A 115343-nucleotide genomic window follows, 5' to 3' on the forward strand; every position below is an offset into this window, starting at 1 on the left:
AACTCCGCAAAAATCTTCTAACATGTTCCGAGCCGAAACCCAAATCCGAGTTCGCTATGCAGAAACTGACCAAATGGGCTACGTGTACTATGGCAATTATGCCATGTATTTTGAGGTAGCAAGGGTGGAAGCCATGCGTTCGGCGGGATTTTCTTATCGGGAAATGGAAGAAAATGGCGTAATGATGCCTGTCTTGGAAAGTCACTTTCGCTACCTAAAACCCGGAAAATACGACGAATTGCTTACGATCAGGACGACAATTCCCGAGATACCCGGTGTCCGAATCAGATTTGAATATCAAGTCATCAATGAAGCCGGAGAGTTGATTACAGAGGGTTGGACGACCTTGGCATTTTTGAAAAAAGATACCCATCAGCCAACCCGTCCACCGGGAAATTTGTTAGCTTTATTGAAACCCTTTTTTACCTAAAATCAGCACTACGTGGTCAAGGAGAAAATTTTCAAATGGAGAATTCGGATCCAGCTTAAGGCAAGGCATTTGAAAAAAATCCATTTCGGAAGTCCCGACAAAAACCTCTATGACGTCATTCGGATTTTTATCCAACAGCTCAAAAAAGACGACATCAATGAGCGGGCTGGTTCCATGGCATTCAGCTACACCATCGCCCTCTTTCCTCTTTTACTCTTTTTGCTCAATCTGGTCCCCTATCTCCAGGATCTTTTTCCGGTGGTCACTACCGAAAACATCCTCTCCTTTGTTCAAAGTATCATGCCCGGAGACCTTTACGAAAACATCGAAACCACCCTGATGGATATCGTATCCAAACCCAGGCAAAGCTTGCTTTCCTTCGGTTTCTTTTTTGCCCTTTTTGCATCTACCCAAGGTGTAGTTTCCATGATGGATTCCTTCAATTCGGTGTATAAAACCAAGGAAAACCGGGGATTCTTTACTACCCGACTCATTGCCACAGCTATCGTGGTAGCTCTTGTCCTTACTATCATCGCAGCCAGTACTGTTATGATTTTTGGAAGCTTGTTTATTGGACAGCTTGACGAACTTCATGTATTCAACAGCAATTTCATGATCTTTTTGTTCAACACACTGAAGTTCTTGATCCTGCTGACCGTCTTTTATCTCACCTCTGCTTTTATTTTCCGATTTGCCCCTGCTATTCATGATAAATGGCACTTTTTCTCTACCGGCGCTCAACTTTCCGGGCTATTGATCACCCTAGCCTTCTATGCATTCATTTTTTATCTGGAAAACTTTGCAAGTTACAACAAACTGTATGGCTCCATCGGGTCTGTAATTGCCCTGATGCTTTGGCTCTATCTGACTTCCATTATTGTTCTGGTATGTTTTGAGGTCAACGTGAGTTTTGACCTTGCGGAAGAAAAACAGAAAATCAGAGAAAACCGGAGAAAAGTATTTTCGGGCAATGTTTCTCCATCCAAAAATTAAACGCTTCAAACCTGAACTTTTTCAAGATGCCTGATAAGTTTCTAACTTAGCGGGAGTCCTTATTACCCAACCCATTCCCATGAACAGATCTATTTTCTCGCTTGCCGTGATTTTCGGATTAGCATTGCTTTTCAGTTGCAGCAAGCCCGAGCCAAAGGCTATCCCAGATGCAGAAATCAATGCTTGGTTTGATGCCGAATACGAGGAACTCCTTCAAATGAGCCCCCTTCAACTCACTACTCAAGGTCGGAAAGACAAATACGATCAAATCGACGACATGAGTGAAGCTGGGGAAGATCAACGTCTCGCTTGGATGGAAGCAAGCGTAAAGGAGATGAAGGAAAAATTCCCCTATGAGCAACTCAGCGCCGAAGCCAAGGTATCCTACGACCTTTGGGAATACCAATATGAAATGGAAAAAGGAGACGTGAAATTCAGAAGGATGAACTACGTCTTCAACCAAATGTCTGGCCCTCACACCATGCTTCCCAATATGCTGATCAATTTTCATCGGGTAGATGAATCCGCTGACATGGAAGCCCTGATCAAGCGATATCAAGAGGCTGGAAGAGCCATTTCTCAATTGTTGGATCGGGCCAAACTGCAGACAGAAGCCGGAGTGAGACCTCCCAAATTCGCCTATGAATATGTCATCCAGCAGTCCAAGGCGCTGCTTCAAGGACAGCCTTTTACCAATGATGCTTCCGAAGCGCCGCTTTGGAAAGACGCCTTGAGCAAAATCGAAAAACTGGAAAAAGAGGGAAAAATCACCCCCGAACAAGCAGAGACACTGCGAGGAAACGCCAAAACTACTTTGACAGAAAAATTTAAACCTGCCTATGAAGAACTCATCGCATGGCTGGAATCCGAACTTCCGAATTTAGAAGAAAAACCAACTGGAGTCAGCCGTCATGAAATGGGCAATGCCTATTATGCTCACCGACTGAAAACCTCCACCACGACCGATTTGAGTGCAGATCAAATTCACCAGATAGGCCTTGATGAGGTAAATCGCATTCAGAAGGAAATGCTTGCGATCAAAGATCAGGTGGGGTTCAAAGGCGATCTAAAGGAGTTTTTTAAATTCATCAACAGTGATCCTCAGTTTTTCTTCCCTGATACAGACGAAGGGCGTCAAGCTTACCTGGATGAATCGACCAAATTTCTGGATGAAATCAAGGGTAAACTTCCCCAATATTTCGGTATCCTGCCCAAGGCAGACTTGGTCGTGAGACGAGTGGAAGCTTTCCGTGAGCAGCCTGGAGCACCCCAGCACTACAACCAAGGCACACCCGATGGTAGCCGGCCCGGGACCTATTACGTGCACCTATCTGACATGAAGGCCATGCCCAAGTCCACCATGGAAGGAGTCGCTTACCACGAGGGAAATCCCGGCCATCACATGCAGGTCGCCATCGCACAGGAACTGGAATCTGTTCCGAAATTCCGTACCCAAATGAATTTCAACGCCTATGCCGAAGGTTGGGCACTATACTCAGAGATTTTGGCTAAAGAAATGGGACAATACCAAAACCCCTATTACGACTTCGGTCGCTTGGTCAATGAAATATGGAGAGCGATCCGACTAGTGGTCGACACAGGAATCCACTCCAAAGGCTGGACTGAGGCCGATGCGATCCAGTACTTCTCTGAAAATTCCTCCATTGCTCCAGGTGCTATTCAGGCAGAAGTTCGTCGCTATATGGTGATCCCCGGACAGGCGACCGGTTACAAAATCGGGATGCTGAAAATTCAAGAGCTTAGAAAACTGGCTGAAGCCGAGCTGGGCGACAAGTTTGATATTCGTCGATTCCACGACCGGATTTTGGGAGGCGGGGCTTTGCCTTTGGATATTCTGGAGAAAGAGGTAAAGCGTTGGATAGCCGAAGAGAAGGGAAGAAGTGCTCAGTGAGCAGTGGTCAGTCGCAGAACGTAGGAGGCAGTCGCATTGATCAGTGAGCAGTCGCAGTGAGTAGTTGGCAAGTTTAAAGTCAGAAATCTGAAAGGAGTTTTTGGCTTCGGTTTTTTGACAACTACGTCATTGCGAGGGATCATTCTGATTATCAAATTATTTTTCAGTTCTGTGATCCCGAAGCAATCTTTGCCTTGTAAGTAATTTATGTCGGAGTCGAAATAAGATTTGAAGTATGAAAGCTAAATTCAGAAATCTGAAAAGTTTGAAGTCCCTGAATAATGCGTTATGATTTAAAAGTATCTCTGAAAATTTTAACCCATAAAAATCAGCGACTTAAAAGAAAATATGGGATAATTCATTGCATAAAAAGAGAATCCCCTTACTTTTGCGATCTCGAAAAGAGAGATCACAACACAGAGGAGTGGCAGAGTGGTCGATCGCGGCGGTCTTGAAAACCGTTGTACCGAGAGGTACCGGGGGTTCGAATCCCTCCTCCTCTGCAACAAAAAAGCTTGGCTATAACCAAGCTTTTTCCTTTTTAACCGATCTCAATCCATTTTCACACACTCTCCTTTTTAAAAAACTCCCTAACAAACGCCAACAGCTGATTTTCGGTGAGTTTATCTGAGTTTTCAACAGACATCCACTTCCCATCAAATGCTTTGTTGTCCTTCATACGGTTTTTGAGTTTTTCCTTCATGGTTCCGGGGCCGAAGAGGAGAATATCTTCAAAATGCAGGAGCTTCTGTTCCATCAGACGGAGATACTCATTGATTTCATTTTGGGCAGTGTTGTTTTTGCGGTACTCGTTATTGGAAGCGTGCTCGGAATTAGGGGAAAATCGGGTGGTATCCTTTCCCTCCCCATCTATTCGCTTGATGCTTTCGTAAGGTGAATCCACCGTCTCCAAGTGTTTGACTTGGCCGCTTTTGAAACCGATAAGATGGGCTTTAGAGTGGTCAATCCACACCCCCACTTGCTTGTAATTTTCCATAGGTTTTTGGGTTTTTGTTAAGTTACTTATTTATACGTTGGTTAAGGTAGGCAATCAAGGACTTCAAATTGGCCGTTTTGCCATAATCCTCCTCGGGTATGTCTACCTGAAGCTTTTCACTGATCGCCACAATAAACTGGAGGGCATCAAAGGAATCGATATTCAAAGCTTGCCGGATATTCTCCTCGGGGTGTAATGCTCTCGGATCAGTTTCTGGCGCTATCCGCCTCAACAGCTCAAATACTACTCCTACTAGTTCCTCTTCTGTCATAAACTTTCTGGATTTTGTAAATGCTTATTCAACGCAGCCAAGAACTTCCCTCCGATCAGCCCGTCAGTTGCCCGATGATCCGCGGCCAAGGTCACATCCATCACAGGCCGTATTCCGATCATCCCCTGTTCAACGACGGCCTCTTCCCTGATTTCTCCAAAACCCACGATACCCACCTGAGGAGGATAGACAATACCAAAGACTTTGTCAGCCCCGCCATCTCCCATATTGGTAATCGTGAAGGTGGATTGGCTAAGCTCCGAACTTCTCAGCTTAAAGGCCCTAGTCCGAGGAATCAAGTCATTCAGGGTTTCCATGATTTCATCCACCGTTTTTACATCTGCATTTAAAATAGCCGGAACCATAATCCCACCCGAACGAAGCGATACCACAAATCCGATGTGGATTTCATTCATCCGCTGAAGCCCGTTTTCCCAAACCGCATTCAGATCGGGAACTTCATCCAATGCTTTGGCTACTGCTTTTATCAATAAAGCCACTGGTAAAAGACGCTTTTGAATGGGCCTTTCCTTATTGGCTTCCTTCAACCAATCCAAAGCTTTGGACATGTCTACCCTTTTTTCCAGATAATACTGTGGTATTTCCCGATGGGAACGGCTCATGGCGGCTGCTACTGCCATTCGAATGGATTCATGGTGCGGAACACTTGGTCTGCTTTGCTCGGGAATTTCGATCTTGGAAGAGGGAGGAGTGACTTCCGGCTTTTCTCTTGAGCTCAAAAAACGTTCAATATCTTCCTTTACGATAGCCCCTTCCGGACCGGTCCCTTGGATGACTGAAACATCCACCTGATTTACCTCTGCCATCTTTTTCGCCAAAGGTGAAATTTTAATCCTTTCTACTGAGGCTCGAACAGGGGTGGAAACTTTGCTTTCAGAAACACTCAACTTTTCGGAACTCGGAATTGGAGCTTCCCAGCTTGAAGGTGGTATTTCCACCACAGGAGATTCTTCACTTTCATCTTCCTGATTAATCAAGGCAATCACCGTCCCCACCGGGACTTTTTGTCCTTCGCTCACCAGGTGTTTCTCCAAAATACCTTCCCCAAAAAACTCAATCTCAATCAGGCCTTTTTGAGTCTCCACATCCGCAATAATTTCCCCACGAGTCAATTTATCTCCCGGTTGTTTTCTCCATTCTGCGAGGGTTCCGTCTTCCATATCCGCCCCCAAACTCGGCATTTTAAAAGAGATCATGGCTTTAACATTTTTTTGACTCGACTCACGATATCCTGAACTTGAGGCACGGAAGCATCTTCCAAATGCTTGGGATAAGGAATGGGCACTTCCACTCCGCAAAGACGCTCTACGGGCAAATCCAACTCGAAAAAGGCCTTTTCCATGATTCTGGAACTGACCTCTGAAGAAATGCTCACCGATTTCCAGGCATCCTCCACGATCAAAGCCCGATGGGTTTTAGCTACGGATTGCAGGAAAGTGTCCTCCTCCAAAGGACGCAAAACCCGGAGGTCCACCACTTCCACATCCATTCCTTCTTTGGCTAGCAAATCGGCTGCTTCCAGGCATTTGTAAACTCCTGTTCCATAAGTAATCAGACTGAGATCTTTTCCTTCTCTCCTGATTTTCGCCTTCTGAATATCCACTTTTCCGGCATCACCTGGGATAGAGCCTTCCAAATTGAGCATGGAAGTATATTCAAAAAGGATAACCGGATCCGGACTTTCCAAAGCCGAAAGCAACATCCCCCTGGCATCCTCATGAGTCCCCACAGACAACACAATCAATCCGGGAACATGCGCAAAAAAAGGCTCCCAACTGTGAGAATGCTGGGCAGCCAATTGCCGGCCGATTCCACAGCCCATCCGGATCACGACGGGAACATTCACCTGCCCCCCTGACATGTGTGAAAGGGTAGCTGCATTATTAAAAATCTGATCCATGGCCAAAAGGCTGAAGTTTATAGTCATAATCTCCACAATGGGCCGCATGCCAGCCAAAGCAGCTCCTATGCCCGCTCCGGTGAAACCCGATTCTGAAAGCGGCACATCCATAATCCGATCCGGGCCAAATTCCTGCAGCAATCCCTTGCTGACCGCAAATGCACCTCCGTAGTGTCCCACGTCCTCTCCCATCAGAAAGACCTTTTCATCCTTAAGGAGGGCCTCCCGAATCGCTGATTTCAGAGCCTCTCTGTAGGTCAACCTGATTTCTTGGCTCATATAGCTGCCTTTTCAGAGTAAACAAACCGATCCAATTCTTCCACCTTTTCCCAAGACCCGTTTTCCGCAAAATCAATGGCTTCCTGAACCTGCCTCTCCGCCTCTGCCTCCATTGCCTCGATTACTTTTTCAGTGATTAGCTTTTCCTTCAAAAGAAAAGCTTTGAACTGAGGGATGGGATCCTTTTTCTTCCACTCCTCCACTTCGGACTTTTCCCGGTAGAGTTCAGCATCAAACATGGAATGTGCCCTGAACCGATACGTGTAGCAAACCAAGAAATAAGGCTTTCCCGTCTCCCGAATGTAAGCCACCGCCTTCTGGACTTTAGTCATGACATCCAGCAAGTCCATTCCATTGGCCACATCGGTTTCTATTCCGTATGCCGGGCCTTTCTTTTCCAAATGCTGTTCGGAATGGGTGAATTTCAGGGCTGTTCCCATGGCATACAGGTTGTTTTCACAGAGAAAAAGAACAGGTATCTGCCACAAGGCCGCCAAATTCAAAGATTCATGAAACTCTCCCTCAGCGGCCGCCCCTTCTCCAAAAAAACAACAGGTGACATTTTTCTTTCCCTGTTTTTTGGAGGCCAAAGCCATCCCAACCGAAAGAGGCAAATGGCCTCCAACTATGGCATTGCCGCCAAAAAAGTTTTTACTCGAATCAAACAAGTGCATGGAACCTCCCCTGCCTCTGCTGCATCCCTCCAGCCTACCGTACATTTCTGCCATAATGGATTTGGGTTCTACCCCCCTGGCAAGGGCATGTCCATGTTCCCGATACGTACTTAACACATAATCTTCCTCCTGTAATGCTTGGGAGACTCCGACCGCAACTGCTTCTTCACCCACACAGAGGTGCAAAAAGCCCCGGATTTTGGTTTCCGTATAGACCTCGGCCGATTTTTCTTCAAACCTCCGGATCAGTGTCATCTGGTGAAGCAGTCGCAGACCTTCAGCTTTTGTGAGGGAGGGTGCAGGATTTGATTTGTTCAGACGCATAGTCAATTCGTTTTTTCTAATGTGGACAAATCTCCTTCCGGTAAACCTAATTCTCTGGCTTTTAACAGCCTTCGCAAAATTTTGCCGCTCTTGGTTTTAGGTAGATTTTCTACAAATTCAATCTCCTTGGGAGCCACCGCTGGTCCCATAGCTTTTCGACCAAAGCCTATCAGCTCGAGTCTCCTTTCCTCATTCGGCTCAAAACCTTCCTTTAAGACCACAAAGGCCTTGACCAGTTCTCCAATCGAAGGCTCAGGCTTTCCGATGACAGCGGCCTCGGCCACGGCTGGATGCTTCATCAGATTGCTCTCCACCTCAAATGGACCGACCATGTGTCCGGAAGTTTTGATGATGTCATCCGCCCTTCCAACAAACCAGAAATACCCATCCGGATCTTTTTTGGCCAGGTCACCACTCAGGTACCAATCCCCTTTGAAGCATTTTTGATAGCGCTCCTCCTCATGCAGGTAGGTTCTAAAAATCGAGGGGAAATTCCTTTTCAACACTAAATGCCCTTGTTTCTCCGGTTCGGCAAGGAGCCTCAATTCATCCCCTTCCATTTCTGCAATGCCTACTTCCACACCCGGAAGTGGCTTACCCATCGATCCGGGCTTGACTTTCATGGAGGGATAATTCGCAATCATAATTCCACCGGTTTCCGTTTGCCACCAGTTGTCAAGAATAGGCATACCGAAAGCCTGCTCTCCCCAAATCACTGCCTCTGCATTGAGTGGTTCCCCTACACTGAGCACCAAGCGCAATTGGGACAAATCAAATTTTTCCCTTGGGACGATACTCATCCGCATCAGTCTCCGGATGGCCGTTGGGGCTGTGTACCAGATATTGACCTTTTCCTTTTCCAAAATGCCATACCATCTTAGGGCGTCAAATTCCTCTTCATCTACAATGCTGGTGACCCCATTGACCAAAGGAGAAATGATTCCATAAGAAGTCCCTGTTACCCATCCCGGATCAGCGGTGCACCAAAAGACATCTCCGGGTTGGAAATCCAACACGTATTTGCCGGTGATGTAATGAGTAAAAACGGCCTTGTGAACATGGATGGCGCCTTTGGGCATTCCGGTGGTACCACTGGTGAAATGCAGCAAAGCAGGATCTTCCTCCTTGGTAGGAGGAATTTCAAATTCAGTAGAAGCTTGATTCATCCACTTTGGGAAAGAAAGCGTCCGATCATCCCAATCCTCCTCAACATCGATCAAGAGTACATATTTCAGAGCAGGAAGCCTTCCCAACAAATCCTTGATTTTCTTCAAAAAAAACTGTGAGGTGGTGACCAACACGGTCCCTTCTCCTTTGCTGAGCCGCTGAAAAATGGGCTCGGGACCAAAAACTGAAAAAAGCGGGCAATAAACTCCTTTGAACTTGAGCGTCCCGAGAGCTGTGAGGAAGAGTTCTGGAACTCTTCCCAGAAGAGAAAACACCCGCTCCCCTTCCAGCAGTCCCAACTTGAGCAAGACATTAGCAAATTGGGAAGTCAGGTTTTTTAATTGCCCGTAGGAAAGATCCTCATAAGAATTGTCTTTTCGAATGACCCGAATCGCCAGTTGCTCTTTTAAATTTCCATCTGCATGTCGGTCCACTGCCTCATAGGCAATATTGATCCCTTTTCCTCCGGGCAAGCCAGTCAATTGCCGGGTTTCATTAGTCCAATCAAAGTGTTGATAGGTGCTGGAATAGTCTTTTAAATTGGGCTCTTTTCTCATGCCTTTAGGTAAAAGAAGTTAGTTATCACCTCACAGACCGACTCCCGACTATTGCCGAACCTGGTTTCGTTTTCATTATCATCAGAAAATGAAAACTGAAGAAAACCCTGTAAATTGAACTCTATCCGATTTCTCCTCCGATCCACGAATCGGTTCTTTTTACGCTTTTGCCATCCCCGGCAAAGAACCCCGAGTTTCCACCAATGAATTGAAAATCATCAAAATCCGGTAGTTGATATTAACCATTTTGTTTAAAAGAAAAAAGGAAGAAAAGGCATAAAAATGAATTATTTAAAGAGCATAAATTCGCTCTAATCAAAGTCCATACGTATGAAAAATAAAAATAAGCACAAATGACTTTTAGGTTCCCTAATTGGCTTTGATTCTCTCAAAAAATAGAGTTGCTTAAGAATCCAAACAGAAAAAAATCAACAAACTCTGCCTTCTGAATAAAGGTCATAAGCAGCTACCAAGGTCTGAGTAGCTGGAGATTCCCCATACTTTTCGTAGCTGTCGATATCGCTTCTTTTTTCCACAAACACCGGCAAGTATTTTCCTTCTATCTCATCCCAAACAATCAGCAGATAAGAATAGGGAATCCGACTGCTACGCCCTGACTCAAACCAAGACTCAAAAAGTGACTCTGGAAGGGATTTGGGGTAATCTGGGCTGTCGAACATGGAAAAGACTTTAGATTATTGGCTGGCAAGTTAAAACTAATTGCTATTTCCTACTGCCCCAAAGACCAAAAGGAATCTCCTCTCCTCGGTTTTTTGCCTTTTCTCTCACATCCAGATGAAAAGTAAGCGACTTCAACCGTCCTTCAGGATCCATTACTTCCCAACCTGTCAGATACTTAGAAGCCTCCAAATCTGTCAGAGCGTAATATTTTTTCACCAGCGGTTCTTGCCTTGATTTGAACCATTCCCACGAATCTGAAAAGGTATCCGCACTTCCTCCAACAAGGGGCTTGAGATGATAAGGAACCCGGTAACCCTCCTCTGCCTTCAGGATATAATGGACATACTCGTGTTCATTTTCAATAATGATCTTTTCCCCATCCAGAATGACTTCCATCAGCACTTCCTCGGGCAAGTCCAGATTTAGCCTCCAAGACTCTACCACCAGAGATCGCTCCCATTTTTCAAAAAATAAGAGATAGGACTTCAAACCCTGATAAAAACCGAAAAACGCATTCCATCTCAAAAGCCTTCCAGGCATTTCGGATTCACTGTGTAGAATAAATTCAAAAGTGGGCTGATAAAGATCCAACCAATGCTGAACCTCCTCCATATCAAAAACCTCTCTGCCTTCTTTTAGCTCCTTCTGAGCCTTCAGGGCAATTTCGGTATGAAGGATCTCGTCGGGACTGAGGTAATAGCCGAGTTTTTCGTCATCATAAATAGTCAAATAAACCTTGCTCCCATACCACTCTTTGGGTTGATGGCATCGAAGAAAACTACATTCAAAAATATCCCGGATGCAGTGATCCCGAAGATCTGCTGTCGGCTCTATGATAAAGCGTAAATCCAGGTAATTGAGCGTATTATTTCCTACAAATCGATAAGCTGTCCGGATAAGATCGGGGTTACAGTTGAGTTCGCAGCAATTCCCCGGCTCCACCTCCAAGTGCTCATCCCCATCTTCCCTAAACTCCCTAAATAACTCCTCCATCTTTCTAATAAAGACTGCCTGAGGCACATCCTGATAGGTCTGATCCGGATCGAGCAGTTCACCCAAAAGCTGTGCATCCATCTTGGAAAAAGCGTTTAGCACTTGATTGAGGTAGAAATCCATAGGAAGAAAAGGTTGATAAAAGGGAGTACAATCAACCCAATTCAAAAGAAAATAGAAAGACAATCGGGGCCTGTTATCTTTCTTTTTCGGACGCAGATTGTCCTAAAAATTTCAATAAAAAATACAGTGATCTGTACCCCTATGGACCCGCTGTCAAAACAAAAAATAAATCTCCCAAAAACTTACCTCCACAGCCCCCGTCTCGCGCTTCTGGCTTCCCGTTCTAGTTTCTGAAACAACTCCTGATACCGAACATTGGGCGGATAGGTGGTAGCGCGGGCATAGCCCTCCTTGATCAAAAATGCATTGACCATAGTTCCGGATTCCAGATAGGCATAAGCCAAAGTCCGTTTGTAGCGATCGTATTTTTGCACATCAAACTCCAGCCTCACCTGCTTATTCAGTAGCAACTGTTTGGCAAAGGCGCTTGCCTCCTTGCCATAAAATTCCACATCCTTGTTGCCGGTTTTTCTCGATTCCGGAGAATTGATCCCGATAAGCCGGATTTTTTCTTCCTTTCCTGATGGATGAGTCACCCAAAACGTATCTCCATCAGACACTTTGGTCACCAAAAGTAGTCCTGTTTTACTTTGCGCTATTCCTGTGAAAGGAGAAATAACGGTAAGAAGCAAGAATATTAAGAATAGAAAATGGGACGGTTTAGACAGATTCATAGCAAAAGCTACCCAAAAATGAGTGCTGAGGTTTTGTCATTGGTCATTCGTCATTGAAAATTGTGTTTTTTCCTCAGTTTCGGAATCACTTCCTCTCCGATCAGTGCTATGCTTTCTGAAAGCTGCTGATGACTTAGCCCGGCATTGTCCATCTGAAATGTAAATCGGTCGATACCCCCCAAGGACTCGCTGTGACGTAGGATTTTTTCAGCTACTTCTTCCGGTTCCCCAACTAGATAGGCTCCCCATTTTGAATTTTGAGCCTCGAAGTGGCCACGGGTTACTGGGGGCCATCCCCGTTCTTTTCCGATACGGGTAAATGTTTGGGCATAGCCAGGGTAGTAGTTTTCCACCGCTTCTTCGTGCGTTCGGGCAACATATCCCAGGGAGTGAAGCCCAACTTTGAGTTGGTCCTGAGAATATCCCGCCTTATCTCCTGCTTCCCGATACAAATCGACCAAAGGACGAAAGCGATGCGTTTCGCCCCCAATGACGGCTACCATCAATGGCAATCCAAGAGAGCCAGCACGGGCAAAAGATCCCGGAGTTCCTCCCACTCCCAGCCAAATCGGTAATTTTTCCTGCACCGGACGAGGATAGATCGCCTGATTCTGCAGGGCAGGACGAAATCTCCCTGACCAAGTCACCACTTCCTGTTCCCGGATTTGGAGCAAAAGCCCGAGCTTTTCGGCAAATAGCCTGTCATAATCCTGCAGATTGAGCCCGAAAAGGGGAAATGCCTCCGTAAAAGAACCACGGCCGACTACCATTTCTGCACGTCCCTGAGACACCAAATCCAAGGTAGCAAACTGCTGAAATACCCTTACCGGGTCGGCTGCACTCAGGACAGTCACTGCACTGCTTAGTCTAATCCTTTTGGTCATCCCGGCGGCAGCTGCCAAAATCACCGAGGTCGCGGAATCTAAAAATTCCTTGCGGTGATGCTCACCTATGGCAAAGACATCCATGCCCTTTTCATCGGCCAACTTGATCCGCTCCAGCAACTCTCTCATCGCATCCTGAGCAGTGCCCACCGGATTGCCATTCTTGTCTGTCACAAATGCCGCAAAGCTGTCTATTCCGACTTCCATCGTTTTTTCCTTTCTCTTTATTGGAGTAAAAACCGAGGTCGCATCAAAAAGATTCAATGAATCAAGTGTCCTACGTTTCTTGACCCTGGACTAAAATTCAACTTTAGTCCAATGCGGTCCTTTGTATTCAGATGCTGGAATTCAGCCCAAGTTGGCTTAGTTTTTCCTGCTTCCGGAGAAGCTGGAAAAGGATCAAGGTCAAAACAAAAACCTTACTTTTATCCCATGAACCCCGAAATCCTCGTCGATCTGGTCACCAAAACCATGCCTTTTGGAAAATACAAGGGTTGGCTGCTGTGCGATATTCCGGAACACTACCTGGTATGGATGCATGCACAAGGCTTTCCCGAAGGAAAGCTGGGAATGTGGCTGAGTACACTTTATGAAATCCGACTTAACGGGCTGGAGGAAATTCTCCGGGAACTGAAAAACCGCTACCCAGCCAAACGATGAAAAAGCTTTTGGCTTCTCTCAAATGGCAGAGGATTTCTGCCAAGGAGATCGACTTCCAAAATTTGGATCAAGAAAGTCGATTTCTGATTCTCTACTCCATTTTCTACGTCCTTTTGGCAATCGGAATCGGCCAATTGATCCTAGATTTCCCCCTGCCAATTTTGAATGCCAAAGACTTTATCCAAGACTTTTGGTACGCGGTGGTTTTTAAGTTCACCTTTCTCCTACTCCTACCTAGCCTTATTTTCTTTACTCGTTGGAAATATGGATTTCAGGATCTGCTTTTTGGCCTAAAACCAAATACTGGGATGATGGTCAAAGGCACTTTTTTGGTCTTGATGGGTTTTTTGATGAACACCAGGCATATCTCAAGGATTGCAGAAGCAATGCCCAATTTTGAAGACTCCGAACTTCGCTTGCTTTTGGGAACCATTTTACCTTTTCTGATTGCAGGGTTGCCAGAAGAATTGTTTTTCAGAGGAATGCTTCAAACCAGACTTGAAAAACTTTGGAACACCCCTTTGGCCATTCTTGTCTCCGGATTACTTTTCACGGCTTGGCACTTACCTAGCCGATTTTTCCTTGCAAATGGAGTAGAAGGTCAGGCAGGGGATTTGATCTCGGTTCTAATAGGTACCGGAATTCCGGTTTTCTTGGTCAGTTGCTTTTTTGGTTGGCATTGGGCCAGGTATCGGAATTTGCCTCTGTTAATTTTAGTGCATTGGGCGATTGATATCTTGCCCTCGTTAAGCTCTTTTTTTGGTCTTAGAAATTAATCAGGGGGTAATCCAATCCTCGTAAAGAATATTGACCGCTTTCCGAATCACACGGATATAGCCTTCCTCTTCCACAGGGTCACATCCATTGGTGATCACCACAAAGCCATACTTTTTCTCCGGGTCAAAAAACATCGCTGAATACAAGCCATACGCCGAACCGGTATGCCCTGTAAGTTCGACTCCAGAGATCAATTTGTCTGTTTTCCAAAGTGCCAAGCCATAGTTCTCATCTGAAGATAGCGGGGTCTGCATCTCTTGTGCGCTCTTTTTGGATATGATCTTGGCTTTTTCCCCTTTGCCATGATTCATATGCATGATCATGTACCTAGCCAGATCGGGAGCAGAAATCTTCAATCCACCTGTGGGCGAAAATATGGGTGTGCTGTAACCCATTTGGTAAGAGGCCAGTTCTTCCCTTCGGGAAGCATAAGCCGCGGGTGAAGGCATGAATTTGGCCGAATCCCTGGAGTAATTGTACAGCGTTGCAAACCGGGAAACATCCAGATCATCCACATTGTATCCTCCATAGAGTCCGAGTGGATCGAGGATGTGTGTTTTGACATAGTGATCGAATCGCTCTCCGGAATACTTTTCAATGATGGTTCCGACCATGTTGAAATTCAGGTTGCAGTACTGATAGCCCTTTCCCGGCTCGTAGGCATTGTAGACTTTTTCCCAATTGGGATTCTTGGATGGATTGATGGCGTCCAGGGTAAAATAACCTTCCGAATCGTTGAGGCTGGAGGTATGCGAAAGCAGCATTCGCAAGGTGATTACCGTGTTGGGAAACTTTGGATTTCTAACCTGAAATCCGATCAGCTCGCTTACATCATCATCTAAACTCAACTTCTTCTTTTCCACCAGCTGCATAATGGAAGTAGCCGAAAAAGACTTGGATATCGAGGCAATCCGAAATAGATCCGAAGCCTGAAGCGGTACTTTTCCTTCCTCCTTCCAACCCAGAGCATCCGTGTAAACCAGCTTCCCATCTTTCACAACCGCTACCGAAAGCCCCATCACAGGCTGGTTTTCCATCAGTTGAGTCAATCGCTCTTTGGTCTGATTCAGAGCCTGCGCTTGGAATCCGAAAATTAGGAGGGATAGTAAGAGTAGCATATTCTTCATGTACCTTTTCGAGTTACTGTTAATTGAGTAATTAGGTTAATGGGCCAATGGGATAGTAAGTTGGCAAGTCAAAAACAAACTCTTTGTCTTGAGTCTAGCTTCTGATTTCTTGTATCTTCATTCATTCCACCTTCTGTACCTCATACCACTCACTCGTGCCGTTTTCATTAATGGCCTCGATGGTGAAATAGTAGGTTTTGGTGCGGTCAAGGGTTTTGAGCCAATATTCATTGTTTCCCATGACCATGATGGAGGTGTAGAGTTTGTCCGGTGATGTGCCATAGTACAAGTTGTAAGCATAGGCATCCGGCATGGGTGACCACTTGATAAAGGCACTTCGTTTGTCCTTTTCGGTACGAAAAACCATAAACTGCTTCACTTTTTCAGGCTTAGCTCCTCCCCCATTTCCAAAAACCCGGAAACCGCTAATTGCAAATTTTCCAGTCGGCATGTGGATATTCTCCAATTTGAGAAATCGAGTCTTTACCGGAGTTTTCAATTCCACATACTCATGAGGAATATCCGTCGTGTTTTTGCTTTTGTCTACGAGCACTTCCCACTTTTTCCCATCCAAGGAATGGTATAAAATGTACTGATGATACTGATCTGTGCGCTTACCGAGTCGATCCTGATCCACATCCTGATCGGCATAGTTAATCTGGATAGCATTGACCGTGCTGACCTGACCAAGGTCTGTTTGAATCCACTCGCCTTTGTTTCCTGAAGTGGCACTCCAATAGGTTTTGAGATCTTCGTCATTGGCTTTGTTAGCTGTGAAACCACCCAAAGTAGAAGAAACTGCCATGGGTTTGTCATAGTTGAGCAGCATCCAGCCGGTGAATTTTCCAGCCTTCTCAGTACCAGGCAGAAAGTGTGGATAGTCCCCAAAAGCCGTGCTGCTCCACATCACATCGTCCCGGTCAAAGCCGGCCGGCCAGATTCCCAATCGGCGCTCAAAGGTATTTTTCACCGAAATCATGATCGTACTGATATGCCAGTACAATCCCTGATTGTCTTTAAATGTACTGCCATGCCCCGCCCCTCGTGCAAAACCCCCGAGCTTCATGCTCAGCGGATCAGATTGGGGAGTGAAAGGTCCCAAGGGAGTTGGCCCAACAACTACCCCATCCGAGTAGCCACTGAATTCGGTACCCGGCGCCCCATATTGCAGGTAGTATTTTCCGTTGTGTTTAGTCATATGTGCTCCTTCCATAAAGGGATCGAGGAAGGTGTTGTCCATATGCTCCCCAAATCGCTGCCAGCCATATTTGTCGGGTTCGAGCAGGTACAGCTCTTTTCGGGTCCCAATGGGATCTAGGGTCTTTCGGTCCAACTCGATTCCATACAAGGGATATCTGTTTGAACTGCCATTGTACATATACAATCGTCCGTCATCATCGGTAAAAAAGTCCGGATCCCAGCCTCCGATTTCAAACTTTTCAACCAAAGGTTTCCATTCATTGGCTGTCGGATTAGTACTCATCCAGATGGTAAAGTCCTTCTCGTAAGTCGAGCCCATCACCAATACAGTGTCGCCAACAATGCCCACTGCCGGAGCGCAGAGTTCGTCGTAGACTTTGTTCCAAGGGCGTAGAAAAAGCCGGGAGTGAAACTTCCAGTTGTACATGTCTGTGCTGGTCCAATACCCCCATTGATTGGTGGAAAAAAGGATAAAAGTCCCTTTGTAATTGACCACCACCGGATCGGCAGTAGCTCGATGGCGACCCCATTCCGAAAAGTTGGGAATGGGCGTATAGCCGTAGTCGAGATTGATCGGATTGCAATAGGTCTGTTGCTGGGAAAATGCGGGAATTACCCAGCAAAACATCAAAATAAGAAGCAGGTATCGTTGGCTCATGGCGTACTATTTTGAGAGAAAAACAGTTTTTCCGGAGGTTGCGCTTTCTTTGGCTGCTTCCAGGATTTCCATCACGATCAAGTTATTTTCCAAACTGTACGGATCGAAGGGGCTTAACTTCGTCTGGTTGCGGACTACCGCTTTTAAGACTGAAAAGGGATCATCAAAAGGCTGCGGCCGTGAATCCAACTGAATCTTTTCTTCCTCAAACCCATCATATCCCTGAGCCATTCTAATGCGTAATTGCTTGGCATTGTCTGAGAAAATCGCTCCAGTCAAGCCGTAGATTTCCATATCCTTTCTACCGATAGGCCAGTTCCAGGAAGCTTCGATGATGGTCTGAGAAGTAGGATAGGTCAGAATAATGGTCGCCTCATCATCTACTTTGGGATTGTCAGCGGGATTGAGTTGCTGGGTGATCGCCGTTACCGAAACAGGTCGCTTTCCATCCAAAAGCCAGGTACTCAAGTTTGCCCCATAGCAGCCAAAGTCCATCAATGCCCCGGCCCCATTTAGCACAGGATCGGTCAGCCACTTCAAAAACTCCGGGCCTACTCCAATTTTCTTCGGACCTCGATGCCCATCCCGAACGACTATTTTTCTTGCTTCTCCGATTTGACCTGCTTGGAGCAGCTGATGGGCTTTTTCATTCGTAGCATACCATGACGTCTCGTAATTGGTCAGCAGGTGGATTTGGTGTTTTTGAGCTAAAGCAGCCATCTCTTGGGCCTGAGACAGACTGACGGCAAGAGGTTTTTCTACCATCACATGCACTCCTCTGGGAGCACAGGCTTGAACAATTTCCAGATGGGCAAATGTTGTCCCAAAGCCCGTAACAGCCTCTGGCTTGGTTTTCTCCAACATTTCATCCAAGGATTCAAATATCAAATCCATTGACAACCCATGAGCTCTGACATAGCGCTCAGCCAATGACCTGTCAGACTCGGCAATACCTACAATTTCGATATCAGGGCGCTTGTGGGCTTCGAATACCCAACCTACATGTCCATGATTGAGCCCGGCTACACCGATTCTGAATATTTTTTCCTGACCAAACGATGGAAAAAACCAAAGCAAGAGAATAACGACAATCCAATTTTTCACCAGGGTAAATTAGGGAATTTAATGAAATACCCCCTTCAGTTTTGAATTGGAAATCAAATTGCCCTTACAAATAGAAGCCCGCTATTTGATACGCTCTTTCTGCAGCCTGTCAAACTCCTCCAAAAGTGCAATTAGCTTGATTCTGACGTTTTTGTCTGAAATATCCAATCCCTGTGCCGAAAATTGGGATTGAATAAACTTCAGCGCATTGTACGGTGTAACCTGCACTTTGTTGAATGCAGCTTCCTCAGGAGTCAGAATATTGTTATACATATCCATGAGCACATAGCCCCGGTCGGAATTTCGCAAGACTTCCAGGGCCTTGTCGATGACTGTATTCCAATTCATTTATTGATGGGTTAAGTTTTAAAAAAGTAAAGGGATTAAGCAATTCAAAATACGAATTAAACCCGCCCAAAACCAAACAAGTAACAAGCAATGAGGCAATTTGGATAGATATATTTTTCCTATGGTTTTAATAGGAAATTCTAATTTCAGAAAACTATTTTCATATATTTGTCACACTAACAATTGGTATGACACAGGAACTCTTTGCGCGATATTCTTTTCTTCTCGATCGCACTGCGCGAAAGGTAAAGCAGTATGCGCAACAGCAGTTTAAGCAAGGAGACTTTGATGTGACCGTTGATCAGTGGCTGGTGCTCAAAAATCTTTCAGAAAATGGGCTGATGAGCCAAACAGAATTGGCAAACCTGGTTTTCAAGGACCATCCGACACTGACTAGAATCATTGATCTCCTGTGTAAAAAGGGCTACGTGGAAAGAGTCCTTCACCCTACCGACCGTCGAAGTTTTCAGCTTCATCTGACCGAAAGCGGTGTAGAAAAAGTCACTGAACTCAAGCCTAAGGTATTGGAGATTCGGGAAAAAGCTTGGGAAAACCTGACCGAAAGCGATTTCGAAGAATTTAAACGGATTTTGAATACAATCTACCAAAATTTGGATGGACAAATCCTGGAAGAATAACAGATAGTTAGCATACTAATTATATTTGCACGAACAAATCCAACCAGTTTTGGTTGTCAAAAGAAACCATGAATACAAACATGATCCATACTGATCTTTGCATCATCGGGGCTGGTCCGGTGGGGCTATTTGCTGTTTTTGAAGCAGGTCTGCTCAAAATGCGCTGCCATCTCATCGATGCACTTCCACAAATCGGGGGTCAGCTTTCTGAGATTTATCCTCAAAAACCGATCTACGATATTCCTGGATACCCTGAAATCAAAGCTCAGGACCTAATCGATAATTTGATGGAGCAGGCTAAGCCTTTTCAGCCTACCTTCACCTTGGGAGAGCGCGTAGATCATCTGGACAAACAACCTGACGGAAGCTACATCGTCACTACCAGCGACAAAACCCATGTACATTGTAAAGTGGTCATTATTGCCGGTGGTTTGGGTTGCTTCGAACCGAGAAAACCGGTCCTAAACAACCTGGAAGAATTTGAAGGAAAGGGAATTTCTTACATGGTGAAAAACCCGGAAACCTTCCGTGACAAAAACGTAGTAATTGCCGGAGGAGGTGACTCTGCACTTGACTGGACCATCTTCCTGGCCAAGGTTGCAAAAAGAGTAACCTTGGTTCACAGAAACGAAACCTTCCGAGGCGCCCCTGATTCGGCTTCCAAGGTCTTTGACCTCGCCAACAAAGGAAAAATTGACCTGATCCTGTCGGCCAACCTAAAAGAGGTCAACGGAAACGGAAAACTGGAAAAAGTAATTCTGGAAGATAAAAACAAGCAGGACGTCAGCATAGACGCGGATTATCTGATTCCTCTTTTCGGCCTGTCGCCTAAGCTTGGACCTATTGCCGATTGGGGACTCAGCATAGACAAAAACGCCATCGAAGTAGATACCCGCGACTACTCCACAGGAGTGGAGCGAATCTATGCCATCGGTGACATCAATACCTATCCGGGAAAATTGAAACTCATCCTTTGCGGATTCCATGAGGCTGCGATCATGATGCACTCGGCATTCAAATACGTGTATCCTGATCAGAAGCTCAGCTTCAAATACACCACTGTAAACGGCGTCAACGCATTCTAACCCCACCCCGGCCATGATCAAATTCACCGTAGAAGACCAAGAAGGCAACAGACAGGAAGTAGAAGCCCCTGCGGATATGGGCCTGAGTCTGATGGAAGTACTGAAAGCATCTGAATACCCGATTCTCGCCACCTGTGGAGGAATGGCACTATGTGCCACTTGCCATGTGGAGATTTTGGAGGGAAAAGATGGACTAGGTGACGCCACCGATGTAGAACTTGACCAACTCGAAAATCTACCGGAATATTTCCCTACATCCCGCCTCGCCTGCCAAATCCGAATCGGAGATATCCTCGAAGGGGCTGTGGTGAAGCTGAGAGGGGAAGATGTGATGTGAGTATCAAGTAGCAGGTATCAAGTGGCTAGACGCTAGACTTTAGAAGCTAGAAACTAAAGGAAGAAACCACCTCTCAGCCGAGGTGGTTTTTTTGTTTGTTTAATTTGAAAAAACATTAAATGGACCCTCATAGCCAAACAAGTAGGTCAATTCAGTTTCCACATATTCTTTGGAAAAAAAGTCATACAACTGCTGGTAAGTCACCATCCGAATGGATTTATCGTCTGGAAAATACTCTAAGCTCCTTATCTCAAATTCGAAATCAATTTGTTTTGGGTTATTTGACCAAATTCCCCGATCCCCGAAAAAATTCAAATCCAGCTCGCCATTTTCTTTGAGCACCACAATTCTCCTGTTGAACCCACATCCCGTGATAATTTCCACCTCATTTGTAATTTTATCCCTAAGCTCCGAAAATGTGAACGTTTTAAAATCCATAACCGGGGTTTGTCTATTCAACCGCCATTCAATAGAAAATCCCCCTTTACCGCACACAGAAAAATTAGTTATATGCTCGGTGGTTTGCTCACCTGAATTCATAAAATCTACCGGAATGGAGGTGGTTATGGACTCTAAAATATATACACCATATGGACCGTCAGGCTTTTCCTCTTCCTTACATCCAAGCAGAAAAAATAAGACAAGACCAAAAAGAGCAGCAGTTTTTCTCATACCTAAATCTAACTATTAATTAGGTTGATTTAGTTGTTTGAGTTAGCAAAAATCACAAACTCCGTTTCTGATGCTTTAAATCCAGCCTCTTGTTTATAAGTTGTTTTTATTTTTTTATGAGTAATTTAAAAATGGTTTATCCCATTAAACATATGAAAACACTCATCTGGATTGTCCTCTTGGTTCCCTCTATTGCTTTCTCCCAAATCAAACCCGGACAAAAAGACGATGTCGTAAAAATTCATCATTTGATCAATCATTATGCGGAGGCCCGAGAAAACCAGGACACTGTCTTGCTCAAAAGCATCTTGACCGAGGATGTAGATCAGTTGGTCTCCTCCGGGGAATGGAGAACAGGCATCCGTGAAGCCGTGGATGGGATGCTGAGAAGTTCTACTTCCAATCCCGGAACCCGCACACTGGAAGTAGAAAAAATCAGATTCCTGAGCGATGACATTGCTTTGGTGGATTGCCGCTATGTGATTAAAAATCCCAGCGGGGAGTCTCGGAATATGTGGAGCAGCTTTACGGTGGTTTTTAAAAAAAGAGATTGGAAAATTGCCGCTATCAGAAACATGAATCCCAGCGGAGGGAATTAATGGTATGCCTTAATCTTTTGATTTCATTTTTTTTAGGAGTATTTTTTAGTTAAGCGAAGTCCAGAGATCACTTCAAAAACGGGGCGCATCTGAAAAGCCTAACGAGTAGGTCAAATCAAAAATTTCCAAAAATGCCAAAGTATATCATCGAGCTCGAGATACTCGGAGCGGGGAATCTTATCCCTAAGCAGTGGAAATGAATCTCTCAAACTTCCTGCGAGGTTCTAAGCAATCTGGGCCCGCAAATCCAATGGCTTCACAGCTACGTCACAGGAGACAAAATCTATTGTGTAAACATCGCCCCCAACAAAAACTTGGTCAAAGAACATGCAAAAAAGGGTGGTTTTCCTGCCAATTCTTTGGGAGAGGTCAAAACAATCATTGAACCGACAACTGCAGAATAAATCCTTTTAAGTAAGAAAAGAAGTGCAGCTATTCCCTACACTTGTCTTGCTTAACTTGAACAATTCAAAAAAGGAATTTAAAGTCTATCGGCTTCTGTTTAATTCTCAGAGGCTTATCGCTATGAGGATATTTTCTTACAATTGGCTTGAAAGAGAACAAGGAAAAACATGAATGATTAGGTCTGGTGCTCAAATCGGTATGGGAAAGATGCTCAGAAAAAGTCTAGTTCTACCTTTGGAATCCTGAACCGTCACCGTCGGAACAAACAAAGCCCAACCTTTTCAAAAAATACCCAGTAGTGGGTATTTTTTGACCATTTTTTCAACGGAACTTTAGCCTTACCAAACAAAAGCCTGGATTTGAATCACCCTTCAAATCGATTACGATTCTAATTATCCAAATTAGATGTATCATGACCACTCCCATCACCTCCACCCATGAATCTCATTCCGTCTTTGGACAGATCGAAATTCAATCCTTCAGTGTCCATTTCAATATCATAGCTAGAAGGGACCATTTGGGGCATCATACCCCAGAAATATTTCACCAAATGTTCTTATCTGGAAAAAACCTCAACGGCCACGACTTTACCAAGGTGGATATGAGATTCCGGGAGATTAACCACATCGTAACGAACCCGGGAGGATCGGCAGACACGTTCATCATGGACATCCCCAAACCGGATTTTGGTGTTTTCGATCAGATGCTCAAGATGACTTTGGATTCGAAAGATTCCAATCCCCGAAAACTCCTTTTAGAATATTCCTCCTCCCCCAACAAATACGAATACAATGCATCTTTCATAGTCAGGTAATTAAAAAAATCCATCCAAAAAGTGTAGCAAAAAAATTCCAAGAATCGTTAGTAGGTTTAAACTTTCAAAGCTACTATGAAAACCCTGATTTGGATACCTGTTGTCTTTTTGATGAGTTTTAGCTGTATGGACTCTGAAGATGTAAACAATTCTGATCTTGGCCAATTAGAATTGTTAGAAAAGGAGATCATTGCTCTTTCTGAATCTGTACCTTGCACTAACTCTACCGAATGGAAGTTTACCCCTATGGGCAGTAAATCCTGCGGAGGCCCACTCCGTTACATAGCCTTTCACCAAAGCGTGGAAAAAAGATTTCTGGAATTGGTGGATCAATATACCTTTCAGCAACAGGAATACAACCGAAGAAATAATGCAATCTCCGATTGTATGTTGGTAGGTGCGCCACGTGCCGTCACCTGTGAAGGAGGAAAACCCATTTTTGTTTATTAAATCAAGGAAATGAGACTTTTGTCACAAAAGTTTTAAGTATTCAAATTGTATCATGGGCTTCAGATCATGAAGCCCCAAATTAAACTCTCAATAACCACAGCACTTTTATGCCTTGGCCTCCTTCATCCGGTCAAGGCTCAAAAATCTACCAATCAGGCACTTTGGTATGGGTTTACTATTGGTGCTGCGATAAATCAAAAATGGAATAACGAAACCGAACTGATGGAGCGCCATCTGATCCATCCCTTCCAGCAAAGTCAGTTTTTGATCCGAACCAAGTTTCATAATACCATTTCGGAAAGATCAAATTTTGGCTTCGGAGGCAGTATTTTCTTTTTCCATATTCCACAAACTATCCATCAATCCTCCTTTACCCTACCGGAAATACGGCCCCATGGAGAGTATAACTTCCGAACCAATTTGGGACCTTTGGATTTAGAAAACCGACTGAGAGGTGAATTAAGGTTTTTCAAAAACACCAATGAGTCAAAAACAGAACTTCAAGAGGGTTTTCATTATGGCTCCGCTAGAATTAGATACCGCCTTCAAGCCATTTTCCCCATAGCCAAATTCTCAGATCAAAAATCCCTCAAACTGAAAGTAGCGGACGAACTTATGGCCATGGCAGGCGGGAAATTTCAGGAATTTACATTTGATCAAAACAGGATCTCTGTAGACCTAAGTTTGAGCTTTTCTCCTTTACTAAGTCTTGATCTGGGCTACGTCAATTGGTATCAGGCCAAAATTTCCGGAGGCTACCTGGAACAGCACATTCTACGCACCGTCATCAAACATCAGTTAAAATCATCAAAAAAATAAAAGGCCGGTTTCCCGGCCTTAAATGCAAACAGACGCTGTGTTAAGTTCAAATCTGTTATACTTTTTGGGTGATCTACAACTCGGTTTACTTATCGTTTTTATAATACTTGTCATGAAAGACTTGCCGTGCATCATGCTGGGCTTTCACCTCTTTGGTTTCGGTATCAATGACCATCACCGGAGGATTAGCGTCACCAGCCTTTGCAGCTGACCAATTGGGGTTGTCTCCACCGTTTGGATTCCCCGTTTTCACAAAGTTGGTGAAGTAATCAAACATCGTCTTGGAGGCCTTATAATCCTCAGGTGTCCAGGCAAATTCTTTCACCAAATGAAGATTTCCCATGGCATACTCAATCTCAGCAGCGTGTCTGGCTCCGATTTGTTTTGGTGCGGGAGTTGGATTTTCAGTTCGAACTGTCCCTCCGGCCAGACCTGCCATTAGGTTTTTGTCTACCAATGGAGGAGACAACTTACTGAACAGATAGCGATACACGGGTTGATTGCTATGATTTCGATGCAAGTCAAACCACTTCCAGGTACTGTACACAATAAATCGGTCCGAAGCCAAGTCAGTTGCGGAATATTCCACTTGCTCGGGAGTATCGTGCGCATACAATGTCAACACTTCGGTAGCCTGATCTGGATAGGCTTCTTTTACCTTTTCAATAAAATCTTCCTTGGTGTAAGGCTTACCCTGCATAAACGCCGCACCGGGAATCTCGGCAGAGTTCCAACCCAAAAGCAATGGAACCTGAGCTTGCTCACCAGCCCGGAAGATTTCCGGAAGTGTCTTTGGCAGCAAGTACCCGTCAATCACTACAGGAAAGCCGAATCGACCGGATTCCTGATAAAGTTCAAACACGTCCTTGGCGGACATTTTTCTGGCCTCGGCCATGGATTGTACTCCTGCTTTCTCAAGAAATTCTTTTCCAGTTTGCTCTGCTTCCTTTAGAGAAACTGGAGATAAGGTCGGATTGATCCCAGCACCGCTTTCTCCGATCGCTCCATGAATCAGATTTTTGGAAATTGGAGAAGCCATCTGATAGGAAACGGAAATCGAACCGGCGGATTCTCCTGCAATGGTCACTTGATTGGGATTACCTCCAAAAGCAGCAATATTGTCTTTTACCCACTTCAAGGCCAAAGCCTGATCGAGTAACCCATAATTCCCGGAAGCTTTGTAAGGGGCCTCGGCACTCAGTTCAGGATGAGCCAAAAATCCAAAAATCCCCAAACGATAATTTACAGTCACGACCACCACGCCTTCTTTGGCCATGGACTCTCCGTTGTATCTTGGCTCAGACGCGTCTCCTGCCACAAAACCTCCGCCATAGAAATAGACCAAAACCGGAAGATCCTTACTGTTTCGCTTTGCCGGAGTCCACACATTCAGGTAAAGACAATCCTCTGAAACCCCATCCGACCAAGAATTCATATCCCCAAACACAAGACCCTGAACAGGTCTGGCGCTAAACTTTTTGGTCATTTTTACTCCAGACCAGTTTTCAGCCGGGACTGGAGCTTTCCAACGCAACTCTCCCACTGGGGGCTTGGCAAAGGGTATCCCAAAATAGGTCGAAATCCCATTGGTCACGTTGTAATTTCCCTCGATGATTCCGTTTTGGATCTTTGTCTGCACGGGCATAAAGTTATTGCTTTGAGCATACACCATTGAAGTACAGAAGCATAGCCATATCCAGCCAAGTAAATACACTTTCATGAAAAGTAGGTTTGCAGAAATCTATTGTTTCATTCTGAGACAATATTAATTGCTTCTCCGGAAAAATCCTATTTACTTAGATCAGAATTAGAACCCAACATGCCTAATCAAGAAGTTTCTCCGTACATTCCTCATATCGCATACGACTCAGTGGTTTTTGGATTCTCCAAAGGAAAACTCAAAATCCTGCTGATGGAATATCATGCCACCGGCTGGTTTGCTCTACCTGGTGGATTTGTCAGAAAATCCGAAAACCTGGAAGATGCCGTTAAACGAGGACTTTTTGAACGCACGGGTTTGAAGGAAATCTACCTTGAGCAGTTTCACACCTTTGGGGATATCACCCGATTTCAGCCTGAAGTGATGCGGAGGATTTTGGAGGCCAACGGACATTTGATTCCGGAAAATTATTGGATGCTGGATCGGTTTTTCTCCATCGCCTATTATGCGCTTATCGATTATGAAAAAGTAACCTTGACGCCGGATGCACTCTCTGATTCTATTGCCTGGTATGAGATTGACAAGCTTCCGGAGTTGATTCTCGATCATGGAAAAATCGTTGAAAAGGCACTTCAAACTCTAAGAGAAAACCTGGATCGCAAATTGATCGGAGGCAATCTTCTCCCCGAGCGGTTCACCATGAATGAACTTCAGGCCGTGTATGAGGCGATTTTGGGACAAAAGCTCCGTCGCACCAGCTTTCAGCGGAAAATGCTCAGTCTGGACATTCTTGATCGACACGAAAAGCTTTTCACCGGCAAAAGCCACAAAGCTCCTTATCTCTACAGCTTCAAGACCAATTAACCCATGCTCAAAAGCCCGATACTGCTCATCGCTGCGATGGGCTTTCTTTTTATCTCTTGTGCCAAATCAGAAAATACCACTGAAATCTCGATTCAGTCTGTGTCCATAGAAGGAGGCCTCATCTCAGGAAAAACCGACTCCAGCGGACAGGTCAAAATCTTTAAAGGAATACCGTTTGCCGCCCCTCCAGTGGGGGAATTGCGATGGAAAGCCCCACAGGCTGTCCAGCCTTGGGAAGGAATCAAATCCTGTACAGAAAATCCTGCCGCACCGATGCAAAATCCACCTGTTCCGTTTTTTGCCTGGTCGGAGGAATTTTTGATCCCCAAAGAACCTATTTCAGAAGATTGCCTCTACCTCAATATCTGGACCGCCGCCGAGCGTATGGATGAAAAACGCCCCGTGATGGTCTGGATTTACGGGGGAGGATTTAGCTCGGGAGGCAATACAGTTCCTCTTTATGACGGAGAAGAACTGGCGAAAAAAGGCATCGTGGTCGTCGCGCTTAACTACCGAGTAGGAATGCTGGGATTCCTTGCCCATCCCGAACTCAGCGCTGAAAACCCAGACCAGACTTCCGGCAACTATGGCCTCTTGGACCAGATTGCCGGATTGGAGTGGGTGAAAAAGAACATCGCTGCATTTGGCGGAGATCCGAATAATGTCACCATCGCAGGCCAATCCGCCGGAGCTTTCAGTGTCAACGCCTTAGTGGTCTCTCCTAAGGCAAAAGGCCTTTTCCATAAAGCCATCGCCCAAAGCGGAGGCATGTTTAATCGGGGTTCGGGCTTGGTTTCCGGACTGCAAGGAGCCGAAGAAAGAGGCAAACAATTGACCGATACGCTTGGAATCTCGTTGGCAGATCTTCGACAACTCCCTGCGGACAGTCTTCTTAAATTCCCCGCAAGATTTGGTCCCGTGGTGGATGGCAAGATTTTGCAAAGTGTGAGACAAGCTTTCGAAGAAGGGACTTATTCTGATGTTCCGCTGCTGACAGGTTGGAATGCCGACGATCGGGTTTCCGGAAATCCACCAACTACTCCAACTGAATTCAAAGCCAACGCCAAGAAACAATATGGAGGCCGGGCAGGGGAATATCTGGAGCTTTTCCCTGCGGGAAATGAAGTAGAACTCGAAGAAACCCTGAAAACCATCGGAGTCCTCGGATTCGGATTTCAGAACTATACCTGGGCCAGGATGCAGACCGAAAAGGGGCAAAACGATGCCTATCTCTACTATTTCACACGCGTTCCTCCTGGAGAACCCAATTATGGAGCTTTCCATTCGGCTGAATTCAGCTATGCACTGCACACTCTCCACAACTGGAACCGACCTTTTGAGCAGGTCGATTATGATCTGGAAAAAAACATGTCCGACTACTGGGTCAACTTTGTGAAAACAGGAAATCCCAACGGAACAGGTCTTCCCGAATGGCCGGTTTTTGATCCCGAAAACCCACTGGTCATTGAGCTTGGAGCGGAGATTAAAACCCGGGCGATGCCGTATTGGTCTCAGATGAAATTTATGGAAAGTCTGAATCGATAACATATGTTGGCATTTCTGGGACTGTTGACCATTCTCCTTCTGCTTTTCCTGGTCATTACCAAAAAAGCCTCTCCCGTTATTGCGTTGACCCTCGTTCCGATTTTTACAGGAATGTTAGCTGGTAAAACGACCGAAGTTCCGGCGATGATCGGTGAGGGATTGCAAGCAATTGCCCCAACTGGGGTGATGTTCGTCTTCGCTATCCTCTTTTTTGGGATCCTATTGGATGCAGGCACATTTCAACCCATTATTTCCAAACTGCTGAAAATAGCGGGAAATGACCCAGTCAAAATCGCCTTAGCCACAGCAGTTTTGGCTATGTTGATTCATTTGGACGGTTCAGGTGCGGTCACCTTTTTAGTAGTCATCCCTGCCTTGGCTCCGATCTATGATCAGTTGGGTATGAAGCGGATTACTTTGGCCTGCATAGTCGCCCTATCGGCTGGCACCATGAATATGGTACCTTGGGGAGGGCCGACGATCCGAGCGGCCACAGCTTTGAATGTACCTGTTACCGAACTTTTCAATCCCATGGTCATTCCCCTACTTTCAGGATTGGTATGCGTTATTATGATTGCTTTTTTCTTGGGGAAAAGTGAAAAAAGAAGACTTGGGAACCCAAATCAAGCCTCTATTTACGCCATATCCACTGAAGAAAATCCCCTGCACCGCCCAAGTCTATTTTGGATCAATGTCCTACTGATCTTGGCTGCTATTACAGCCATTATTCTATCTTGGGCACCTCCTTATGTGGTGTTTATGGTGGCATTTGCCGTGGCCTTACTGATCAATTTCCCAAAAGTAGAGGAACAGAAAAAACGAATCGATGCTCACGCAAAAGGAGCCATGCTGATGGCAAGCATCCTATTTGCCGCAGGCTGCTTTACAGGAATCCTGAAAGGAAGCGGCATGATGGATGCGATGGCCGCTGCGGTACAGACCATGTTGCCAGAACAGCTTGGAAGACAACTCCCGCTTTTGACAGGATTGGTGGCTATGCCGGCAAGTATGCTCTTTGATCCCGACTCCTTCTATTTCGGCATTTTGCCTTTGCTTTCTTCTACGGCGACCACCTTTGGCGCAAGTGGTCTGGAAGTCGGGCAGGCAGCGATTTTGGGACAAATGACTACCGGATTTCCTGTAAGTCCGCTGACTGGCTCCACTTTTTTGTTGGTGGGACTGTCTGGTGTGGAGTTAGGCGATCATCAGAAAAAGACCATTCCATTGGCGTTTTCGGTCACTTTAGTGATGCTTTTGGTATCTGTTTTACTCGGAGTGATTTCGATTTAGTATGATGGAAAAAATAAGAATCGGATGTGGCGCAGGCTTTTCGGGAGACCGATTGGAGCCTGCTTTGATACTGACGGAAAAGGGAGATCTGGACTACTTGGTTTTGGAATGCCTCGCCGAGCGGACCATCGCATTGGCACAAAAGCGCAAACAGCAAGACCCCAATGCCGGATATGATGTACTCTTGGAGAGGAGAATCGAGGGTTTGCTTCCACTTTTACTCCAGCATCAGACCCGCCTGATCACCAACATGGGTGCTTCCAATCCTATCGCAGGAGCTAAAAAAATCCTGGAGATTGCTCAGAAACTCAGGCTAAAAGTTAAAGTAGCTGTTGTACTCGGGGACGATGTCTTTGATCAACTCAGTGGCGAAGAACTAAGCATGGAAGGTGAAAAACCGTTGAGTTCGTATGGACAATTGATCTCTGCCAATGCCTACCTCGGAGTGGATGCGATTCTTCCGGCCTTGGCCACCGATGCTCAAATCATCCTAACCGGAAGAGTGGCCGATCCCTCGCTTTTTTTGGCTCCGATGATTCATGAATTGGGCTGGGCTAGAGAAAATGCAGACCTGATGGGCAAAGGAACCGTACTTGGACATCTCATGGAGTGTGCCGGGCAGATTACGGGAGGCTATTTCGCGGATCCTGTCACTAAGCCTGTTCCGGACATGGACATCCTTGGGCATCCCATCTTGGAAGTCTTTCAGAATGGCAGCGGCATTATCTCCAAAGTAGAGGGTACAGGAGGATTGATCAACACTCAGACCGCCAAATAGCAATTGCTTTATGAAGTATTGGATCCGGCAAACTACTTTACCCCCGACGTGGTGGCAGACTTTCAAAGTGTACGTTTTGAAGAAATCGGACCAAATCAATTGCTAGTCACCGGAGGAACCGGCAAGTCACAACCTGAAAAGCTTAAAGTCAGCGTAGGCTATCAGGCCGGCTGGATCGGAGAAGGGGAAATTTCCTATGCGGGAGCCCATGCCGTTGAGCGTGCAAAATTGGCCGGAGAAATCATCCAAAAGCGAATTGGAGATCGCTTTGATGAGTTTCGGGTAGATTATATTGGCTTAAGTTCGCTTCATGGAGAAAGCCTTTCTCAAGGTTCTACTCCTTATGAAACCCGACTCCGAATTGCCGGAAAGTCCAAGAACCAAGGCCTCGCCCAACTCGTGGGAGAAGAGGTGGAAGCACTCTACACCAACGGACCCGCCGGAGGTGGAGGAGCCAGAAAATACCTCTACGAAGTCATCGGAGTCGTCTCCGTCCTAATGAATCGAAACCAAATCCAACCTTACATTCAAGTCTTTGAATCATGAGTCAGAAGCTTGCCGATATCGCCCACAGCCGCGCTGGAGACAAAGGGAATACATTAGTGCTTTCCCTTTTTCCTTTAGATGAAAAGGATTTTCCGCTTTTGGCAGAAAAAATCACCGCCGAAAAAGTGAAACTACACCTCTCCTATCAGCTTAAGGGAAGTGTCACCCGACATGAAATCCCCGAGCTGCACGCCTTACTTTTCACTTGTGAAAATGCATTGGCAAGCGGAGTCACCACCTCCTTGGCAATGGATGCGCATGGAAAAAGCTTGAGTTATGCGCTGCTAGAGATGGATTTATAAGCAAAAGCCCCTTTGGTTCTTTCGATTAGACCAAAGGGGCTTTTCTGACTTCAGCCTCACTTTTTTATTCCTTCATGAGTTTCTCCAAAACCTCGATGGCAGCCTCGGAAAGAACTGTTCCCGGCCCGAAAACCGCTGCCACTCCCGCTTTTTCCAAAAACTCATAATCCTTGGATGGAATTACCCCTCCTGCCACGACCATGATATCGGGACGGCCGAGTTCTTTGAGCGCTTGGATCAATTGAGGAATCAAGGTTTTGTGACCAGCCGCAAGCGAGGATGCCCCCACGATATGGACATCATTTTCTACGGCTTGCTCGGCGACTTCCTGAGGAGTCTGAAAAAGTGGCCCGATATCCACATCAAAACCCAAATCGGCAAAACCTGTGGCGATCACTTTTGCTCCTCGGTCGTGCCCATCCTGCCCCATTTTGGCAACCAAAATGCGCGGACGACGGCCTTCCAATTCTGCAAAACGATCGGAAAGTGCTTGAGCTTTTTTAAATGATTCCTGATTTTTCACTTCTGAGGCATAAACTCCCGAGATGGATTTCGTTTGGGCTTTGTGTCTGCCAAAAGCCTTTTCCATCGCATCGGAGATTTCTCCTAAAGTAGCTCTTTTTCGTGCGGCATCCACTGCCAAAGCCAGTAAATTACCCTCTCCAGATTGAGCCGCTTGGGTGATTTTATCCAAAGCAACTTCTACTTCTGTTTGGTTCCTTTTGGCTTTGACTTCCTGCAAGCGCTTGATTTGGGACTCTCTAACTGACTGATTGTCCACTTCTAGCAGTTCGATTTCCGTGGATTCTTCTACCTGATAGCGATTTACTCCCACGATGATGTCCTTTCCGCTGTCGATTCGGGCTTGCTTTTTGGCGGCGGCTTCTTCGATCCTGAGCTTGGGAAGTCCCGCTTCAATGGCTTTGGCCATTCCTCCCATTTCCTCCACTTCCTGGATCAGCTTCCAAGCTCGTTGCGCAAGTTGATCTGTCAGGTACTCTACGTAATAGGAGCCGCCCCAAGGATCCACCACTTTGGTTACTCCGGTTTCCTCTTGAAGAACCAATTGGGTATTTCTTGCAATCCGTGCCGAAAAATCTGTCGGCAGGGCGATCGCCTCATCCAGAGAATTGGTGTGAAGCGATTGGGTATGCCCCATGGCTGCACCTAGTGCTTCTACAGCGGTGCGGGTGACATTGTTGAATGGATCCTGCTCGGTAAGTGACCAACCAGAGGTTTGACAGTGCGTGCGCAAAGCAAGGGATTTGGAATCTTTGGGATTGAATTGCTTTACGATTTTGGACCATAGCAATCGGCCTGCTCGCATCTTTGCGATTTCCATGAAATAATTCATCCCGATCGCCCAAAAAAAGGATAATCTCGGAGCAAAGTCATCGATATCCAGTCCGGCTTTGATGCCTGTTCGGAGGTACTCCAATCCATCTGCCAGGGTGTATGCCAACTCCAAATCAGCAGTCGCTCCAGCCTCCTGCATGTGGTAGCCGGAGATCGAGATTGAGTTGAACTTAGGCATATACTTCGAGGTGAATTCAAAAATATCCCCGATGATCCGCATGCTGGGCTGGGGCGGATAGATGTAGGTATTCCGCACCATAAATTCCTTCAGGATGTCATTCTGTATCGTGCCACTTAGCTTATCGGGGCTTACCCCTTGCTCCTCTGCTGCCACAATGTAAAAAGCCAAAACAGGAATCACCGCCCCATTCATGGTCATGGACACAGACATCTCCTCAAGTGGAATCTGGTCGAAGAGAATCTTCATGTCCTCTACGGTATCTATTGCCACCCCGGCTTTTCCTACATCTCCCTGTACTCGGGGATGATCCGAATCATAACCTCGGTGAGTCGCAAGGTCAAAAGCTACCGAAAGTCCTTTCTGGCCTGCGGCCAGATTTCTTCGGTAAAATGCATTGGATTCCTCCGCTGTGGAAAAGCCCGCATATTGGCGTATCGTCCAGGGACGCTGCACATACATGGTGCTGTATGGCCCACGGAGAAAAGGAGGAATACCTGCAGCAAACCGAAGTTGCTTTAAGGAATTGATTTTTTCCTGATCAAAGGTATCAGGAATAGATATTTGCTCAGGTGACTCCCAAGTTGAAGTAGGCGTGGAATCAGAAGCCTGTCCTCCGATTTTCCATTTGCTCAGGTCAGGTCTCATGATTGGGTCAGCGTTTGAAGTTCGACAAGATAGGTAGCGCGGGTAGGCTTGAGCTCATGCATTTTCTCCTCAAAAGGCACCAATTCTAGATTTTTCTGAAGTGAGGGAGGCGCAGGGTACTTGCTTGCACCGATTTTGGGGGTTTGGTTTTCCAAAACCTGAATCTGAATCACCTCACGGTTTTTCCTCACCAAAGAATGGATAGCTCCATTAGTAAGACTCTTTTCCCACCCGCCTCTAGACTCCAATTGCTGAAGTTCAGCCTGAATGATGCGCTGCATTTCAGATGTCAAATTTTCCAAATAATACGATCCAGCCGAGGGATCCATGACTTTGTCCAAATGACTCTCTTCTCTAAGGATAGTTGATACATTTCTGGCTATTCTTCGCTCCATCTCGCTGGAATTTTCTTCCTGCAAAGGCCTCACCCAGAGAAAATTTGCCCCGCCAAGTACTGCAGCCATGGCTTCGTATGTTTGCCTGACCAAATTGGTATTTACATCCAAAAGGGACTTGGACCATCCGGAAGTCTGAGAAAAAATCAGGACCTCCTGTTCTTTGATCTCCAAACCATATAGCCCCGCCATTTCACAAGCTACCTTTCGAAGAGCTTTCATTCGGGCGATTTCCCCAAAATGGCTTTCTCCGACAGAAGCTTCGAAAAACACCTTAGAAAACACCTGCTTCGGATCAATAAACAATCGATCCAAGGATTCGATCAACTCGCCCAAACCGAAAACCAATGCTTCCAAAGGATTGGCTCCGGATTCGGAATAGCGGGAGGTTTTGACAGAAAAAGCCTTAAAAGCCGGATAGGGCTCTGCCATTTCCAAAAGCTCAGAAAGTATCTCCACGCCCAGCCCAAATGGTTGATCCCGATCAAAGACCAAATCAGAGGGAGTCCAAAGCAATCCTCCTGAAATCAAATCCGGAGAAGTTCCGGTAGAGTCAGCCCATTCGAAAAAAGATCTTAAAGCCAGAACAGGATTACCTAATGGAAATATAAAAATAGGTATGTATTGGGGTAAAACTCCCTTCAACAACTCTGAAAGATCCTCTACTCCATGAAGGTGAAGAACCAATCCTTCAGCCCCATTTTCTAAAGCTTGAATCACTTGCTGATTGGAATCTCCCGGAAGAACACTAATCAAGTTAGTCCAAACTCTAGGAGGCAAGCCGGGAATTTCATTTTGCGGATGAAAACGATGCTGAACAGCAGGGCCATTCAGATCTTCGGAGGTATAAAAAGGAGAAAGTTTAATTTTTCCCCAAAGAGTTGAGCCCAGTGACTGCTCAAAATCCTTTCCTTTTAGATCCCGGGTGGCTTGGGCAATCCAGTCCGCTTTTCTGGATGCTTCAAATTCCGGAAACAAGTCTTCTGTCATAAATGGGTTTATCTTAGTATCGAATCAACAGGTTCAAAAATAACTATTCCCTCCATGTTTGACAGAAGGATTTTTGGATAAAAGTAAGATTGCGGCCAGTTTATGGTAACGGCTTGATTTTCAGCAGCACCCTTATAAATACTTGATTTACAAAGAATACCATATAAATATTTACCGAAAATTCAGTTTACATCCGATTAGTTCTTAGTTCTCGGAATCCCCCATATAAAATTGGGGCAACAACTTTATTTGATCAATCTTTCACTTTTTCAAGCCAATTTTGATTTTTTATTTAAGTTAATTTTCCACAAATTTGACGCCCTTGCCTTATCTGGGCAGCGGGATTTAGCCAGCCTTTTTCTAATGAGTTCAGAAGCCAGTGCAGTTTGGAATGAATGTTTGCGTGTGATCGAACAACACGTAAATGAGCAGAGCTTTTCTACCTGGTTTAGACCTATCAACCCAGTTAAACTAGAGGGTTCAAGCCTTACCATTCAGGTTCCGAGTCAATTTTTTTACGAATGGCTGGAGGATAATTATGTTCAGGTCCTCAAATTGGCTATCAAAAGTACGCTAGGCCCAAATGGACGCTTAGAATATGCCGTTGTCGTGGATAAAGGCAATTCCTCCAACCAGCCTTATGTAGTTTCTTACCCTCAGGGAAATAATGTCGCAAAAAAAACCGCAACCAATCCTGTAGAGGTCAAGACTCCTTTTGAAATGCAATCCTTGGATGCAGACATGCTTACACAAAGCAATCTGAATCCCAATTATACCTTCAGTACATACATAGAAGGAGACTGTAACCGATTGGCACGTTCGGCAGGTTTTGCAGTAGCCACCAAGCCAGGTATCACCTCTTTCAATCCTCTGATGGTCTATGGAGGAGTAGGACTTGGAAAAACTCACCTGGTACAGGCCATCGGCAACGAGATCAAAAATGGACCTGAGGACAAATTTGTACTCTACGTATCCTCCGAAAAGTTTGTGAATCAATTCATGGATTCCATCAAAGATGGCAACGTGAAGAGCTTTACCAACTTCTACATGCAGGTGGATGTACTGATTATTGATGACATTCAGTTTTTGGCCGGAAAGGACAGGACTCAGGAGATGTTTTTCCACATCTTCAACCACCTGCACCAAAACAAAAAGCAAATCATCATGACTTCCGACTGTCCCCCAAGGGATCTGAAGGGGTTGGAGGAGCGTTTACTTTCCCGATTCAAATGGGGATTGACGGCGGATTTGCAAATGCCGGATTTCGAAACCCGTGTGGCCATCATCCGCAGAAAGATGGAGTCGGAAGGAATTTTTATTCCGGATGATGTCGTGGAGTACCTTGCCTACACCGTAGACACCAATGTCCGTGAACTGGAAGGAATTCTCATTTCATTGATCGCCCATGCTTCCCTCAACCGGGTAGAGATCAATCTGGAATTGGCTAAAACAGTAATCAAAAACTTCATCAAGGACATCGAGACTGAAGTGGGCATTGATTTTATCCAAAAGTCGGTCTCAGAATATTACGGCATTCATCCTGATGAATTAAAAGCCAAAACCCGCAAGAAAGAGATCGTAATAGCGAGGCAGATGGCCATGTATTTTTCGAAAGAATTCACTCAACATTCCCTTAAATCCATTGGCTACCATTTTGGAGGTCGTGACCACAGTACGGTTATTCATGCGGTGCAGACCGTCAATGACATGATCGAAACCGACGCCAGCTTCCGCAATGCCGTCAATGAGTTGAAGAAAAAATTTAAGATGAGGTCGTATTGATTGCGGACTCTAGTTTGAAATCGAATCCCCCAATGGACTTAGTTATTTTTTTTGAAAAGCGAATTTATCCTATCCGAATTTGATCTGAATTCGTTTAACTTGAATAAAATTTAAATAAACATGGAAAATTCCTTAAAACTTGAGTTGATAGAAAAACTTTTGAAAGTAAATGAAGAACAAATTCTACTTGAAGTAAAATCCGTATTAGATCAGACTTTTTTAGATTCAAAAATTCCTAACGAGCTTTATAATGAACTGGTGCAAAGACGTGAACGAGCCATTAAAGGCGAGTCGAAACTTTATTCTTGGAAAGAAATTAAGACCGAGCTTTTAAATAAATAACCAGAATGCCTTTTGACTTGGAGATCTTAGAGGAGGCAAAATTTGAAATTGAAGAAGCTTTCCATTTTTACGAATCCAAGCAACTCGGCTTAGGGGTGTATTTTTTAGAAAACCTTTATGAGCGATTCAACTCAATCAGTACTGACCCTTTAAAATATAAAATCAAGCGCTCTCCCTTTAGGGAAGCACTCCTTTCAAAATTTCCACATCTTGTTATTTTTGAAGTATTTGATGAAAAAATTCTCGTCTATTCGGTTTTTCATACAAGTAGAAATCCGATAAAAAAGCCTAAAAAATAGGCTCACCACCTCACTGCATCACCCAATTCCTCCTTGTTAAATTCCAGTTCGGTGTAGCCCAATACATAAGGTCCAATTTCATAAGGGACATAGACTATCCAAAACTTCCCCTCCCGAAACCCCATCGCATTGGCAAGAAAAAACCCGGTTTCAGGGAGTGAAAAGCGTCCATCCTCTGTCAAACCTGTTCCCTCCTCCACTTTATGGTGTTCTCTGAACTTTTTCTCGGCTAGGTTAATCAATTTCGATTCGTCCAGAATCAATTGATTCCTCTCTAGTTCTTCACCAGTTACCGCATCAAAATTGGAAAAGGAAACCAAGCTATTGGGATGTGCTCCTCCGAGAAAGGAAAACTGCGCAAAATATACAGAAAGAGTGTTTGCTGACTGATAGGAAACACTACCCTCTGCCTGGATTTCCCAACCTCCGTAGCTGTCCGGAAACTCGGACTTGAAGGCGGTAAAAGAAGCTAAGAAATCATTCGCCAAAGAGTCCAGAGGCCGGCTGGACGATGCTTCGCCGTACTGAGCCAGCCTTCTCAGTTGAGCTTGGATCCCTTCATTGATTTTGGAGGCATTTTCCCCTCCATCAGCCACCGGCCAGACCAACCTTAGCTTGGCACAATTATCCCCTACACAAGACTCCTGAACCAAAGAATCCAATTGAAAAGTCATTTCCGACTTTTCGGAAAGGCTGACTTGTCCTTCTCTTTTACCACAGGAAAAGAAAAAAAGGACGACTATTCCAAAAACCCACTTCATATCCGTTTTCATCGGGTTAAAAACAAGTTGATCAACTGCTGAGCCAAAACTCCGGGGTGAAGCTCTCCAGATTTCACTTTTGGCTTTCCCTCTTGCAGGTATTCACTGACTTTCTCATTTCGAAGAAAAGCCTGTCCGAGCAAGTCCTGAATCTGGTCTTCAAGCCAGTTGATTCGTTGCTCTGCCCGATTGGTTTCCCAAAAGCAAGAGTCTTTCATTTTCCGCTCATACTCTTTTATCAAATCCCAGACTTTTTCCAAGCCCAATCCGGTCAGGGAGGAAGCAAGGATGACTTTAGGAGACCAGTTTTTTCCGGACTGAGGAAAAAGATGAAGCGCATTCCGGTAATTGGTTTTTGCTTTATTGGCCAAGTCCAGATTGTCCCCATCCGCCTTGTGGATGACCAGTCCGTCCGCCATCTCCATGATGCCTTTTTTGATCCCTTGCAGCTCATCACCAGCTCCGGCAAGCATCAGAAGAAGGAAAAAGTCCACCATGTTTTTAACTGCAGTCTCGCTTTGTCCTACACCCACAGTTTCGATCAAAATCACATCAAAACCAGCCGCCTCACAGAGTAGCATGGCTTCTCGGGTCCTTGCGCTCACTCCTCCCAAAGTATGCCCGGATGGGCTGGGACGAATAAATGCCCGCTTGTCTGCAGCGAGGGCTTCCATTCGGGTTTTGTCTCCCAGAATACTCCCTTTGGTGAGTTGACTGCTTGGGTCCACGGCTAGAACGGCTACTTTTTTCCCCTGATCCAAGAGTAACTTTCCAAAAGCCTCGATAAATGTACTCTTCCCCACACCCGGAACACCGGTAATTCCGATTCTTAGCGAATTCCCGGTAAGGGGCAAGACCTCCTGTACCAGCTGAGAAGCAAGCTCCTGATCGGCTGCGAGCATACTTTCTACCAAAGTAATGGCCTGACTGAGAATCACTCGGTTACCAGACCGGATTCCATCCGCATATGCCGAGAGTGATAGACGCTTTCTCATGGATTAGTGAAGGAAAATCTGCTTTCACCCATCGGAGTCTTTTCGTATTCGGCAAGTAAAAACACACGGTATTTCTCGTCAAAAAAGGGAGCCTTGGGATTGAGCAAGAGTTTTTCAGAAAGGTTGCCGGAGAAAAAAAACACATGGGTTTTTCCATATTTAGAATGAGGTTGGGCGTCGGCAAATTCTTTCATCCAAGAGGGACTTTCATCCAAAACACGAACAGCAAGCACTCTCACTACCGGACCGGTATTGTTTTCATTTCGGAAATATCCGATTTCCTCGTATTTCCCCTCCCACTGCTCAAGACCGGGTTGAGAAAGACTGGAGTTGATGATTTGGTAGATGACGATTCCGACCAAGATCCCCATCGCATACAGGATGACTTTATTCCTTTTCAAAAACTTTAGCTGGTTTATGGTGTTAAGGCCTTAATTTAGCCCAAAATTCTGACAATGGGTTTCGAGTACGTCAAAGCGCTTCATATCATTTTTGTAGTCACTTGGTTTGCAGGACTGTTTTACATCGTAAGACTGTTTATCTACCAGACTGAAGCGCTTGAAAAACCTGCAGCCGAACGGAACATTCTGAAACCACAACTTGACTTGATGGCAAGCCGGCTTTGGTACATTATCACTTGGCCATCGGCAGTGTTGACTTTGATTTTTGGAGCGTGGGTACTCTATTATCGTTGGGGATATATGCAGCTGGGTTTTATGCATGCCAAGCTGGGTTTTGTCTTTCTGCTGTACCTCTACCACGGATTTTCACATGTACTTTTTAAAGAATTGCAAGAGGGGAAAGCAAGATGGAATTCCACCAAACTGAGACTTTGGAACGAAGTTGCCACGATTTTGCTTTTTGCTATTGTATTCCTGATCGTGCTCAAAAGCACCCTTAGTATGGTTTGGGGAATAGCCGGATTGATCGGATTAGCCATTTTGCTGATGCTGGGAATAAAGGCTTACAAAAATTACAGACTAAAAAAAGGAGAATGAAGACTTACCGACTGCTTATTGGATTGCTTATAATAGGAGCTGCAGCCTGCAAGCCTGCAGGAGAAAACAGCGCAGCCAATCTAGAGCTCCCGATACTGGGCGAGCGCTATGTAGACGACAATCAAGACACCGTCTACCATAAAATCGCTGAATTTTCATTTATCAACCAAATGGGTGATACCATCAGCAATGAGGATGTCACCGGAAAAGTATATGTGGCGGATTTCTTTTTCACCACTTGCCCTACCATCTGTCCTGTGATGAAAAAAGAAATGCTAAGGGTATATGAAAAATATAAGGACAACCCCAACTTCAGAATACTGAGCCATTCGATCGATCCTACCCACGACACGCAGGAAGTGTTGAAAGAGTACGCGGAGAAACTGGGAGTGGAAAATGCTTCTACCTGGAATTTTCTCACAGGAGATCAGGAAAAAATCTTTGAAATCGGTCAGACTAGCTACCTCACCACGGCGATGGCTGATCAGATGGAGCCGGGCGGCTTTCTTCACAGCGGTGCCTTTTTATTAATCGATCAGCAGGGAAGAATCCGTGGCGTATACGATGGTACCAAAACAGACCAAGTGGACCGTCTGATCAATGACATTCCAAAAATCCTTAATCCATGAAGCGACTGGGTATAACCGCTTTGGCTATACTGACCTTGGCATCCTGTAGCCCAAAACCAAGTTCAGAGGAAAATACCCTGGCTCAAATCTCCGATCCGGAGGTTATGAAATACGCCGTGATGGGAAAGCAACTCTATGAAAATTATTGCGGAAACTGCCACCAATCCGATGGGCGGGGCCTTGGTAAATTAATCCCTCCGTTGCGAGATTCCGACTACTTCCAAGCCAGTGTGCACCGCACCGTTTGGATTATGCGAAACGGACAAAAAGGTAAAATCCTGGTAAATGGGGAGACTTACAACCAGGCAATGCCTGCAAATCCACAGCTTAAACCACTGGAAATCGCCCAGATTGCCACTTACCTTTACAATATCTGGGGAATGAAGGAGGGGGTTATTTCAGCCCCAGAGGTAGAAAATTATCTTAAAACTGCCCCTGAGGGATTTTAATCAGCCAAAAGAACGGCCGCTTTATCTAAAGCCGCTTTGATATCCTCATTTACTTTGGTGACCTGAATCATTTGACCCTCCAGATAGGCCTTTACTTCCTCTGGAGTTTGCTCTCCGTCCTCATTATTATACTGCCTCATCCAAACAAACATACCCTCGTAGGCTTGATTGAGCTGAGTAGCCAAATTTTTGAGCTCATTGATTTTTTCCAAATCGGGAGCTTCTGCACTCTCCAACTCCTCTGCCTTTTGCATCGCTGCTTTCTCGAATGCCTTTAACTGCCCCATCTTTGGCATGACTTCATCGTGAACAGCAATCACTTGTTCCCTCAGCACTTTATTTTCTTCAACTTGCTTATTTCCACAGGATTGCAAAAAAAGAAACAGCCCAAAAACCAAATAAAAAGGAATAAACTTCATACCGCTTGATTTAATTATTGCAAAGATACAATTTAATCTTGCTTAAGGTAAAGTTTTATACAATTTTGATTGGAAGTACTAGTTTACAATTCATTGGTTAATTTTGGGAATCTACTTGCCATCCTATGCTACCAATTTGTTTTGCCGACGGGAAATTCATCCCAACTGAAACCGCCTCCATTCACCCATCAGACCTTGGACTGATCCGTGGTTATGGGATCTTTGATTTTTTTAGAACAGTCAATTATCAACCGCTTTTTTTGGAGCATTACCTGGACCGGTTTATTGCTTCTGCAGAAAAGACCTATCTCCCCTTGGAATACAGCAGGGAGGAATTACGAACGATTATAGCTGAACTAATAGAAAAAAATGATCTTCGACAGGGAGGATTAAGAATGGTCTTGAGTGGAGGAGTGTCCGAAAATCACTTTTCTCCTGCCAAAGGCAAACTGTTCATTTTTGCAGAATCCCTGATGTTTCCTTCCGAAGAAAAATATCAGCAGGGAATAAAATTACTCAGTCTGGAATATGTGCGCCCTATCGCTGATATCAAGACCACCAACTACACCCTACCCGTTTGGCACAGCGTCAACTGGAAAAGATTGGGTGCCGAAGATGTGCTGTACCATTGGAACGGATGGGTAAGCGAAAGTTCCAGAAGTAATTTCTTTTTGGTAAAAGATGGCATCATTCACACCCCGGATCAGCACATTCTGATGGGCATCACCCGTAAGCATATCCTGCAAATCGCCGAAAATGTAGTCATCCGACCGATCTCCCTTGAAGAAGTATGGGAAGCGGAAGAGGCATTTATTTCCAGCACGACCAAGATATTGCTTCCAGTCACTCAGGTTGATGAACGAAAAATCGGCAATGGAAAAGTCGGAAAAATCACACTGGATATTCTGGAAAAATTCAGAGAACTCGAAAAAGAAACCGTCGCCTAAGTCATAAAAAAAGCTCCTTCCAGGAGCTTTTTTTGGTTTAATTCTCAATCAGCTGAGCTTCCTTGAGGATATACATCAGCTTCTCGGGATCATTGGCATTGAGTGTTAACTTACCTCTCACTTTGACACGCTTGGACGTGTACTTGATCGGATTGGTCAGCATCACTTCCATGACGGTCTCCGGGCCTCCAGAGCCACAAAAGAAACATTCTGCCAAGGGAAGACTGGAGAGAATGATATGATTGGGCTTAAACATCCCTTCAAACGGGATGATGTATCCATCTGCCTCCACCACCTTTCCTTCGAGTTTTTTGATATTGTCCGAAAAGACAGGCACATATAATTCGCCGAAGTTGTCTTTACTGATTTTGTAAGAAACTTCAGAAAGACTTTTCCAAACTCCTTGAGCATTCAGCCCTTGGGAAAAAAACATCCCCAAAAGAATAAATGCCGGTATCATAATCCACTTTTTCATGATTTAAGTCAAATTTTGTCGCTAATTAAGCCTTTGTCAGCTGCTTTGCAATACTTGTTTGATAAGCTGACCAAGCAGGAATGAGAGAGGCGATTACACCTACCGCTAACGCATATCCTACTATCCAAAGTTCTTGAGGGAGAAAAGTCCATGGCTGTAAAGCCGAGACTACAGTTTGCTCGCTCTGGCTGACGACTAAAGCCAAAAAAGAATGGCCCAATGCAATCCCGATCACTGCACCCAAGAAAGTAAGTAAAATCCCTTCCAAAAAGACCAGGATGACCAGCTGCATTCGAGAAGCCCCAAGCGCTCTTAGGATGGCCAAATCGTACTTTCTTTCTTTCAGAGAATTATACAAGGCGATGAAAATCCCCAATCCTGCGATCACAATCAGCACTATTGCCAGACCTTGCAACAAGCTGATTCCCACACCCAGTAATTCAAAGAGTCGAGACATCTCAAAGGACGGCGAAGCTGCCTGCATGGAAGTACCCGAGTTGATCATACGGGGAAGCTGAATAGCTGCCATAGGATTTCGGAATTGAAGCAAAAGCGTGGTCACTTCTCTCTCCTGATCTGAGTCGGGAAATCCCGTCTTTGCCACAGGAGCATGAAATTTATCATGATGGCTTTCTTCTACTTGATCCACCAAGGTGCTATCCGATACCAACTCCTCTTCCTCAGATTCCACTGTTTCCTCTGACTCCTCGGTTTCTCCGGCTTCCTCCTCGTCATGTGTATACCACACGGATTCAATGCTGGTAAGCACCAATCGATCGACCACATTTCCCTTAGGAGCCAAGATTCCCGTCACCACAAAATTGTGCTGATCGTGATCGTGGCTGCCCACGCTGATCCCGTGACTTCCGGCAAATTCATCTCCTATCTTGAGATTGAGTTTTCGGGCTATCTCCGATCCCAAAGCCACCTGAAAAGGCTCCTCCCAGGCTTTCCCTTCTGTAAATTCTGCCCCATAGAGCTCAAGGTAATCATGATTAGTCCCCACGATACGGAAGCCCTGCACATTGTCACCCAAAGCCAAAGGAATCACCTTTTTTACCAGTCGGTTTTGACCCAATCGCTTGGCTTCTTCCATCTTGATATTTCCGGTAGGGAAATCAATATGGTATACGGAGGAAAGTATCAACTGCAAAGGGCTTCCTTTGGCACCGACTACCAGGTCGATCCCAGCGGCATCCTGATTCATTTTTTTCTCAAACTGATCCTGGATGAGCAGCAGCACCGTGATGATGGCCAAGCCCAAAGCCAGCAAAAAGATATTCAGCCCTGTGGAAAGCGGCCGAAACGTGAGGTATTTCCAGCTGATTTTAAACAGATTCATGAGGCTTTGACTTCAATAAAGTGAGAAACATGAGCTTTAACCCGCTGATCATGCGTGACAATGATCAGAGCTGCACCGATCTTGGAAGCTTGAGTTTTCAAAAGCTGAATCACTTTTTCGGTGTTTTCATCATCCAGACTGGAGGTGGGTTCGTCTGCCAGAATTAATCTGGGGGAATTGGCCAAAGCACGGGCTATGGATACCCGTTGCGCTTCCCCCTCACTGAGAGTCAGCACCGAAGAGGATGCTTTTTTTCCCAACCCCAACTCATTCAAAAGCCGGTCGATGTCCTGCCCATTCTTTTTACTGAAAAAAGGGACCAACTCTAGGTTTTGCCTGACATTGAGTGCGGAAATAAGATGAGGCTTTTGAAATACTATCCCTATGTTTTGACCACGAAACAGGTCCAATTCATGCTCGGAAAGATCCGAGACCACTACTCCTCCCATGATCACTTTACCTTGACTAGGCTTGAGTAGTCCGGCCAACAGGTTCAAAAGAGTTGTTTTTCCACTCCCGGATTTCCCGAGAATGAGGAGAGATTCTCCTGAATTCAGTTCCACATCCGGAAAATCAATGGGTGACTGCCCCGGATGCGCAAAACGTAATGAGCTTGCCTTTAGATACATTTTTTATTTTACTGGTATAGATACCCGGAATGTGGTTCCCTTACCCACTTCACTTTCAAAAGAAATATCACCCTGCAGCACTTCCAGACATTTCTTGACGATAGACAGTCCTAACCCTGACCCTTCCACAATCCCGACATTTCCCGCACGGAAAAACCGGTCAAAAAGTTTTCCCTGTTCTGATTTTGGGATTCCTATTCCTTTATCGGAAATGACTGCATAGAGACTTCCATCCTCTACATAAATCCTAAAATCGACAGTTTTACCCTCTTTGGAATATTTTACAGCATTGGAAAGCAGGTTTTCCAACACCTGATAGACCAAGTCCGGGTCTGTTGTGATGGTTTTTGGCAAATTTCCGATTTCCGCATTGATGGTCACTTCATTTTCAATTCCCGCCTTGACGGTATCCAGTACCTCTTTCACAAATGCAGCAGTAAATACCTTTTTGGGCTTGAACTCCAATTTGTTTTCATCTGCCTTACCGAAAAACAAGACACTGGTCAACAGATTATTGAGCGCCCTGACGGAGTGCTCGATTTTGGAAGCGTGCTTGGCAATTTTTTGTTTAAATGGATGGTCCTTTTCCGCATAAATCTGAAGGAGCTGAGCCGAACTCAAAATCGAAGTCAGTGGAGTTTTGAAGCCATGGGACACATTGAGTACAATCCTGGATTTCAGTTCGTTGATTTCCCTTTCCTTTTCGAGAGCTTTTGTCAATTCTTTATTGGCTTCATACAGCTCTGCAGTACGCTGCTTCACCTTTTCTTCCAGCTCATTATTGAGTTTCTGCAGTTCTTTTTCTTTTCGGTCCTTGAAAATGGCCAATTCAATCACCATGTTCAATTCCCGGATATTAAAAGGCTTTATGACGTAGGCACTGGGATTGGTGCCTACGACTTTGTTTAAGGTATCCGCATCAGAGGAAGCACTGAGATACACCACAGGAATGTCAAATTTTTCATTGATGATCTCTGTGGTTTTGATGCCATCCAACTCTCCAGCGAGGTTGATATCCATCATGACGATATCCGCCCCATTCTCCTCCAAAATATCAAGAGCCTTCTCGCCTGTATCGGCAATTCCTATGATTTGATGGGCATTTTTTTCGAGAGCCCGCTGGAGCAAGAGGGCAGAAACGGAATCATCCTCCACGATGAGGATTCTCAATGTAAACATGGGCTGGAAAAAGAATTGGTGGTTTTTTGTGTTGAAAATACAAAAATTAGTCTTCGGGCAAAGGAATTTCTACCCTGACCTTGGTTCCAAGATTCTTCACACTCCAAATCTCAATTTTTCCTCCAAGAAGTTGGACCAGATTTTTGGTGATACTAAGCCCCAGGCCCGTCCCTTCAAAAAGGCGATTATTCCCGTGGCTTTCCTGCTCAAATGGATCAAACATTTTTTCCTGAAAATCTGCACTCATTCCAACTCCAGAGTCCAAGACTTCCACGATCAGGCTTTGATTGTCTTTCCTAACAAAAATCAAGACCTCGCCATTTTCAGAGTATTTTATGGCATTACTGACTAAGTTATTCAAGATCATTTCCACGAATCTCCTGTCTATCTTCGCAAGAAAATCCTCCCCTGAAAACCTACGCACCAAGGTCAAGCCTTTTTGTTGGGCCAACGATTCAAGTGGCCTGAGCACTAAAATCAGAAAAGAATGGACCCAAGTATCGGTGTAAGTTACCGGCATCTTGTTGGCTTCGATTTTTGCCATGTCCAACAGGGAATTGATGGTGTCCAACAGGCGCTCTCCGCTCTCAAGGATGATTTCCAACTGGGAAACCAACTCGGAATCGAATTCCCTGGTCATGATAATATGTTCTGCTCCTCCTATAATCCCGTTGAGCGGTGTTCGGATTTCATGGCTGATGTTGGACAGTAAACTGGTTTTGAATCGATTGGCCTCCTCTGCTTTTTCTTTGGCTTCCTTTAATCGGTTTTCAGCTGCTTTCTGGGCAGAAAGATCTTTGAATACAGACAGCAAAAGGGCTTTTCCGTTGAAATTTTCTTCTAAAAGGACATTGTAAATTTCCATATCCAAAGTCCCTGTTTTCCATTCCACGGGACCTTGCATGGTGATCCCCTGGCCGGAGGAATTTTTCAGTTGGACCAGCAATTCCTCAATTCCTTTTTCATTGCTCACATAATTTGAGAAAAGTGTGGAAACTGGCTGGTTTTCCAATTCGCTTATTTCTCGCTTCATCAATCTGGCGAAAGCAGGATTCACAGTGAGGATCACTTCACCATTAAGGCTCAAAATCATACTGTCCTGGGAGCTGTTCCAAACATTTTTAAACTGCTTTTCCGCAAGGATTTTACTTTTATTTTCCTTGTCCACGGCAGTTTGTAAAATGCCCAACCTCTGCAGCTGGAGCATCAGCTGACCGACCAACACCCCAATGCCCACCAAAAACAGGACTCCGAATATTACAAAGGCAGGCCTTAGATAAAACGGAGCCAAAATCTCAAATTCAGGAGTGCTGATCACATCAGAAAACTCTACCCCATCGTATGAGGCTTTCAGCTCAAACCGATAGGTACCATAAGGTATATTATTGAAAAACAACTGGCTGTTTCCCGGTTCCTTAATTACATCCCATGATTTGTCCTCCGAATCAACCAAGCGGTAATGAATCCATAATTCTCTTGATTCATCAAATCCTGATGCCAAAAAATCAACTTGAAGTGTGTTTTGTGAGAATGGGACCTTGATTTTTTTGTCTCCAAGAAGCGTCTCGCTTCCCAAACTTGCATGCCGTAAATACGCTTTGGGCGCACCTTTGGCAGAAATCATTTCATCAGGATAATAAATCGAAAGCCCTTTTTGGGTTCCAATCAGGATTCTTCCATCCTCTACCTGAAGCAAAGCCCCTCGGTTGATTTCATCGCCCACCAGCCCGTTGGTCTCATTGAAATGCCTGATTTTATTATCCCCCATCACATAGACGCCATTATCGGTGCCTAACCATAGCCTGGCATCTTTATCCATAGTCAGGGTGAAAACAGGGTTGGTTACCGTTTTTCCGGAATAGATGTAATACCCCACATAGCCTTCTCTGAAAATCTTCAATCCATACTCTGTAGCTAATAGAAGCCCTCCTTCCTCACGCTCGATAAACCCATATCCCTCTGCCAGAAAGTACTTGCCGGTCTCTTGGATTGGATACTGGTTTTCCAATCGGCTTGCCCGCAGGACTAAAATTTTCCCGTTTTTGAGTCTTGCCGCTTTTCTGAAATACACTCCGTTAATCCCGATAAGTTTTAAAATCTCATCGCTGAGATCTTTGCCATAGTTCCCTGACTGAATACCTTTTATGGATGCATGAAACACCTTTTCTGGAGCGATGATAAACAAACTGTCCCCATCTACTTGGACCGAGGAAATATTCAATCCCTTGGGAGGAGAATAAAACCGGATAGATCGGGACTTTTTATCAAATCTGCCTACTCCTCCCCAATTGGCCGAAAACCAGACCTGCCCGTATTTGTCCGTAGAAAAATTTACCACCCGCTGATTGGGTGATCCGGGAGGATTAGAGTCCTTGTAGAGGGTAATGATTTTTCCTTTTTCCCAAAGCTGAACTCCATTATTGAACCCCAAAAGGAAAGCGCCGTCACCCAAATTTTCAATGGCCGTAAATTCTTCCCCCAAAAATTGAGTGGATTCATTGCCAAAGTTCTGGAAAAGCTGATTGTTGGTATTGGCCAGTCCCCGTGCTGTTCCAAGCCATAAAATCCCCTCCCGATCTACAAAGAGCGTTTGCAGGTAATTGGTCCGAAGAAGATAAGTGATATTCCCTTCGATGGGCTGAGTACCGGAAGGATGGTATCGCCGAAAATGCGAATTGTAATGATAGAAGACGTGGTCACCATAAAAATCCAGAGAAAAATAGGGGGTAGTTATGATCTCGGATGTGGAGAAATTTTGATCCACAATTTCCACAGGAAATTCAGCGGCAGGCCCCTTGGCTAAATAATTATTTCCCAAAAAATAATAGGTACCATTTGGAGATTTCTTCACCAACACGGGAGGAGAAGGCAAGGGAACTCCTCGGAACTGATACGGGCTAAGCTCACTGCCATCCAGTAAATAAGCCCCCTTTTGAAAATTCAGCAGGATCTTGCCTTGGAGATTAAGTACAGAAAGTAAAATTCCGGTCTGATTGTAATCCCTTTGGACACGTTGCTTTACTTTTTCTCCGTTTTTCCAATAAATCAGATACCCTCCTCCATCGAGAAAAAAATATTTGTTTTCTTTTTCCCCAAATGAGAGAAAATTGATCCGATTGGAAAAATGAGCAGTCAGGTCCGCTTCAAAATATTCCTCCCGCCAGCCAGACTGTACTCCCTCAAAAACGGAGGGGATTCCGCTGGCATTGTAAAGCCACATGACCCCATCTTCATCCTTCAGGATGGAAATCTTGTAGATAAATTTTCGAATCAGAGTATCCGGCAAGTTAAACGTCTGGATACCATCCGAGTACACCACCCCTCGAGTGGTAGAAAACCACATTTGTCCGAGCGTATCCTGCTCAATCTGAAGGATATTCTGTACCGGCAATCTCACCCCTTTGGGTTGAAGATTGTATTTAAAAGTCTGAGCTAAAACAAAAACCTGCCCCAAGGTAAATACCATTAGGAAGGAAAGCAGGAGTTTGATCTTCTTTAGCATAGGCTTAAAATTAGGAAAAGATTCCGCTCACCAAATTCCCTTGAGATTGTTGTCCATTTCTTTTGACAGCGGGAGGTTTCTTTTATTTTTGTGCCAAACTTTAACAAGCGCATCATGAGTGTACTAGTCAATAAAAATTCTAAGGTAATCGTCCAGGGATTTACCGGTTCTGAAGGTTCGTTTCACGCACAGCAAATGATCGAGTACGGCACCAATGTGGTAGGAGGTGTGACTCCGGGCAAAGGTGGTTCCTCTCATTTGGAAAGACCCGTGTTTAATTCTGTGGAAGAGGCTGTTCAGAAGACTGGTGCAGATACTTCCATCATTTTTGTTCCACCGGCATTTGCGGCCGATGCAATCATGGAAGCAGCTGATGCTGGCATCAAAGTGATCATCGCTATCACTGAAGGTATTCCTGTAGCTGATATGATGAAAGCCAAACCTTACATCAAAGAAAGAGGCTGTGTTCTCATCGGACCAAACTGTCCTGGCGTGATTACTCCGGGAGAAGCAAAAGTAGGCATCATGCCTGGTTTCGTATTCAAGTCTGGAAGAATCGGAATCGTCTCCAAGTCTGGCACCTTGACTTACGAAGCTGCTGACCAAGTAGCTAAGGCTGGTTTGGGTGTATCTACTGCCATCGGTATCGGTGGTGACCCGATCATCGGTACTTCCACCAAGCAGGCTGTAGAAATGCTGATGAACGACCCCGAAACTGACGCCATTGTGATGATCGGTGAGATCGGAGGGAATTACGAAGCAGAAGCAGCCCGTTGGATTCGAGAAACCGGCAACAAAAAGCCGGTGGTAGGATTCATTGCTGGTCAGACAGCTCCTCCCGGCCGAAGAATGGGCCACGCCGGTGCTATCATCGGTGGAGCAGACGATACCGCAGCAGCCAAAATGAGAATCATGAGAGAAAACGGCATCCATGTCGTAGAATCTCCTGCTGAAATCGGTGCAACCATGGCCAAAGCTCTTGGAGTAACAGCATAAAAGAGAATTAGAGATATCTCAAATTTTATAGTGATTTGACCGCCTCGGATGAAAAATTTGAGGCGGTTTTCTTTTTTGCTGTATTTAGCCAAACTGCTTTTGTAACTTCCCAAAATGCAGACTCAGGATTCTTTTATTTCCGATCAGTTCTACTCCAAAAAAGTCCAGGATCTTTTGGTCCGGAGGATACGCCTCGCTTCACCCAATGCTACAGCACAGGATTGCGCCATGCAAATGGCTCAAGAGCAAGTCAGCTGCCTGTTTGTCGGAGAATCCAAAGAAAACATTCAAGGCTATTTAACCGATTTAATCCTGCGAGACAAAGTTTTAGCAAAGGGCTTACCCATAAATACCCCGGCATCTGAAATACTCGAACGCGATCTGATCAGTATTTCACCCGAAGCTACCCTCGTGGAAGCTTTGCTCCTGATGTTTCAGACCAAGGCAAGGTACCTGCTAGTCAAAACACCTCAGGGATTCCAGGGATGGATCAGCCGCACCAAAGTCCTGACCGAGCAAAGCCAAGGCCCCTTCCTATTTATTCAATCGGTCAAAGAAGCCCGGCACTTTTCGGAATTGGCAGAAAAATGGAATCGAATGCCTGAGCTTATCCACTTGCTTATCAGCCGGGGAATGAAAGCCCACTTTGTCAATCAAATCATCACCACCGTGGCAGACACGATCGTTCAGCGGGTGATTGAACGGGTAATTAAAGAAATTGGCCCCCCACCGGCCAAGTTCGTTTTTTTCGTGATGGGCAGTGAGGGCCGGGGAGAACTCACACTGAAGACAGACCAGGACAACGCCATCATCTACGAAGACAAAGCCAACGAGCATCGGGAAGAAGTCCGTGAGTACTTTCTGGATTTTGCGGCCCGAGTCTCCACTGCTTTGGACCAGATCGGTATTGACTTCTGCGAAGGTGAATTGATGGCCATGAATCCCAAGTGGACGCATTCACTTTCCCATTGGAAAAGAAACTACGACGAGTGGATCTCGGCAGCATCCCAGGAAAGCGCCATGAATTATTCCACCTTCTTTGACTGTAGGGCTATTTATGGTGAATTCTCTCTTTTGGAAGAATTGAAAAACCACATGGGCAATTTGCTCGAGAAAGCTCCCGAACGGTTTTTCATTAATCTTGGCCACAATGCTTTGCAATATGAGCCGCCCCTTACTTTTTTCCGAAGAATCAAAACCGAGGAAGTGGACGGTGAAAAACTGCTTAACCTCAAAAAAACCATGCGCCCTATCGTGGATCTAGCGAGAGTCTATGCGTTAAAGTTTAAAATCTTCGAGACAAATACCCTTCAAAGGATCGGACTGCTTCAGGGGAAAGGCGTTTTCACCCCAAAAGAAGTCCAGGAACTAACCCACGCTTTTGAGTATCTGATGAGTTTGAGACTGGAAAATCAGGCCTTATCCATTCTAGATCTGAAGCAAAAACCCAAAAATTACCTACAACTAAAAAATCTCACTAAAGTACAACAAGTCACCCTTCTGGAAATATTCAAAGTTATTGAAGAATTCCAGGCAAGAATCAGGATATCCTTCACGAGGTCCCTATAAATTTCAATTTTTAGAAATACTTTTTTAAATTTTTTATAAAAGTTGTTTTTTATTCAGTAAAGTTTTTTAATTTTGTAACAGTTATTAAATTCGAGAAATAGCGCAAGAATTCAGAATTTAGTACCGCGGGTATCGGATTTTCAATTGTTTATTTTGCCAATAAGCCATTGAACTCATTAAATACCCGGAAATCAGTTAATAAGAAATCCTAACCTCTTACATAACCTAAACTGTCTCACAGTATGCTCAGTAAGTATCCTCTCACCGATGTTGAAAAAGCTTTCCTGGCTGAATCCGGAGTTGAAAAAATCACGACCCTGATCCCTTACCTCACGGTGGACAACTTCCCAAAGCTCGGTTTGCTTACCGCATGCCGGTTTCTGGAATGGGTATCCGAAAACCCACAGGGAGTGATCAGTTTGCCAACCGGCAAAACTCCTGAGTTTTTCATCAAGTGGACGCAATATTTACTTGAAAACTGGGAGAGCAAAAAAGGCAAAGAAATCCGTGAAAAATACGGTTTGGGCAACACCAAAAAGCCTGTACTTAAAGACCTTACTTTTGTACAGATTGACGAATTCTACCCGATCTCTTCCAAGCAGCACAACAGTTTTTACGACTACGTCAACAAGTTCTATATCAACGGATTTGGCCTCTCCAAGGAAAACGCCATTCTGATCAATTCCGACGAAATCCCTTTGGCAGATGGAAAGCACTTCAGCGAAATATTTCCGGATTTGAAGGTCGACCTTTCCTTGAGATTTCGTGATCCCATCAATGACTTGGAGAAACTTCAGCAAAAATCCATCTACATGATCGATCAGTGGTGCGGTGACTACGAACAGCGCATCAGAGACAAAGGCGGAATCGGATTCTTTTTGGGAGGAATCGGACCTGACGGGCACATCGCTTTCAATACAAGAGGCTCTCATTTGTTTTCGGTCACCCGACTGACTGAAACCAACTTTGAAACTCAGGCAGTAGCAGCAGGTGACTTGGGAGGAATTGAAGTTTCTGCCAACCGACTGGTAATCACGATAGGTTTGGACACCATCGTGTATAACAAAGATGCTGTAGGAATCATCATCGCCGCAGGAGAAGCCAAAGCGGGTATCGTGAAAGATTCCCTGGAAACCCCAATGAACAATGTGTACCCGGCCACTGTCCTTCAAAAACTGAAAAATGGCCGCTTCTACCTGACCAAAGGCGCCGCAGTGAAGCTCACTGACTCCATGGATGCCTACTATCAGCAAGGAGAATGGACGTTTGAAAAAACCGAGCGTGCAGTAATTGAACTTTGCAAAAAACTCAACAAATACGGTCACCGACTCAAGATCGAAGACCTTAAGGCGGACAAATATTGTAAGCTGATCCCTGGGCTTTCAGAAGACACCGTGAATCAGGTGATGAAAAGCGTAGAGAGCAAGCTTGCCAAAGGATTGGAACAGGAAAAGAATGAGGTATTACTTCATACCGGCCCTCACCATGATGATATTTCCTTGGGCATTTTGCCTCATATCACCAATCAGCTTCACGATCCAAGCAACGAAGCCCACTTCTCTGTCCTGACTTCAGGATTTACCGCGGTGACCAACACCTTTGTGATTGAGACCCTACTTCACACCAAGAAGCTTCTCGATGAAGGCAAGATTCAAATGGTGAACTATGACGACTTTTTCCAGGTAGGTTACAGCCTTAAAACCGATAAGGACGTCTATCATTACCTCACCAATGTGGCCTCAGAAAATGGAGATGCACGCAGACGAGGACTTTCTCACAGGGTAGTGAGGGCATTAGTGATTATTTGGGAGATCAAAAACAAAACCCAACTCCGCGAAACAATCAACGATGTGATCAGCATCTTGAGAAATTCTTACGATGGGGAGAAAAACCCATCCAAAATCCAAAAACTCAAAGGAATGATCCGGGAGTTTGAGGAAGAATTGGTTTGGGCTCACTTTGGAGTGCAGGTGAAAAATGTGCATCACCTCAGATTGGGCTTTTACACCGGAGATATATTCACCGAGCAACCCGACAAAACCCGTGACGTGGAACCGATCGTGGAAATGTTTCGAAAAATCAAGCCTACTAAGATAAGTTTGACACTGGATCCGGAAGGATCCGGACCGGATACCCACTACAAGGTGCTTCAGGCTACTGCAGCCGCAGTAAAGAAATGGGGAGAAGAACATGACACAAGCAACCTTCGAATCATCGGCTATCGAAATGTTTGGTTCAAGTTTGAGCCGCATGAAGCCAATGTGATTGTACCGGTATCGCTCGGTGACATGTCGGTGATGGAAGACTCCTTCGCCAACTGCTACCTCAGCCAAGTGAATGCATCTTTCCCAAGCTACTCGCACAATGGCAAGTTCAGCACGGTAGCCAAGCGCACTTGGGTAGGTCAGCTAAACGACATACAGCTTTTGCTGGGCAAAAACTACTTCTACCTCCACGAGCGGGCGAAAGTAAGAGCCAGCCATGGCCTGATCTTCTTCCGAGACATGAGTGTGGCCGAGTTTTTGGCCACGGCAAGAGAACTAGAAAAATCCATCGAGGGGATGTTGTAATTCCCGGGATTTTTTCCCAAAAAGAAAAGAAAGCGGTCAAGAGTTCTTGACGGCTTTCTTCATTTAAAAAAATTGATCAACCTAACAATAAACCTGAGCGAATGGAAAAAGCCATTTTGGGATTGGATATCGGAGGAACCGGCATCAAAGGAGGGATCCTGATCAAAGGACACTTGGAAGATATTCGCAGCATTGCCACCCCTGCTTTGGAAAGTCAGGAGTTTATTTTGGAAACCATCGCTTCCTTTATCGAAAGCTATGCCCATTATGACTTTGTAGGAATCGGTATTGGCATCCCCGGTTTGGTAGACAGCCGAGAGGGAATTGTCATAGGTTTGGCCAATATCCCTTCGTTTCAGCATGTGGAGCTGAAAAAATTTCTGACCACTCGATTCGGAAAACCGGTATTTATCAACAATGACGCAAATTGCTTTGCTATAGGAGTTCATAAGTACGGAGTAGGAAAACCCTACAAAAATCTGGTTGGAATTACCTTGGGCACAGGTGTAGGAGGAGGCATTGTGATCAACGGGCATCTTTATTCCGGTGCCTATTCCGCCGCAGGAGAATGGTGCAGCGCATCTTACCTCGATCAAAACTATGAGTACTACTGCAGCGGTAAGTTTTTCCAAAACTTTTACCACAGTAAGCCTAAGGCGCTTGCCAAGCAAGCCCTGACAGGCGATCCTGTAGCTATCAAGGCTTTTGAGGAATTCGGCCACCACTTGGGGGAATTACTCAAAGTGATTTTGTATTCCTTGGCTCCTGAAGCCATCGTCTTGGGTGGATCTATTCGTAAAACCTACCCACTATTCAAAAAATCCATGAACGAGACTCTTCAAACTTTTGCCTATCCCAAGGTACTGGAGCAGTTGAAAATCCTCATTTCCGAATTGGACGAGACTGCCATCCATGGAGCGGTAGCCCTAGTGGATGTAGAGGAAGATATGGTGAGTGTCTAAAAAAATTAAAAGTTGGTTTAGTTAGTCAAAAAGGGCGGTTTCTGAGAGACCGCTTTTTTTATCCTTGTCAACCACAAAGTCGGGAAGGCATGAAGTTTTATTAAAAGGCAAAAAACTTGAAAGGTGTTTAGCTCATTAAATCTGCATGAATGCAGCTATTGATTGACAACCTACTCCAAGCTGTGCATTAGACCCTTCAAGAGAAATCACTTTTTTCACTTTGTGTCTTTGTGTCTTTGTGCCTTCGTAGCCAAAATCCAAATTCAATTCACCCATTAGAAGAATTACTTAATCTGATTATACGCTATTCTGCCAGTAGATGAATATTCCCCCGATTTTGGGCTGGAAGACCGATGACGGAAGACCGAAGAAATCAAAGAATTGGCATTTACCAGTTCATTTGACCTTCAAAGTAAGCTACTGGCAAAGTTCCGTATATTCATATTACTTAATTTGAATCCCCAATTCACTTAAAGATGTCCAACTCCACACTTCAAGTAGCCCTAGCCCAGATTGCCCCAGTTTGGCTTGACAAAGCGGCGACTTTGGAAAAAATTAAAGCCTCTATCCTTGAAGCTGCTCATGCCGGTTGCGAGCTCATCGTGTTTGGCGAAGGCCTACTTCCAGGCTATCCCTGGTGGCTGTCCATCACCCATGCCTCTGCCTGGGACAACAAAGTCCAAAAGGAAATCCATGCCCACTATGCCCTCAATGCCATACAGATCGAGAAGGGTGAACTGAAAGAGGTCCAAGAATTGGCGAGAATGCATCAAATCGCCGTCTACCTTGGTATCATTGAGCGGCCTGCAGATCGGGGAGGCCATAGTCTCTACTGCACCTTAGTTTATATCGATCCTCAGGGAGAAATCAGGTCCATTCATCGTAAGCTGCAACCCACTTATGATGAGCGCCTCACCTGGTCTCCCGGCGATGGACATGGACTTCAGGTTCACCCGCTTAAGGCATTTTCTTTAGGAGGGCTCAACTGCTGGGAAAACTGGATGCCACTCGCCCGAACAGCCCTCTATGGACAAGGAGAAAACCTCCACATTGCCGTGTGGCCCGGAGCCTTACGAAATACCGAAAACATCACCCGCATGATTGCTCAGGAATCCCGTTCCTATGTGATTTCGGTCTCCAGTCTGATGCGGAAAAGCGACTTTCCAGCAAACACTCCTCATTTGGATGTGATATTGGAAAATTGCCCCGAAGTACTCGCCGATGGCGGTAGCTGCATCGCAGGACCGGACGGAAAGTGGGTATTGGAACCAGTAGCCCACTCGGAAGGACTGCTGATCCAAACGCTGGACTTCAACCGGGTTTTGGAAGAGCGACAAAACTTTGACCCGGTTGGGCACTATTCTCGCCCAGATGTCCTGCAGCTTAGAATAAATCGAGAAAGACAAGGTTCGATTTTCTTTAGTGGGCAGTCATAGTAGGCAAATTTTCAATGCCTAAAAAACGTTTGGGAGTAAAACTTACTTCATATGAATTGAGGTGTTCCCCTACAGCAAAGAAAGTGTAAAAACACCTGTCAGATTTTTAAAACATGACAGGTCTAGTCTATTCTATTGACAAGAATACTTGAGAAAATTGAAAGATTCAAACCATACTTTTCGAGGATGTGTTTGAAAACCAAATAGAACCAATTCTAAAAATCACTATTTTCGTAAAAAAACTTCAGGATGACTTCACTTTCCTTATATACTAAATTAGAAACCCTTCCAACCGAGTTAAAGGAAGAGGCAAAAAAGTTCATTGAAAGTCTTTTGAAGAAAAACCAGAAGAACAGTGGAATTGAGCCGAAAAAACCATCACCAAAATTCGGAGGCTTAAAAGGTAAAATTCATTTGTCTGCAGATTTTGACGAACCTCTGGACGACTTCCAAGAATACATGTAATGAACTATTTATTAGATACTCATACTTTTTTATGGTTTCTCGAAGGCAGTCCCAATCTTTCAATCTCTGCAAAAACTGCAATAGAACACCCTCAAAGTTCCAACTTTATCAGTATAGTATCAATTTGGGAAATCACAATAAAAATCAGCCTAGGAAAACTCAAACTTGATATCCCGCTGGAAGATCTTAAATCTGAAATATTGAAAAATGGTTTCGAGATTCTTGCCTTAGATTTTGAGCATCTTCTGGAACTATCAAGACTTGCTGAATTTCACCGAGACCCTTTTGATCGAATACTAATCTCACAAGCGATAGCAGAGAAACTCACCCTAATTTCAAGAGACGCAAATTTTCGGTTTTACGATAATCTTCAGCTTGTGTGGTAGGATGAAGTAACTCATCATTTGCATGGGTATTTAAAAAGCTAAACATGGCATTCATATTTGAATAGTGTCATATTTCCCCCAATCCACACTTTTTATCAACAATCCTTACTTCAAACACTGATTTATAACGCTTCAAAAGTTTGGATTATTTCGCTTATTTCTAAGATTTTTGACTATCGGACCCCATACCCCATGTCGGTAAATACCTGATTTTTCCTTAGTTTTTAGGGTGTTTGTATTTCCGATGAATCTGAGATTTCTACCTGTCCTTTTCGTGCTTTTTTCTCTTGCTGCATGCAGTCCCGAGCTACCCGAGGACGTTCAAGCGGCTTACGAAGAACTCCCCGAAGCCCTAGATTTCAATATCCACGTCAAACCCATCATTTCAGACAAATGCTTCGCTTGTCACGGGCCTGACCTTGCTGCGCAAAAAGCAGGTTTGAGCCTTCATACCGCTGAGTTTGCCTTTGCCTCGCTCAAAGATTCCCCTGGAAAAGTAGCCATCAAACCCGGAAGCCTACGCAATAGCGAGGTGTTTCACCGGATTATTTCTGATGACCCGGAGTACCAAATGCCCTCCAAAGAATCTAACCTTACCCTCAGCCCAAGAGAAAAAGCCATTTTGATCAAATGGATCGAAGACGGGGCCGAGTACAAAAAACATTGGGCCTTTATCACGCCCGAAAAACCCGAGCCGCCAAAAGTCAAAGACAAAACCTGGCCCAAAAACCCCATCGACCAGTTTGTGCTGAGCAAACTGGAATCAGAAGGCATCTCTCCCTCACCCGAAGCTGACAAAGAAACGCTGCTCCGAAGACTAAGCCTCGACCTCATCGGATTGCCTCCTAGTGAAGCAGAAATGGATGCTTTTCTGGCCGACCAGTCTCCAAATGCCTATGAAAAACAGGTGGACCGGCTGCTCAACTCGGTGCACTATGGAGAAAAAATGGCGCTCCACTGGATGGATGTGGCCCGCTATGCCGATACGCACGGCTACACAGTAGATCGGTACCGAGATGCCTCTCCCTACCGGGATTGGGTGATTCGGGCATTCAACAAGAATCTTCCCTACGACCAGTTTATCCGAGATCAGCTCGCCGGAGACTTACTTCCCAATCCTACAAAGGACCAACTGATCGCCACAGCTTTCAACCGTATCCATCCTCAAAATATGGAGGGAGGCATCGTGGAGGAAGAATTTCGGGTGGAGTATGTGGTGGATCGTACGAGCACGATGGGACAGGCCTTTATGGCCCTCACGCTCGGATGCGCACGTTGCCACGACCACAAGTACGACCCGATTTCCCAGAAAAACTTCTTTGAACTCAGCAGCTTTTTCAACCAAGTCGACGAGGCCGGGCAGATCTCTTGGGACGATGCCACGCCTGCCCCGACCATGCTGCTTACAGATGAGAAAAAGGACCAACTCCTTTCTTTTCTGTTAGGGGAAAAAGAAAAACAGGAAGCCCAGCTTGCACAAACAGCCAAGGCCGAAGAGGCAGCTTTTCAGGCTTGGATGACAGGAAAAGGGTATCAAAAAGACGCGAATCTAGAATTTCCTGCAAGCCGGGTGGCCTTTTTCCATTTTGACCAAAGCTCCATCCAAAACGCCCTCAAACCCGCTCAAAAAGGCAGCATGGAAAGCAGCGAGGTCAGAAATCAGACGCCAAGCTATGTGGATGGGAGAAGAGGAAAAGGCATCCGACTCAACGGAGACGCCTGGCTCAATCTGGGCGAGGTGGGGATATTCTCCAGAAGTGAACCCTTCTCAGTCAGCACATGGATTACTATCCCTAAAAACCTCACGGATGGTGTCATTTTTCATAAAGGTTCCGGTGCAGTGCTTTACAACTGGCGGGGCTATCACCTCAGCTTGAAAAACAACCGCCTCGAGCTCTTAATGGCCCATACCGCGCCCTACAATGCCATCACTAAACTCACCGAACAGGACATCCCCCGAGATCAGTGGATCAACTTGACCTTGACGTATGACGGTTCGTCCAAGGCCAAGGGACTGAAAATTTTCCTCAATGGAAAAGAACTATCCACTGTCACCACCCACGACAATCTCTACAAAGACATCCTCTTCAAAGGCGGGCAACCCGGACTTCAAGTAGGTGCCGTGTGGCGGGGAAAAGGCCTCAAAGAAGCCGTGGTGGATGAGGTCAGCGTCTACAATCAGGAACTTTCTGCCTTGGAGATTTTACAGATTTTCAACCATGAGGATTACAAAGTCCTCCTTTCCCGAAGTCCCGAGCAACTTACCTCAGAGCAAAGGGCTTCTCTGAAAAAACTCTACCTGAACGCCCACTCCAAGGCCTATCAAGAGACGATGAACGCAGTGATCGCCAAGCGAAAAGCCTATTCCGACTCTGTGGAAGTGATCCCTGAACTAATGATCATGAAAGATCGGGCGCAACCCAGACCTACCTATATTCTCACCAGGGGTGAATACAGTCAGCATGGGGAGGAAGTATTTCCCAATACGCCGGAAAGCGTGCTTCCCATGCCGGACAACCTGCCCAAAAACCGCCTAGGCTTGGCCGAATGGCTGATAGACAAAAGGCACCCACTGACCGCACGCGTCACGGTCAACCGCTTCTGGCAAAGCTATTTTGGAAAAGGACTGGTGGCTACCTCGGAGGATTTTGGCAATCAGGGTCAGCTGCCCTCTCATCCCGAGCTGTTGGATTGGCTCGCCGTAGAGTTTCAGGACTTGGGTTGGGATGTCAAAGCCATGCAACGCCTGATCGTTACCTCGGCTACCTATCGGCAAGCTTCCAAAAAACGCCCCGATTTGCAGGAAAAAGACCCAGAAAACATCCTCCTGGCCCGTGGTCCCTCGGTCAGATTACCCGCCGAATTGATCCGGGATCAAGCGCTGGCTGCTTCCGGTTTGCTGAATCGGGAAGTGGGAGGAAAAAGCGTTTTCCCTTATCAGCCGGAGGGACTTTGGAAAGTCAACGGAGCTCACTACCCCCAAGACACAGGCAAAAATCTCTACCGCCGAAGCCTCTACACCGTATGGAAGCGATCGGTGCACCACCCCACGATGGCAATCTTTGATGCGCCGGACCACAGCGTATCGGTGAGCAAGCGACAGGAAACCAACACGCCTTTACAGGCTTTGGCTTTGCTCAATGATCCCACCTTTGTAGAAGCCTCCAAAGTACTTGGAGAGCAGATGTCTCGTTCATCCGATCCTCGTCAGGGAGTCGTCATGGCCTTCCGAAAACTCACCGGGAGAAAACCCATCGAAAAAGAACTCCAACTCCTACTGGACTTGAGAGAAAAGGAGCATCAAAAATTCAAAACCGATCCTGCCAAACTTAAGGGTTGGCTGACGACCGGGGAATACCGGATTTCCTCCACCCTCGACCCCAGTTTGGTAGCCGCCAACGCAGTCACCGCCAGTGCCATTCTCAATTCGGACGCATTTCTAACCAAACGCTAACATGAGCCATCACCACCACGACGCCCCACTTCGCTCGACCAATGCAGACCTGCAGGAGATCGAGAAAAAAATGGACCGAAGGAGATTCCTGACCCGAACTTCCTTGGGCATCGGTTCTTTGGCTTTGGGTTCACTCATGGGCATGGAAAAGATCTTCGCCGGAAGCACCCCTGCCGCACCACCTTCTTTGGAATCCCTTCCTGCCAATTTGGGATTACCTCATTTCATGCCCAAAGCCAAGCGGATCATCTACCTCTTCCAAAGCGGTGGACCTTCCCAATTGGATCTGTATGACTACAAGCCCAAACTCGTCGATCTTCACGGGCAAGAGCTCCCTGACTCGGTTCGGGATGGACAGCGACTCACCGGCATGAGCGCCGATCAGAGTTCTTTTCCCATGGCCGCCTCCGCTTTCAAATTCCAGCAATACGGACAAAGCCGCGCTTGGGTCTCCGAACTCATGCCCAAAACCGCCGAAATCGTGGATGAACTCTGTTTCATCAAAAGCATGCAAACCGCACAGATCAACCATGATCCTGCGATTACTTTTTTCCAAACAGGACACCAACTCCCCGGCCGGCCCTCCATGGGTGCATGGCTGAGCTACGGACTGGGTTCGGACAATCAAAACCTTCCGGCTTTCATTGTCTTGGTTTCCAAAAATGCCGTGCAGGATCAGCCGCTTTATGCACGACTTTGGGGAAATGGCTTTCTCCCTTCCCAATACCAAGGCATCCAATTCCGCTCCGGAAAAGACCCCGTCCTCTACCTCGGCAATCCCGAAAACTATGACGGAAAGGACCGTCGGGAAATGCTCGATTACCTCAAGTCACTCAATGAAGTGCAACACGACACCTACGGAGATCCGGAAATCACCGCCCGCATCGCACAGTACGAGATGGCTTTCCGCATGCAAACTTCCGTGCCCGAGGTGACCGACATGAGCTCCGAACCCGACTGGGTCTACGAACTCTACGGGGAGGAAAGCCGGGACCCGGGCACCTATGCCGCCAACTGCCTCCTCGCCCGAAAACTCATCGAAAAAGACGTCAAGTTTGTGCAGCTCTACCATCAGGGCTGGGATCAGCACGGCAACTTGCCCGGCGGCATCCGCAACCAATGTCAAAAAACCGATCAGGCCACCGCGGCCTTGATCAAAGACCTCAAGCAGCGCGGCTTGTTGGAAGATACACTTGTGGTCTGGGGAGGAGAATTTGGAAGGACGGTGTACAGTCAGGGCACGCTCACGGCGGATAATTATGGGAGAGACCATCATCCCCGATCCTTCACCAAGTGGATGTGCGGGGCCGGAGTCAAGCCCGGAATGGTCTATGGGGAGACAGACGATTTTGGCTACAATGTGGTCAAAGACCCGGTGTCTGTTCACGACTTGCAGGCTACCATCCTGCACCTGTTTGGCATCGATCACGAGCGTCTCACCTTCAAGCATCAGGGACGCAGGTTTAGGCTGACTGATGTGGAAGGCCATGTGGTAAACAAGATTTTGACCTGAGGCGATGGCAGATTGGTTCACGTTTATCGGACGATTTCATCCCCTGTGGGTGCACCTGCCGATTGGTTTTTTGGTGCTTGCCGTGCTGCTGAAGATCTATGGGGATTGGAGGAAAAGCGATTCCTTTCGGGAGGCCGTTTCCTTTTCCCTGCTTTTGGGTACCGGAAGCGCAGCGATAGCCGCCTCCTTGGGCTATTTGCTCTCCCAATCGGGAGGCTACGAAGGCAACCTGCTGGATATTCACCAAATTGGTGGTTGGGTGACGGTACTGCTATCCGGTCTGGCTTGGGGAATGAGCAGGGCCAACCGTGCGTTTTCGACAGCAATTCAGTACAGCGTCTATGGACTCCTGCTCGTGGCACTTTCTGTGACAGGCCATTATGGAGGCAGTCTCACCCATGGTGCCGATTACCTGACGGCTTATGCGCCTTTTGGAGAAAAAAAGGAATCCGAAGCCCGAATTCTAAACTCCCTCGAGGAAGCCATCCTTTACACTGACGTGGTGCAGCCCATCCTGAAAAACAAGTGCGGCAGTTGCCACCGTCCTGGAAAAGCCAAAGGCGAGCTCCTACTCGATAGCTATGAATCTCTGACGAAAGGGGGAGAAAACGGTCCTGTCATCCTTGCCGGAGATGCAACGAAAAGCGAACTCATCCGGCGGGTTACCTTGCCGGAAAGCCACAAAGAATTTATGCCTGCTGAAGGTAAAGAACCCCTAAGCCCCGAGGAAGTAGAATGGATCTCCTGGTGGGTCGAACAAGGCAATGCCGACCCCAATCTCCTGCTTACCCAAAGCGCTCCCGAACTGATCGCCTGGGCCGAACCCCGACTGTCCATCCGCCAAGCGGGCACCTCAACCACCGCTGCACTAGACACCGCTCAAATTGGAAATTTGAAAAGAATGGGCTTCCGGGTGCGGGTGCTTTCCCGAGAGACTGGCGCCTTGGACGTGGTGCTTCCTGAGGAGGTGGCAAAAGGAAATGCGAGTGAATTTTTGAAAGCCTTGGCACCGATCAAGGACCAAATCCACTGGCTGAGTCTTGCCCAAACAGGTCTTCAGGACTCCGACTTAACTCGAGTGGCTGAGTTTACCAACCTGCGTCGCCTGCGGATCGAGAATAATCCCATCACCAATCAAGGATTGGCTTCCATTTCCCCACTCACCAAACTGGAAGTCCTCAACCTCAACGGCACCCAAATCACCGCCCAAGGCCTCTCCCAACTAGCCCCCCTGAAAAATCTCAAATCCCTCTACCTCTGGAATACCGGCATCCCATCAGAAGATCCTTCCTTGAGTCAGTGGGGGTCGGGAGTAGTGAAGGTGGTGGGGGATTAAATCAATCGACAACCATCAAAGGAATTAGAACTTGGCTTAATCCAAACTCCTGCTTTTTTCATTATTTGATAAATGCCAAGCTAATTTCACTCAGTCTTTGCAACCCATCCCCTGACCTTTGCATCTCATAGAATGTAAAAAAACTTCTATGAATCTCGGATTACAAACTGACAGACAGGTCATCCAAAACTTGGTAATTTACCTTTCCTTTCTACTGATCGCATGGATCGGAAGCCTGTATGGTAACGCTATCTCGGGAGATCATGCTTTTTTGAGAGTCTGGCAGGTAGACAACATTTTAATCCTTTTGCTAGGTCTCCCTTTCTTGTGGTTGCAAAGCAAGTTTGGTCTTCCTAACTTTTTTGAATCCGGAATCTCCAATAAAAATCGGTTCCTGATTCCAGCTTTGATTGGGATGGTGTTTGGGATATTGGATATTCTGGTGATCAAAGTGCTACTTCATCCCCAACCTTACACCGAGTTACCACCCTTTTTGCAGCCTTTTCCCTATTCCTTGTTTTTATTTTTCTCCGGTGCCTTGGAGATCGAGGTATTCTATCGGTTGATTCCGCTGACTGTCTTTCTGGCGATTGGGACCTGGTATCAAAAAGGAAAATACCTCAATACCCTATTCTGGATCGGTGCAATTCTCACTTCCCTCAGAGAACCCTTGGAGCAACTTCCCAATGGGAGCTATCTTTTGATTTTCTATTCCTTAGGAACAGGATTCTTGATGAACTTGCTTCAGGCGATCTATTTCAAAAATTCCGGTTTCTTGGCTTCCATGTCGGTAAGGTTGGGACACTACCTTTTTTGGCACATCCTTTTAGGGATCTATGTGGAGTTGGTGGAATTGGGGTAGGAGGAAGGGATTGGTATCAGCTTCAATTGGGGATGCTAATTATTTTCTTTCCGGCTTTTCTCTGTAAAAATGGAAGTTCCTCTAGCAACCTTAAGAAGGGGGAATTGCCTGAATTTTAACCTCACTAATTCTCCTCTCTTCGTTCTCTGCGCCCCTGACTGCCGTCAGGCAGGTCCGCGGTTAAACCAAAAAAAATCCCGCGAAGCCACTGCCCCGCGGGATCAATCCGAAATCCGAAATCAAATATCCGAAACTTGTACTGAGCTTGTCGAAGTATCATTAAGCTCCTCTTCCACTAGCCGCCAACGGAATATCCGTAAGATCCTGAATCTTGATCGGCTTGCCTTGTTCGATGGAGTGTCGGGCAGCAATACCCACCAGACAGGACATAGCTCCATCTCGGCTACCGGCTGACTGTCTCCATGGATCGGGCTTGTTGGGATCGAGGAAAAGCTTGTCCTTCAGTCGCGTATCACCGCCACCGTGTCCCCCGCCGCCCTGAGGCACAGTGATAATGTGGCGCTGACCGAAATTTTTAACCAAGACCAGTTCGTCTTCATTCTTTTCATCCCAAGGCTGACTTTCCTTGATCCACGCTTCCAAACGGCCTTTGGTGCCATTAAAGGCGATGCGATAGCCTTCGTAGGGTGAGTAGGTGGTGAGGGAATAGCTTACTTGTACGTTGTTTTTATACTTGATCTGCACGGCCATCTTATCATAGATGTCGATCTCTTCTCTGAACACACAGCCATCTCGATGATAACCATCGTATTGTTCATTTTCCACATAAAGCTTGGTTAGGTGTTCATTTCTGGTGATGTCCCAGTGGAAATCGCACTTGGAAGCGTGAGGACAGCCACGGCAGGTTTTGGAGCGGAAGGGGCCATTTTTGCCATAAAACTCCAAGGAACCATAGGCAAACACCTCCTCCGGATCGGAGTCCAGCCACCAGTTGAGTAGGTCAAAATGGTGCGTGGACTTGTGTACGAGAAGCGTACCTCCAAATTCCTTTCTTCCATGCCATCTACGGAAATAGTCTGCCCCGTGCGAGGTATCCAAATACCAGTGAAAATCCACCGAAGTGATGGTTCCGATTTCCCCGGCCCGGAGCAATTCATAGAGTTTCTGACGGTGGGGAGAATAGCGGTAGTTGAAGGTGACAATGAGTTTTTTACCTGACTTCCGCTCCGCATCGAGGATAGCTTTGACTTTGACTTCGTCAGTGGTCATGGGCTTTTCGGAGATCACATTCATGCCTGCGAGTAGGCCTTTGACAATAAACTCATGGTGCGTACTGTCCATGGTGGTCACGATCAGCACATCCGGCTTAGCATCTTTGAGCATTTGATCGGCACTGAGAAACAAGGGACAGTCGACGCCCATAAAGGTCTTGCCGTACTTCATTCGACCTTCGTTTTTATCCGACAGGCCGACAAACTCCACCTGATCTTTGTAGGCTCGGATCACATCACGGCCCCACATGGCAAGCCCTCTCACACCGGTGCCCACCATGGCAAGCTTCATCTTCTGACCAGGTTTGTCAAAGATGGATAGCGCTTGGGCCACGGGATGTAAAAAAAGTGAACCGGCGAGAGCACTGCCTGAAATGGCAATGAAATCTCTGCGGGATTGTTTTTCTGTTGTATTCATGGGTTAACGGGTTTTCTTTCTCAGATTTTGAAGATAGGAAATAGGGAAAAGGCATGCTTCAAAAGTTACGCAAACGATTTTCCTGTTTAGTTCAAGGCGAATGTCCTTTTCCCTGAGACTTTTCCTTTATTTTAGCGACAGAAGGCATTATCATGGAGCGAACGCTATCGGTCAGGGGACTTTTTAGAATCAGCAGACCCATCAATCTGTTGATGGTTGCATTTGCACAGTTGATGACAGCGCATTTTCTGATTGAGACGACGGCTGAGGGATTGCCCGTACTCCAGGACTTTCGCCTATATCTACTCGCCCTGACCACGGTCATCATTACCGCTGCCGGCTACATGATCAATGACTATTACGATGTGAAAATCGACTATATCAACCGCCCCCATGAAGTCGTGGTGGGAAAGGGAATCAAACGGCGAGTAGTTATTTTTCTTCATACTCTCTTCAATTTTACAGCAATCGGCTTGGGCTACTTGATCTCTCCCCGCATTGCGCTGATCAATTTTTTGGCTGCTTTTCTCCTATGGATCTACAGCAATCAGCTCAAGCGGGAACCCTTTATCGGTAATCTCACGGTAGCCTTTTTGACGGGATTCTCCGTGTATTTGGTGGCTTTTTATTATCAGAAAAATGAATTGCTGGTCTTGACCTATGCCATTTTTGCCTTTTTCCTCAATCTAATCCGGGAGATCATCAAAGACATCGAAGACCGACATGGAGATCGACTCCACGGGTGTCGCACCCTGCCCATTGTGATCGGATTCCGCAAAACCAAACAAGTGATTTTTGTGGTGGCTATTTGCTTTGTCGGAGCGATTTTGACGGTGACTTTCCAGATCGACAACCCCCATTTGTTCTACTACTTTGGTGCTTTGGGTTTCGTGTTCGTCTGGTTTATGTGGAAAGTTTATCAAGCAGACCGTCGGGAACACTTCACCCGACTCAGTGCTTGGGCCAAGGTGATGATGCTCGTGGGTACGATGAGTATGGCTTTTTTGTGAATTACGATTTACGATTTACGACATATCGAGGAACTCCAATCCCCTATTTCAGCGCGAAGCGCTTTATTTCTATTGTATTTCAATCATATTTCCATTTTTCATCTCAAAAACCAACTTTTTTAGCAATTCCTCATCCAATCACTTATTTTCATGCAAATTTTCTAACAAATGTTTGATTCCAAAGTAGCGGTGATCAAAATCGGATCCAATGTCCTGACGCAGTCCAACGGTCTTCCTGACTTGGAGCGAATGGGGCATTTGGTCACTCAGATCCAAGGATTGATCGCTCAGGGCAAAAAAATCGTACTGGTAAGTTCGGGGGCGGTAGCCTTTGGCAGACAATCTATCGCCTTACCTGAAAAGCTCAACCCCGTCTTCAAAAAGCAAATTTGGGCCTCGACCGGACAGATCAAGCTGATCAACCAATACCAGGAATTGTTTGGCAAACTGAATCAACCTATTGCGCAGATTTTGGTGACCAAGGAGGACTTCCGCGACCGGAAGCACTTTCTCAACATGAAAAATTGCGTCGAAGCACTGCTCCAGCAGGGAATCTTACCCATCATTAATGAAAACGATACGGTGACAATCACCGAACTTATGTTCACCGACAATGATGAGCTGGCCAGCCTCACCGCAGCCATGATCAATGCGGATACGATGATTCTCCTGACCAATGTGGATGGGATATTCACCGGGAATCCTTCAGAACCGGGATCTCAACTGATCGAAAAAGTCGCCTCTTCCATGCATGAGGTCAGCAGTTATATTTCTGCCACTAAGTCTTCCTTTGGGCGGGGCGGAATGCTGACCAAGTATGCGATGGCTAAAAAATCAGCCGATTTGGGTATCCAAGTCATCATCGCCAACGGAAAAAAAGACGGGGTACTTAGCGCCTTTGCAGCTAAATCACTTCGTTGCACCTGGTTTGAACCCCAAAAAGTAAAACACGCCACCAAAAAATGGCTGGCACACGGGGCTCAATACTACAAAGCCGAGATCACCATCAATGAAGGCGCAAAAGCCTCCCTGACTTCCTCTGTCATCCGAAGCCTTTTACCAATCGGAATCACAAAAATCGAAGGAGAATTTTCCAAAGGCGACATCCTCCTCATCCGGGATGAAAAAGATGAAAAAATCGGCTTAGGCCGTGCCGAATACGCTTCCAAATTGGCCCTCGAACGGCTTGGCCAAAAAAACCAAAAAGCCCTGATCCATTACGATTACCTCTACCTTTTCGACCATGACTGAGTTAGAATCCATCTTCAGGGAAGTTCAGCAAAGCAGCCGCAGACTCAATCGAGTAATTGAAGAAACGGTGCAAGCCGTCCTGAGCGACTTGGCCGAGTTGGCGGTGGAAAAAGTAGATTTCCTGCTTGCAGCCAACCGTCAGGATTTGGAACGAATGGATCCACAAAACCCCATGTACGACCGGCTTTTGCTTAATGAAAGCCGGATCAAGTCCATTGCCAATGAGATGCTCCAAGTCAAACATCTACCAACTCCTTTGGGAATTTTGCTTGAAAAACGAACGCTAGAAAACGGGCTTGAGCTTAGTAAAGTGACCGTGCCACTGGGCGTGATCGGAATCATCTACGAGGCGAGGCCCAACGTGACTTTTGATGTCTTTGCACTCGCACTCAAATCGGGAAATGGACTGGTGCTGAAGGGTGGTTCGGATGCTGACTTTTCCAATCGGGCTATCTTAAGTCTGATCCATCAGATCCTGGAAAAGCATGGGGTTCCAAGCGGAGCATTTCAACTTTTGCCTCCTGACCGGGCGGCGACCAAAGCACTCTTGGAAGCGGTCGGATTTGTGGACGTGATTATCCCAAGAGGGTCTCAGGGCTTGATCAATTTTGTGAGACAAAATGCCAAAGTGCCTGTAATCGAAACCGGGGCAGGAATTGTGCACACCTATTTGGACGAGACAGCTGACTTGGAAAAGGCAAAAGCCATCCTTCACAATGCCAAGACCCGTAGGCCCAGTGTGTGCAATACTTTGGATTGTCTGATCATACATCAAAGCCGATTGGATGACTTAACGGAACTTATCCAACCAATGCTGAAAAGCGGAGTAGAGATTTTTGCGGATGAAAAAGCTTTTGCTAAACTTCCTTCAAGTCATCAAATCCACGTGGCCCAATCGGAGCATTTCGGCACCGAATTTCTCAGCCTCAAGCTTTCAATCAAGACCGTCCAAAACCTGGACGAAGCCTTGGATCATATCGTCATGTATTCCTCCAAGCACTCGGAAGCGATTCTATCTGAAAATCCCGAAGCGATCGAACGCTTTCTCAATGAGGTCGATGCCGCCGCGGTCTACGCCAATGCCTCCACAGGATTTACCGACGGCAATCAGTTTGGACTCGGGGCGGAGATTGGCATCAGCACCCAAAAACTCCACGCTCGAGGCCCAATGGCCCTCCGAGAACTCACAAGCTACAAGTGGATCGTGAGGGGAAATGGGCAGGTGAGAAACTAATTTTTCAAAAAACGGAAATCAGGAGACTTCGTAATCCTATGAAAATTGCAGTAATTTTCTGCAAACCCACTCGGCAATGCAATTTCCCTCCCTTGATCGCCTAAAAGAAGAAAGCCTAAAAGCTGCTCTTCGATTTCCGTTCAGTCTGCTCAGTTCTATCTTAGCCACGCTATTATCGGTTTACCTGATCGAAATAGACACATTTGAGGACAACCTGCCTTTGCTTCACTTGCTACTTACGCTGGCATTGGGGATTCCTCTTTTTTTTACCCTTGAAATTTTCACCGAGAAAATCAAACTCGGTTTCGGCAAAAAGATCCTCTTCTGGGGATTGGGTATATTGGCGCTGGTACTGATTTACCTGAGTTTTCCGGCGGATAATTTTCCCGGAAATACGCGCGCCCCCTACATCCGATACCTTGTTTACAATCTCGCCCTTCACCTGACGGTGTCTTTTGTGCCTTTTTTGGAAAAGGGAAAACTGGAAGGCTTCTGGAATTACAACAAGACCTTGTTTATCCGAATCGTAATGGCCGTGTTCTTTTCACAGGTCATCGGCACAGGTATCACGCTGGCATTTGGAGCTTTGGATCTTCTTTTTGATGTCAAAACGAGTCCCAAAACCTACTCTGAAATATTCGTCTTGACTTATGGAATTTTCAACACTTGGTATTTTTTGGCAGGTATTCCAAAGGATTTTGACAAAGAATCATCCACTGGCACTTATCCCAAGGGGTTGAAAATCTTTACCCAGTTTATCCTGATTCCACTTTTACTGCTCTACTTGGCTATTTTATTTGCCTACGGCGCCAAAATCATATTCACTTGGGATTGGCCTCGTGGCATCGTCACTTATTTGATTGTCGCCATTTCTGTCTTGGGGATTTTCACGAATCTGCTTCTTTTTCCCTATCAAAAAGAAAAGGAGGGGGGATGGATCAAAGGCTTTTACAAAGCCTTTTACTACCTGCTGATTCCACTCACTGCACTCTTGTTTATTGCCATCTGGATTCGGATTGAGGACTATGGACTCACCGTCAACCGCTACATCATCGTATTGATGGGGATTTGGTTGGGGTTGATTTCTCTCTACTTTATCCTTGGGTTTAAAAGCATCAAAACTGTCCCGATCTCTCTTGCCGTGGCCATGATATTAGCTTCTTTCGGGCCTTGGGGCATGTTTTCCTGGAGCGAAAGAAACCAAGTTCAACGCTTGGAAAACATCCTGACCGAATCAGGAATCATCGAAAATGGCAGAATCAAAAATGAGGTTTCCTGGGAAAAATCCTCCGACTCCACTCTCATCGCCTCATCCAAACGGGAGCTGAACACCCTGCCAAAAGATCAACTGAATGAGGTCAATTCGATCATACACTACTTGGAAAGCTATCATGGCATGGAAGCTCTTTTCCCTTGGATCGCGCCAGAAACGGCCGACTTCTTTGAATCAAACCAAATCATCGAGCCAAGCCCTGCACAGCTGATGGCTGAAACACTGGGCATCAAGTACCTTTTGCCCTACAACACCTACGATGATGGAGAATCCGCATCCAACGAGTACACCGAATTCTCTTCCATCCCCTCAGAATCCCTTGAGATCAGGGGCTACGATTACCTGATTCGATTTGTGATCTATCCTAGCTATGAGCGAGGCGAGGTAGAAGAGCTACGTACCGGGCCGAATTATTCCTTTACTAAGCCAATCGCTATTGACGAGAACCTGACATTGACCTGGCAAGGGCACGAAATCAACCTTCAATCAGCGGCATTGATCCAATCTCTCTCCCAAAAACACGGAGGAGGACTCCATCCTTCACTCCCTCAGGAATCCTTGACTCAGCTGGTGAAGGAGGACAGTTTGGAGATCAAAGTGGTCTACAGAAAGATCGGATTCAATAAAGTGAAAGATCAGAAAGCACGCTATGACCGACTGAGTGGACTGGTGTTGATCAAAAAAATCGACCCTTCTGTGCCCTAACTCACCAAAGGCAGCCAAGTGATTCCTTTAGCTTTGCCTAAAATCAAGCACTATGAACAAATTCATTCTACCTGTTTTCGCATTTGCACTAGCGGTAAGTTCTTGTGGCACGGACAAAACTAGCACGCAAACCACAGAATCTGCAGCCAGTCAAACCACCGTCATCAACCTGACTGCAAAAGAATTTTCGGAGAAAAGTCCATCGGGCACTGTGATCGATGTCCGTACTCCGGGAGAAGTGGCCCAAGGCAAAATTGAAAATGCTGTCGTGATTGATTTTTACCAGCCGGATTTTTTGGATCAGGTAAGCAAGATTTCCAAAGACCAAGAAATCTACCTCTACTGTGCCGTAGGTGCAAGAAGTGAAGAAGCCGCCCGTATGCTTGTGCAGCAAGGATACACCAAAGTCTATCACCTTCAGGGCGGAATACAAGCCTGGCAACAAAACGGCTACCCCATCAGTCAAAACTAATTAGACCTCTACTTAAAACCTCAGGGCCGATTCATGGGAATTCGGCCCTTTTCTTTTGACTGAAAATCCGCTGGTCGAAAAGGATTTGGTGACTTGGAATTTTCTTTGAAACTTATTCCAAATCACCCACAGCCATGAAACAGATCCTTTTGGCAGGATGGACAGGCTTTCTGATCCTTGCCTCGCTTACGGTTTTTTCCCAAAACCTCTCCATCCACGGACTCCATCAGCCTGTGGAAGTCTATCGGGACTCGAGTGGAATCAACCATATTTTTGCCCAAAACGAACACGATCTGTTCTTTTCCCAAGGCTATCTTGCGGCCAAGGATCGGCTTTTTCAATTTGAACTCTGGAGAAGACAGGCGACAGGAACTTTGGCTGAAATCCTGGGCGAACGCGAACTGGACCGTGATCGCGGTGCTCGACTTTTTAGGTTCAGAGGAGATAAAAATAAGGAGCTCAACCATTACCATCCCCGAGGAGAGCAGATCGTGGATGCCTTCGTGGCCGGAGTCAATCAATACATTTTGGAAGCCAGAAACACTCCGGAAAGCCTCCCGATAGAATTTAAAATGCTTCAGATTCTTCCTGAATTTTGGACTTGGGAGGTGGTGATTTCACGACATCAAGGGCTTCTAGGCAATTCTCCGGAAGAGCTCAACATCAGCCGAATTGTAAGCCTGATCGGGGAGGAAGAGACCAAAAAACTTTTCCATTTTCATCCCAATGAACCTGATTTGAATTTAGACCCAAGCATTCCAAAAGAACTGCTTTTCAAAAACATCCTTCAGCCTTACCAAGCTTTTCGCGCAGCGGTGGTTTTCAAACCAGAGGATATTCAACCCGAGTTTAGAAAAAACCAGGCTGAGTTTGAAAAGACACTTGCCGAGTGGAAAGCTGAAACAGATTTCAACTTGGAGGCCGATGCCTTTGCCATGGGAAGCAACAACTGGGTGGTCTCAGGGAGCAAAACAGAAAGCGGCTTTCCCTTCATGGCCAATGACCCTCATCGTCTTCAGGCAGTGCCATCCCTACGCTACTGGGTACATCTCAACGCTCCGGGCTGGAACGTCATTGGAGGTGGCGAACCTGTCATCCCAGGAATTTCCATAGGACACAATGATCATGGGGCATGGGGACTGACAATTTTTTCCACTGACTTTGAAGATATCCGGGTTTATGATCTTCATCCGGAAGATTCAGAAAAATATTGGCATAAGGGGCAGTGGCACAGTTTTCAACTCATCAGAGACAGCATCCAAGTAAAAGGGAAGGGAAAAATTCCTGTTATCCACAGGTTTTCGGTTCATGGACCGGTGACTTTCATAGACCATGAACTTAAGAAAGCGGTAGCTTTGGAATGTGCCTGGCTGGAGTATGGCGGCGCACCTTACCTGGCCAGTCTCAGCATGAATCAGGCAAAAACTTGGGAAGAATTTCAGGCCGCCTGTACCCTCAATCATGTACCCGCTGAAAATATGATCTGGGCAGACCGGCAAGGAAATATCGGTTGGCAAGCCACCGGTATCCCACCTATCCGAAAGGAATTTTCTGGCTTGGTCGCCACACCGGGTGATGGCAGCAAAGAATGGGAAGGCTATCTACCCATCAGTAAACGACCCTCTTCCGTAAACCCTACTAAGGGTTTTATTGCCACCGCCAACGAAAATGTAACGCCCCGTGAATACCCCTTCCCCGAGGCTTTGGGCTTTGAATGGGCAGATGACTTTCGCGGAAAACGAATTGCGGAAGTGTTGAGCCAAGACCGAAAATTCACGCTGGAAGAAATGGGCAGACTGCAAAATGACTATCTGGCCCTCCCTGCGAGGACACTTGTCCCCTTCCTTCGCACGCTAAGTTTCTCCGATCCTCAGGCAGATTCCTTGCGAAGGACCTTGCTTACTTGGGATTTTCGATTGGAGAAAAACTCCATTCAAGCCGGCATCTATGTCATGTGGGAAAGAGACCTTCGATCCCGAATCAGCGACCTGGTAGTGCCAAAGGAAGTTGCCCCCTATTTTGGGAATGCTTCCCTGACCCTCATTTTGGATTGGATGGAGAATCCAGAAAAAATCTTTGCCTCTAATCCTGAAAAAGCCCGAGATGAGGTGCTTCAAAAAAGCTTTGAAAATGCCATGGCTACTCTCCGAGTTAAACTGGGCGAGGATGTGAACAATTGGCAATACGGTCAGGCAGCCTACAAACACGCCTTGATTCGGCATCCATTATCCGCAGCCGTAAACGACGATTGGGAGAAAAAACTAAACCACGGACCTCTCCCCCGAGGAGGGTACAGCTTTACCCCTGCTGCCAATGCCTATGGGGACAACAATTCATCCGGGGCATCCTTTCGGATTTTGGTAGATACTCAGGATTGGGAGAAAACCCAAGGCATCAATACCCCAGGGCAAAGTGGAAATCCTGAAAGCCCATTCTATAGCAATCTTTTTCCGATTTGGGCTAACGATGGTTTCTTCCCTGTCCATTTTGAGAAATCAAAAATTCAAAAATCAGCTTTTGAAAAATCGGTCCTTCAACCTGCAAGCCAAGGGAATTAAGCCCTATTCCATGGGTGATCTCCTTTCAAAAAACAAGAGTGCATTCCATCCTGGGAATGTCCTCTTGCTTTTTAGTAAACATCCCGTATCTGATACCTCACCCCTCCATAATCAAAAGTGTCTCCCTTAGTCTTTCCTTTCATGACATGATAAATGGGAGCTTTGGTGGAAATTCCAAAAAGTGACTGACCATTGACTTCCAACAAATCCACTGAGGTAGAGACGAAAAAGATGCGCTGATCTGTCACCACCACGGCTCCCAATTCTACTTTTTCAGACACCTTTTCCTCATCGATTCCTTCCAAGGTCATGAGTTCATTTTTGAGAAAAACCAATTCATGCTCCATTCGAACCAGCATTTCGTTTCGCTCGGCACCTCCCCGATGTTCCTGACTGGCTATTTCCTCACGAGCGATAATCTCCCCTTTTAGATTTTCGATTTCTTTTTCAAAATCAGAAATGATCAATTGCTGCTTGATCAGGCTGGCATGAAGCATACTGGCTTTGGAAATTCGGGCGTCTGTCATGGCTAGATTGGATTTATCCTGCTCAATACTAGCATCTTATCTACATTAAAACCATGACCAATGTCACGTAAATACCTGAAAAAAAACGGGAACCAATTTCTTGGCTCCCGTTTTTCTATCAATAAAGGAAATGCTGCATCAGATCAGCACGCGTTTTCCGGTTTTGGCACTTTCCAAAATAGCCTCCACGATGCGAATATCTCTCAGGCCTTCTTCGCCCGGTACGGGCATGGGCTTTTTGCCCAAGATCGCCAAGGCATCCTGATCCATTTGATTGGCTTGTTGCCAAGGTATTTGGTAGGGAAAATTGATTTCTCCTAAGGGGCTTTTTCCCTTGTTACCAGAATAACCAGAAAATGGAGCAATTTCCACTGCACCATTTTCACATTGGACCGTGAGGTAATTTACATTTTCAAAAAAGCTGGTTTTGATCTTTCCGGTCACACCATTGGGGAATTCTAATTCGGCTTCTACGATTTCTCCCAAACCATTTTTATAAATCTCAGGCCTTTCGGTCCAGACCTTTGCAGATTTTACCGCAAGTGGTTCCATCTGAGTTCCGAGTCGAGCTCCCTGAATAGAATATACCCCCATGTCATAGATCACGCCTCCCCCCATCTCCACTTTCTGCTTCCAGTGATCAGTTCGGTTTTCCCGATATCCGGCAGCACAATCCACCGATTTTATCTTGCCGAGTTTTTTGTTTTTGATGAGGTCCACATACGCTTTGGTGTTAGGTTCATGTTGACATCGGTAGCCAATAGAGAGACTCACCCCATGTTTCTTGCAGGCATCAATCATTGCCTGACAATCCGCTACGGTCACCGCCATGGGTTTTTCGCACCACACCTGTTTCTTGGCGGCAGCAGCCCTTTCCACATACTCGCGATGCATCGAAGGAGGCAAAACCACATAGACCACGTCGATATCCGGATTGTCCTTGATGGAGTCGAAGTTTTGGTAGTTGTAGATGTTTTTTTCCGGGATATTGTATTTGGTCTTCCAGGCTTCTGCCTTGGAAGGGGTTCCGGTAACAATACCAGCCAAATAGCAATGCTCGGTCTGCTGAAGAGCCGGCGCCAGCAAATCAGTGCTGTAATAGCCCAAACCGACCAAGGCTATTCCGAGTTTTTCTTTTCTTAAAGGTTCGGCACATGCCAAAAGGCTAGAAGGAGAAAGCAAGCCCAAAGAACCGGCCAATCCCAGGGTTTTTAGTGTATCACGTCTTGAAGTCATAGGAAAAAGGTTTAAAAGAGTAAGTTAATCGGTTAGGTATTCAAAAAACCGGTATAACTTAAGAATCAGAAGAAAAACCTGCAAAAAGTTTTAATTTGATCTATAACCAAACCTAATATCCATGAAAAAGCTACTGTTTATTTTGCTATTTATTTTACCAATTCTGTCTTTCTCTCAGACCAAACCTTATCTGACTCTTGCTGATGCACAGCGGATTTCGGACGCAGCAGAGGCGAAGGCCAAGGCAGAAGGATGGAATGTAGTAATTGCCATTTTGGATGATGGAGGTCATTTAGTATCTCTTCGAAGGATGGACGGAGTGCAAATCGGATCCGTAGAGGTAGCTCAGGCAAAAGCGAAATCTGCCGTTTATTTCAAAAGATCCACCAAAATTTTTGAAGATGCCATGAAAGGAGAAGGAGGAAGCCGAATCGCCACACTGCCTAACGCGGTGGGAGTAGAGGGAGGCTTGCCTATTTTCAAAGACGGGGTGATCGTAGGCTCAATTGGGATTTCAGGTGTCACTTCCGCTCAAGATGGGATCATTGCCCAAGCCGGTCTGGAGGTATATCGATAGTCTCAAAAACCTAAATCTAAATAACCTCTCCCAAACCTATAATTCTGCACTTGAAAAGAACATAAAACTGCAACTCCTTTCTTTTCGTTTGGCATCAAAAAGTATCCCATCATGAGCTTGGCAGCCAAACGGATTTTGTTTTTCGTACCGATCATATTTCAACTCTTCACGGTTTTCGGGCAAGAAACCGTGAGCACTTTCCCATTTCATCTGGAGTCCGGCCTATTGGTTTTTGAGGGCAAAATGGATGGTATTCCCACCCAATTTGCCTTTGATACCGGGGCAGGAATGGGAATGGCCAACTCGCTCAGTGAGCTAAGTGGAAAACTAAAAATCAAAGGCAAAAAAATCAATCTTCGCGACTCTAACAATCAACTTCAAAAAGTAAAGACAGGACTAACCAAGGAACTTGAAATAGGCGGAATAAAAATCCCCCAAGTCCGAAGTCTGATCAATGACATGGACTTCCTCTATTGCATGGACTTTTACCTCCTGGGACAGGATGTGATCAAGCAACTCAATTGGGAAATTGATTTTGAAAAACACCAGATCCGGGTCTCTAAAGAACCATTTTCCTCAGATCCTTCTTGGAAAAAGCTTCCCATCCAATACAAAGGAAACCGGCCATTTGTAAGCCTGAGCTTTGCAGGACGGACATTTCCGGATGCCTTGGTAGATTTTGGGTATGTGCATGTCATGGATTTCCCGGATCATTTGCCGGAAATTCAGCCTTTTTTGAACCTCAAGGACAGTCTCGGACTGAGTAATCCCAACATCACCACCTCGATGGGGGCATTGAGTCAAAGCACCTATCCCACACGATCCATATGGGTAGACAGCATGATGATCAGCGGTGAAATGTTTCTCCGAATTCCTGTCGATTTTGAACAAAGCTCCTATCCAAAAATCGGATTAGGTTTTTTTGAAGCCCTAACCACCAAAACCATCCTTAATCACTCAGAAATGGCCTATTACCTTGAGTTAAAGCCCAAACCGGAATTCAAAGAAACTACGCACATCGGGGTGATGTATCAAGACGGCAAACTAATTCTATCCTCCAAGCCTCAAGGCCTCACACCCAAAGATGCTCTTCTGGAAGTAGGAGAAGAAATCCAAGCCATCAATGGGTTTTCAGCCATTGACTTTAAGGGTTCATGTAGCTATTTCAAGTGGTCTGTCCTGCAAAATCCAAGTCGAGTGGAGTTAGTAAAAATGGATGGAACCAAACTCGTATTTGAAAAAATCTCCATGAGATAAACCTCTTTTATGTCAAAAAGAGGCTATCTCATAAGTACTGTTTGTCACATTGAGCACTTGACCAACGAGAATTGGGCAGATCGAAATGTGGTCTGGATCATTAGAATCGGCCTTCGACACCGCTACCAATGACGGATTTCTTTTTATTCTGCAATTATTGAGTATTCGAAATTTAATTCTGGAATTAGATAAGGCTAATACTATTCATCATTTGATTCTCAACAACAAGCTTTTGAAGCATTTTTTCTTTCGTTCTTTTGGCTTGATCCAAAAGATCCAAAAGGTCAAGATAGGGCAAAAACGAGAGTTTTTGAGCCAGTAAGTGCGGCAGGAAGCTCCAGCCGCACAAGGCCGGACGCTAGCCCGCTGCTGTGTCAGCCCGCCCGCCTATCCGATCTGTGTTTAGTGATCAATAAAAAAACAATTCAAAATGTAAAATGGGGTGTGAGTATCAAAAAAGCCTGTTATCTCTCTTTTGTAAATCTCAATTTTTCCATCTCAGACTGACATTAATGCCCCTTTATGAAACAGCCTCATAGATTTCTTTGCCATTCAGGAATAAGCAACCAGTTTTTTTGCTATTTGATCGAGTTCAGATTGGTATTTACGTACCGAAAGCAATCCGTCTTCATGCAAGGCCTTAAGATTCTTCAAGTCTGCCTTGTCCATGTCCGAACTGGCATTCTGAAGTACAGGCTCGAGGCGGTAATAATCCTCTGCATTTTTGGCTGAAAGAGTCCCAAATATTTTTCTAAGTTGATAATCCACGGTTTCAGAGTTTCCACTCATCATGATATCAATCAGAGGCTGCACCCATTTGATAAGACCAGCATCTTTAAACTCCTTAAAATAGTAGGGAGTCTTCACTGAACCTGTCCCCATAGAGATAATCAACATGTCCTTCGCACTTGGAGTATCAGGCTTCTGTTCATCATTCAGGATTTTTTTGAAATTCAATTTCCTGCATTCTGAATAGGCGCAAAGCGCAGGATTATTGGCAAAAACACCTCCGTCAATCAGCGCGTGAGGGGTCCCAAACATGGAGAAAATATGAGCGGGCTCGAAATACGTAGGGGCCGCAGAAGTCGCGCGTGCCACGTCTTTGAAATAATAATCGTAAATCGGGCTATCCGCATCAGCACTGGTGAAAAAGTGAGCCATCCGATTTCGAATATCGTAACTGGTAATCAGACAGGGTTTCTTTGACTGACTCAGGCGAATTTCTCCAAAATAGGTATTCAGAGCCCTTTCCAGTTCCTTTTGTGAATATCGTTCGTCCCTGAGTCCTCCCATTCTTTTCAATTTTTCACTGAGGGATACGTCGAAAATCTCATCGCCTTGGTCCAAATACAGGTCAAGAGCTTCTTTGGCAGAAAAGCGATGCCCTCCGTTTTCATCGGGACATAGCATGATCAAGCCCAAAATACCTCCGGTGCTTGTGCCTGCAACAAAATCCACATACTCGCCAATTTTGGCTTCCGGATTGTTTGATTCTTTACGGATTTGTTGCTCAAGGTAGGTGAGCATGGTGCCGGGCAAAATACCGCGGATTCCACCCCCATCGATGGATAAAATTCTTACTTTTTTCATAAAAATCGGGTTAAAAACTAGTAAAAGGTACAGCCCATCTGCCTCAATTCCAAAAAATTACACCCCAATTCTTTCTTCGAAAATCTCTACCATTTTCATTTTATTCTTTGGAACTTAAGCTTCATGAAGAAAAGTCCGTTGTTTATCCTTTGGGTAATATTTTGTTTTTCCTGCCAGAAAGAATCCTCTCTCCATCCTCATGAGGGATTTGTGGAAGTCACAGGCGGAAAAATCTGGTATGAAGTAGTAGGAGAAGGACCCAATCCCCCCGTTCTTCTCCTTCACGGAGGACCGGGAAGTGCAAGTTTTGGGTTTGATCCCCTGAGAGAGCTCGATTACAATGGCCCGATTATTTTTTGGGATCAGCTGGGATGCGGAAGATCTGAGGCACTCTCGGACACGACACTGATGACTATTGAAAACTTCGTGGATCAGACTGAACGGTTGAGACGTCACCTGGGCTTGGAGGATTTTGTGCTTTATGGGCACTCATGGGGTAGCATGTTGGGAATCGATTATTTCCTCAGGTATCCTGAAGAGGTCAAGGCTATTATTTTTAGCAGTCCATTATTCAGCACCGATCGTTGGATCGCCGATGCAGACACCTTGATCGCCACCTTGCCTGACTCCATTCAGCAGGTTATTCGGCACTTTGAGACGACCGGAGAATACGATCATCCCGAATACCTGGCCGCAACGGAGATGTATTACGACAAGTATGTGACCCGTAAAAAGCAGCCCAAGGTTGACAGAAGCCATCTGAAGCTTTCCTCGGGCTCAGAAATTTACCGCTACATGTGGGGGCCCAGTGAGTTTAATTCCACCGGAACCCTGAGGGACTTTGACCGACTGGAAGACTTGTCCGGTATCGATGTTCCTACGCTTTTGGTCTGTGGGGAATTTGATGAAGCTAGGCCTGAGACCATCCGGTTTTATTCCGGCCTGATCCCAGGATCCAGGGTGGAAATTATCCCGGATGCCGCTCATAGCACCCTCAATGATAACCGGGAAGCCATGCTGAAAGTCATCGGGAGTTTCTTGGAAACCGTAATAAAATGATCCATGAGGGAAAACTTGGCCTATCTGAAAAAACGGAGATCAGCACTGAAATTCCTGATCCGGACACCCAAACGGAAGTTTACCAAAGACCGGTTTCACCTGCTTCGGGTGGAACTCAAAAAACTGAAAGCCATTCTTCTCCGGATGGAATTCTTGCTTCCTGATTTTGACAGAAAAAAATTCTACAAACCGTTCCGCAAACTTTTTGCACAAGCTGGAAAGGTGAGAGAAATCCAAATTGAAAAGGAAATTCTAAGAAGCTATGGAGTCCTAGAACAGATACCGGAATACGTTCTCCTCCTCAACAAAAAAATCCAGAAAGAGCGTGTTCGGTTTTTTAATGTCAGAACCCTAGCCCTCAATTCAAAAATCGAAAAGCGACTAAAGGTCTTAAGGCGCAACGTTCGGAAAGTTTCCCAAATCGACTCTGGACCCTTTCTGGCCAACTTAATCGGTGAAATCAAATCGCTCTTGGCAACCGGAATTCTGGAGGAACAAAGCGCTCATTTGCTCCGCAAAAAGCTCAAAAACCTGAAATATAACTTGGAAAGCCTTCAAGATGAAAAGATGGTCAACAGGCATCCGGAACAGGAGGAATTGGTCAATCTTCTTGGAACCTGGCATGATTTGGTAACGGTACAACGGACTCTTCTGTCTGATATTTTTGAACTTCCGGTAAAAGAAGAAGAGAAGGAAAGCCTACAGAGAATAACCGGCACTATCCAATCTGATTCTGAGAGAATATTTAAGGAAATCAACCAGAAAATCCCGCTGTTTGATGATTTTATTCTCCCCCCAAAACTTAAATCATCACAGGATTGATCACCATATTGAAATACATACCTCTTTCAATCCCTGATTCCGTTGAAAAGGGAGACGATTACTTTTCACATTTTAAAATCCAGTTTCATTTTAGCATCCATGAAAGCCTCTGTTCGCCAATCTTACTGTTCTGCAGATTCCATACAACTTGTGGATCTTCCAATTCCCGAACCAAAGCCTGATGAAATTAGAATTCGGGTGATGGCCACGACAGTCAACCGGACTGACTTGGGAGTCTTGACAGGTAAACCCTACGCCATGCGGTTATTTGCCGGATTTCCAAAACCACGCTTTGCAGTAACGGGGACGGATTTTGCAGGAGTGGTGGACAAATTAGGTGTGGGAGTACAGGACTTCCAGATTGGTGACCGGGTATGGGGATTTTGGGACCACGGACAGGGAACCCATGCGGAGTATGCCTGCATTCCGACCAAATACCCCATGTTACCCATTCCCGAGGGAGTTGGTTTTGCTGAAATCGTAGCCTGCGGGGAAGCTGCCCATTATGCATTTAATTTTCTCAATAAAGTCAACCCAAGTGAGGGAGACCATGTCTTGGTCAATGGCGGCACGGGAGGAATAGGATCCGCAGCAATTCAATTGCTCAAGGCCAGAGGAATCCTTGTGACCGCCGTTTGTCATGAGGCCCATGTCGACCTAGTCAAATCCTTGGGGGCAGATCGAGTCATAGCACTGGAAAAAGAGGATTTCACCAAGGAGTCTATTCAATACGATTTTGTTTTTGACGCAGTGGGAAAAAGCCGGTTTAAGTGTTGCAAGTCCATCCTGAAGCCAAAAGGAGTTTATCTTTCATCCGAACTCGGGCCCAATTGGGAAAATATTACATTAGCCCTTTACACGCCGATTTTGGGAGGAAAAAAAGTGGTTTTCCCTGTGCCCGGGTCCATCCGGGAAAGTATGGATGCGATTCAATCCCTGTTGTTGGAAGGGAAATTCCATCCACTGATCGATGAAAAGCAGTTCCGATTAGATCAGATGAAAGAGGCTTTTGCGTATGTGGCTTCGGGAAAGAAAGTCGGAAATGTGATTTTGAAGGTTGGAGATGGGACAAAGCAATGAGTGGTTATCCACTGATGGGGATTTGTTGTGATTCTTTCCCGGATAAATTCAAACTAGTGTTCCAAAGATTGGTCTTGGTATGAGTATCTTTATTGGATAGCCAACCTGATCATGCCTCCTGTTAAAATTTTGGAGCCTCTCCTTCTGTTTTGCTTAGTTTTTCTGACTTCCTCCAGGAATATGGCTCAGGATCTTGATCCTAGAGCTTACATGAGGGTTCCTGTCAAAACGACCACGGCTTTTACCGGTTTTGCTTATTCATTCGGCGGAGTGGTCACGGATCCCACTCTCCCATTAGAAAATGTAAAAGCTGATGTTCAGGCCACCTCCTTTGGAGTTTCTCACTCTTTTGGCTTATTAGGCAAAACCACTCAGGTTTTAATGGTCCTCCCTTATTCCTGGGCTCATGTTTCCGGAAGTATCGGAGAGAAAGATTCCACCACTTACAGATCCGGTTTAGCTGACGCACGATTCAGATTCACCATGCTTTTGATAGGAGGAAAAGCCTCCACCCTTCAGGAAATTATCCAGGCTCCCAGAAAGACAATCCTCGGATTTGGCCTCAATTTATCCATACCTACCGGTGAATTTTTTCCCGAAAAACTGATCAATCTGGGTACCAACCGATGGGCTCTTCGTCCAGAACTGGCCCTTTCTCAGCCTTTGGGAAAGCGATGGCTGGTCGATGTCTATTCCGGAGTTTGGCTTTTTACCGACAACAATACCTTCTATCCGGGGACTTCAGTACGGGGACAAGAGCCCATGGGGGCATTTCAGGCTCACCTCAGTTACAATATCAAACCTACCCTCTGGGTTGCTTTTGATGCCACTCATTATGTGGGAGGAAAATCATCTATAGACAATGAATTCCGAGATGACCGTCAGGAAAACACACGAATTGGCCTAACTGCAGTAATTCCCACTGGAAGGTTTAGCTCCTTGAAATTTGCCGCGAGTACAGGTGCGGTAGTCCGAGTAGGACAGGATTTCACCACTTTCTCTTTGGGTTGGCAGCGGACCTGGATAAAAGGCCTAAAAAATCAGCCAAAGGGGGTTCCAAAATCCGCTAGCCCTTTTTCCAGGCTGACCCCACTTTGAATTTCCCCACAAATTCCAATTTGAACAGTACAAGAGGTATGGTGACTCCAAGGGTAATTGCTAACAACACGAAGAGGGTCATGGTCCCGTTGTAAAGCGTCCGATTGACAATCTCTCCGTACTTATCATCCGGTGTTTGTGCCAAGGCCATCAGTCCCAGCATGGCTTTATAGGCAAATGCACCCGGTACCAAAGGAATCACGGAAGGTATCGTGATCATCATAGGAATCAATTTTTTCCAATTCCCGAGAAACACTCCCATAAAGCCAATTGCCAAGCCGGCTACAAAAGTTGAAAGTACGATTCTCCCTCCAATCGCGGGAAGCATCAAGCCAAATTTGACCACCCCACCGAGAAAGCCAACCAGTAGAACCATCCAAAGACTTTGTCTTGGAGCATTAAACAAAATAGCAAAGCCAAAAGCAGCGACACTGCATGCAAACCCTTTAAATATCACCTCCAGCAGTTCCATCAAAAAGGAATTTGAAAGATATATAAAACAGAGGCCAAACCAGCTGCTATCCCAAAAGCATGCATCAAGGCATTAAATCCCCGGTCGATCCCATTAAGAATAAAACCATCCAACAAATCCACAAAGGAAATGACCAAAGGCACACCCGGAACCAGAAATAGAACACTGGTAGCAAAAGCATGATCCAGCTGTGTGGAAAAGCCAATTACCCAGAAAACACCGATCACTAAGGAGGAGAAAAAAGAACTGAAATACGTAGTCAAATAGATGTTGACACTTCGCTTAATCAGTTCTTGTTTCAGAAATAATCCGACAAACGTGGCCAAGAAAACAATCACCATCTCCAAAAAATTTCCTCCAAACAGGTAACAGAATGCTGCACCTGCCAAACCAACTACCGCCAAAATTATCGCTCTGGGATAATGGGGCTGTTTCTTAATCAGCTGAATACGATCCTTTATCTGAGGATAAGGAAGTGGGTTCTTTACTAATTCCAAACTTAAATTGCTGATTTCGGAGACCACTTTAAAATTCACCCCTGGAAGAGAGCTTTTACTTCTTCCTCCGGAAAAAGTATTGCCCTGCGCATCCTGAATACTGATAGAAAGATGCCTGGTGCTGAGGTTGAGATGAATCTCAAAACCATAGGCCTTCGCTACCCGAAACAAAATCAAATTGACTCGACGGGTAGGTGCGCCTGCATGAAGCATGGTTATCCCCATTTCCAGCAAAAGTTTTCCCAATTGGTCGGGATTGAGGGACTTAAAATCTGCCATTCTTTGGATTGAATTCTAGGCTAATATAAACCTGAAAAATCCATTAGAAAATCTTCTACGGACTTATCCCCATCGGAGGATTAAATCAGATGATACTATTTACTTTCCGATCCTTATATGGAAGTCCTAATCCTCCATCTCCAAAGTGACCGTTTTTTTTGAATTTCAAGCCCCTCGCGCCGAATGCTATAGCCTAATCCGGGATAAACTGGCGATCCGTTTTTTTCACTCCTACTCTTTCGTATTAATTCCGTCATCATTCAGGCAAACAAATCTCTCAGATTGATCACAATCAATTGATAGTGTGACTTTTGTCATTCATTTTTTCTGAAAAACAGCGGAGATTAGACAATGGAAAAAAAAGAATAAGAACCTTAAAATTGAAAGCCATGAGCAACGTAGCAAAAAGAAATGGAAGCTTCTGGCCAAAAATGATGCAGGACTTTTTTGGCACAGAGAATCCCTTTGATTGGGATGAGAAGTTTTGGTTACCTGAGAAATCAGTGGAAATCCCCTCAACCAACGTGATCGAAAACGAGAAGGAGTTCAAGCTGGAAATGTCGGCACCGGGTTTTGACAAAAAGGATTTTAAAGTTGATGTACACGACGGAGTGTTGAGTATTTCGGCAGAGCGGAAGAATGAATCAGAGGAGAAGAAAGAAAATTACCGAAAGAAGGAATTTTCCTACTCAAGTATTCGAAGATCATTTGCCTTACCTGAAAATGTAAAGGAAGACGGCATTGACGCAAAATATGAAAATGGAATTCTTCACTTACTTCTTCCCAAAAAAGCCATAGAGCCGGCAAAGGCCAAAAAAGAGATTTCGGTAGGTTAATAGGTTAAAAGGGTTATTTTTTAAGTATTGGTTTGGCCCCCGGGATTTTCCCTCCCGGGGGTTTTGCTTTTTCAGAACAACCCGGAAATCACTCCCTGACTGTCGATGTCGACAGATTCTGCCGATGGAGTCTCCGGTAATCCAGGCATTCGAAGGATATCTCCGGCAATCGGAATTATAAATCCTGCACCTGCCGCTATTTCAAATTCCCGGATGGTGATCACAAAATCCCTCGGACGTCCAATCAGCTTTTCATTATCGCTCAGGCTTTTTTGGGTTTTTGCAATACATACGGGAAGGTTGGACATGCCAAGCTTCTCGATTTTCTTAAGTTGGGTTTGAGCAGTCTGGGAGAGCACCGCATCTGATGCCCCATAGATGGTTCTAGCTACTTTTTTGATCTTTTCCAGAACTGAATCTTCTAGGGAATAGGTTGGTGAAAAACGATATTCACAGCTTTCTGCAGCCTTCACTACCAAATGGCCCAGGTCTTCACAGCCCTCTCCCCCTTTGGCCCAACCTTCACTCAACGAAGCCGGAACCCCAATCTCCTGGCAATAAGCCAACAATCGCCGTTTTTCTTCTTCACTGTCACTGCTGAAGACATTGACAGCTATTACTACAGGGATACCAAAGCTTCGGATACTTTCTACATGCCGAAGTAGGTTTGGGAAACCATTTTCCAAAGCACTAACATCCTCGGAGGTCAACTCTTTCAATGGCTTGCCTCCATGATACTTGAGAGCCCGGATTGTGGCGACAAGAACCACCGCTTTAGGCGAAAGCCCAGCCGCTCTGGATTTGATGTTAAAAAACTTTTCTGCTCCCAAGTCTGATCCAAATCCCGCCTCCGTCACCACATAATCGCCTAGGCTCAGCCCCATTTTGGTTGCCAAAATGGAATTGGTGCCTTGAGCAATATTGGCAAAGGGACCTCCATGAATGATCGCGGGATAATGCCCCAAGGTCTGAACCAAATTGGGCTTGATGGCTTCCTTCATCAAGGTGGCCATTGCACCTTGAGCATTGAGTTCGGAAGCAAAGACCGGGCTTCCATCAAATCGGTCTCCAATGTAAATCTTCGCAAATCTGGCTTTCAAGTCTTCTAAATCCTTGCTCATGCAAAGGATCGCCATCACTTCAGAGGCCGCGGTGATATTAAATCCGGTTTCTCTCGGAATACCTCCATTTTTCCCTCCCAAACCTACCACCGTGTTTCGCAATGCTCGGTCGTTCATATCCATAGCCCTTTTCCAAATAACGGTCCGAGGATCAATTCCCAGATTTCGGGTTTTACTTTGGATATTATTGTCAATAAGGGCGGAAAGTAGGTTATTGGCTTTCTCGATCGCATGAAAATCACCGGTAAAGTGAAGGTTGATGTCTTCCATGGGAATGACCTGCGACCAACCGCCGCCGGCTGCACCACCTTTGATGCCAAAAACCGGCCCGAGACTGGGTTCTCGGATGACTGCGATGGAGGATTTTCCGATTCGGTTGAGACCATCGTTGAGTCCGATGGTGACCGTCGTCTTGCCCTCTCCTGCCGGAGTGGGCGTAATGGCTGTGACTAGGATTAGGTTGCTGTGTTCAAGCTTCTCCTCCCGGATCAAGTCCAGAGGGAGTTTGGCTTTGTATTTTCCGTAGAATTCGAGTTGATCGGAGTTTATTCCGATGTTTTCAGCTACCTGCTGTATAGGTAAGGGGGTCACCGAATTGGCGATCTGAAGGTCATTCATGGGTGATATTTTTTTCCAAAAGAAGCAGAATAGCTAAGGGAAAGTGGTGATGAATCTTACCAAAAAGACTGATTGAAGTCATGTTAAATAAAAATACCCTCGGGCTTACCCGAAGGTATTTCGGAAATCATCAGGAATTTCAAATGCCTTCCTGTTCGATCAGGTAGACCAAAGCTGTCATCGCCGCAGCCCCTAATTCCAATTCCCGCCTATCCACTACCTCAAATACATCTGCCTCCGTGTGGTGGTAGATGAAGTACTTCTGCGAGTCAGGCAAAAGACCGATCAAAATCGGACCCTGATCCCGAAGCGGGCCGATGTCTGCCCCTCCTCCTGGCTTTTGCAGATTCCAAAGCTGATAAGGTCTCAATAAATCTGCCCAAGAGGCCAATTTGCCACGCTGGGCATCGGTCCCAGTAGATGAAAAACCGATTGGCAAAAATCCTCCCGAATCAGACTCAATTGCAGCAATGTGCTTCTCTCCTTTGGCTTTGGCCACTTTGGCATATTCCTGTCCTCCACGTAGCCCGTTTTCTTCATTCATCCACATCACGGCCCTGATGGTGCGCTTTGGCTTCCATCCTAAAGCCTTGTACAATCTCAGAACTTCGATAGCCTGCATGCACCCAGCACCATCGTCATGTGCCCCCTCTCCCACATCCCAAGAATCCAGATGTCCCCCCACAGCGATGATTTCCTCGGGCTTTTCTGTGCCACGGATTTCACCGATCACATTGTAGGAGAGTTTTTCGGTCTTCATTTCTCCGTGAGATTCCAGATACAATTTTAGGTCAGCCTGCTCAGAAAGAAGTTGGCTTAGGAGTTCGGCATCTTGGGTACTGATAGATAGAGCGGGGATTGCAGGAAAATCCGGTGCATACCGTTGATTCCCGGTATGTGGATGGTCATCTATCCGATTGTTCATAGAGCGGACTACTACTCCCACGGCTCCAAGCTTGGAAGCTTCAGCAGCACCGGATCCCCGCTGTCCCACGGCACCTGAATATGCGTCGAATGCATCGATTTTAGTGGGATCCATGGGGCCGTTGAAAAAAACGATCTTTCCTTTGACCTGAGCACCCATGGATTTGAGCTGGTCGATACTCTTCACTTCCACCACTTGCCCCAACAAGCCTTTGGGACCTGTTCCCTGAGTGTTTCCTAGAGCCAACGCATTCAGTTCTACCACGCCATGTTTGACTGAATTTGTGATTTTAACCACATCTTTTCCGCCTCTTTCCCAATGCGGAACCATGACTGGTTGGAGGTACACGGTATCGAAATCATAACTTTCCATGAGCTGACGTGTCCACTCTACGGCTGCGGCCGCTCCCGGCGAACCCGACAATCGGTTACCGATTACCTTACAGAGGTAGTGGAGATTGTTGTAAGTATGGCCTGAGGAAAGCTCTGCATCATAAATCTTTTTGAGATTAGCCTCATGGTTTTGCCCGAAGGCAAAAGCCGGAACGAAGGCTAAGGCAAGGATAAATTTCTTCATGGTTGAGGTACTTTTTTGAAAAAATAGAAAAAGGAAAATTGTCCTGAAAAAGATTTTTACCAATGGTTGTTTTTGATCCGCCCATATTCTTAGACTTTCTTCTGAGAATACCTTTTTATCCCAAATAATCAATCAGTTCCATCGCTCATTCATCCCTGAAATTTACCGAAACCGCAAGAGCGTTTGGTAATTGGATTTCTTTTGTTCATTCTTGAGACAATAGAAAAACCGATCAACTTATCTGAAACCTATGAGGAACAATTTACCCTTGAGACCTTTATGGGGCTTGCTGTTTGGATTGATAGTTTTTGCCTGCAAAACAGATCCCTCAGATGACCCAAACTACAAACCTGAAGACAACCGCTTTACCAAAGTGGTTCTGACGGAAGGCATGGATGAACCCATGGAAATGACCTTTTTGCCCGGAAATCGGGTCTTATTCGTGGAGCGAAAAGGAGGAGTGAAAATCCTGGATGAAAACACCGGAGAAGTCACTTTGGTCGCCACTATCCCTGTAAACACCAAGTACACCAACAAGGCTGGAGTAACCCGGGAGGCAGAAGAAGGCCTAATGGGGGTAATTGCTCACCCAGACTACGCCAAAAACAATTGGATCTACATGTACTATGCCGATCCGACCGATTCCAAGCATGTCCTTGCCCGATGGGAGCTCAAAGGCAATGAGTTGGTTGAATCTTCAGAAAAGATCGTCCTTGAGGTACCCACTCAACGCGAAGAATGCTGCCATACCGGTGGCGGGATGGTCTTCGATGCAGAAGGAAACCTTTACCTGACTGTAGGAAACAACACCGTCAATCCAAGAGAAGGCTCTTCCAATCTGGATGAAAGACCGGGAATGGAAAACTCCGATGATCAGCGCGCCCCAGGCAACACAAATGACCTAAGAGGAAAAATACTGAGAATCCATCCCGAGGATGACGGAACATACACGATTCCTGAAGGAAATCTCTTCCCTCCCGGTACAGAAAAAACCCGTCCGGAAATCTACACCATGGGCCATCGAAACCCTTGGAGACCAACCCTAGACAGTAAAACAGGCTACCTCTATTGGGGTGAAGTGGGGCCAGATGCCTCCGTGGATTCGATTTGGGGGCCCAAAGGATATGATGAGTTTAACCAAGCCAAAGGCCCTGGGTTTTTCGGCTGGCCGTACTTTATCGGGGACAATTTTCCTTACAACCGTCACAACCATGCGGACAGCTCTTATGGGGCACCTTACGATGTCAACAATCCTGTCAATGAATCGGTGAACAATACCGGTTTGCGCGAGCTTCCGACTCCGGTTGTACCTGCAATGATTTACTATCCGTACGGTGCCTCTGAGAAATTTCCCGAATTGGGAAGCTCAGGAAGAAGCGCCACGGGAGGACCGGTATTTAGAAAAGCAGATTTCAAAAAAGACGCGCCTTATGTGTTCCCTGCCTACTACGAAGGGAAGTGGCTGATCGTGGACTTCATGAGGGGATGGATTTTTGCAGTCACCATGGATGAAAATGGCGATTACAAAAGCATGGAGCGATTCCTGCCTGCTGAAACCTTCAGCTCGGCGATCGATATGGACTTTGGACCGGATGGGTCACTGTATATATTGGAATACGGCTCTGCCTGGTTCCGAGGCAATGCCAATTCACGCCTGATCAAAATCCAATACAACAGAGGCAACCGTAAGCCCAATGTCAGCGTAGCTGCAGACAAAACTGCCGGCGCAACTCCATTGACCGTCAATTTCTCCTCTGAAGGCACCAATGACTTCGACGACTACGACCAAGAAAAACTGAAGTACGTATGGAAAATCACCAACGGGTCCGGCTTTAATCAGACCTTGACCGAGGCTAATCCTAGCTTCACCTTTGCGGAGGCAGGCACCTACCAAGTGACCTTGACCGTCACGGACACCAAAGGCGAAACCAATTCGGCTTCCTTGGAAGTAACTGCAGGCAATGAGCCTCCGGTGGTCAGTATCGACTTTGCAGGGCTAAACCGCAGTTTCTGGTTTGGTGACAAAGAACTGAGCTATAGCATCACAGTCAATGACAGGGAAGACGGAAGTTCTTCGGACGGAAAAATCAAGGCAGAAGAAGTGGCTGTTACCTTCGACTATGTTCCCGCAGGATTTGATCCCATAGAAATCGCTTCCAAGCAAAGTGGGGTGGAAAGCGCAGCTATTTTGAATTTGGGTAAAAATCTGATCGAACAGAGCGACTGTAAATCCTGCCACCAATACACCGAAAAATCCATCGGCCCAAGCTACCAAGCTGTGGCTGAGAAATATCCAAACTCGGAGGAAAACACCAAGTATCTCGTCGGTAAAATCATCAACGGGGGTGCTGGAGTATGGGGCGATCACGCCATGAGCGCCCACCCTTCACTCAGCGAGGCAGATGCCAAACGCATGGTGGATTACATCCTTGCGATGGACGATGTGCAGGCCAATATCGCTTCGCTTCCGCTGAGCGGAAAAGTGAATGCGGTGATACCTGAAGGAGAAAATGGACTGGGCAGCTTCCTGCTTAGAGCCTCCTACGCTGACAAAGGTGCAAGTTCAATCGGTTCCTTGAATGGGGTAGATTTCGTGGCTCTTAGGAGTCCGTTTGTAGATCCTCAGGCTTCGGTTGATCGAAAAGGCGTTCAACTGTTGACAACTCCAAGAGTCAACTTTTTGGTGGCCGGAGACAATTCTCAGTTTGCCCTAAAAGGCATCGACCTCACAGGGGTTCAGCAGATTGATGTGCTGGCCGCAATCAATCAGCGAAATGGGGCTATCGGTGGCACCGTGGAAATTCGTCTTGGTTCTCCAAGCGGAGAAGTCCTGGGTACTTCTGAAAAAATAGGCAGAAAAGAAGGAGGAGGATTCCGACCGCCTCAGGGGGTGAGTATGCAGGAATGGGTCAGGATGAATGCCAACCGAGCAAAAGTAAAAATCAAACCCACCTCGGGCGTCAAGGATCTCTATTTCATCTTCAAAAACCCGGAAGCCAAACCCGAACAGGTATTGATGAGTATCAACGAGATCGAGTTTAAAAATAAAGTAGAAGAGTAACAGCTGTCAATCACCCTTGAAGGCCCCGAATCGCAAGTTCGGGGCTTTTATTTTTATGAATATCCGGAACTTTGCAAGTAACTTACTTCGAAGATAAAATGAACTGGTAAATGCCAATTCTTTGACTTCTTCGGCCTTCCGTCATCGGTCGCTTGTGCTGAGCGTAGTCGATGCATCCAGCCCAAAATCCGGGGAATATTCGTCTACTGTCGGGGCACCTTATAATCAGATTGGTTTTCAATCAATTCATCACGACCAAAGCTTGACACAAGACCCGAAAGGGATTTTGGAGGTCAAAGACATTTTCAAAAGCAGCATAATCCACCCAAACAAAGCCCTGATCTCCCCAGCCTTCACCCCAAGAGTTTACTAGTTTGAAAGCTTTAAATTGATCCGAATATCCAACCACCAGCATCGCATGGGCTCCATAAATCTGGTCCTTTTTGACCTGATGCGGACGATAAGCACTCAGTCCCAAGGCATCCTTTTTCCCAAACTCCGGATCCAAGCCCATCGCCACCACGATCGGTTTTCCTTGTGTCAAAAGGGTTTTGACCTCGGCTACCATATTTTCTCCTGACAAAATCAGGTAATCTTTCATTTTGAAATTGCTGGCATTTTCACGCTGTGCAGCTGTTGGTTGCAGATTGCATCCTGTGGATTGATAGGGGAAAACCTCCCACTCGCTGGCCCCTTGATCCACCAAAAGCTGAAGAGATTGGATAATCGAAGTCCCTTTGCATTGGCCTTTTGTGATCTGATTGTAAATGAAGGATGGGCTCAAAGTGACTCCCTGAGAACGGGAGGAATTTTGCCCAATATTATGGAGCAGACTTCTGCCATAGTAAGTCGTAGCCCAAGCGGTGCAAGACCCCAATCTTCCTTGATTGCCTATTTCCGGCAGAAAATTGGAAAGATCAAAAGAGGCCGGAAGGTTATTGGGAATGGTAAGGTTTTGGAGTGTTTTCAGACTTTCCGGAACCCCTCCGGAAAAACCGTAACAGTACGAATTCTCACAGCCCATCCAGTACTCCTCACCCGTCTCTGAGATAAAAACTTCTCCATTTTGGGTAAGGGGATCAGTTCCAAGGAGGGAGGTAAATTCATTTTTTTCAACACATCCAGAAATCAGGAATAGAAAAAGAGAGAAAATCAAAAATTTTCGCATAGCCTATCAAATTAGTCTTTAACCATACGACAAGCCTTTGGATTACGCTACACAGAACCAAATAAAAAATCGAACGACTGCTTTTTAACCAAGTAAAGGATCGTTTTTAACACCGAAAGCCTTATATTTTTCGAGCTAATCTTTGAAAAGGGTTAGTGTAGGGATGGGCATTTTCCCATCCTGATTCATCCAAATTTGACCACTGTGAAAAACCTTCACCAAATTGCTGAAAAACTCTCCTGGATCATCTTTTTTTCAGCCCTGATCCCACTCCATTCTTTTGGGCAAAATCAGAACGACGATTGGCTGGTGGACGGCAAATCCCGCCCTGCAGAAATCATCCAACTCAATCCAAAAGAGATACAACTCCGAAACGGACTGGTGCAACGCACCTTTTCCCTTTCTCCCAGCCTGGCTTGCTATGACTTTACCAATCTGATGACCGGCGAGCAGCTGCTCCGAACCGTCATGCCCGAAGTAAGAATTACTCTTGATGGAAAAACGTACGAAGCAGGCACCAGATTGAATTTCAAGGAGAAAGGTTATTTCAGAAAAGAATGGTTAAATCTGGTCGAAACCCCAACTGACAATTTCCAATTTGAAGAATATACCTTATCGGAAATTGAGCCTCATTTCCCATCCAAATTACAGTTTTGGACCAAGCAAGAGAAAGCAGCAAGCGGCAAAAAGATTTCGTTTACCTACACCAATTCCCAACTTTCCGGACTCATCCTGAAGGTTCACTATGAAATTTTCGATGATCTTCCCTTGATTGCCAAATACCTTACACTCGAAAATTCCGGAGCGCAAACGTACCACCTTGATCAGGTAGTCCATGAGATTTTGGGAACAGTGGAGGAAGAATCTGCTGTGGTCGGCAAAACCACTCAGATGAAGAAACCCCACCAGTTGTACATCGAAAACAACTTTGCCTTCAATAATTCCATGAATGCCGAAATCAGCGCTCAAGCCACCCATTGGAAGCAGGATTCAACCTATACTTCCCAAGTCAATTACGACTACCAGACCCCGGCAATCCTGGAAGTCTATCCTGAAAAAGGAATCGGCGTTGACCTAAAACCTGGAGCAAGCTTTCAATCCATCCGGACTTATGAACTCGTCCTAGACAGCTATGACCGAGAGCGAAACGGACTCGCACGCAGAAAAATGTACCGGGCAATTGCCCCATGGACCCAGCAAAACCCCATATTCATGCACTTGGTAAGCAAAACCGATGAACAGGTCCGTACCGCTATCGACCAATGTGCAGCTACGGGATACGAAGCACTGATCCTAAGCTTTGGCAGCCATATCAACATGGAGGACAATTCTCCTGGAAACATCCAGAGCTGGAAATCCCTGGCAGATTACGCCCATTCCAAAGGCATCAAAATCGGTGGCTATTCGCTTTTTTCCTCCCGAACAATCGGTCCTGAGACCGATGTGATCAGCCCGATTACAGGCAAACCCGGAGGAGCTTTCTTCGGAAATGCCCCTTGCCTCGCCAGCGAATGGGGATTGAATTACCTGGATAAGTTGAAGTACTTCTTCCGTGAAACCGGCTTTGATATTTTTGAAAATGACGGCCCCTATCCGGGCGATGTCTGTGCCTCCACTTCCCATCCCGGACACAAGGGATTGGAAGATTCTCAATGGGTGCAAATGAATCTCCAAAAAGGACTTTACCAATGGATGAATGCACAGGGAATCTACATCAATGCACCGGATTGGTACTTTCTGGACGGTACCCACAAGATTGCCATGGGCTATCGGGAGGTAAATTTTGCCCTGCCGAGAGAGCGGCAAAAAATCCTCAACCGTCAAAATATCTACGACGCCACTTGGGAAAAAACTCCTTCGATGGGCTGGGGATTTGTACCGCTTACGGCCTATCACGGCGGCGGGGCAGATGCAGTTCTTGAGCCGCTCAATGATCACCTCGAGGACTACAAGCAGCTCATGATGCAGTACTACGGCGCGGGGATACAGGCTTGCTATCGAGGACCAAGGCTTTATGATACCGAGGAAACCAAGTCTATGGTCATTGAAGTGATTGATTGGTACAAAAAATACCGGGACATCCTCAATGCAGATATCATCCGGCTCCGCCGTGCCGATGGCAGAGACTGGGATGGCTGGATGCACGTAGATCCAAAAGGGAAAGAAAAAGCCCTGATCATGCTATTCAATCCGACTTCAGAAACGATGAAAAAAGAACTTGCACTACCACTGTATTATACCGGGCTGACTGACAGCGCCCACATTCGGGTAGAGGAAGGGGTAAGGCAAAAAGTCGGCTTGGACAGAAATTATGAGGCAAAGGTATCCTTGGAAATCCCAGCAAATAGCTACACTTGGCTGGTGGTGGAGTAAGCTAGTTCCCGAAAGACGAAAGAGTCCTATTTATTTGATCATCAGGATGGATTGTCTGCCCAAAACCCTATTTTTCGGAAAATCGGTTGTCTCCTCTGTTCGAAAAATTTTCCAACACACCTGAAGCCCAGCACAAATTTTTCATTTGCTTTTTCTGCTTGATCAAGGAGAAGATTACCTTATTGAGATCTTACCCATCCACTCCGATCAAGAAACTCCACAATCTTTGACCTTGGACTTAGGAACCTTTGCCTCAAACTTTCTCCAGAAAAAGAAATCCAACCGATGACCAATGTCTGTACTTACACACAATTGCCAGAAGTGCCACTCAGAGGTCAAAATCGAAGGGAATTATAGTTTGGGCGAAAGGATCTTGTAGCAAATCAACTTAAACAACATTTAGTACAGTGCAGGACAGTTATCCTAATTATCATTTTTATTTTTAATAAAAATCAAAATTTTATAGTAGTTACACCCTTCTTGATATTTCGAAAAAATGGAGTTAAAATTTTTGAACAAGAGATATTTCCTTATTTATGGATTTGGGATTACTGTTTTACTATTCTTTTTGGGATCATGCGAAGAATCCAGCCGAGTCAACATTTTAGAAAAAAATCTACCAGATCAAGTAAGTTATAACTTTCATATTCGCCCTATTCTTTCGGATAAATGTTTTGCCTGTCATGGACCAGACGCTAACAAACGTGAGGCAGGATTGAGGCTAGACGTCGAAGAAGAGGCATTCAGGATGCTTAAAGAAACTCCTGGAGCATACGCATTGGTCAAGGGGCAACCTAACGAATCTGAAGTTTATCACCGAATAATCACTGATGATCCTAGTCGGCAAATGCCCCCTCCAGACTCTAAATTGACTCTAACCAACTATGAAATAGAGTTAATTAGAAAATGGATCCAACAAGGCGCAACTTATGAGCCTCATTGGGCATTTGTACCTCCCTCAAAGTCCGTGCTGCCAGAAGTAACCGAAAATTCCTGGCCAAAAAATGAAATTGATTTTTTTATTCTTTCAAAACTGGAAGAAGTCGGGCTAATCCACAACCCGGAGGCAGACAAAGAATCTTTGCTCAAAAGGCTTTGCCTGGATCTGACTGGATTGCCCCCTAGCATTGAACAAATGGATCAATTCTTAGAAGATTCCTCGCCGGATGCCTACGAGAGAATGGTGGACAGGCTGCTTTCAAACCCAGCTTTTGGTGAAAAAATGGCAGTACTCTGGATGGATATTTCTCGATTTGCAGATTCCCATGGTTTCCAGGACGACAGCTACAGGAGTCAATGGCCATGGAGAGATTGGGTGATCTATGCCTTTAATAAGAATATGCCTTATGACCAGTTTATCACGTGGCAACTGGCTGGTGATTTAATCCCAAACGCGACCAAAGAACAAATTTTGGCAACCGGATTTAACAGAAACCATAAAATTACCGAGGAAGGAGGTGTAGTTCAGGAAGAATACCGAGTGATGTACGTCACAGACCGAGCCAACACCGTGAGTAAATCTCTTTTGGGAATAACTATGGAGTGTGCCAGCTGTCATGACCATAAATACGATCCAATATCCCAAAAAGATTACTACTCATTTTATGCTTTTTTCAACAATGTAAAAGAAAAAGGACTTGAATCAACGGTAGGTGGTCCGGAGACCTATGCTAAAACTCCATTGATGTACATTTCAAATGATGACTCAGAAAAAATCCTGCAATTCATCAACAAGAAAGACACCTTGGATATCATAGTATCTGTCATGGGGGAATTGGATTCCATCCGACCCACTTTTGTCTTAGAAAGGGGAGCATATGATCAGCCTACTGAACCCGTGATTGCCTCCACACCAGAATCTATCCTGAGATTTGGACCTAATTTTGAAAAAAATCGCCTAGGACTAGCCAAGTGGATGTTTGACCCCAAAAACCCGCTGACTGCCAGAGTTTTTGTCAATCAGATTTGGCAGGAATTCTTCGGTAGAGGGATTGTGAGCACTCCGGGAGATTTTGGAATGCAGGGCGCTTTACCAACCCATCCTGAACTTTTGGATTGGCTAGCTGTGGACTTCAGAGAAAATAGATGGGATATCAAGCGATTAATCCGTCAGATCGTTTTATCCTCTACCTATCGTCAATCGGCAAAAATTTCTTCTACCCACAAAGAAAAAGATCCTGATAATTTTTTCTTAGCTCGTGCACCTAGGTTTCGAGTAAAAGCGGAGTTTGTACGAGATATCGTTTTAGCAAGTAGTGGGCTACTTCATCAAGAGATAGGAGGGCCAAGTGTAAAGCCCTATCAACCGCCCGGACTTTGGGAAGGAGCTACATCGGGAAGGGGAATATTGTCTGTATATAAACAGGACCACGGAACAGATCTCTATCGAAGAGGGCTTTACAGTTTTATTAAAAGGACTGTCCCCCCACCCTTCGTCACAATTTATGATGGAAGTAATCGGGATCAGTGTGAAGTCAGCAGACCGATAACCAATACTCCGCTTCAAGCTTTGGTTATGATGAACGATCCCACCGTGGGAGAAGCGAGTAGGGTTCTTGCAGGGAGATTACTGAAAGAATCGGCCGATCCAATCAAAAATATTGAGAAAGCATTCCGGTTGATCGTTTGTCGGTATCCCACCGAGAAAGAAATGGCAATATTAGAACGATACCATGCCCAACGCACTCAATCACTCACTGAGGAATCTAGTCAACAGCTCCTAAAGGTAGGTGAGTATCCTGCAGCTGAAGGATTGGATGTCAAATCTTGGGCTGCATTGATGCAGGTAATCTCAATCATCTTTAATATGGAAGAAACCATCTCCAAAACTTAATATGGAAAAAGAATTATTTGAATACAGGCTCAATTTGAATAGAAGGAGGTTTCTCTCCAAACTTGGGATGGGATTTGGGAGTGTAGCCTTAGGTTCTTTGCTTATGCCTGATCTGTTCAAGGGATTGCAAAGTGCGGAGGATTCTATGACAAATGGTATTCGACATTTTGCACCAAAAGCCAAGCGAATCATTTACCTATTTCAAAATGGGGCACCTTCTCAGATTGAACTTTTCGACTACAAACCTAAACTAAATACTCTATTTGGTCAGGAGCTCCCTGACTCCGTACGGGGAGGACAACGACTTACCGGAATGACGGCAAACCAGTCTTCGTTCCCGCTAGTTGGGTCTTTTTCGGATTTCAAGCAATATGGACAATCGGGTGCTTGGATTTCAGATTTGTTGCCTTACACTGCCAAAATAGCAGATGATCTATGCATAGTCAGATCCATGCATACTGAGGCAATCAATCATGATCCTGCCCTTACTTTTTTCCAGACCGGAGCCCAACAGGGTAATCGCCCAAGCATGGGAGCTTGGCTTAGTTATGGATTGGGTAGCGAAAACCAAAACCTGCCCGCCTTCACTGTCTTACTTTCAAGGGGTATAGGAAATGGACAAGGAGTTTATTCCAAGCTCTGGACCAATGGTTTTTTAGACTCTGTTCACCAAGGGGTTCAGCTTAGTAGCGGGGAGGACCCTGTTCTCTATCTTAAAGATCCCCAAGGACTAAGTCGACAGGATCGTCGAATAATGCTGGATCATCTAGGAGAGCTAAACCAATTATCCTACGAGAAATTTGGCGACCCAGAAATCAGCACCAAAATTCAGCAATACGAAATGGCCTATCGAATGCAGACTACGGTGCCGGAAATTTTGGATGTAAAAAAAGAGCCTGATTCTGTCATTAAACTTTATGGACCAGATTGCTTAGTCCCTGGTACCTATGCCGCCAACTGCCTCCTAGCGAGGAAACTTTCTGAAAGCGGAGTAAGATTTGTTCAACTATACCACCAGGGATGGGATCAGCACGGGGATCTACCCTATGAAATTTCTCATCAGGCCAAAGATACAGATCAGCCTTCTGCTGCTTTGGTCACTGATCTCAAGCAAAGAGGATTATTGGATGAGACTCTAGTCATCTGGGGAGGAGAATTTGGAAGAACCAATTATAGCCAAGGAAAACTTACCCCTGAAAATTACGGACGAGATCATCACCCTCGATGCTTCAGTATTTGGATGGCGGGAGGGGGAGTTAAACCGGGATTGGTATATGGGGAAACCGATGAGTTGGGGTACAATGTAGCTCAGGACCCCGTTCATATCCATGATTTTCAAGCAACTGTACTTCATCTTATGGGGCTTGATCATGAAAAACTTATTTATAAACATTTAGGCCGTAGGTTTCGACTTACGGACGTTTCTGGTCAAGTCATTCCAGGATTAATTGCCTGAAGCATTAGCCCAAAATTCAACCATTTTCAACTCAAATACTGATGACCAAAAGCAAACTACTTAGTGTTGCTGAGGGATTGTTAATCATTGGCAATTGCCTCTTGTTCTTTCTTTTATTTTTTGAAAAATTTCTGGTATTACCTACCCTATTTCAGGCAATGGGAAGATTGCACCCCTTGGTGCTGCATTTCCCGATCGTTTTGATATTACTATCGGTGATAGTGATCTCTTTTCCATTTAAAGATTCCGTCAAAAATCAGTCTGTTTTTCAGTTTCTCTACAGGTATATCCTTCTATTCTCAGCTCTTTCAGGTATTCTGGCTGCAATAATGGGGCTATTTTTAGCACAGGAAGAAGGTTATTCAGGAGACTTATTGAATTGGCACAAGTGGTCCACGGCAGGTACAGTATTGATTGTTTCTACCATCTATTGGCTACAGAATTCACCTTGGTTCAATATCGGAAAGGCTCGAATTTTCGCTGTCTTTTTGACTGTAAGCGTTATTATTGGCGGACATTTTGGTGCTTCATTAACTCATGGTGATGGTTTTATTTCTGAACCCTTCCAATCCAATCAAAAGCCAGTAGGCATAGCGGATGCATTACTTTTTGACCATGTAATCCTTCCTGTATTGGATCAAAAATGCAATTCTTGTCATAATTCATCAAAAGCAAAAGGAGGGCTGGATATGACTACAGCCGATGGTGTCCTCCGGGGTGGAAAAACAGGTCCAATTTGGACTAATGGTCAATTAGATAACAGCCTGCTTTTTCAACGGATTCACCTTCTTGAGTCGGACAAAAAACATATGCCTCCAAAAGGAAAGCCACAATTGACAGCACTCGAAATCCGACTATTAGAAAATTGGATAAGATCTAATCACCCAATGGAAAGCCGAATTGCATCGCTTCCAAAGACTGATTCTATCAGATCAATTGCCGAACTCTTTTTAGCTAAAGAACCTGAGGAAAGTTATGATTTTGAACAGGCTGACCCCAAGGTAGTTCAAGGCCTCAATAATGCCTATCGTTCTGTTGTCGTTTTCGCAGAAAATTCCCCTGCCTTGGATGTGGCCTTATTTAGTCCGTCAAACTTTTCTCCAAAATCTTTGGAAGAACTGGAAAAAGTATCAGGTCAAATAGTCAGTCTAAGCCTAAACAAAATGCCAGTTCAGGATCAGGATCTAAAACTCATGGAGAATTTTGAAAATCTAAATCGATTAAATCTGAATTTCTCACAAATAACCAGGAAAGGATTAGAAGAACTGAAAAAATTCCAACAATTGAAATATCTATCCTTGGCCGGAACTGGTATTGACAAGAACTCAATTGAGGGGTTAGCCAATTCATTACCTCAACTCAGATCCATAGTTATTTGGGCCACCCCCTTAAACAAAGAGGATGTGAAAGACCTTCAGACTAGGTTCCCTTACATCTCATGGGTGCATGAAAACTCCTCAATTGAGGAAGAAATGTTACAATTAAATTTGCCACAACTGGCCAATTCTACTTCCATCTTCGAGGATTCAGTTGTAATTGAGCTTTCTCATCCTATTAGGGAAGTAGACATACGATACACACTAGATGGGCAAGAACCTACAATTGAAAATTCCTTCAAATTTGAAAAAGACCAACTAATTCTGAAGAAAGGTGCTTCTATCAAAGCCAAGGCGTATAAATCAGGATGGCTTCCAAGTGAGGTTGCTACTTTCGATCTTTTCCAAAATAGATACAAACCCGACACTGTAATTTTACTCAAACCTATGAGTAGAGTACACCCAGCTGCAGGAGCACTCACATTTTTCGATCAGGAATTAGGAAAATTCAATGCCAACAGCCCCGCATGGGCCACAAACTGGGGAGGCTTTAGAGACAATCCTTTGGAACTCTTATTGGAATATAAATCCAAAGTACAAGTCAGTTCTGTAGGGATGCGGATTCTAGTCGAATCCAGTAATGTAATTTTCCCACCTGAAGAAGTTGAAATTTGGGCAGGAGACACTCCCAATTCCCTTCGTTTGATTAAAAGAATTAAACCAAATCAACCTAAGGAACTTAGCAAACCAGTAATCAGTAAAATTGAATGCGAATTTCCAGCTGTGCAGTGCCAGTATTTAAAAATAATCGCCAAACCTCTTTCAAAAATTGGAGACTGGAGTCCAATAAAAGGAAGGAAAGGTCTCCTGCTTGTTGACGAATTATTTATCAATTAAGAATAAAGAATTCGTGTATTCGAAATCTAATACACCCTAATCAATTATGAGAAGATCACAAGTAAATCTCACTCAGCCAGAAAATAATTTATGCATTCCCCATTCCAAGTTTTGAATTAAAATACTTTCGGCTAATGTAAAAACTTAGAACTTAAGAATACTTCGTAATTGAAAAACATTTAGGTATTTTTAATTAAATACAAAAACAAATTCATCATCAATATCTAGTAACATAACAAATAATAGAAAATATTTTTTTAAAACTTAATAAATTAAAAATCAGGTAAGTACAGGATAGATTTCAAAAACTTAAGTTCTAGCTTCCATTCAATGAAAGCACTATCAAAACTTAAGCTATGCAAGTAAACTTTCCGCCTTTAGGTAAAAGACCTAAAATCTATCTGCTCTTTGCAATATTCTTTTTAGTCGGCCTCTCTACATATGGCCAAGGTAACGGATCAATATCCGGTAAAATAAGATCTGCTGATGATCAACAGCCTCTTCCAGGCGCAACTGTGATGATCAAAGGCACAACACGAGGGACCGTCTCTGATGTCGATGGACAATTCTCCATCCAAGCGTCAAATGGGGAGATCCTTGTGGTAAGCTTTATTGGATACAGGGAAATAGAAGTTCCAGTTCAATCTGGTTTAACAACCTATGAAATAGACCTTCCCTTATCAACAGAAGATCTTAGTGAGGTTATCGTGGTAGGTTACGGATCCCAGCGAAAAGCAGACATCACTTCTGCCGTTTCTGTAATTAATATGGACGCCATAGGGAATGTTCCAACCACAAACGTCACAAGACTACTTCAGGGACAGGCTGCAGGGGTACAGGTCCGCCAACAATCTGGACGTCCGGGTGAAGAAATGCAAATTACCATCCGAGGCTTGGGTTCATTGGGAGCAGGAAGTCAACCTCTATTCGTTGTGGATGGATTCCCTATTGGCACCTCCTTGGGCCAAAATATCAACCCTGCCGATATTGAAAGCATTACTGTTTTGAAAGATGCCGCTTCTACAGCCATTTATGGTGCTAGGGGATCAAACGGTGTTGTATTGATTACCACCAAAAACGCACAGGAGGGAAAAGTTGGATTTGAGTTTTTTGCCAATTCAGGATTTACCAATGTCCCGGACAGCAGAAGAACAAAAATGATGAATGGAGTTGAGTTTGCCACCTTTAAAAGGGACAGCTTCATGGATAAGATCAGGTATTTTGAAAAAAGAGAACCATCCCTGGACGAAGTCCCCGCAGAATTCAGATTTCCAGAGCAAACCCAATATAATACTGACTGGTTCGATGAGATCATGAACCAAAACGCAAGATTCCAAAACTACAATGCGACGTTGACTGCAGGAAAAGGAGACATTCGCTCCTTAGTTTCAGCGGGGTATGTCAAGCAAGAAGGCGCGGTGATTAAAACTGATTTCGAAAGATTCAATCTTCGCGCTAACGTGGATGGTAAAGTCAATGATTTTATCACCATGGGTTTAAATCTTACCGCCTCCCATGCTAGGGAAAACTTTGCTCCTACCGATGGCCGAGACGCACTTATCGGGAGAGCACTTTGGGCTGATCCAAGATACCCAGTTTACCGGGAAGACGGCAGTTTCAATCCATACATTGGTGGAACAGGAGGCATATTCGGTACTGCCAATGTAGTGCAGGAATTGTATGAGATGACCCGAAAACTGAAAACCAACAACGCAATGGCGAATGGATTCATTGAATTTAGTTTCTTAAAAAACTTCAAATTCCGATCCGCTGTCAATGCCTCTATAGTAGGAACGGACCGGCAAGAATTCAGACCATCCACCCTTGCGGGCACAGGATTCAACCAACCCCCTCCGAGAGAAGCATTATTGGTTCAAAGAACTCAGGAGACCTTAAATATTGGAGCAGATCAATTGCTTTCTTACAGTAAAGTGATCAATAAGCACCGAATCGATGGACTTTTGGGATTCTCAGCCCAGGAAGAAACCACTAGGTTTCTTCAAGGAAATGGAGATGGTTTTGCAAGTAATCAAACCCGCTTCCTTAGTGCCGCAACCCGAACCACGTCTACTTCTGGGGAATTTGGTTGGAGTCTACTTGCCTATTTGGCCAGAGCAAACTACTCTTACGATGATAAGTATTTGTTTTCTGCCTCCTTCAGAAGAGAAGGAAGCTCAAGATTTGGGGCAAATAACCAATATGGAAATTTCCCCGCTTTCTCTGCAGGATGGAGAGTTTCAGAAGAGGCCTTTTTCCCAAAGACAAAATGGATTACCGATTTGAAAATTAGAGGTAGCTGGGGAATTACAGGAAATAATGCGATTGGTAACTATTCAAGTCTAAGTTTAATGAGAGCTTCCAACTATGTCTTAGGAGGAACTATCATAAATGGAGTTATTCTATCCAATTTTGCTAATAATGATTTAGGATGGGAACAATCTCAGCAAACGGATATAGGGCTAGACTTTGGCATGTTCGACAACAAATTGATCCTTACTGCTGAATATTATAATCGTATCACAAACGACATGTTACTCTCTGTAGAGTTACCCGCGGCATCTGGATTTACCTCAACACTGGACAATGTCGGAAAAGTAAAAAACACGGGTATAGAACTTAGTTTAGACTACAGAACTCGGATAAGCAAAGCAAATTTGAGAACAAACCTGAACTTGACCTTTAATAGAAATGAGGTTCTAGAATTAAGAGGTGACTCGGATGCTATTTGGAGTGGAAGTTTCTACGGAACATACAATGTTTCTAAAGTTGGCAGACCTATGTCCATGCTATATGGATTCAAGAAAATGGGGATGTTCCAAACTGATGAAGAAGTTCGCAATTGGCCAACTCAAGACGGAGCAATTCCAGGGGTATACAAATTCTTTGATGCTAATGGAGACGGAGTAATTTCCTATGACACGAAAGACATGGTTGAAATTGGAAACCCTCACCCTGCTATGATCTTAGGTTGGACTATTGGAGGCGATATCGGTGCTTTTGATTTCAACATCTTATTCAATGGAGCATTTAATTATGACCTAATGCGAAACATCGAGGCTACTACATTGAATATGGATGGTGTGTTTAACATCCTTCAAGCAGCCTCAACCGATCGTTTTAGATCAGCAGAAATGCCTGGGGATGGAGTAATTCCAACGTCAAATACCTGGAAATGGGAAAGAGAAGCAAGTTCAAGATATATTTATGATGCATCCCACGTTTGGTTAAGAAATATAACTTTTGGCTACTCTATACCTGAAAGAATAATCAAGTTCCCATCAAGAATATTCTTTAGTGGAGAAAATTTATTCCTCTTCACAGACTATCCGGGCACCAATCCTGATGTAAACACAAGGGGTGGTGTAAATATCGGTTCTGACGATGAGGCCTATCCTGTGCCAAGAACATTCACTTTTGGAGCAACTATTAAATTTTAATCCATAACGAAAATGAAAAAAATATTCATATATATAAATGCATTGATCATTTCCTTAGGACTAGGCGCCTGTGGAGAAGATTTCCTTGATAAAACCGATCCTACTGTAATTGTATCCAGCACATTTTATAAAACCGACCAAGATGTAAACCAGGCGGTGACAGGAATATATGGAATGCTGAGAACATACTTCAACAATCATTGGCAATTTACGGAGTTTATAAGCGACAATACTACGCTGCATTTCAATGTAGGGAACAGAGGACAAGGTCCAGCTCTTGAAGCAATAGAATATTGGCAGTACAACCCTGGAACCCCCAATTTTGCAACTTTATACAATTCGACTTATAACATTTTGGTAAATGTTAATACAACTCTTGAAAACCTTAAAATATCAACTGCAAGCCAAGCAATTAAAGATCGAGCAGAGGGTGAGCTAAAGGTTATCAGAGCTTATTTGTATTTCGACTTAGTTAGGTTTTTTGGAGATGTAATAATTGTTACGGCCCCCATTAAAACTCCAAGTGAAGCCTTTAAATTGTCAAGAAGTCCTCAAGAAGAAGTTTATAAATTAATAATCTCAGATTTAACTGAAGCTATAAACTTACTTCCTACTTCCTATCCTGCCAATCAAGTAGGTAGAATTACAAAAGGAGCTGCATTAAGTATGATGGGCAGAGTAAGACTAACAAGAAAAGAGTATGCTGAGGCTGTGACGGTACTGAGACAGGTTTTAACTCTTGGATATACGATACTCCCTAATTATGCAGATGTTTTCAAACCTGAAAACAAAAATCACAAAGAATCTATTTGGGATCTCCAATATCAGGGTGAAAACACATTTGGTGTTCACAGTTCATTTATCTACACCTTTGCCCCCCTTGCTTCTCAAGGAGCAGTAATCAAATTTCCAGGACAAGACGGTGCGGGATGGAATATACCATCTAATGAAATTATTTCTATTTACGAAGCAGGGGATGCGAGAAAAGATGTTTCTCTAAAGGAGGGGTATACTGCAAACAATGGAAGCTGGGTACCTGTGCCTTTCATCAACAAATACAATCACCCTCACTCCATCCGTGGTGTCACCAATGACAACTGGCCTATCATCCGATATGCTGATGTTCTTCTGATGCTTGCAGAAGCAATCAACGAACAAAGTGGACCCAACACCGAATCCTATGAATACCTGAACTCAATTCGAATCCGAGCAAGGCTGTCACCACTAAGTGGGCTGAATCAAGCTCAATTCAGAGAAGCAGTTTTAAAAGAAAGAAGAATTGAGCTTGCGTTTGAAAACCATAGATGGTTTGACCTCAAAAGAACCCTAAATCCATCTCAAATTAAAAGCCTTTTGATTAAGCATGGAGATGGAGAAAAAGCAAAACCTACAACCAGTAGGGGCGGGATACCTTTCTCACCAGAAGATTACACCTTTGAGGAACACCAAGTTCTATTCCCAATTCCATTTGACCAAATACGAATTAACCCTGCAATAACCCAAAACCCAGGTTATTAATTACTTATAATTTCAAGTTAAACAAGACTATCCGTCTGTCCCTCCCATAATTATATAAAATGGGTTTAAGCAATAATGAGGAGGTACAGCGGATAATCTTATCTTACCATAAAATGATTGAGGAAATCAAGATGAATCTAGACCCAATCCAATCAGGCAAAAAATATCATTTTCTAAAGTGGTCGGCAACTTTCTTAGGAGTACTAACACCTCTTTTTTCCTCTTTTGCACAAGGCCAAGAACTGGAACAATCCACGTTCTGGCTTTGGCATTTTTTCGGCAGGCTTCACCCGATGCTAGTCCATTTCCCCATTTCCCTGATTTTGGTGGCTGCCGTGATGGAGCTATTTACCTTGAAAAATTTCCGTCATTCCTTTCGTGCAGGAATCCGATTTATGGTCATACTGGGGGCTATTTCAGCAACCCTCTCTGCCTTAATGGGATGGTTTCTAGCCGAGAATGAGGGCATCACAGGAAGTACCCTAGACCTGCATCGGATGGTTGGGATCATCTCTGCGGTTCTTAGTCTTTTGCTTTTGATCCTTCTTCGAAAAAGCGAGTTGAACCCCTCTTCCTATTCGATTAAATCTTATCGATTTCTACTTTTTCTCACCGGTATCGGAATTGGCATTGCCGGTCATTTTGGAGCGGCCTTGACGCATGGAGAGGATTACCTCACTGAAGTCTTACCAATCAACTCCGATCAAGAAGCACCACCATCTCTGACCGTGGACTTAGCCTCCTTTGCCTCCGAGCTTTCTCCGGAAAAAGAAATCCAACTCGTGACCAATGTCCGGTCTGTCTTGGCCCACAACTGCTACAAATGCCACTCAGGGGCCAAAATCGAAGGAGATCTACGTTTGGATGAAAAGGAATTTGTTTTTGCGGGTGGTGAAAACGGTCCAGTGATCGTCCCCGGGGATCCTGGGCAAAGTGAATTGATCCGGCGAATATCACTTGCAAAAAACCACAAGGACGTCATGCCGTCCAAAGGCAAACTCCTCAGCAAAGAGGAAATTCAACTGCTTACGCTTTGGATCGAAAAAGGGGCTCCTTGGCCGGATGGAGTCGCTCAACAGTCGGTGTATCGAGTAGCGGCTTTGGCACCTCGAAAACCCGAACTCCCAAAGGCCAAACCAGGACTGGAGAATCCCATTGATCTTTGGGTAGATCAATATTTCCAACAACATCAACTCACATGGAGCAAACCTGTCGATGACCGAACGTTTCTTCGCAGGGTATACCTCGATATTATCGGACTTTTGCCGTCTCCAGAGGAATTGGCAGCTTTTCAGGAAGACTCAAATCCCCAAAAGAGGGAAATCTGGATTCAAAAACTGCTTGATCGAAAAGATGATTATGCACAGCATTGGTTGACTTTTTGGAATGATGCACTGAGAAATGACTACACCGGCACAGGGTATATTACCAAAGGACGATTTGCTATTACGGATTGGCTTTACACCTCGATTCGGGACAATAAGCCCTATGATCAATTCGCCAAGGAACTGCTCAACCCCAATGAAAAATCAAAAGGATTTATCGAAGGCATCCGCTGGAGAGGGACCGTCAATGCCTCTCAACGCACCGAGATGCAAGCCGCCCAAAATGTGGGGCAGGTTTTACTGGGCTTGAATCTAAAATGCGCCTCCTGTCACGACAGCTTCATCAGTGACTGGAAACTGGAGCAAGCCTATGCCTTTGCCAATATCTTTGCTGACTCCACCTTGGAAGTAAGCCGCTGCGAGCAACCAACTGGCAAAATGGCTCAAACAAAAATCCTCTGGGAGGAACTCGGAGAGATCGATTCCTTGGCTACCAAAGCTGAAAAACTCCGCCAACTTGCCGACCAACTCGTCCAACCTGCCAACGGAAGGATGTACCGCACGGTAGTCAACAGAATCTGGAAACAGCTCATGGGACGAGGCATGGTAGAACCCGTAGACGAAATGGACAATGAACCTTGGAGTCAGGATTTGCTGGATTGGCTTGCCGTGGATTTTATGGAAAATGGCTATGACCTTAAGCGCCTGATCTATCAGATTACTACTTCAAAAATCTACCAAAGTCCGTCCGTGACAGTCCCTTCCGCCGAAAAACTCCTGGCTGAGGATTTCAAATTCCAAGGAGTCATCCGTCGGCGCATCACGGCAGAGCAATTTGCAGATGCGGTGGCGGAAATTTCAGCACCGCTCTTTGACTCGGTTGAAGTCAAATTCCGCCCCTATCAGCTGATACCTGAAGCGAAAACCAATCTGAGTTTTGCAAGAGCTTCTTTGGTGGCCAACAATGAGTTTCTGAAGGCACTCGGACGTCCCAACCGGGAAATTGTCTCTACAAACCGGGATTCCCAGGCAAGCTTGCTCCAAGCCCTGGAACTCAGCAATGGAGAAAAACTCAACAAGGCTTTGGTTAAAGGAGGAGAAAAATGGGCATCCACATTCTCAGATCCCATAGTCTTAACCGAGAATTTATACGCCAAAGCCTTACTTCGAAAACCCAGTCCCAAGGAACTGGAAGTTGCCCAAAAAGCCCTTGGACCCAAGCCTCATCCGGCAGCCGTCCAAGATTTACTTTGGGCAGTCTTCCTCTTACCCGAATTCCAATTGATCTATTGACAAAACCCTGCCGTCGTGAGTGTCTCCACTCACGACAAACCATGTTTCAATCATGAAAACCTTACAAACCCGACGCGACTTTCTCAAGAAAACCAGTGCTGCAGCCATTGCCACTATGGGCATGGGCGCGCCATTGGCCGGTTTGCTTTCCTCCTGCGAAAGCAAAATCCCCACCACCACCGACTCGGTGATTTTACTTTTTATGGCGGGAGGAATGGCCCATACGGAGACCTTTGACCCCAAAAAATACACTCCCTTCCGTAAAGGAATGGAAGCAAAGGAAGTGTTGAGTACCTTCCCATCAATCCCTACCAAATTGGATGGAATTTTCTTTTCCGAGGGACTGGAAAACATCGCCTCGGTGATGGACAAAGGCACCTTGATCCGATCCTATCAAGCGGCTGATCTGGGACACATTCTGCATACCCGCCACCAATACCATTTTCACACCTGCTACGAACCCCCTCAATCGGTGGTCGTACCTCATCTGGGCAGTTGGATAGCTAAGGAAAAAGGACCGCTCAATCCGGTCATCCCCCCTTTCATCAATATCGGGCAACGTTTTACAGTCGGTGAAGGGGAAGAACTGAAAGCCTTCCATTCTGCCGGATTTCTTGGCTCAGAGTATGGGCCGTTCTTAATTCCCGACCCTTCTGCCGGATTGGAAGCGGTGAGACCTCCTGTAGGAATGGATTACAAAAGATTTGAAGGAAGGAATCAATTGTACAACGACCTGATTGCGGCAAGTCCTATGGGGGAATTCGGCTCAGATTACCAGAAGGAATCCCTGAAGCGATCCATGGAACAGGCCTACATGCTGCTCAATTCTCCCGAGGCCAAAGCGTTTGACCTGAGTCAGGAACCCAAAGAAAGCTATGACAAGTACAACACAGGGCGTTTTGGACTGGGCTGTCTCCTGGCAAAAAGACTGGTAGATCAAGGTGCCCGATACATCACGGTAACTACCGAGTACGAACCCTTTTTCGGCTGGGATACCCATGACAATGGCCACACTCGCCTCAAAGACATGAAAAAATTGGTTGATGCTCCGATCGCTCAGTTGATCAAAGACTTGGATCAAAGCGGAAAATTAGATAGAACGGTAGTAATCGTAGCAAGCGAGTTTAGCCGGGATATGCTGACCGAAGGACGTCCCGACCTCAAAGTCCTAGACCAAGTAGAAGTACCGGATATCATCGAAGACATGAAAAACTACGGCATGCACAGGCATTTCACGGATGGTTGTTCGGTCCTGATGTTTGGAGGGGGAATCAAGCGTGGCCATGTCTTCGGCAAAACTGCAGACGAGCGCCCCTGCAAAACCATCGAAAATCCCATCAAAATCGACAGCATCCACCAGACCATTTATCATGCCTTGGGTATTCCGCCAGACAAAAATTATGAAATAGAAAAGCGACCTTTCTACACCACTCCGGATGGTCACGGTAAGGTGGAGTTTGGACTTTTGGCAAACGCCTAGTCTAAAACCACCACACAACCCCGCAATTTGCCATTAATCAGATTCAGCCAACCTTGATCGATGGTACCGTTAAACATTTTGGTTTAAAGAAAGTCTAAAAATTCAAATGCTTTAAACCAGTTTTTAACAAACCAAATCACAAACTTATGAAACTGATTACCACTTTGATTTTAAGTTTAGCTACCGCATGGACGCTAACTGAAAATCCAGCGCCTGCTACTGTCAACAAAGCCGAAAGCCAAGTTCGCTGGGAGGCATCCAAAGTCACTGGTACCCATTGGGGCTACGTTCCCATCAAAAATGCCAATCTGGATGTAAACGGCGGGAAAATAACCGGAGGTTCTTTTGAAATGGATATGGTCAACCTGACCGTAGAAGACCTAACAGACCCAAAATCCAAAGGCAACCTAACCAATCACCTGAAATCGGATGACTTTTTCTCAGTAGAAAAATTCAACTCCTCCACCTTTAAAATCACCAGTGCCAAAACAACCAATGGTACCGATTACACCATCGCCGGGACCTTGACGATCAAAGGCATCAGCCAGCCGATCACTTTCCCTGCGAAAGCGTCTGTAGCTGGAGGCAAAATGACTGCGACAGGTCAGATCACGTTTGACCGTACCAAATTTGATATCAAATACCGATCTGGAAGCTACTTCGAAGATTTGGCTGACAAAATGATCTACGACGAAGTGAAGCTCGACGTGAAGCTTGTCGCGTCTGTTTGATAAGATTGAAAAATCGGAATAGTTAAAAAATTGAAAAATTAGGCCTGGACACAAATCCAGGCCTCTTTCTTTGTATCATGAATATTAGCTGAATCAATTGGTTAGACCTGTCAGGTTTTGAAAACCTGACAGGTGTTTCCCTAAATTGAACCAAAACGTTTTCTCCGAAAATCGGAAATCTACTTTTCCAACAAACTCGCCAAAAACTCCGCAAACGGACGAATATTTTGATCTGCACTGGCAGACTCCAAAGCGCTCATATATTCTTCCCTGCGCGCCACCGGCACAATAGTCCACGGATAGCCTCCCGAAGCCATCAGCAGATTCATCAAGAATCGGGCAATCCGACCATTTCCATCCACATAGGGATGAATGTAGACAAAGGCAAAATGACCCAATACGGCTCTGACTGCCGCGCTTTTTTCTGATGAAAGCAAGTCAAAATACGCTGGCATCAGGTCCCTCACCTGCTCGTGAGAAGGGGGCACATGCTTGGATCGGCGGATAAATACCGACTGATTTCGATAGCCCGCAAGGTCCGAAGCTCGGATAATCCCTGCCTCCACACTCGGCGCAAACAGGTCCCGATACCAAGTTCGATGGGCCTTTTCGGCTACCTGACCCGATTCTGCTCCGGAGAGCACTTCTTCCAAGTCCCTTTTGACCGATTGGAATGCCTGCCAATAGCCTCTTGCTGCCATCGCATCCCGATGCTGTCGGTCTGCCTCGTGCAGCTCTGGCTGCCAACTTCCTGCTTTGATCCGCTCAATCAGATCTTCAGAAACCCGATAGCCCTCGATCGATAGGGAATTGTATGCATCATTGACAAAGAGCTCACTGACCCGCTGCAGATAGGCCGATGAATCCTGGGGAAGGCCTGGTTCGGATGGAAAAACCTCCAAAACCGTCTCTCGCATGCTCATCCACATCAGTTGAAGCCGATTGACAAGTGGCAAAACCTGTCTCGAAGGAATCAGTAGGGCACTCGGACTGGCAAATGGATCCTGCTCACTGACCGCATAACCCACACTTCGCATCCCTGCCAAAATATCATCCGCAATCGCATCCCGTCCGATATTCCGAAATGCTCCCGCCAATCGGCCCGCCACCACGCTATGTCCCCCATCCAGCAGCCTTCGGAGCAAATCCGTCCCATCCCGAAAAGTACCCAAGACGGCTCTGGCATCCACCGGATTATTTCGAAAAAAAGGCTCTGGACAGTAAATCAGCGCAGATTCCAAGGAAAACAAGCGAAGACCATGAGGATCTATCACAAGTCCTTCCTTCTCAGCTATTCGCGCACGCGTCTCAAAGATGGAGGTATCATGAGGCAGGGAAGTCGTCTGATTTCTGGCACCTGGTGCACGCACCAAAAGCTGTCTTGGCACGGTCAGATTACCTGCATGGATGAGGACTGACTGCTCTGGGGAAAGGCTCCACTCCTGCCCGAATCGCTCATTGAGGTAGGCCGCACAGAAATACCAGAAGGAGGTATACCAAGAAGTGCTCTCTCCTGCCGGCTCATCCGGTCGGGTCGGAATATACCATCCCCGCATCACCTCTTTCAAAAAACCCGACCTGACCAAGCGCTCCCGATGGGTACGGCTCAGGTCAGATGATTTGACGGCGATATTTTCCCCTTCCTGAAGATCCTTGAGAATCGTCAGGGAGCTGGCAAGTCTTTCGGAGATCGTAGCCATTACCTTTTAAATTTATTCAAAGGTAATTTAGCTTTTACGGTTTTACAACTTTTAGCTTATAAGATTTATTTATTTTTAGCTTTTAATGTATTTCTATATTTAGCTTTTATTGTTGTATGAAGAAGACTTGGGAAAATTAATCTTAAAATTTATCCTTCAGCTAAGAAAGAGAACCTCCTTGAACCACAAGCAAACCCGAAAAACCCATTCAAAGACTCTTCCATCTTCGGTCTCCCGTCTTCTAGCTTAATCACAAATCAAACTTCACGGTCAGCAAGCCATATCTGGGTTGAACCAAAAAGGAATAGGTACTGATCAAGCTTTCATTAAAGCTATCTCTTCTGATTGACCGGGTATCCAGAATATTCCAGACTGAAACTTTGAATTCCCAGGGACTTTTCTTCCCCTGGTAACTCAAAAAAGCATTTAAGAAATCAAAATTGCTTTCTGTTCGAGTTTGCTGGTTGAGATACGTATTATAAGTATAATCCGCTTTCAACTTCAATCCTTTGACAATGTCCAGGTCTATGTCCAGTTTGGGACTGTGCGTAGTAAAGGTATTTTGGATCTCGCCTGAGTTATACTGATTGGAAGTGAACGCATAGCTGAG

The 115343-nt window shown here is 45.4% G+C and carries 97 protein-coding genes, 1 tRNA gene and 2 pseudogenes (2 of these 100 only partly in view); 62 read left to right on the forward strand and 38 right to left on the reverse strand.

Annotation, left to right across the window (positions count from 1 at the left end):
• The 5 genes from mltG to DDT91_RS08815 form a co-directional block, all read left to right on the forward strand.
• Nucleotides 1-21 carry the final stretch of an endolytic transglycosylase MltG gene (gene mltG, locus DDT91_RS08795; RefSeq protein ID WP_187175802.1) on the forward strand. The gene continues 1023 nt to the left of window position 1, outside the view, so the window shows 21 of its 1044 coding nt (coding positions 1024-1044); its start codon lies beyond the left edge, outside the window; the stop codon is at nucleotides 19-21.
• A 1-nt stretch (nucleotide 22) separates the two neighbouring features.
• Nucleotides 23-430 (forward strand): thioesterase family protein, encoded by a 408-nt coding sequence (locus tag DDT91_RS08800; RefSeq protein ID WP_187175803.1) that lies wholly within the window; start codon nucleotides 23-25, stop codon nucleotides 428-430.
• A 12-nt stretch (nucleotides 431-442) separates the two neighbouring features.
• A complete protein-coding gene (locus tag DDT91_RS08805) occupies nucleotides 443-1423 on the forward strand; it encodes a YihY/virulence factor BrkB family protein (RefSeq protein WP_187175804.1) in 981 nt (326 codons plus the stop codon).
• 79 nt (nucleotides 1424-1502) lie between these two features.
• A complete protein-coding gene (locus tag DDT91_RS08810; protein ID WP_187175805.1) occupies nucleotides 1503-3335 on the forward strand; it encodes a DUF885 family protein in 1833 nt (610 codons plus the stop codon).
• A 418-nt stretch (nucleotides 3336-3753) separates the two neighbouring features.
• A tRNA-Ser gene (locus DDT91_RS08815) sits at nucleotides 3754-3838 on the forward strand.
• Between the two features lie 59 nt (nucleotides 3839-3897).
• Here the strand turns inward: DDT91_RS08815 and DDT91_RS08820 are convergent.
• The 10 genes from DDT91_RS08820 to DDT91_RS08865 form a co-directional block, all read right to left on the reverse strand.
• Entirely contained in the window at nucleotides 3898-4332 is a 435-nt protein-coding gene (locus DDT91_RS08820; protein WP_187175806.1) for a hypothetical protein, read from the reverse strand.
• Between the two features lie 22 nt (nucleotides 4333-4354).
• Nucleotides 4355-4603 (reverse strand): acyl carrier protein, encoded by a 249-nt coding sequence (locus DDT91_RS08825; RefSeq protein ID WP_187175807.1) that lies wholly within the window; start codon nucleotides 4601-4603, stop codon nucleotides 4355-4357.
• Nucleotides 4600-5820 carry a dihydrolipoamide acetyltransferase family protein gene (locus tag DDT91_RS08830; RefSeq protein ID WP_187175808.1) on the reverse strand — a complete coding sequence of 407 codons (1221 nt, stop codon included), beginning with the start codon at nucleotides 5818-5820 and terminating at the stop codon, nucleotides 4600-4602. Before DDT91_RS08830 ends, DDT91_RS08825 begins: the two co-directional genes overlap by 4 nt.
• The gene (locus DDT91_RS08835) at nucleotides 5817-6803 is read right to left on the reverse strand and encodes an alpha-ketoacid dehydrogenase subunit beta (protein WP_187175809.1); all 987 of its coding nucleotides are present in this window, start codon (nucleotides 6801-6803) and stop codon (nucleotides 5817-5819) included. Before DDT91_RS08835 ends, DDT91_RS08830 begins: the two co-directional genes overlap by 4 nt.
• Nucleotides 6800-7801: a pyruvate dehydrogenase (acetyl-transferring) E1 component subunit alpha gene (pdhA, locus tag DDT91_RS08840; protein ID WP_187175810.1), complete on the reverse strand. Its 1002-nt coding sequence runs from the start codon at nucleotides 7799-7801 to the stop codon at nucleotides 6800-6802. Before pdhA ends, DDT91_RS08835 begins: the two co-directional genes overlap by 4 nt.
• A 2-nt stretch (nucleotides 7802-7803) precedes the next feature.
• A complete protein-coding gene (acsA, locus tag DDT91_RS08845) occupies nucleotides 7804-9525 on the reverse strand; it encodes an acetate--CoA ligase (RefSeq protein ID WP_187175811.1) in 1722 nt (573 codons plus the stop codon).
• A 428-nt stretch (nucleotides 9526-9953) separates the two neighbouring features.
• The gene (locus DDT91_RS08850) at nucleotides 9954-10205 is read right to left on the reverse strand and encodes a hypothetical protein (RefSeq protein ID WP_187175812.1); all 252 of its coding nucleotides are present in this window, start codon (nucleotides 10203-10205) and stop codon (nucleotides 9954-9956) included.
• Between the two features lie 43 nt (nucleotides 10206-10248).
• On the reverse strand, nucleotides 10249-11322 hold the full coding sequence (locus tag DDT91_RS08855; protein WP_187175813.1) for a hypothetical protein: 1074 nt from the start codon (nucleotides 11320-11322) through the stop codon (nucleotides 10249-10251).
• Nucleotides 11323-11504: 182 nt separating this feature from the next.
• Nucleotides 11505-11954: a thermonuclease family protein gene (locus DDT91_RS08860; protein ID WP_255502060.1), complete on the reverse strand. Its 450-nt coding sequence runs from the start codon at nucleotides 11952-11954 to the stop codon at nucleotides 11505-11507.
• Nucleotides 11955-12046: 92 nt separating this feature from the next.
• On the reverse strand, nucleotides 12047-13087 hold the full coding sequence (locus DDT91_RS08865) for an LLM class flavin-dependent oxidoreductase (protein ID WP_187175815.1): 1041 nt from the start codon (nucleotides 13085-13087) through the stop codon (nucleotides 12047-12049).
• Nucleotides 13088-13312: 225 nt separating this feature from the next.
• Between DDT91_RS08865 and DDT91_RS08870 the strand changes: the two genes are divergently transcribed.
• Nucleotides 13313-13540: a DUF3820 family protein gene (locus DDT91_RS08870; RefSeq protein WP_187175816.1), complete on the forward strand. Its 228-nt coding sequence runs from the start codon at nucleotides 13313-13315 to the stop codon at nucleotides 13538-13540.
• A complete protein-coding gene (locus tag DDT91_RS08875) occupies nucleotides 13537-14316 on the forward strand; it encodes a CPBP family intramembrane glutamic endopeptidase (RefSeq protein ID WP_187175817.1) in 780 nt (259 codons plus the stop codon). Before DDT91_RS08870 ends, DDT91_RS08875 begins: the two co-directional genes overlap by 4 nt.
• Here the strand turns inward: DDT91_RS08875 and DDT91_RS08880 are convergent, their stop codons facing one another.
• The 4 genes from DDT91_RS08880 to DDT91_RS08895 all read right to left on the reverse strand — a co-directional run bounded on the left by DDT91_RS08880 (nucleotide 14317) and on the right by DDT91_RS08895 (nucleotide 18754).
• Nucleotides 14317-15444: a serine hydrolase gene (locus DDT91_RS08880; RefSeq protein ID WP_187175818.1), complete on the reverse strand. Its 1128-nt coding sequence runs from the start codon at nucleotides 15442-15444 to the stop codon at nucleotides 14317-14319.
• Nucleotides 15445-15565: 121 nt separating this feature from the next.
• Nucleotides 15566-17302: a family 43 glycosylhydrolase gene (locus tag DDT91_RS08885; RefSeq protein WP_255502061.1), complete on the reverse strand. Its 1737-nt coding sequence runs from the start codon at nucleotides 17300-17302 to the stop codon at nucleotides 15566-15568.
• Nucleotides 17303-17308: 6 nt separating this feature from the next.
• Nucleotides 17309-18406, reverse strand: coding sequence for a Gfo/Idh/MocA family protein (locus DDT91_RS08890; protein WP_187175819.1), 1098 nt, complete (start codon nucleotides 18404-18406; stop codon nucleotides 17309-17311).
• An 81-nt stretch (nucleotides 18407-18487) separates the two neighbouring features.
• Nucleotides 18488-18754 carry a hypothetical protein gene (locus DDT91_RS08895; protein WP_187175820.1) on the reverse strand — a complete coding sequence of 89 codons (267 nt, stop codon included), beginning with the start codon at nucleotides 18752-18754 and terminating at the stop codon, nucleotides 18488-18490.
• Nucleotides 18755-18942: 188 nt separating this feature from the next.
• Between DDT91_RS08895 and DDT91_RS08900 the strand changes: the two genes are divergently transcribed.
• The 3 genes from DDT91_RS08900 to DDT91_RS08910 all read left to right on the forward strand — a co-directional run bounded on the left by DDT91_RS08900 (nucleotide 18943) and on the right by DDT91_RS08910 (nucleotide 20814).
• On the forward strand, nucleotides 18943-19392 hold the full coding sequence (locus DDT91_RS08900) for a MarR family winged helix-turn-helix transcriptional regulator (RefSeq protein ID WP_187175821.1): 450 nt from the start codon (nucleotides 18943-18945) through the stop codon (nucleotides 19390-19392).
• Nucleotides 19393-19472: 80 nt separating this feature from the next.
• Nucleotides 19473-20477, forward strand: a complete 1005-nt coding sequence (locus tag DDT91_RS08905) for an NAD(P)/FAD-dependent oxidoreductase (protein ID WP_187176142.1) — start codon at nucleotides 19473-19475, stop codon at nucleotides 20475-20477.
• A gap of 13 nt (nucleotides 20478-20490) precedes the next feature.
• On the forward strand, nucleotides 20491-20814 hold the full coding sequence (locus DDT91_RS08910; protein ID WP_187175822.1) for a 2Fe-2S iron-sulfur cluster-binding protein: 324 nt from the start codon (nucleotides 20491-20493) through the stop codon (nucleotides 20812-20814).
• A 99-nt stretch (nucleotides 20815-20913) separates the two neighbouring features.
• Here DDT91_RS08910 and DDT91_RS08915 read toward each other — a convergent pair whose 3' ends face one another.
• Nucleotides 20914-21486, reverse strand: coding sequence for a hypothetical protein (locus tag DDT91_RS08915; RefSeq protein WP_187175823.1), 573 nt, complete (start codon nucleotides 21484-21486; stop codon nucleotides 20914-20916).
• Nucleotides 21487-21638: 152 nt separating this feature from the next.
• Here DDT91_RS08915 and DDT91_RS08920 point away from each other — a divergent pair, with 152 nt between their 5' ends.
• The 5 genes from DDT91_RS08920 to DDT91_RS08940 all read left to right on the forward strand — a co-directional run bounded on the left by DDT91_RS08920 (nucleotide 21639) and on the right by DDT91_RS08940 (nucleotide 24573).
• Nucleotides 21639-22085 (forward strand): SgcJ/EcaC family oxidoreductase, encoded by a 447-nt coding sequence (locus DDT91_RS08920; RefSeq protein ID WP_187175824.1) that lies wholly within the window; start codon nucleotides 21639-21641, stop codon nucleotides 22083-22085.
• A 200-nt stretch (nucleotides 22086-22285) separates the two neighbouring features.
• On the forward strand, nucleotides 22286-22489 hold the full coding sequence (locus DDT91_RS08925; RefSeq protein WP_370539309.1) for a DUF4242 domain-containing protein: 204 nt from the start codon (nucleotides 22286-22288) through the stop codon (nucleotides 22487-22489).
• 413 nt (nucleotides 22490-22902) lie between these two features.
• Nucleotides 22903-23304, forward strand: coding sequence for a hypothetical protein (locus DDT91_RS08930; RefSeq protein ID WP_187175825.1), 402 nt, complete (start codon nucleotides 22903-22905; stop codon nucleotides 23302-23304).
• Nucleotides 23305-23379: 75 nt separating this feature from the next.
• Nucleotides 23380-23754, forward strand: coding sequence for a hypothetical protein (locus tag DDT91_RS08935; protein WP_187175826.1), 375 nt, complete (start codon nucleotides 23380-23382; stop codon nucleotides 23752-23754).
• A 66-nt stretch (nucleotides 23755-23820) separates the two neighbouring features.
• A complete protein-coding gene (locus DDT91_RS08940) occupies nucleotides 23821-24573 on the forward strand; it encodes a DUF2490 domain-containing protein (protein ID WP_187175827.1) in 753 nt (250 codons plus the stop codon).
• A gap of 85 nt (nucleotides 24574-24658) precedes the next feature.
• Here DDT91_RS08940 and DDT91_RS08945 read toward each other — a convergent pair whose 3' ends face one another.
• Nucleotides 24659-26293, reverse strand: a complete 1635-nt coding sequence (locus DDT91_RS08945; RefSeq protein ID WP_187175828.1) for a carboxylesterase/lipase family protein — start codon at nucleotides 26291-26293, stop codon at nucleotides 24659-24661.
• A gap of 99 nt (nucleotides 26294-26392) precedes the next feature.
• Here DDT91_RS08945 and DDT91_RS08950 point away from each other — a divergent pair, with 99 nt between their 5' ends.
• The 5 genes and pseudogenes from DDT91_RS08950 (at nucleotide 26393) to DDT91_RS08970 (ending at nucleotide 31558) form a co-directional block, all read left to right on the forward strand.
• Entirely contained in the window at nucleotides 26393-27097 is a 705-nt protein-coding gene (locus DDT91_RS08950) for an NUDIX domain-containing protein (protein WP_187175829.1), read from the forward strand.
• A 3-nt stretch (nucleotides 27098-27100) separates the two neighbouring features.
• Nucleotides 27101-28642, forward strand: coding sequence for a carboxylesterase/lipase family protein (locus tag DDT91_RS08955; RefSeq protein WP_187175830.1), 1542 nt, complete (start codon nucleotides 27101-27103; stop codon nucleotides 28640-28642).
• A 3-nt stretch (nucleotides 28643-28645) separates the two neighbouring features.
• Complete coding sequence (locus DDT91_RS08960) at nucleotides 28646-29932, forward strand: CitMHS family transporter (protein WP_187175831.1); 1287 nt, start codon at nucleotides 28646-28648, stop codon at nucleotides 29930-29932.
• A gap of 4 nt (nucleotides 29933-29936) precedes the next feature.
• Nucleotides 29937-31256: pseudogene (locus DDT91_RS08965) on the forward strand (acyclic terpene utilization AtuA family protein).
• Nucleotides 31253-31558, forward strand: coding sequence for a hypothetical protein (locus DDT91_RS08970; RefSeq protein WP_187175832.1), 306 nt, complete (start codon nucleotides 31253-31255; stop codon nucleotides 31556-31558). The pseudogene DDT91_RS08965 and the gene DDT91_RS08970 overlap by 4 nt, the downstream one beginning before the upstream one ends.
• Nucleotides 31559-31622: 64 nt before the next feature.
• Here DDT91_RS08970 and scpA read toward each other — a convergent pair whose 3' ends face one another.
• A complete protein-coding gene (scpA, locus tag DDT91_RS08975; RefSeq protein ID WP_187175833.1) occupies nucleotides 31623-33740 on the reverse strand; it encodes a methylmalonyl-CoA mutase in 2118 nt (705 codons plus the stop codon).
• A complete protein-coding gene (locus DDT91_RS08980) occupies nucleotides 33737-35125 on the reverse strand; it encodes a methylmalonyl-CoA mutase family protein (RefSeq protein ID WP_187175834.1) in 1389 nt (462 codons plus the stop codon). Before DDT91_RS08980 ends, scpA begins: the two co-directional genes overlap by 4 nt.
• A gap of 363 nt (nucleotides 35126-35488) precedes the next feature.
• Between DDT91_RS08980 and dnaA the strand changes: the two genes are divergently transcribed.
• The 3 genes from dnaA to DDT91_RS20800 all read left to right on the forward strand — a co-directional run bounded on the left by dnaA (nucleotide 35489) and on the right by DDT91_RS20800 (nucleotide 37548).
• A complete protein-coding gene (gene dnaA, locus DDT91_RS08985; RefSeq protein WP_187175835.1) occupies nucleotides 35489-36907 on the forward strand; it encodes a chromosomal replication initiator protein DnaA in 1419 nt (472 codons plus the stop codon).
• 120 nt (nucleotides 36908-37027) lie between these two features.
• Nucleotides 37028-37249: a hypothetical protein gene (locus tag DDT91_RS08990; RefSeq protein ID WP_187175836.1), complete on the forward strand. Its 222-nt coding sequence runs from the start codon at nucleotides 37028-37030 to the stop codon at nucleotides 37247-37249.
• A gap of 5 nt (nucleotides 37250-37254) precedes the next feature.
• On the forward strand, nucleotides 37255-37548 hold the full coding sequence (locus DDT91_RS20800; protein WP_370539304.1) for a type II toxin-antitoxin system RelE/ParE family toxin: 294 nt from the start codon (nucleotides 37255-37257) through the stop codon (nucleotides 37546-37548).
• 2 nt (nucleotides 37549-37550) lie between these two features.
• Here the strand turns inward: DDT91_RS20800 and DDT91_RS08995 are convergent, their stop codons facing one another.
• The 3 genes from DDT91_RS08995 to DDT91_RS09005 are packed head-to-tail and all read right to left on the reverse strand — an operon-like array spanning nucleotide 37551 to nucleotide 39705.
• On the reverse strand, nucleotides 37551-38321 hold the full coding sequence (locus DDT91_RS08995; protein ID WP_187175837.1) for a PdaC/SigV domain-containing protein: 771 nt from the start codon (nucleotides 38319-38321) through the stop codon (nucleotides 37551-37553).
• Nucleotides 38318-39304 (reverse strand): methylmalonyl Co-A mutase-associated GTPase MeaB, encoded by a 987-nt coding sequence (meaB, locus tag DDT91_RS09000; protein ID WP_187175838.1) that lies wholly within the window; start codon nucleotides 39302-39304, stop codon nucleotides 38318-38320. The genes DDT91_RS08995 and meaB overlap by 4 nt, the downstream gene beginning before the upstream one ends.
• Entirely contained in the window at nucleotides 39301-39705 is a 405-nt protein-coding gene (locus DDT91_RS09005; RefSeq protein WP_187175839.1) for a hypothetical protein, read from the reverse strand. The genes meaB and DDT91_RS09005 overlap by 4 nt, the downstream gene beginning before the upstream one ends.
• A 54-nt stretch (nucleotides 39706-39759) precedes the next feature.
• On the opposite strand from DDT91_RS09005, the gene DDT91_RS09010 reads away from it, so the two are divergent.
• From DDT91_RS09010 to DDT91_RS09020, 3 genes are read left to right on the forward strand one after another with little or no spacing between them, the layout of a single operon-like run.
• Nucleotides 39760-40302: a CopD family protein gene (locus DDT91_RS09010; RefSeq protein ID WP_187175840.1), complete on the forward strand. Its 543-nt coding sequence runs from the start codon at nucleotides 39760-39762 to the stop codon at nucleotides 40300-40302.
• Nucleotides 40299-40931, forward strand: a complete 633-nt coding sequence (locus tag DDT91_RS09015) for an SCO family protein (RefSeq protein ID WP_187175841.1) — start codon at nucleotides 40299-40301, stop codon at nucleotides 40929-40931. The genes DDT91_RS09010 and DDT91_RS09015 overlap by 4 nt, the downstream gene beginning before the upstream one ends.
• Nucleotides 40928-41380: a cytochrome c gene (locus DDT91_RS09020; RefSeq protein WP_187175842.1), complete on the forward strand. Its 453-nt coding sequence runs from the start codon at nucleotides 40928-40930 to the stop codon at nucleotides 41378-41380. The genes DDT91_RS09015 and DDT91_RS09020 overlap by 4 nt, the downstream gene beginning before the upstream one ends.
• Here DDT91_RS09020 and DDT91_RS09025 read toward each other — a convergent pair.
• A complete protein-coding gene (locus DDT91_RS09025; protein ID WP_187175843.1) occupies nucleotides 41377-41799 on the reverse strand; it encodes a hypothetical protein in 423 nt (140 codons plus the stop codon). The genes DDT91_RS09020 and DDT91_RS09025 overlap by 4 nt on opposite strands.
• A gap of 125 nt (nucleotides 41800-41924) precedes the next feature.
• Here DDT91_RS09025 and DDT91_RS09030 point away from each other — a divergent pair, with 125 nt between their 5' ends.
• Nucleotides 41925-42746, forward strand: a complete 822-nt coding sequence (locus DDT91_RS09030) for an aminotransferase class IV (protein ID WP_187175844.1) — start codon at nucleotides 41925-41927, stop codon at nucleotides 42744-42746.
• 37 nt (nucleotides 42747-42783) lie between these two features.
• Here DDT91_RS09030 and DDT91_RS09035 read toward each other — a convergent pair whose 3' ends face one another.
• The 5 genes from DDT91_RS09035 to DDT91_RS09055 are packed head-to-tail and all read right to left on the reverse strand — an operon-like array spanning nucleotide 42784 to nucleotide 49873.
• Nucleotides 42784-43206 (reverse strand): hypothetical protein, encoded by a 423-nt coding sequence (locus tag DDT91_RS09035; protein ID WP_370539310.1) that lies wholly within the window; start codon nucleotides 43204-43206, stop codon nucleotides 42784-42786.
• A gap of 40 nt (nucleotides 43207-43246) precedes the next feature.
• Nucleotides 43247-44563: an FtsX-like permease family protein gene (locus DDT91_RS09040; RefSeq protein WP_187175846.1), complete on the reverse strand. Its 1317-nt coding sequence runs from the start codon at nucleotides 44561-44563 to the stop codon at nucleotides 43247-43249.
• Nucleotides 44560-45192, reverse strand: a complete 633-nt coding sequence (locus tag DDT91_RS09045) for an ABC transporter ATP-binding protein (RefSeq protein ID WP_187175847.1) — start codon at nucleotides 45190-45192, stop codon at nucleotides 44560-44562. Before DDT91_RS09045 ends, DDT91_RS09040 begins: the two co-directional genes overlap by 4 nt.
• A 3-nt stretch (nucleotides 45193-45195) precedes the next feature.
• Entirely contained in the window at nucleotides 45196-46371 is a 1176-nt protein-coding gene (locus DDT91_RS09050; protein ID WP_187175848.1) for an ATP-binding protein, read from the reverse strand.
• Nucleotides 46372-46417: 46 nt separating this feature from the next.
• The gene (locus DDT91_RS09055; protein ID WP_187175849.1) at nucleotides 46418-49873 is read right to left on the reverse strand and encodes an ATP-binding protein; all 3456 of its coding nucleotides are present in this window, start codon (nucleotides 49871-49873) and stop codon (nucleotides 46418-46420) included.
• Between the two features lie 114 nt (nucleotides 49874-49987).
• Here DDT91_RS09055 and sucD point away from each other — a divergent pair, with 114 nt between their 5' ends.
• The 11 genes from sucD to DDT91_RS09110 all read left to right on the forward strand — a co-directional run bounded on the left by sucD (nucleotide 49988) and on the right by DDT91_RS09110 (nucleotide 65422).
• Nucleotides 49988-50869, forward strand: coding sequence for a succinate--CoA ligase subunit alpha (gene sucD / locus DDT91_RS09060; protein ID WP_187175850.1), 882 nt, complete (start codon nucleotides 49988-49990; stop codon nucleotides 50867-50869).
• A gap of 114 nt (nucleotides 50870-50983) precedes the next feature.
• The gene (locus tag DDT91_RS09065) at nucleotides 50984-52438 is read left to right on the forward strand and encodes a DUF294 nucleotidyltransferase-like domain-containing protein (RefSeq protein WP_187175851.1); all 1455 of its coding nucleotides are present in this window, start codon (nucleotides 50984-50986) and stop codon (nucleotides 52436-52438) included.
• 242 nt (nucleotides 52439-52680) lie between these two features.
• Complete coding sequence (locus tag DDT91_RS09070; RefSeq protein ID WP_187175852.1) at nucleotides 52681-55008, forward strand: PIG-L family deacetylase; 2328 nt, start codon at nucleotides 52681-52683, stop codon at nucleotides 55006-55008.
• A gap of 101 nt (nucleotides 55009-55109) precedes the next feature.
• The gene (locus DDT91_RS09075; RefSeq protein WP_187175853.1) at nucleotides 55110-55970 is read left to right on the forward strand and encodes an ROK family protein; all 861 of its coding nucleotides are present in this window, start codon (nucleotides 55110-55112) and stop codon (nucleotides 55968-55970) included.
• A gap of 476 nt (nucleotides 55971-56446) precedes the next feature.
• The gene (locus tag DDT91_RS09080; protein WP_187175854.1) at nucleotides 56447-57406 is read left to right on the forward strand and encodes a carbon-nitrogen hydrolase family protein; all 960 of its coding nucleotides are present in this window, start codon (nucleotides 56447-56449) and stop codon (nucleotides 57404-57406) included.
• A 249-nt stretch (nucleotides 57407-57655) separates the two neighbouring features.
• Entirely contained in the window at nucleotides 57656-57871 is a 216-nt protein-coding gene (locus tag DDT91_RS09085; protein WP_187175855.1) for a DUF2281 domain-containing protein, read from the forward strand.
• Nucleotides 57871-58257, forward strand: coding sequence for a type II toxin-antitoxin system VapC family toxin (locus DDT91_RS09090; protein ID WP_187175856.1), 387 nt, complete (start codon nucleotides 57871-57873; stop codon nucleotides 58255-58257). The genes DDT91_RS09085 and DDT91_RS09090 overlap by 1 nt, the downstream gene beginning before the upstream one ends.
• A gap of 244 nt (nucleotides 58258-58501) precedes the next feature.
• Nucleotides 58502-61711: a DUF1553 domain-containing protein gene (locus DDT91_RS09095; RefSeq protein WP_187175857.1), complete on the forward strand. Its 3210-nt coding sequence runs from the start codon at nucleotides 58502-58504 to the stop codon at nucleotides 61709-61711.
• Between the two features lies 1 nt (nucleotide 61712).
• Entirely contained in the window at nucleotides 61713-63224 is a 1512-nt protein-coding gene (locus DDT91_RS09100) for a DUF1501 domain-containing protein (RefSeq protein ID WP_187175858.1), read from the forward strand.
• A 4-nt stretch (nucleotides 63225-63228) separates the two neighbouring features.
• Nucleotides 63229-64560 (forward strand): DUF2231 domain-containing protein, encoded by a 1332-nt coding sequence (locus tag DDT91_RS09105; RefSeq protein ID WP_187175859.1) that lies wholly within the window; start codon nucleotides 63229-63231, stop codon nucleotides 64558-64560.
• 148 nt (nucleotides 64561-64708) lie between these two features.
• On the forward strand, nucleotides 64709-65422 hold the full coding sequence (locus tag DDT91_RS09110) for a hypothetical protein (RefSeq protein ID WP_187175860.1): 714 nt from the start codon (nucleotides 64709-64711) through the stop codon (nucleotides 65420-65422).
• A gap of 279 nt (nucleotides 65423-65701) precedes the next feature.
• Here the strand turns inward: DDT91_RS09110 and DDT91_RS09115 are convergent, their stop codons facing one another.
• Complete coding sequence (locus tag DDT91_RS09115) at nucleotides 65702-67072, reverse strand: Gfo/Idh/MocA family protein (RefSeq protein ID WP_187175861.1); 1371 nt, start codon at nucleotides 67070-67072, stop codon at nucleotides 65702-65704.
• Between the two features lie 152 nt (nucleotides 67073-67224).
• Here DDT91_RS09115 and DDT91_RS09120 point away from each other — a divergent pair, with 152 nt between their 5' ends.
• The 6 genes from DDT91_RS09120 (at nucleotide 67225) to DDT91_RS09145 (ending at nucleotide 75575) form a co-directional block, all read left to right on the forward strand.
• The gene (locus DDT91_RS09120; protein WP_187175862.1) at nucleotides 67225-68082 is read left to right on the forward strand and encodes a geranylgeranylglycerol-phosphate geranylgeranyltransferase; all 858 of its coding nucleotides are present in this window, start codon (nucleotides 67225-67227) and stop codon (nucleotides 68080-68082) included.
• Nucleotides 68083-68250: 168 nt separating this feature from the next.
• Nucleotides 68251-69333 carry a glutamate 5-kinase gene (gene proB / locus DDT91_RS09125; protein WP_187175863.1) on the forward strand — a complete coding sequence of 361 codons (1083 nt, stop codon included), beginning with the start codon at nucleotides 68251-68253 and terminating at the stop codon, nucleotides 69331-69333.
• On the forward strand, nucleotides 69326-70567 hold the full coding sequence (locus DDT91_RS09130; protein WP_187175864.1) for a glutamate-5-semialdehyde dehydrogenase: 1242 nt from the start codon (nucleotides 69326-69328) through the stop codon (nucleotides 70565-70567). The genes proB and DDT91_RS09130 overlap by 8 nt, the downstream gene beginning before the upstream one ends.
• 76 nt (nucleotides 70568-70643) lie before the next feature.
• Nucleotides 70644-72545 (forward strand): DUF4153 domain-containing protein, encoded by a 1902-nt coding sequence (locus DDT91_RS09135; RefSeq protein WP_187175865.1) that lies wholly within the window; start codon nucleotides 70644-70646, stop codon nucleotides 72543-72545.
• A 52-nt stretch (nucleotides 72546-72597) separates the two neighbouring features.
• On the forward strand, nucleotides 72598-73017 hold the full coding sequence (locus DDT91_RS09140) for a rhodanese-like domain-containing protein (RefSeq protein ID WP_187175866.1): 420 nt from the start codon (nucleotides 72598-72600) through the stop codon (nucleotides 73015-73017).
• A gap of 134 nt (nucleotides 73018-73151) precedes the next feature.
• Entirely contained in the window at nucleotides 73152-75575 is a 2424-nt protein-coding gene (locus DDT91_RS09145) for a penicillin acylase family protein (protein WP_187175867.1), read from the forward strand.
• A gap of 71 nt (nucleotides 75576-75646) precedes the next feature.
• On the opposite strand, the gene DDT91_RS09150 is transcribed toward DDT91_RS09145, so the two are convergent.
• Both DDT91_RS09150 and DDT91_RS09155 read right to left on the reverse strand, forming a co-directional pair.
• Nucleotides 75647-76102, reverse strand: coding sequence for a hypothetical protein (locus DDT91_RS09150; protein WP_187175868.1), 456 nt, complete (start codon nucleotides 76100-76102; stop codon nucleotides 75647-75649).
• A 138-nt stretch (nucleotides 76103-76240) separates the two neighbouring features.
• Nucleotides 76241-77338, reverse strand: a complete 1098-nt coding sequence (locus tag DDT91_RS09155; RefSeq protein ID WP_187175869.1) for a Gfo/Idh/MocA family protein — start codon at nucleotides 77336-77338, stop codon at nucleotides 76241-76243.
• Between the two features lie 121 nt (nucleotides 77339-77459).
• On the opposite strand from DDT91_RS09155, the gene DDT91_RS09160 reads away from it, so the two are divergent.
• Together DDT91_RS09160 and DDT91_RS09165 are read left to right on the forward strand one after the other, a co-directional pair.
• Complete coding sequence (locus DDT91_RS09160) at nucleotides 77460-77915, forward strand: heme-binding protein (protein WP_187175870.1); 456 nt, start codon at nucleotides 77460-77462, stop codon at nucleotides 77913-77915.
• A gap of 111 nt (nucleotides 77916-78026) precedes the next feature.
• Nucleotides 78027-79172 carry a hypothetical protein gene (locus DDT91_RS09165; protein ID WP_187175871.1) on the forward strand — a complete coding sequence of 382 codons (1146 nt, stop codon included), beginning with the start codon at nucleotides 78027-78029 and terminating at the stop codon, nucleotides 79170-79172.
• Between the two features lie 552 nt (nucleotides 79173-79724).
• Here DDT91_RS09165 and DDT91_RS09170 read toward each other — a convergent pair.
• On the reverse strand, nucleotides 79725-80762 hold the full coding sequence (locus tag DDT91_RS09170; protein ID WP_187175872.1) for a patatin-like phospholipase family protein: 1038 nt from the start codon (nucleotides 80760-80762) through the stop codon (nucleotides 79725-79727).
• 123 nt (nucleotides 80763-80885) lie between these two features.
• Here DDT91_RS09170 and DDT91_RS09175 point away from each other — a divergent pair, with 123 nt between their 5' ends.
• The 4 genes from DDT91_RS09175 to DDT91_RS09190 all read left to right on the forward strand — a co-directional run bounded on the left by DDT91_RS09175 (nucleotide 80886) and on the right by DDT91_RS09190 (nucleotide 84821).
• The gene (locus tag DDT91_RS09175; RefSeq protein WP_187175873.1) at nucleotides 80886-81821 is read left to right on the forward strand and encodes a proline iminopeptidase-family hydrolase; all 936 of its coding nucleotides are present in this window, start codon (nucleotides 80886-80888) and stop codon (nucleotides 81819-81821) included.
• Between the two features lie 3 nt (nucleotides 81822-81824).
• Entirely contained in the window at nucleotides 81825-82643 is an 819-nt protein-coding gene (locus tag DDT91_RS09180; protein ID WP_187175874.1) for a CHAD domain-containing protein, read from the forward strand.
• Nucleotides 82644-82742: 99 nt separating this feature from the next.
• Nucleotides 82743-83723 carry an NAD(P)-dependent alcohol dehydrogenase gene (locus DDT91_RS09185; RefSeq protein ID WP_187175875.1) on the forward strand — a complete coding sequence of 327 codons (981 nt, stop codon included), beginning with the start codon at nucleotides 82743-82745 and terminating at the stop codon, nucleotides 83721-83723.
• A gap of 111 nt (nucleotides 83724-83834) precedes the next feature.
• Nucleotides 83835-84821, forward strand: coding sequence for a transporter (locus tag DDT91_RS09190; RefSeq protein WP_187175876.1), 987 nt, complete (start codon nucleotides 83835-83837; stop codon nucleotides 84819-84821).
• Here DDT91_RS09190 and DDT91_RS09195 read toward each other — a convergent pair.
• Both DDT91_RS09195 and DDT91_RS09200 read right to left on the reverse strand, forming a co-directional pair.
• A complete protein-coding gene (locus DDT91_RS09195) occupies nucleotides 84790-85293 on the reverse strand; it encodes a threonine/serine exporter family protein (RefSeq protein ID WP_187175877.1) in 504 nt (167 codons plus the stop codon). The genes DDT91_RS09190 and DDT91_RS09195 overlap by 32 nt on opposite strands.
• A complete protein-coding gene (locus DDT91_RS09200; RefSeq protein ID WP_187175878.1) occupies nucleotides 85293-86069 on the reverse strand; it encodes a threonine/serine exporter ThrE family protein in 777 nt (258 codons plus the stop codon). Before DDT91_RS09200 ends, DDT91_RS09195 begins: the two co-directional genes overlap by 1 nt.
• A 389-nt stretch (nucleotides 86070-86458) precedes the next feature.
• On the opposite strand from DDT91_RS09200, the gene DDT91_RS09205 reads away from it, so the two are divergent.
• Nucleotides 86459-86905, forward strand: coding sequence for an Hsp20/alpha crystallin family protein (locus DDT91_RS09205; protein WP_187175879.1), 447 nt, complete (start codon nucleotides 86459-86461; stop codon nucleotides 86903-86905).
• Nucleotides 86906-86976: 71 nt separating this feature from the next.
• On the opposite strand, the gene DDT91_RS09210 is transcribed toward DDT91_RS09205, so the two are convergent.
• Together DDT91_RS09210 and DDT91_RS09215 are read right to left on the reverse strand one after the other, a co-directional pair.
• Nucleotides 86977-88644, reverse strand: a complete 1668-nt coding sequence (locus DDT91_RS09210) for a formate--tetrahydrofolate ligase (protein ID WP_187175880.1) — start codon at nucleotides 88642-88644, stop codon at nucleotides 86977-86979.
• Between the two features lie 139 nt (nucleotides 88645-88783).
• Nucleotides 88784-90145, reverse strand: a complete 1362-nt coding sequence (locus DDT91_RS09215) for a M20/M25/M40 family metallo-hydrolase (protein WP_187175881.1) — start codon at nucleotides 90143-90145, stop codon at nucleotides 88784-88786.
• Nucleotides 90146-90395: 250 nt separating this feature from the next.
• Here DDT91_RS09215 and DDT91_RS09220 point away from each other — a divergent pair, with 250 nt between their 5' ends.
• On the forward strand, nucleotides 90396-93206 hold the full coding sequence (locus DDT91_RS09220; protein WP_187175882.1) for a PQQ-dependent sugar dehydrogenase: 2811 nt from the start codon (nucleotides 90396-90398) through the stop codon (nucleotides 93204-93206).
• A gap of 241 nt (nucleotides 93207-93447) precedes the next feature.
• On the opposite strand, the gene DDT91_RS09225 is transcribed toward DDT91_RS09220, so the two are convergent.
• Complete coding sequence (locus DDT91_RS09225; protein WP_187175883.1) at nucleotides 93448-94374, reverse strand: C1 family peptidase; 927 nt, start codon at nucleotides 94372-94374, stop codon at nucleotides 93448-93450.
• 204 nt (nucleotides 94375-94578) lie between these two features.
• On the opposite strand from DDT91_RS09225, the gene DDT91_RS09230 reads away from it, so the two are divergent.
• From DDT91_RS09230 to DDT91_RS09270, 10 genes and pseudogenes are all read left to right on the forward strand, one after another.
• Nucleotides 94579-96747, forward strand: coding sequence for an alpha-galactosidase (locus tag DDT91_RS09230; protein WP_370539305.1), 2169 nt, complete (start codon nucleotides 94579-94581; stop codon nucleotides 96745-96747).
• Nucleotides 96748-97243: 496 nt separating this feature from the next.
• On the forward strand, nucleotides 97244-99580 hold the full coding sequence (locus tag DDT91_RS09235; RefSeq protein ID WP_187175884.1) for a PSD1 and planctomycete cytochrome C domain-containing protein: 2337 nt from the start codon (nucleotides 97244-97246) through the stop codon (nucleotides 99578-99580).
• A 1-nt stretch (nucleotide 99581) separates the two neighbouring features.
• A complete protein-coding gene (locus tag DDT91_RS09240) occupies nucleotides 99582-101036 on the forward strand; it encodes a DUF1501 domain-containing protein (RefSeq protein ID WP_187175885.1) in 1455 nt (484 codons plus the stop codon).
• Between the two features lie 329 nt (nucleotides 101037-101365).
• Nucleotides 101366-101848, forward strand: a pseudogene (locus tag DDT91_RS20805) (c-type cytochrome domain-containing protein); the annotation flags it as partial.
• 297 nt (nucleotides 101849-102145) lie between these two features.
• On the forward strand, nucleotides 102146-103249 hold the full coding sequence (locus tag DDT91_RS20605; protein ID WP_255502062.1) for an FN3 associated domain-containing protein: 1104 nt from the start codon (nucleotides 102146-102148) through the stop codon (nucleotides 103247-103249).
• 356 nt (nucleotides 103250-103605) lie between these two features.
• Entirely contained in the window at nucleotides 103606-106686 is a 3081-nt protein-coding gene (locus DDT91_RS09250; RefSeq protein ID WP_187175887.1) for a TonB-dependent receptor, read from the forward strand.
• A 12-nt stretch (nucleotides 106687-106698) separates the two neighbouring features.
• On the forward strand, nucleotides 106699-108204 hold the full coding sequence (locus tag DDT91_RS09255) for a RagB/SusD family nutrient uptake outer membrane protein (RefSeq protein WP_187175888.1): 1506 nt from the start codon (nucleotides 106699-106701) through the stop codon (nucleotides 108202-108204).
• 293 nt (nucleotides 108205-108497) lie between these two features.
• Nucleotides 108498-110822, forward strand: a complete 2325-nt coding sequence (locus DDT91_RS09260; RefSeq protein ID WP_255502075.1) for a DUF1549 domain-containing protein — start codon at nucleotides 108498-108500, stop codon at nucleotides 110820-110822.
• Nucleotides 110823-110874: 52 nt separating this feature from the next.
• Nucleotides 110875-112302, forward strand: a complete 1428-nt coding sequence (locus DDT91_RS09265; protein ID WP_187175889.1) for a DUF1501 domain-containing protein — start codon at nucleotides 110875-110877, stop codon at nucleotides 112300-112302.
• A 146-nt stretch (nucleotides 112303-112448) separates the two neighbouring features.
• A complete protein-coding gene (locus DDT91_RS09270) occupies nucleotides 112449-113033 on the forward strand; it encodes a YceI family protein (protein WP_187175890.1) in 585 nt (194 codons plus the stop codon).
• A gap of 179 nt (nucleotides 113034-113212) precedes the next feature.
• Here DDT91_RS09270 and DDT91_RS09275 read toward each other — a convergent pair whose 3' ends face one another.
• Together DDT91_RS09275 and DDT91_RS09280 are read right to left on the reverse strand one after the other, a co-directional pair.
• Entirely contained in the window at nucleotides 113213-114733 is a 1521-nt protein-coding gene (locus DDT91_RS09275) for a Fic family protein (protein ID WP_187175891.1), read from the reverse strand.
• A gap of 250 nt (nucleotides 114734-114983) precedes the next feature.
• Nucleotides 114984-115343, reverse strand: partial view of a carboxypeptidase-like regulatory domain-containing protein gene (locus tag DDT91_RS09280; RefSeq protein WP_187175892.1) — the 3' portion only. Its footprint extends 2316 nt past the window's final position; the window shows 360 of its 2676 coding nt (coding positions 2317-2676); the start codon falls outside the window, past its right edge; its stop codon occupies nucleotides 114984-114986.

The organism is Algoriphagus sp. AK58, assembly GCF_014324365.1.
Taxonomy (GTDB): Bacteria; Bacteroidota; Bacteroidia; order Cytophagales; family Cyclobacteriaceae; genus Algoriphagus.

Bases quoted from the DNA above. Each gene is read 5' to 3' on its own strand.
- DDT91_RS09100 (WP_187175858.1), top strand. From the start codon at position 61,713: ATGAGCCATCACCACCACGACGCCCCACTTCGCTCGACCAATGCAGAC.
- DDT91_RS09135 (WP_187175865.1), top strand. From the start codon at position 70,644: ATGCAATTTCCCTCCCTTGATCGCCTAAAAGAAGAAAGCCTAAAAGCT.
- DDT91_RS08980 (WP_187175834.1), bottom strand. From the start codon at position 35,125: ATGACAGAAGACTTGTTTCCGGAATTTGAAGCATCCAGAAAAGCGGAC.
- DDT91_RS09110 (WP_187175860.1), top strand. From the start codon at position 64,709: ATGAATCTCGGATTACAAACTGACAGACAGGTCATCCAAAACTTGGTA.
- DDT91_RS09170 (WP_187175872.1), bottom strand. From the start codon at position 80,762: ATGAAAAAAGTAAGAATTTTATCCATCGATGGGGGTGGAATCCGCGGT.
- DDT91_RS08800 (WP_187175803.1), top strand. From the start codon at position 23: ATGTTCCGAGCCGAAACCCAAATCCGAGTTCGCTATGCAGAAACTGAC.
- DDT91_RS09150 (WP_187175868.1), bottom strand. From the start codon at position 76,102: ATGACAGACGCCCGAATTTCCAAAGCCAGTATGCTTCATGCCAGCCTG.
- acsA (WP_187175811.1), bottom strand. From the start codon at position 9,525: ATGAGAAAAGAGCCCAATTTAAAAGACTATTCCAGCACCTATCAACAC.
- DDT91_RS09275 (WP_187175891.1), bottom strand. From the start codon at position 114,733: ATGGCTACGATCTCCGAAAGACTTGCCAGCTCCCTGACGATTCTCAAG.
- DDT91_RS09080 (WP_187175854.1), top strand. From the start codon at position 56,447: ATGTCCAACTCCACACTTCAAGTAGCCCTAGCCCAGATTGCCCCAGTT.
- DDT91_RS08875 (WP_187175817.1), top strand. From the start codon at position 13,537: ATGAAAAAGCTTTTGGCTTCTCTCAAATGGCAGAGGATTTCTGCCAAG.
- DDT91_RS09130 (WP_187175864.1), top strand. From the start codon at position 69,326: ATGACTGAGTTAGAATCCATCTTCAGGGAAGTTCAGCAAAGCAGCCGC.
- DDT91_RS09095 (WP_187175857.1), top strand. From the start codon at position 58,502: ATGAATCTGAGATTTCTACCTGTCCTTTTCGTGCTTTTTTCTCTTGCT.
- DDT91_RS08855 (WP_187175813.1), bottom strand. From the start codon at position 11,322: ATGGATTTCTACCTCAATCAAGTGCTAAACGCTTTTTCCAAGATGGAT.
- DDT91_RS08955 (WP_187175830.1), top strand. From the start codon at position 27,101: ATGCTCAAAAGCCCGATACTGCTCATCGCTGCGATGGGCTTTCTTTTT.
- DDT91_RS08830 (WP_187175808.1), bottom strand. From the start codon at position 5,820: ATGATCTCTTTTAAAATGCCGAGTTTGGGGGCGGATATGGAAGACGGA.
- DDT91_RS09260 (WP_255502075.1), top strand. From the start codon at position 108,498: ATGCTAGTCCATTTCCCCATTTCCCTGATTTTGGTGGCTGCCGTGATG.
- scpA (WP_187175833.1), bottom strand. From the start codon at position 33,740: ATGAGACCTGACCTGAGCAAATGGAAAATCGGAGGACAGGCTTCTGAT.
- pdhA (WP_187175810.1), bottom strand. From the start codon at position 7,801: ATGCGTCTGAACAAATCAAATCCTGCACCCTCCCTCACAAAAGCTGAA.
- DDT91_RS08900 (WP_187175821.1), top strand. From the start codon at position 18,943: ATGACACAGGAACTCTTTGCGCGATATTCTTTTCTTCTCGATCGCACT.
- DDT91_RS08935 (WP_187175826.1), top strand. From the start codon at position 23,380: ATGAAAACCCTGATTTGGATACCTGTTGTCTTTTTGATGAGTTTTAGC.
- DDT91_RS08910 (WP_187175822.1), top strand. From the start codon at position 20,491: ATGATCAAATTCACCGTAGAAGACCAAGAAGGCAACAGACAGGAAGTA.
- DDT91_RS09050 (WP_187175848.1), bottom strand. From the start codon at position 46,371: ATGTTTACATTGAGAATCCTCATCGTGGAGGATGATTCCGTTTCTGCC.
- DDT91_RS09180 (WP_187175874.1), top strand. From the start codon at position 81,825: ATGAGGGAAAACTTGGCCTATCTGAAAAAACGGAGATCAGCACTGAAA.
- DDT91_RS09265 (WP_187175889.1), top strand. From the start codon at position 110,875: ATGAAAACCTTACAAACCCGACGCGACTTTCTCAAGAAAACCAGTGCT.
- DDT91_RS08820 (WP_187175806.1), bottom strand. From the start codon at position 4,332: ATGGAAAATTACAAGCAAGTGGGGGTGTGGATTGACCACTCTAAAGCC.
- DDT91_RS08960 (WP_187175831.1), top strand. From the start codon at position 28,646: ATGTTGGCATTTCTGGGACTGTTGACCATTCTCCTTCTGCTTTTCCTG.
- DDT91_RS09220 (WP_187175882.1), top strand. From the start codon at position 90,396: ATGAGGAACAATTTACCCTTGAGACCTTTATGGGGCTTGCTGTTTGGA.
- DDT91_RS09240 (WP_187175885.1), top strand. From the start codon at position 99,582: ATGGAAAAAGAATTATTTGAATACAGGCTCAATTTGAATAGAAGGAGG.
- DDT91_RS09040 (WP_187175846.1), bottom strand. From the start codon at position 44,563: ATGAATCTGTTTAAAATCAGCTGGAAATACCTCACGTTTCGGCCGCTT.
- DDT91_RS09145 (WP_187175867.1), top strand. From the start codon at position 73,152: ATGAAACAGATCCTTTTGGCAGGATGGACAGGCTTTCTGATCCTTGCC.
- DDT91_RS09175 (WP_187175873.1), top strand. From the start codon at position 80,886: ATGAAGAAAAGTCCGTTGTTTATCCTTTGGGTAATATTTTGTTTTTCC.
- DDT91_RS09120 (WP_187175862.1), top strand. From the start codon at position 67,225: ATGGAGCGAACGCTATCGGTCAGGGGACTTTTTAGAATCAGCAGACCC.
- DDT91_RS09035 (WP_370539310.1), bottom strand. From the start codon at position 43,206: ATGATACCGGCATTTATTCTTTTGGGGATGTTTTTTTCCCAAGGGCTG.
- DDT91_RS08970 (WP_187175832.1), top strand. From the start codon at position 31,253: ATGAGTCAGAAGCTTGCCGATATCGCCCACAGCCGCGCTGGAGACAAA.
- DDT91_RS08905 (WP_187176142.1), top strand. From the start codon at position 19,473: ATGATCCATACTGATCTTTGCATCATCGGGGCTGGTCCGGTGGGGCTA.
- DDT91_RS09255 (WP_187175888.1), top strand. From the start codon at position 106,699: ATGAAAAAAATATTCATATATATAAATGCATTGATCATTTCCTTAGGA.
- DDT91_RS08940 (WP_187175827.1), top strand. From the start codon at position 23,821: ATGAAGCCCCAAATTAAACTCTCAATAACCACAGCACTTTTATGCCTT.
- DDT91_RS08835 (WP_187175809.1), bottom strand. From the start codon at position 6,803: ATGAGCCAAGAAATCAGGTTGACCTACAGAGAGGCTCTGAAATCAGCG.
- DDT91_RS08990 (WP_187175836.1), top strand. From the start codon at position 37,028: ATGGAAAATTCCTTAAAACTTGAGTTGATAGAAAAACTTTTGAAAGTA.
- DDT91_RS08885 (WP_255502061.1), bottom strand. From the start codon at position 17,302: ATGAGCCAACGATACCTGCTTCTTATTTTGATGTTTTGCTGGGTAATT.
- dnaA (WP_187175835.1), top strand. From the start codon at position 35,489: ATGAGTTCAGAAGCCAGTGCAGTTTGGAATGAATGTTTGCGTGTGATC.
- meaB (WP_187175838.1), bottom strand. From the start codon at position 39,304: ATGAGAAAGCGTCTATCACTCTCGGCATATGCGGATGGAATCCGGTCT.
- DDT91_RS09195 (WP_187175877.1), bottom strand. From the start codon at position 85,293: ATGGAACTGCTGGAGGTGATATTTAAAGGGTTTGCATGCAGTGTCGCT.
- DDT91_RS08895 (WP_187175820.1), bottom strand. From the start codon at position 18,754: ATGAATTGGAATACAGTCATCGACAAGGCCCTGGAAGTCTTGCGAAAT.
- DDT91_RS09160 (WP_187175870.1), top strand. From the start codon at position 77,460: ATGAAAAAGCTACTGTTTATTTTGCTATTTATTTTACCAATTCTGTCT.
- DDT91_RS09020 (WP_187175842.1), top strand. From the start codon at position 40,928: ATGAAGCGACTGGGTATAACCGCTTTGGCTATACTGACCTTGGCATCC.
- DDT91_RS09270 (WP_187175890.1), top strand. From the start codon at position 112,449: ATGAAACTGATTACCACTTTGATTTTAAGTTTAGCTACCGCATGGACG.
- DDT91_RS09165 (WP_187175871.1), top strand. From the start codon at position 78,027: ATGAGCTTGGCAGCCAAACGGATTTTGTTTTTCGTACCGATCATATTT.
- DDT91_RS09250 (WP_187175887.1), top strand. From the start codon at position 103,606: ATGCAAGTAAACTTTCCGCCTTTAGGTAAAAGACCTAAAATCTATCTG.
- DDT91_RS09225 (WP_187175883.1), bottom strand. From the start codon at position 94,374: ATGCGAAAATTTTTGATTTTCTCTCTTTTTCTATTCCTGATTTCTGGA.
- DDT91_RS20800 (WP_370539304.1), top strand. From the start codon at position 37,255: ATGCCTTTTGACTTGGAGATCTTAGAGGAGGCAAAATTTGAAATTGAA.
- DDT91_RS08950 (WP_187175829.1), top strand. From the start codon at position 26,393: ATGCCTAATCAAGAAGTTTCTCCGTACATTCCTCATATCGCATACGAC.
- DDT91_RS09065 (WP_187175851.1), top strand. From the start codon at position 50,984: ATGCAGACTCAGGATTCTTTTATTTCCGATCAGTTCTACTCCAAAAAA.
- DDT91_RS09200 (WP_187175878.1), bottom strand. From the start codon at position 86,069: ATGGCAGATTTTAAGTCCCTCAATCCCGACCAATTGGGAAAACTTTTG.
- DDT91_RS08880 (WP_187175818.1), bottom strand. From the start codon at position 15,444: ATGAAGAATATGCTACTCTTACTATCCCTCCTAATTTTCGGATTCCAA.
- DDT91_RS09140 (WP_187175866.1), top strand. From the start codon at position 72,598: ATGAACAAATTCATTCTACCTGTTTTCGCATTTGCACTAGCGGTAAGT.
- DDT91_RS09215 (WP_187175881.1), bottom strand. From the start codon at position 90,145: ATGAAGAAATTTATCCTTGCCTTAGCCTTCGTTCCGGCTTTTGCCTTC.
- DDT91_RS08870 (WP_187175816.1), top strand. From the start codon at position 13,313: ATGAACCCCGAAATCCTCGTCGATCTGGTCACCAAAACCATGCCTTTT.
- DDT91_RS09010 (WP_187175840.1), top strand. From the start codon at position 39,760: ATGGGTTTCGAGTACGTCAAAGCGCTTCATATCATTTTTGTAGTCACT.
- DDT91_RS09115 (WP_187175861.1), bottom strand. From the start codon at position 67,072: ATGAATACAACAGAAAAACAATCCCGCAGAGATTTCATTGCCATTTCA.
- sucD (WP_187175850.1), top strand. From the start codon at position 49,988: ATGAGTGTACTAGTCAATAAAAATTCTAAGGTAATCGTCCAGGGATTT.
- DDT91_RS09210 (WP_187175880.1), bottom strand. From the start codon at position 88,644: ATGAATGACCTTCAGATCGCCAATTCGGTGACCCCCTTACCTATACAG.
- DDT91_RS08945 (WP_187175828.1), bottom strand. From the start codon at position 26,293: ATGAAAGTGTATTTACTTGGCTGGATATGGCTATGCTTCTGTACTTCA.
- DDT91_RS09015 (WP_187175841.1), top strand. From the start codon at position 40,299: ATGAAGACTTACCGACTGCTTATTGGATTGCTTATAATAGGAGCTGCA.
- DDT91_RS09070 (WP_187175852.1), top strand. From the start codon at position 52,681: ATGCTCAGTAAGTATCCTCTCACCGATGTTGAAAAAGCTTTCCTGGCT.
- DDT91_RS09030 (WP_187175844.1), top strand. From the start codon at position 41,925: ATGCTACCAATTTGTTTTGCCGACGGGAAATTCATCCCAACTGAAACC.
- DDT91_RS08995 (WP_187175837.1), bottom strand. From the start codon at position 38,321: ATGAAAACGGATATGAAGTGGGTTTTTGGAATAGTCGTCCTTTTTTTC.
- DDT91_RS08930 (WP_187175825.1), top strand. From the start codon at position 22,903: ATGACCACTCCCATCACCTCCACCCATGAATCTCATTCCGTCTTTGGA.
- DDT91_RS09055 (WP_187175849.1), bottom strand. From the start codon at position 49,873: ATGCTAAAGAAGATCAAACTCCTGCTTTCCTTCCTAATGGTATTTACC.
- DDT91_RS09090 (WP_187175856.1), top strand. From the start codon at position 57,871: ATGAACTATTTATTAGATACTCATACTTTTTTATGGTTTCTCGAAGGC.
- DDT91_RS09025 (WP_187175843.1), bottom strand. From the start codon at position 41,799: ATGAAGTTTATTCCTTTTTATTTGGTTTTTGGGCTGTTTCTTTTTTTG.
- DDT91_RS09105 (WP_187175859.1), top strand. From the start codon at position 63,229: ATGGCAGATTGGTTCACGTTTATCGGACGATTTCATCCCCTGTGGGTG.
- DDT91_RS09205 (WP_187175879.1), top strand. From the start codon at position 86,459: ATGAGCAACGTAGCAAAAAGAAATGGAAGCTTCTGGCCAAAAATGATG.
- DDT91_RS09045 (WP_187175847.1), bottom strand. From the start codon at position 45,192: ATGTATCTAAAGGCAAGCTCATTACGTTTTGCGCATCCGGGGCAGTCA.
- DDT91_RS09155 (WP_187175869.1), bottom strand. From the start codon at position 77,338: ATGACTTCAAGACGTGATACACTAAAAACCCTGGGATTGGCCGGTTCT.
- proB (WP_187175863.1), top strand. From the start codon at position 68,251: ATGTTTGATTCCAAAGTAGCGGTGATCAAAATCGGATCCAATGTCCTG.
- DDT91_RS08850 (WP_187175812.1), bottom strand. From the start codon at position 10,205: ATGTTCGACAGCCCAGATTACCCCAAATCCCTTCCAGAGTCACTTTTT.
- DDT91_RS08865 (WP_187175815.1), bottom strand. From the start codon at position 13,087: ATGGAAGTCGGAATAGACAGCTTTGCGGCATTTGTGACAGACAAGAAT.
- DDT91_RS08920 (WP_187175824.1), top strand. From the start codon at position 21,639: ATGAAAACACTCATCTGGATTGTCCTCTTGGTTCCCTCTATTGCTTTC.
- DDT91_RS09190 (WP_187175876.1), top strand. From the start codon at position 83,835: ATGCCTCCTGTTAAAATTTTGGAGCCTCTCCTTCTGTTTTGCTTAGTT.
- DDT91_RS09075 (WP_187175853.1), top strand. From the start codon at position 55,110: ATGGAAAAAGCCATTTTGGGATTGGATATCGGAGGAACCGGCATCAAA.
- DDT91_RS08810 (WP_187175805.1), top strand. From the start codon at position 1,503: ATGAACAGATCTATTTTCTCGCTTGCCGTGATTTTCGGATTAGCATTG.
- DDT91_RS08915 (WP_187175823.1), bottom strand. From the start codon at position 21,486: ATGAGAAAAACTGCTGCTCTTTTTGGTCTTGTCTTATTTTTTCTGCTT.
- DDT91_RS08825 (WP_187175807.1), bottom strand. From the start codon at position 4,603: ATGACAGAAGAGGAACTAGTAGGAGTAGTATTTGAGCTGTTGAGGCGG.
- DDT91_RS09185 (WP_187175875.1), top strand. From the start codon at position 82,743: ATGAAAGCCTCTGTTCGCCAATCTTACTGTTCTGCAGATTCCATACAA.
- DDT91_RS09085 (WP_187175855.1), top strand. From the start codon at position 57,656: ATGACTTCACTTTCCTTATATACTAAATTAGAAACCCTTCCAACCGAG.
- DDT91_RS09235 (WP_187175884.1), top strand. From the start codon at position 97,244: ATGGAGTTAAAATTTTTGAACAAGAGATATTTCCTTATTTATGGATTT.